This window comes from Achromobacter sp. HZ34, assembly GCF_002209485.1.
In the GTDB taxonomy this organism is placed as follows: Bacteria; Pseudomonadota; Gammaproteobacteria; order Burkholderiales; family Burkholderiaceae_B; genus Bordetella_C.
In genome coordinates, this window is the sequence record NZ_NJIX01000001.1 from 803,572 (window position 1) to 918,635 (window position 115,064).

Below are 115,064 nucleotides of genomic sequence, written 5' to 3' on the forward strand. Positions count from 1 at the left end.
TCCGGTGGGGAACAGCAACGGGTTGCATTGGCGCGGGCGCTGGTGCGGGAACCGGAGCTGCTATTGGCCGATGAGCCCTTCGGTGCGCTGGACGCGCTGACCCGATTGCGCATGCACGCCCTGCTGCGGCGCTTGTGCGAGGCCCACCAGCCCGCTGTCTTGCTGGTCACGCATGACGTGGACGAGGCCATCCATCTGGCTCAACGCATCATCGTGCTGGACCAGGGCAGGCTCAGCGTGGACGTCCAGGTGGATCTGCCCACCGAAGGCGCTGCGCGCGAGGCGCGCGTGGTGGAACTGCGCAACCATCTGTTGGCGAGCCTGGGCGTCTCGGCGGAAGAAGCGCTGGCGGCGTAGGCGACGCCTGGACGGCCATCGAGCATTGCGGTCCGCCAGCCGCGCGGCCGGATGCCGATGCCGAACGCATATCGTCCGGGTGCGCACGAGCCTGGAAGGACCCTAGTCCTCGGGCTTGAAATCCAGCGCCTTCATGGCGGGACGCACGTCCTGCGGGGTGTAGTCGTCCCAAGGGGAATCGGCAACGTCCATCCTGTCCTGGATATTGGAGATCGTCCACTGCGCGGCGCTTTTCAGCTTTTTCAACTCCTCCCAGGTGATGGGAACGGAGACCCCCAGGCCGGGGCGGGAACGCGCGGACCAGGCGGCCACCGTGGTGGCGCCGAAACCATTGCGCAGGTAGTCGACGAAGATGCGGCCGACGCGATTCTTCGGGCCGCTCTTGGCGACGAAGATATCGGGCAGCGTCTTGGCCAGATGGCGGGTCACCGCGGCCGAGAAGTCCTTGATGGTGTCCCAGCCATATTGTTTGCGTAGCGGCACGACCACATGCAGGCCCTTGCCACCGCTGGTCTTCAGCCAGGCCTTCAGTCCCATCTCGTCCAGCAGGGTATGGACCAGCTGCGTAGCCTGCACCACCTGTGGCCACGTCACGCCTTCACCGGGGTCCAGGTCGAACAGCATGCGGTCGGGGGTGTCGATGGCGGTATGGACGGCATTCCAGGTGTGGAATTCCACCGTGTTCATCTGCACGGCCGACATGATGGCCGTGGGGGTGGGGACTTCCAGCAGCGGCGGGTGTTCGGGGTACAGCGACTGGGGCAGATCACGCACCTCCGGCATGGGAGCTTCCAGGTGCTTCTGGAAGAACAGTTGGTGATCGATGCCCTGCGGCGCCCGCACCAGCGACACCGGGCGCTGGTCCAGATGCTTGAGCAGCAAGGGCGCCACCAGGCCGTAGAAACGTGCCAGGTCGAGCTTGGTGATACCCGTGCTGGTGTCGATGACCCGGTCAGGGTGCGTCAAGCGCAGGCCTTTGCTTGACGATGCTTTGCTTGACGATGTCTTGCTTGACGATGCTTTGCCCGCCGTAGTCTTGCGCGTTGCAGCGTTGTCGGCCGCGGCATCGCTTTCCGGCACCTTGCTTGCCGACTTGCTGCCGCCAGTCGCGGCGGCCTTGGCCTTGGGCGCGGGCTTCGTCTGGGCGACGGGGACCTTCAGGTCCGCGGCGACGGCCGCACGTTCGCGGGTGATGGCGCTGGCCGGTTTGTCTTCGCGCAGGCCTTTGAACACAGCATGCCGGACGTGTCCGCCGTCGGTCCACGCGCCGAACGCGACCTCCGCCACTTGCTCGGGTTTCACCCAGTGCACCGCTCGCTCGGCCGGTTTGCCGGAAAGCGCCGCCGGCGCCTTGTCCGTCTCCATCGGCGCCAGGCGCTTGTATACCCGGTCCAGCGTGGCATCGTCGAAGCCCGTTCCCACCTTGCCGGCATAACGCAACGACCCATCCTTCTCGTTGACCGCCAGCAGCAAGGCGCCCAAGCCACGCCGGCTGCCCTGCGGCGGGGTGTAGCCGACGATGACGAATTCCTGCCGCTGGCCGCACTTGATCTTGATCCAGGCGGCCGAACGGCGCGAAACATAAGTGGACTCGCGCCGCTTGCCGATCAGGCCTTCGAACCCCATCTGGCAGGCCGAAGCCGCCAGGTCGCCCGGCGGTGCATCGAAGGTCTCGCTGAAGCGCAGCGGCTCGCCCGGACCTCGTTCCAGGACTTTGGCCAACCAGCCGCGGCGTTCCTCCTGCGGTACCGTGCGCAGGTCGCGGCCGCTCAGGTACGGGGCATCGAACAGGTAGTACACGATGCCGGTCGTCCGATCGCTGTCGAAGGCGTTCTGCAGGGCCTGGAAATTGGGACGGCCCTCGGCGTCCGGGACGACGATCTCGCCGTCCAGCCAGCCATCGGTGATCGGCAGTTGCGCCAGGGACTGCGCCAGGTGCGGCAGGCGCGCGGTCCAGTCGTGGCCGTTGCGGGTGTACAGGCGTACCTTGCCATGGTCGATATGGGCGAGGATGCGGTAGCCGTCGAACTTCAGTTCGTAGAGCCATTCGTCGCCCGTGGGGGGCTTGCCGGCGTACAGCGTCGCCAGTTGCGGCTGGAGGGTTGCCGGCAGTTTTGCGGCCACGCCTGGGAGATCGGTCGCTGCGGGTGCCGCCGCCACGTCTGCCGAGGCGCGCTTGATCTGCTTCGTTTGACTGGCAGACTTGCCCTTGGCGGGGGCCGGCTTGCCCTTCGCTGGCGCCGGCTTTTCCCGCAACGGGACGACGCTGTCGGGCATCTGGTCGACCACGCTGAACTCGTGGTCGGTGCGCGCCTCGTCGTCCTTTTCCTTGATCAATAGCCAGGGCGGCTGCTTGTCCGACTTGCCTTTCATCCGCACCAGGGCCCAGCGGCCGTGCAGCTTGACCCCGTGCAGGTCGAACTTCAGGTGCCCCTCGCGGTACCCTTTGCGCGCGTCCACCAGCGGCGTCCACGTGCCTTCATCCCAGATGATGACCTTGCCCGCGCCGTAATGGCCTTCCGGTATGGTGCCCTCGAACTGGTTATAGGCGAGGGGGTGGTCTTCCACCTGCACGGCCATGCGCTTGACGGTGGGGTCCAGGGACGGGCCCTTGGGCACCGCCCAGCTTTTCATGGCGCCGTCCAGTTCCAGGCGAAAGTCATAGTGCAGGCGCGATGCCCAGTGCTTCTGGACCACGAAGACCGGTGCCTCGGGATTCGACTCGCCGCCGCTGGCCGGCTCCGTGGTGGCCTTGAAGTCGCGTTTGGCGCGATAGGTCTGCAGGGTATCGGCCATGGATCACGCCGCCTTGCGGGACGTCCCCGCCGAAGCCGTTTTGGCGCTGCGCTTCTTCGCGGTTTTCTTTGCCGCCTTGGCCGGCGTCTTGCGCGCCGCCGCGGCGGTCTCACCCGCCTTTTTCGGCGCGGCCTTGGCCTTCGTCGCCGTCTTGCGAGCCGGAGCCTTGGCCTCCTCGTCCTCTGCGCTGTCCTCGCTGGCAGCCTTGCGCGACTGGGACGTCCCGCCTGCCTTGGCGCCGCCCCCCTTACCGCCCTTCAGGCTCTGGCGCAGCAGCGCTGTCAGATCAATCACGTTGTCGCCATGCGCGGGGGCGTCTTCCTCGGGCTCGAATACCTGTTCGGTCTGGCCGGCCTTGGCGCGTTTCTCTACCAGACCCATGATGGCCTCGCGGAACTCGTCCTTGAACTCATCCGGATCCCACTTGCCGCTCATATCGTCCACCAGCATGCGCGCCATCTTCAATTCGGCGGCGCTGGGCGACATGTTTTTGGCACCGGCCTTGGGCAAGTCCAACTCTTCCATGGGTTTGATCTCGTCGCCCCAGCGCATCAGATTCAACACCAGGCCATCGCCGGCGGGGATCAGCGCCGCCAGGTGCTGCTTGGTCTGGATCACCACCTTGGCGATGGCGATTTTCTCCGACTTGGCCAAGGTGTCGCGCAACAAGGCGTACACCTTCTGCCCCTTGTTGATCGGCGCCACGTAGTACGGACGCTCCAGGTACACGAAAGGCACGGCGCCGGCTTCGACGAAACGCAGGATCTCGATGGTCTGCGTCGTGCGGGGGTAGGCTTCCTCGATCTCGTCCGGCGAGATGATGACGTACTGCCCATTTTCGTATTCCACGCCCTTGACGATGTTCTCGCGGTCGATTTCGCGGCCGGTGCGCTTGTTGATGCGCTTGTAGCCCACCGGGTCCATGGTGCGCTTGTCCAGCCAGTCGAAATCCACCCCGGATTCACGGGTGGCGGTATGCAGGCCCACGGGGATGTGGACCAGGCCGAAGGAGATGGCGCCCTTCCAGAGGGTGCGGGATGCGGTGCCAGCCATGACGATGCTCCGAGGGGGAGAAGGAGACGCCAGAAATAGCAGGAAATGTGCCCAAGCGGGCAAGGAGCGCTCTCGGTAGCGCTGGAACATGCGCTACGGCATGAACTTTGCGCTACGCTTGCGGCGTGGCGGCATCAGTGCCGCGACAAGGAGTTCCATCATGCAGAAACGATCCGACCCGCTACGACCCGTTCCCCGCCGCGCCGCCGCCTGGTGCGTCGCCGCAGCCTTCGCCGCCGCGCTGCTGGGCGGTTGCGCCGACAACCGCTTCGATCAGCCCGGTCCGCCCCATCCCGGCGCCGCCAATCCCTGGAGCAACGGCGGCTTCAGCGACCCGGGACCGAATTACCCGGCGACGGGGCATTGAGACGGGGCATTAAGACGGGGCATTGATGCCTGCGTAGCCGCCACGCCCGCGCCGCCGGGCAGATGGGGTTGCGCCTTCCTGCGCCAGCAGGGCAGGACATCCCGGCCTCATCCCGAGGCCCTGACGCCAGGCCGCGGCGGACCAGGATCACGCCAGCTTCGCGGCCTTGCTTCTGGCCGGCCTGGTGGCGCCGGCCGTCTTGCCGGCGCTGCGCAGGCCGCAGAAATCGCGTGAGACTTCCTTGCGGCGGAAGCAGGCCTTGTCGTGGTCGTTGACGATGCCGACGGCCTGCATCCAGGCATAGACGATCACCGGGCCGACGAACTTGAACCCGCGTCGTTTCAATTCCTTGGATATCTGCTCGGACACGGGGCTGGCCGTCAGGCGCACGATCCCGTCCGTGCGTACCGGTTTGCCTTCGGTGAAAGACCAGCAGAATTCGGCGAAATCCTCGCCCTTCCCGGCCATGTCCAGATAGATCCGCGCACCCCGGATCGTCGCTTCGATCTTGGCGCGCGAGCGCACGATGCCGGCGTCCTGCAACAGGCGCTCGACGTCTTTCTCGGTGAAACGGGCGACCTTGGCCGGGTCGAAATCCGCAAAAGCCTTGCGTAGCGCCGGGCGCTTATGCAGGATGGTGCGCCACGACAGGCCGGCCTGGAACCCGTCCAGCATCAGCTTTTCCCACAACGCCCGGCTGTCGTATTCCGGAACGCCCCATTCGTCGTCGTGATATGCCCGCATCCGGGCATCCTCGCCCGCCCAGACGCAACGATGCACGGTCGCCTCGGCGGCCTCTTGAAGGACTACGGATGTCGTCGCGGCGCGCCTGGTCGCCGTGGTTTTCTTGCCGGCGGACTTGGCCGCCGGGGCCGTCTTCGATGCGGTCATGTAGGGCAGATCTCGAAGGAAGCGCCACGCGGCGCGATGGCAGGGATATTACCCGCCACATCGCCGCCGCGCTCCTCCGAAACTTGCTCAGGCGCCCCCGGGCGTGGGCATCGTGAACTCGGCGCCCTTGCCGATGCTGTCCGGCCAACGTTGCATGATGCTCTTCTGGCGCGTGTAAAAGCGCACGCCCTCTTCACCATAGGCATGCATATCGCCGAACAGCGAACGCTTCCAGCCGCCGAACCCCTGCCACGCCATCGGCACCGGAATCGGCACGTTGATACCCACCATGCCCACCTCGATCCGGCGGCCGAATTCACGCGCCACCTGGCCATCGCGCGTAAAGCAGGCCACGCCGTTGCCGAATTCGTGCGCGTTGATCAGCGCCACCGCTTCGGCCAGATCCTTCACGTGGACGCAGCTGAGCACCGGCCCGAAGATCTCTTCCTTGTAGATGCGCATGTCGGGCGTCACCTTGTCGAACAGCGTGGCCCCCATCCAGAAGCCATTCTCGCAACCGTCGCCAGCCTGCTTGCCATCGAAGCCGCGTCCGTCGACCAGCAGCTGCGCACCCTCTTTCTCGCCCTGCTCGATGTAGCCAGTGATCCTGGCATGCGCGGCGGCCGTCACGATGGGACCCATCTCCGCGGCACGGTCCTCGCCATTGCGCACCTTCAACGTCTTGGCGCGTTCCACCAGCATGGGAATCAGCTTCTCGCCGACATCGCCTACCAGCATGGCCACGGACACCGCCATGCAACGCTCGCCGGCCGAGCCGAAGCCGGCGCCGATCAGCGCGTCGGCGGCCTGTTCCAGATCGGCGTCGGGCATCACGACCATATGGTTCTTGGCGCCGCCCAGCGCCTGCACGCGCTTGCCGTGACGGGCACCGGTCTCGTAGATGTAGTTGGCGATGGGCGTGGAGCCGACGAAGGACACCGCCTTGACGTCCGGATGCTCCAGCAGCGCGTTCACCGCGTCCTTGTCGCCCTGCACCACGTTGAACACGCCATCCGGCAGGCCGGCCTGGGTCAGCAGTTCACCCAGGATCAGCGACGGCGACGGGTCGATGGGGCTGGGCTTGAGCACAAAGGTGTTGCCGGCGGCCAAGGCCACGGGGAACATCCACATGGGCACCATCACGGGGAAGTTGAACGGCGTGATACCCGCCACGACGCCCAGCGGCTGGCGCACGGTCCAGTTGTCCAGGCCGCCTGCCACCTGTTCGGTGTAGTCGCCCTTGAGCAATTGCGGAATGCCGCAAGCGAATTCGACGATGTCGATGCCACGCGCCACTTCGCCCAGCGCGTCTTCATACACCTTGCCGTGCTCGGCGGTGATCGCGTGGGCCAGGCGTTCGCGGTTTTCCTGCAGCAGTTGCAGGAACTTGAACATGATGCGGGCACGGCGCAGGGGGGGCGTGTCGGCCCAGGCCGGGAAGGCGGCACGAGCCGCGGCCACGGCGGCGTCCACATCGGCCGGCGCGGCCAGGGCGGCCTGGGCGCTGACCGCGCCCGTGGCCGGGTTGTAGATCGGCAGGCGGCCGGTGCCGGTGCCGGCGGCGCTCTTGCCATCGATCCAGTGGCCGACGACGGGAGTGTTGGAATTTGTGTTGGTAGCCATGTAAATCCTCCTGGTGCGTGTCTGGTTCCGTGCATCGCCCTGGCGGCCATGCGGCCGGGCTCGATGTCCGTGGGAGCCATCTCTGGGGATGCGCTGCCCTGTTTGTGCGACCCGTGAAGTCTAGGCAAGGCGCCCAAGCTTGATAAGTCAGTAAAGTGTGATATTAATGTTCGATATTTTGAACAATAGGCCCCCATGAGCGCCGACACCATCGCCCCCCACGTCGCCGACATCTACCTGCTGACCGTTGTCAGCCAGACCCGTAGCTTTACCCAGGCCGCGCGCAGGCTGGGCATCTCCAAGGCCTCGGTCAGCGGCCGCATCCATGACCTGGAACGCAGCCTGGGCCTGCCGCTGGTGCGGCGCACCACCCGATCCGTCTCCATGACCGAGGCCGGCCAATTATTGGTGAGCGGCGCGCAGAATGCCTTCGGGGCGCTGTACGACAGCGTCAACGCCGCCCGCCAGACCATGGACCAGCCGCGCGGCCTGGTGCGCGTCAGCGCGCCCGTGGCGTTCGGCCGCCAGCACCTGGCGCCGCTGGTCACGCCCTTCCTGCAGGCCTATCCCGAAGTCACCCTGGAACTGGATCTGGCGGACCGCTTCGTCAACCTGGAAAACGAGGGCTTCGACCTGGCCGTGCGCCATGCCGACAACGTGCCGGAATCGTATGTCGCCTGGCCGCTGCTGCACACCGAAGCCGGCCTGCTGGCCAGCCCCGATTACGTCGCCCGCCATGGCGCACCCGCGCATCCCCGGGCGCTGGCCGAGCATGTCTGCCTGCATTACCTGCGCCCGGGCGCCGCCGACATGTGGTCCTTCGTGCCTCGGGCGGGCGAGCCTGCGCGCATCGACATTCCCATTCGCGGCCGCTTCCGCGCCAATAACAGCGAGGCCCTGCGCGATGCCGTGCGGGGGGGATTGGGCATCGGCCTGCTGCCGGACTTCAGCGCCCTGGCGGATACCGCGGACCTGGTGCCCATCCTGCCCGATTGGCGCGTCATCGGTTTCTTCGGCCAGACCATCTATGCGCTGCGGCCCTGGTCGGCCACCGTGCCGCCGGCGGTGCGCTGCCTGGTGGATTTCCTCAAGGAGCGCCTGCCCGCGCAGGTCCAGGCTGGCACCGGCGCCATCCCCCTACCTAGGGATATCCCCGAATAAAAAAAACAGCCGGCCAATCGCCTAACCATAGATAATACGAAACTGTATACACATCTATGCGCACTTACCGAGAACCGCCATGGACTCTCCCGCCAACACGCCTGCCCAGGTCTATGCCCGCATCAAGGCCATGGCGACGACCTTCCGCTTGCGGCCGGGGGAGCGTGTCAACGAGGTGGAACTGGCCAAGCGCCTGGGCGTCAGCCGCACGCCGGTGCGCGAGGCGTTGAACCGTATCGCGGCCGAAGGTTTCCTGGTGTCCACGCCCAATCGCGGCTATTCCGCGCGGCCGCTGGACGTGCGCCAGATTCTCGACCTGTACGAATACCGCGCGACCGTGGAACTGGGCGTCGTGCGCCTGGTGTGCCAGCGCGCCACCGACGAACAACTGCGTGAGCTGGCCGACTTCATCGAGCAGAATCGCGACACGCCGGAAACCGACGAACAGGCCCTGCACCTGCTGGAACGCGACGAGGCCTTCCACGAGCGGCTGGCCGCGCTGGCCGGCAACGAAGAATTCCTGCGCTCGGTGCGCTCGATCAACGAACGCATCCGCTTCGCGCGCTGGCTGGACCTGAAGTCGCGCCGCGCCGACACCCGCAACGATCACCCCGACATCGTGCGCGCCCTGCAGGCGCGCGACCTGGTTCGGGTCGAAGCGCTGATGACCGCGCACATCACGCAGTACCAGGACCACGTCATTGCCCTGACCCGCGCCGGTTACGCGGAGATCTACATGGGCAATGCCCTCGCCGATTTTGCCGAAGCGCGGCTGCAAGCCTGACGCTTCATTCGAGACCAGCACCCAACTTACCTAGGGAGTTCCATGAAAGCCTGCTTCATCGATGCCAATCCGACGCTCAGCGCCGTGGCCGAACGCCTGCACCAGCCCGGCGACATGCCGCTGACCATCAACCGGCAACCCGACATCACGCCCGATCAGATCCCCGCCGTGCTGGGCGATGCCGAGATCATGATCGTCGATCACACCCACTTCCCCATAGACATCGCGCGCCAGTGCAAGGCACTCAAGCACGTGGTCTTCCTGGGCACCGGTCCGCGTTCGTACATGAACCCGGAAGAACTGGCGGAAATCGGCATCACCGTGCACATCATCAAGGGTTATGGCGACACCGCCGTGGCCGAGTGCGCCTTCGCGCTGATGTGGACCGCCGCCAAGGGCTTTGCCCGCATGGACCGCGGCATGCGCGCCGGCAACTGGCTGCGTTCGGACGGTGTGCAGCTGACCGGCAAGACGCTGGGCCTGGTGGGCTATGGCGGCATCGCCGCTGAAATGGCGCGCCTGGCGCGCGGCGCCGGCATGAAGGTGATCGCCTGGAACCGCACCCCGCGCCAGGCTGAAGGCATCGAATTCCTGCCGCTGGAAGACGTGCTGGCGCAAAGCCACGTGGTGTCCATGCACCTGCTGCTGACCGATGAAACGCGCGGCATCATCTCGCGCGAACGCATCGCCGGCATGCGCGACGGCGCCATCCTGATCAACACCGCGCGTGGCGCCCTGGTCGATGAAGACGCCATGATCGAAGCCCTGCAATCGGGCAAGCTGCTGCACGCCGGCCTGGACGTGTACGTCACCGAACCCATGCCGGCCGGCCATCCGCTGACCAAGATCGAGAACGTCACGCTGTCGGCGCACTCCGCCTTCCGCACCCCCGAAGCCAGCGACAACCTGATCCAGGCCGCTCTCAACCACGCCCGCCGCGAATCCGGCAAGGGAGTCCAGCAGTGAGCCAGAACATCATCCGTCTCGATCAGAACGCACGCCGTTCGCGCGCCGTCATCCATAACGGCACCGTCTACCTGGCCGGCCACACCGCCGACGACCGCAGCCTGGACATCGCCGGCCAGACCCGCCAGACCCTGGCCAAGATCGACGAAATGCTGGCCGCGGCCGGCACCGACAAGTCCAAGGCTTTGATGGTCACCATCTGGTTGTCCAGCATGAAGGACTTCGCGGGCATGAACGAGGTGTACGACGCCTGGGTCGTGCCCGGCCAACAGCCCGCTCGCTGCTGCGGCCAGGTCGAAATGGCCGCGCCCGACATCCGTGTCGAGATCATGGTGACGGCGGCCCTGTAATTTTCATGGTGCGCGCCCGCGAGGGTGCGCACTGCTCCACCAGCGCAACACATAGAAGGGGAAAAATTCATGCTGCGCTCGAAATTCATGCTGCGTTCGTTAACCGCTACTACCTTGACTCTGGCCGCCGTCGCCTCGACGGGCGCCCGTGCCGAAGACCCGGCCAAGTGGCCCACCCATCCCATCACCATCGTGGGTGGCTTCCCGGGCGGCGCCGGCACCGATCTGTACGCCCGCAAACTGGGCGAAGCCCTGGGCAAGGAACTGGGCGTTGCCATCATCGCCGACAACCGTACCGGCGCGGGCGGCAACGTCGCGTCCGACCTGGTCGCGCGGGCCGCGCCCGACGGCTACACCTTCCTGCTGGGCACGGCCGGCACGCATGCCATCAACGCCGCGCTGTACAAGAAGCTGAATTTCGACGTGGAGAAAGACTTCACGCACATCGCGCTGCTGGGTGACGTTCCCAACGTGCTGCTGATCAATCCCAAGAAGCACCCGGATATCAAGACCTGCGGCGACCTGATCGCGCTGGCCAAGTCCAAGCCGGCCGTGCTGAATTACGCGTCCACCGGCAATGGCGCATCGGGCCACCTGGCTGGCGCGCAATTCGCCAGCGGCGCCGATGTGAAGGTCACGCACGTGCCGTATCGCGGCCAGGGTCCGGCCATGACCGCCCTGCTCTCGGGTGAAGTCGATTTCTTCTTCAACCAGAGCGCGCCGTCCGTTCCCGCCGTCAAGTCGGGCCAGGTCGTGGCCCTGGGCGTGACCACCGCGCAGCGTATCAAGGCCTTGCCCGATGTGCCGACGATTGCCGAGGCGTGCAACATCAAGGGTTACGAAAGCAGCACCTGGTACGGCCTGTTCGGCCCGGCCAAGCTGCCGCCGGAAATCCAGAAGCGCATGAGCGAAGCGGTGATCAAGATCATCAGCACGCCGGACTTCAAGGCATGGCTGACCGATCTGCAAGGCATCCAGCCGCCGGCCGACCCCAGCATCGCCGCCTTCGAGCGCATCCACAAGGCCGACATCAAGCGTTGGGCCGACGTGGTGAAGATGTCCGGCGCGACCGTGGATTGATCGTTCTGCATCACCGGGCGTCATCATCATCCAGGATGGTGGCGCCCTCCCGGTCCGTCGCGTCGTATTGGGCCGCCACCGCCACAGCGTCGTCCGGCCGCGCCGCCAGCGAAATAGCGAAAATTCCGATTTACAGGATCCACGAATAATCTGGTGTCGGTCCGGCACGGGTTTCCCTAACTTGTTCATGCACCGCCATCGCATCGTTCCGATGCGCTGGCCTGCATGCATACGGGAGACCTGACGAACATGACTACCTCGCCACCGCCACTTCTGCGGCAGGGACTGTTTTCATCTGTCGACAAGCGGCGCCTGATCATAGGATCGATCATCGCCGCGGTATTGGCGTTGAGCGTTCACACCGTAATGATCGATGTCTTAGGCGCCCCCTACCCCAGCGAGCCGATAGACAGCCCGATCCCCGGCGCGCTCAATCACGCGCTATTGGCGATGGGTGCCTTGTGGCTGGCGCGCTGCCTGGGTACCCGTCTGCCGGACAGCACGGCGACACAGCGGGCCGGCATTTTGTTCCTGTTGTTGAGCAGCCTGAACGAGACCTTGCGCGGCTGGTTCATGAACGCCTGGTGCTATGCGTCGCCGGCGGGACATTGGCTAGCGACGGCGCTGGGCGCGCTACCTGCAACCTTGCCTTATCTGGTGATCGCGGCGGGAGCGACCCTGATGAACGAGCGTTTTACAAGCTCCCGGGCAAGTCCTGACACGCCGCGCCAGGGGCCGATTGCGGATCCCCGGGGGACGGCCGCCCCGCGGCGATGGCTGGGCGCGGCGGCTCTGGGGGTGTTTGCGGGGGTCGTCGCGCCACCGCTGGCGGCGTGGATGCAGGACGGCATCATGAACGCCCTGCCGTTATGGCAGCCGGAGAATCCGTGGTGCCGCACTCCGTTTGGACCGAAAGTGCTGGTCCCCGCCTATGCCACCTTCGTGGAGCCGGCGCTGGCGTGCGTGTTTTGCGTCGCGCTGGCCTGGCCCGCGCTGCCGCGGCGAACGTCGTACCGCGTGCTGGCCTTCACGCTGCTGGTGCTGGCATTGAAGCAGCAGTTGCTGATGCCTTTCCTGTACGTCGTCTACACGGACATTCCACCGCTGACCGCCTTGGCCAGCATGGGGCAATTCACCCTGGAGGCAGCAGCGCTGGGCTTGTTCATGGCGCTGGCCTGGCGCCATGCTGCTGGAGGGCGGCGATAATTTCCGCGCTGCCTGCGGCCGGCGCCATGCCGCCAGGTGACCGCGATGAGCGCGTTGCTGCTCGCGGCGGGCGGGCAGGCAGGCGATGAGTTTATCACCTGAACCCGCTTGCCGCGGCTTACTTGGCCGTGGCGGACGTGGCAACGCCATCGGCGGCGGCGTTCTTCTTCTTCGGGCTGCGGCCGGCCCAATAGCCGGCCAGCAAGGAGCCCGACAAGTTGTGCCATACCGAGAACAAGGCGCCAGGCAAGGCGGCCAGAGGCGTGAAGTACAGCTTGCCCAGGGTCGCGGCCAGGCCGGAGTTCTGCATGCCCACTTCCATCGCCAGCGTGCGGCAGATGGATTCGTCGAAACCAAGCAGGCGTCCACCCCAATAGCCGCCCAGCAGGCCCAGGCCGTTATGCAGGACCACGCCCAGCGCCACCACCAGGCCCACCGAAGCGATGCTTTGCTGCGTGCCGCCGACCACCGCGGCGATGATCAGCAGGATCGCCACCATGGACACCAGCGGCAGGAGCGGTTCGATACGGCGCACGAAACCGGTGAACAGATGATGGATCACCAGGCCGACGACGATGGGCACGGCCACGATCTGCACGATGCTGATCAACATGCCGTGCACGTCAACGGCGATCGACGCATCGACATACAGGCGCGTCAGCAAAGGCGTCGCGAAAATCCCCACGACGGTGGACAGCGCGCTGATCGTCACCGACAGCGCCACGTCGCCCTTGGCCAGGTAGATCATCACATTGGATGACGTGCCGCTGGCGACGCTGCCTACCAGCACCATGCCGGTGGTCAGGTCCGGCGGCATGTGCAGAACCTTGGCAATCACCCAGGCGGCCAGCGGCATGACCAGATAGTGCAGCACGATGCCCGCCACCACCGGCGCGGGACGCGTGAACACGCGCTTGAAGTCGCTTAGCGACAAGGTCACGCCCATCGCCAGCATGATGATGGTCAACAGCGTGGTGACGTAGGGCGCGATGCCCGACACGGAGGTCGGCGAGAAATAGGCCAGCAGCGAAGCCAGCACGGCCCAGACGGGAAACAATCGAGTGATAGGGGCAAGCACGGTGTGTATCCTGGATGCGCTCGCGCGGCGTGAAGCAATGCGGCCGCGCGGTCTCTTTGATGTTTATAGGAAGATGGCCGGATCCGCGTGGGAAAGTGGCCAGGTCCGCGCCGCGCCTGCATCCTTGTGGGTTGCCGCGCCCGCGGTTGCTCGGGCGGGCCGTATTGTATGCGCGTGGGCGACGCGCGTTTGCGCAGGGGCGAAATGCTTACGAAACCCTTAAAAAAAGGGCCTGTGGCGAGTCGGCCGCCGCGCCGGGCACGCGCCCCTGCGCGATGCGGCTTTCAGATTCCGATCCTTGATATTTTCTATTGGCTGCTCTGGCACACGGGCACCGCGGCGCTCAACAACATGCGCCGCCGTGACCGATGGCGCATGTGCTGCACCAGCGCGAGCAGCGCCAGGGCAGCCATCACGCCGAACTCGGCTTGCAGCACGCCCACCGACGCCGGCAGATAGTTACCCAGACTCGTCCCCCCACCCGCCTGCAGTCCATGGGTCAGCACCGCGCCATACACGGCGGGCCCCAGGCCAAAGGCCGCCTGCTGCACCGTCGACAACGTCGCGCTGCCCGCGCCCGCCTGGGCATGCGGTACTTCCGACAGGCCGATGCGGTAGAAGCAGGCCACGATGAAGGCCTGGCCAAAGCCGATCGGCAGCGACGCGGGAATCAGGTTCAGCACCGACGGTTCAGGCCACACGTGGCGCAGGGTCAGGATCATCATCACCAGGCCGGCCATCTGCACCAGGCAGCCGAACATCAGGACGGTGGTCTTTTCGAAACGGGCCACGGCGCGGCTGGTCAGCAAGGAACCCAGGAAATAAGCCACGCCCAGCGCGATGAACGCATTGCCCGAGTTCAGCGGCGACAGATGCGCGCCGGCCTGCAAGGTCAGCGCCATGGCGAACATGAAACCGCCCCAGCTGGAGAAAAACAGGATCGCGATACCCAGGCCGAACCGCACGCTGGACAGGCGCAACAGGCTGGGCGGCAGCAAGGGAAACCCGCCGACCGCTTCCTGGCGCCGCTCCACGCGCCACAAGGCGTACAGCAGCGGCGGCACCGCGCCCAGCGCCACGGCGCACTGCCAGGGCCAATGCAGCACCGGGCCCAGCGCCATGGGCAGCAGCAGGCACAGGATCACCAAGGCCAGCAGCAAGGTGCCGGGGATATCGATGGATGCCGGGTGCGGCGAGCGCGTCTCCGGCAACAGGCGCGGCGCCAAGGCCGCGACCAGCAAACCGATAGGCAGGTTGACCAGGAACACGTTGCGCCAGCCCAGGCCGCCCGCGCCCAAGGTGATCAGCAGGCCGCCCAGCACCTGCCCTATCACGAAGGCCAGGCCGCCGATGGCACCGTACAGCCCCAGGGCGCGCGAATGCTCGCGTCCCTGCAAGCCGGTGTGGATGGTGGCCAGGATCTGCGGCACGGCCAGCGCTGCCGCCATGCCCTGCAGGATGCGCGCCGCCAGCAATACCCACACCTCATTCGCCAGGCCGCACAGTACCGAGGCCAAGGTAAACAGCAGCACGCCCCAGGTGAAGACGCGGCGCCGGCCATAGTTGTCGCCCAGGCGGCCGCCCATGGCCAGGCAGACCGCGAAGGCCACGCCATAGACCGCCACGATCAGTTCAAGCTCAACCTCGCTGGCGTGCAGGGCATGGGCCATCGCATCCAGGGCGACGTTGACGATGGAGAAGTCGATCATCGGCAGCAACTGGCCGGCGAGCAACAGGTACAGGCCCGCGCGTCCGAGGCGCGGAAGGGAGGCAGCAGCAGTCATGATGTCAGAGTCAGGCAATACATGCCGCGCATCTTACTGCCGGATTGTGCATTGCAGCGAATATGGATGTGCATCGCAAGAAAGCAAAAATGCATCGCCAGTATGGATATCGCTGCATAAAGGCATTCCGGCGTCAGGGTCTTTGGGGGGCCTTGGTGCCGCTGTCGCAAATGGTGGTGCGAAGGTGCTGGCGCCGTGGGACCTGCTGACCTGGGCGCTCCCATGGCCTGCGACGCGCGCTATCATGGACCAGATTCCGCCGCGTAACGGGTCCGGCCGTGGCTCCGCGATGCGAGGGAGATGACCCCATGATTGCCGACGATAGGAAGCGCCATGAACGACTCCGCCCGCGCTGGTGATGACGTATGCCTGCTGGTTCTGAACTGCGGCTCGTCCAGCATCAAATTCGCGCTGTTCGACGGCCGGGCGGATCCGCCGCCGCGGCGCCCGTTCTGGGGCGGACAGGTGACAGGCATAGGCGGATCCAAACCCAGCTATACGGAGGATGGCGGTGCTACCGAACCGGTGCCGCTGCAAGGGGACGAGTCGCCCCATCACGCGGCGCTGGAATACATCCGTGCCCGCACGCGCGCGCGCCTGGCGGGCCGCCAACTGGGCGCCGTCGCGCATCGCGTGGTGCACGGCGGCAGCAAGTACAGCGAACCGGTGCTGGTCGATGCCACCGTGCTGGCGGACCTGAAAAGCTACATCCCATTGGCCCCCCTGCATCAGCCCTTTGCGCTGGAGGCCATGGACGTGCTGTTGAAGGGCTTGCCCGACTGCCCGCAAGTGGCCTGCTTCGATACCGGCTTCCATCACACGCTGCCGTTGGTCGAACGCATGCTGCCCCTGCCCTATTCGGCCTATGAACGCGGTTTGCGCCGCTACGGATTCCATGGGCTGTCCTACGAATACATGGCGGTCGCGCTGTCCGAGCGGCACGGCGAGCGCGCGCGCGGCCGTACGGTCGTCGCCCACCTGGGCAGCGGCGCCAGCCTGTGCGGGATGCATGAACTGCGCAGCGTCGCCACCACGATGGGATTCTCGGCACTCGATGGCCTGATGATGAGTACGCGCTGTGGCGCGCTGGATCCCGGGGCCGTGATCTATCTGATGGAAATGGAGAAGCTGACCCTGGAACAGGTCGGCCAGGTGCTCTATCACGAGTCCGGATTGCTGGGTGTGTCCGGCGTCTCCGGCGATACGCGCGAACTGCTGGAGCGCGAGCAGGAGGCTGGAGAGACTGGCGATCGCATCCGCGCGGCGCTGGCGCTGTACGTGCGCCGCATCGTGCGCGAGATCGGCGCCCTGGCAGCGGTATTGGGCGGCCTCGACATGCTGGTCTTCACCGCGGGCGTCGGCGAGCACAGCGCGCCGATCCGCAGCCGCATCTGCCGCGACCTGGCCTACCTGGGCGTGGCCATCGACGAAGCCGCGAACGAACGCAACGCTCCCGTGATCGCGGGGCCCGGCAGCCGCGTCCTGGTCGGTGTGGAGCCGACCAACGAGGAATGGATCGCCGCGCGCCAGGCGATGACGGTGACGCGCAAGCGAGCCTAGGCGCGCTCCCCCGGCTCCGACGCCATCAGGATCTCCTGTTGGCGGACACGAGATCCGGCGCCGATGCCTGCGCCGTTGGCGGGACCGGCTGGGCTACCGCGGCGGCGGCGCTGGCGGCGCTGGCCGATTGCGGGACCGGCATCGCCACGACCGGATTAGACGCCGCACCAGGGGCGGCGCGCCTGGCGGCCACTTTCGCGCACCAGCGGCTGGCGCAGATCGAACCTGCTACTGACACGACCGCCGGCACCAGCATGTCGTGGTCCATGCGCGTGAACTCGGCCAGCAGGACGATCGCTGTCAGCGGCATGCTCATGGACGACGCCAGGAAGGCCGTGGCGCCGACGATGGCATAGGCGCCCAGGGGCACCGCGCCGAATACGCCTGGCAGTACTTGATTACACACGCCGCCCACGATGAGCGCGAGCATCGCGCCATTGGTCAAGCCCGGCGTCAACAGACCGCCTTCCGCACCGGCGCGCAGGGACGATGCCTCGATCGCCACTTTCAGCACCAGCAGCAAGGCGGCCAGTCCTATGGTGAGATCGCTGTCGAAGGACAGCGATGCCGCGCCCTTGCCATTGCCCAGCAACTGCGGCAGATAGATGGCCAGCAGGCCGATCACGGTGAAGTTGACCAACGACGCCAGCGGTAACCGCCAGCCGCGCGCCGCATGCGCGCGTGCTGTACCTGTCAGCGTCACGAAGCCGTGCGCCGCCACGCCGAACATGGGACCAAGCACCAATGCCCAGATCACCAATGCGGGTGTGACGGCCATGTGCGGGACGACGTACTGCGATTCCGCGCCCAGGCCCCACCATGCCACCCACGCAGCCAGGGCGGAACTGCCCATGGCCATCGCGGCGGCCGGCCAGCTGAAGGCGCCGACCAGCACCTCCAATACGAACACCGCGCCGCCCAGCGGCACGTTGTAGACCGCGGCCAGGCCCGCGCCCGCGCCACAGGCCACGAGCAGGCGGCGATACTCGACCGCGAGACCCGCCCAGCCAGACACATAGCCTGCCAACAGCGCGCCTATCTCGCGCGGCGCCACTTCACGGCCCAGCGGCGACCCCAGACCCACGGTGATGATCTGCAGCAGTGCATGCGCCACCGTGGCGCCGCCAGGCATGGCCGGCGCACCTGGGCCAGCGGCCTGCTTGACGCTGACCAGCTTGCGGCCATGGCGATAGACCGCCCACCAGCCCAGCCCCGCCACCAGGCCGCAGACGGCCAGTACCGCTACCCGCCGCGCGCCGTCGGCCATGCTGGCCCCTTGCAGGAAGCTGGCATGCGCGGTGGCCGCGTCCAGGCCGTAGCCGAATGCCACGTGCTGGACCAGCCGCAGCAGCAAGGCCAGCAGCATGCCGCCAATGCCGGCGGCCACGCCGGTTATCAACGTAGCGAAGATGAGGACGCTGGCGGGAGCGGCGGCGGCTGCTGCCACGGTGCCCGCTTCGGCGCGCGCGGGCGATGTACCTGCCGCCGCCGAGGGCAAGGAAGTGGATGAAGAGGAAGATTTTTCGATTGGCATGATCACGGCGCGCGTACTGGAAATACGCATCGTAGAAACGGCCATCCTGGCCCGTGACTGCCACTAGAACAGGAACGCAACGACTGCGTCAATGCCAGTTTGCCGCCGTGAAGCATCCTGCTTACAAGCCGCTTGCAGAAGCGGCGCAAGCGTCAAGATGATGTTCGCCTGTGCTGACGGCCAGCTTGCAAGACGCCCGGCGGCGTGCGGATTTGCAACGCCGCCGACGGCACGATCAGCTCAAGCCAGCCCCACATCGGCTTCCGCTCAAGCAGCGTCGACCGCCTTCAGGATGCGGCCGAACAGTCCATCCGCATGCTCCGATTGCAGCCAGCGTACGATCACCACCATGCGACGCTCCGGCTCCACCCAGGTGAAGGAGCTGCCCGCGCCGACGCCAAAGAAACTCGATTCCGGCACGCTGGGGAAGACCTTGCCCTGGTGATTCAGCCAGATCAGGTAGCCGTAGTAAGGCGCCAGATCCGTCGGTTGCTGCATGGCCTTGATCCACTCGGCCGACAGCACCTGGCGGCCGTCCTTGGCCTTGCCGCCGTTCAACAGCAACTGGCCGATCAGCGCCTGGTCGTAGCTGCTGATGGACATGCCGCCGCCCCAGTGCGAACCGCCCGGCACCGACGGCATGCGCTTGCCGTCGATGTCCACCCAGGCGTCGTCATAGCCGACCCAGCGCCAGTTCTCGCTGGCCCCGATGGGCCGCGTGATGGCTTCGCGGAACACGTCCGGCAAAGGCTGGCGGAACAGGTGCAGCAAGGCATAGGACAGCTGGTTGATGCGGACGTCGTTGTATTCCCAATAGGTGCCGGGCGCCTGCAAGGGCCGTGCGTCGCCCTTCTTGCCATTGGGCGGCGTGCCGAAGCTGACCGCGCGATAGCGGTCGGCCTGGTCCGGGATGCCGAAGCGCTCGCCTTCCCATTCGCTGGTCTGCGTCAGCAGATGGCGCCAGGTGATGGGCGCATTGTGCTCGCTGTCGAAACCGATACCCTTGAGCCGCTTGACGATGGGTTCATCCACGTCCGGCAACAGGCCGCGGTCATGCGCCACGCCGGCCAGCAGCGCCAGGTACATCTTGGCGACGCTGAAGGTCAGGTCGGCGCGATCGGGTTCGCCCCAGGTGGCCACGGTCTTTCCGTCGACGACCACGACACCGGACACCGGACCGCGGTCATGCAGAGGGCCGTAGGCACGGTTCCAGGGCGGCGGGTCGTTCTGATGCACCCCGAACTTGCCAGTCACGCTGCGGTCCCACAGGGACTCGTGCTCGTTGGCGAACTGTATGGCTTGCTGCATGAGAGTCTGGTCCATCAGGCTACCTTCCTTGTGCTGGCCGACTGGCCAGGAGACGTCGCAATGAGCCAGGATTGTAGGGCAGACACTGCGGCGCGGGCGCGAAAATGGTCAGGGTTTACGCGGATGGAACACGCCCCTCAACGCGGCGGGCGTTGCGGGAAGCTGCGGTCGAAGATGCCTTCGGCGATGCGGTTCTTGAGGATCTCGATGGAGCCGCCGGCGATCATCCAGCCGCGGCAACGGCGCACACAGTACTCCACCAGCGACTCGCGGCTGTAGCCCATGCCGCCCAGCACCTGCAAGGCGTCGTTGGCCACGTCGAAGCCGACCTGGTTGCAGTAGGCCTTGGCGATGGCAGTTTCGGTAGCGGACGGAAACCCCGAGTCGGCATTGGTCGCCGCGCGATACAGCAGCAATTGCGCGGCATCCAGCTTGATGCGCATGTCGGCGAACTTCCACTGCAGGCCCTGGAACTCGCACAGCAGGCGACCGAACTGCTTGCGCTGCAGGGCCCATTCACGCGCTTCCTCGTACGCGTAACGGCCCAGGGCGAGCGAACGCGCGGTGTTGCCGATGCGCTCCACGTTGAAGCCGGCGATCTGCTTCTTGAACCCGCCCTCGCCCAGCACCACCATCTCGTCGGGCACGTAGACGTTGTCGAAAAATATTTCCACCCACTCCTCGTCGGACATGAAGGCGGACCGCTTGCCCAGGCGCACGCCGTCGGCCTTGGTGTCGATCAATACCGAACCGATGCCGCCGGTGCCCGGGCCGAAACGCACATAGGCCAGGATGACGGTCGCGTGCGGGCCATGGGTGGTGAAGATCTTGGTGCCGTTGATACGCCAGCCCTTGCCGTCGCGCGTGGCGGCGGTCTTCAGTTCCGTGACGGCGGAACCCGCGTCGGGTTCGGTCATGCCTACCGCGATCAGTGCGGTACCGGCCAGCAAGGGCTCGAGGAAGCGTGCCTTCTGGTCGGGCGTGCCGTATTCGGCCAGGACGCGGATGGCGCCGAAGTTGCCGGCCTGCACCACGTCCGCGCTGCGCGGGCAGACGGAGGCCACGGTTTCGATGGCGACCACGGCGTCCATCAGGCTGCCGCCTATGCCGCCGTCCTCTTCCTTCATGGTGATACCCAGCAGGCCCTGCGTGGCCATTTTCTGGGCAACGTCCCAAGGATAGGTATTGGCGTGCGCACGCTCGCGGGCGCCGGCCTTGAGTTCGCCTTCGGCGAAGCGGCGCACCGCGCTCTGGAAGTCCTGCTGTTCGGGGGTGAGATTGAAATCCATGGGGTGTGATCCTGATTATTGATGAGCGCGCCGCCTGGCCTCATGCCAGTCGCAGCAAACCATCGACGGCGAGTACGCCGTCTGCACGTACGAACAAGGGATTGATCTCGGCTTCGGCCACCGTTACATCGCCTGGCGCGGCCAGGCGCGAGAACGCGGCGATCGCACGGGCCAGCGCCGCGCAGTCGCCCAAGGGCAATCCGCGAAAACCGCGAACCAGGCGGGTTAGGCGCACTTCCTCGATCATCCGCAAGGCCTCGGCCTCATCGACTGGCGCCAGGCGTAATGCGTAATCGGGCGTGAGTTCAGCGGCGATGCCGCCCGCGCCCAGCAGGATGGTCGGCCCCACCTGCGGGTCACGCCGATACCCGAGGATCAACTCGATCAGCCTGTCCTCCATGGGCTGGACCAGGATGCCCTCGATGCGGGCATCGGGCGCGTATTGCTTGACGCTGGCCAGCATCGCCGCGATGGCCGCACGCAATTGCCCGGCGTTCTCGATGCCCACCCTTACCGCGCCGGCGTCGGTCTTGTGCGCGAGGTCGCGGGAGCAGATCTTGACGACAAGAGGATAAGAAAAACCATGTTGGCTGCCCGCCGGCAACGGCGTCGCGGGTAATGCCGCTACCGGCGTGGAAGGCGACGATGGGACCGGCTTCGGCTCCGATGCGGAGCGCGTCAGTTCCTGCTCCAGAAGAACGAGGTCCTCCTCGATCCGCGCGGGGTCGAGCAGGCGGGTGTTCACCACCGGCACGCCCAGGCCGGCGAACAGCCTGGCGGCTTCGTTTTCGTTCAGCATTCCGTTGCGGGGCAAGGCATCCGGCCAGCGCGTTGGTGCGATCTCGGCAGGCGGCCGGCCCGTACCCTGGAAGAACACGGACAGTGCGTCCGCGCAGGCTTCCGGCGTGCGGAAAGCCGCGATGCCGCCTGCGCGCAGCAGCGCCAGCGATTCGGGGGCTTCGGGGGCCAGGAAGACGGCCAGCGGCTTATCGGAAGACTTGTCGGATTCCAGCAGGGGTTTGACCGCCAGGTCTGGATGGAACTGGGCCGACGACCCCACCACGCTCAGCACCGCGTCGCACCAGTCCGTTTTTAGCAAGGCTTCCAGCAGACCTTTGTATTGCGCGCTGGTGGCCGCCAGCGTCAGATCCATGATGGGCGTTTCACGCAGCTTCAGGCCGAGCCCGGACATCTGCTCGATGAAAGCCGGCGGCGGCGCCACCGCCACCATGCCGTGCAAGCCCAGGTTGTCGACCACCGAGGCGGCGCCACCACCCGTGGTGGTAATGACGGCCACTCTTGCGGGTGCATCGACTGAACGGGACGTGGTGCCGTAGCGCTGGGCCAGAGGCGCTATCTCGAACAACGTCTCCAGCTGCCGTACCCGCAGCACCCCATGCGCTTTCAAGAAAGCATCCACGGCGGCGTCATTGCCGGCCAGCGCGCCGGTGTGGGACTGCGCCAGGGCATCGCCCTGCTCGGAACGTCCCAGCTTATAAGCAACCACCGGCTTCCCGGCCGCCCGCGCGCGTTCCAGCGCACGCGCCAGCGTCGGGGCATCACGCAGGGTTTCCAGGAACAGCAGGATGACCTTGCTGTCGGCATCGTCGACCAGGGCGTCGATCACCTCGCCCACCGTCACATCGCTTTCATTGCCCACCGAGACCGATTTGGCGAACCCAAAGCCCCGGGCGGCGGCGCGCGACAGCAGGGATCCCATCATGGAACCGCTTTGCGACACCATGCTGAGCGACCCGGGCAAAAGCGTATCGGCCTCGAACGCCGCGTTCACCGACAGGATGGCGCCGCTGTGCAGGTTCGCCAGGCCGATGCTGTTCGGTCCCAGCAGGCGCAGCCCCAGGCTGCGCGCCCGTGCCACCAGGGCTTCCTGGCGCGCCATGCCCGCGGGGCCGGTCTCGCCGAAGCCGTCGGAGTAGACGGTCACCACGCGGGCGCCGGCATGGGCGCAACTTTCCAGCAGCGGCGCGATGTCATCGCCGGGGATCATGACGAATACATGATCCACGGGCGTGGGCAGGTCATCCAGCGAAGGATAGGCACGCTCGCCCAGGATTTCGCTGCGGCCGGCATTGATGGGATAGATCGTGCCGGCATAACCGTGCTTGCGCATGAAGCGCAGCGGACGCGCGGTGTTCTTGCGGACATCGCCGGAAGCGCCCACCAGCGCGACGGCGCGCGGCGCCAGCAAGGCGTCGGCGAAGGAGGTTTCGGACATAAGGATTCGCAGGTCGTTGATTCTGTGGTCGTGGATGGCGTGACGGTGGGCCGTGCTTACCGGTGGAGCGGCTGCGCGCCGCGCCCCCGTCACCGCGGCCGATCCTCTGCCAGGCGCAGCGCCCGCACCGGCATCGTTTCCAGGCGCCAGACCGCGTCGCGCAAGGCCGCCATGCGCGCGGCGCCCAGCACCGGGCCGGCCAGCTCGGCGAACTTGTCGTTCAGATCGGCATCGGACAGCGGCGCTTCCGGGTCGCCCTTGCGATACGGCGCATGGTGCTCCAGCGTGTCACCTGCATGCGTGGTCAGGCTGACCCGCGCCGCCCGCATATTGGGGAAGCCCGCGGTGAATTCCGCATCGGCCTTGATCGACACGCGTCCCATCAGGCCCCGCACCTGGGCATCGGCCATCCGCTGCGGCGTGAAGGCATCCAGGCGCGGCGATCCATGCACAAAGGCATGCGCCACCACATAAGGCAGGCTGAATTTCGCTTCATAGGCCGTGGCCGGGTCCAGGATGCCGGCGACATCCAGCGCCGGCTGGTAGGTATCCACGCGCACCGCGGCGATATCCTGCGGACGCACACCGCGTTCGCGCAGCGCCATCGCCGCGTCGATCGCGGCAAAGGTATGGCCGCAGCAGCCATGGTTCTTCTGCGTGATGACGCGGATGTTGTAGCGTTCCCCCAGACCGTCGACGGCACGGCTCCAGTCCGGGTCGCGCGCCAGCGCGGCGCCAAAGCCGACCTCGCCTTCCAGGATGTCCGGCACGCCGGTCACCCCATGCGCCGCGCCCTGCCCCGCCCGTACCCCGACGGCGGCCGCGTGCCCGGCGTGCAGCGCCTTGGTCATGGCATCGGAACGGAAAGCCTGCTGCAGGCCGCTGGCAAAGGTACCCGCGGTGGCCAGCGCGTGGCGCATCACGTCCGCATCGCCGGGCTTGCACAAGGCCGCGGCGGCCGCGGCGCTGCCGAAGCAGCCCACCGTGCCGGTGGTATGGAAGTAACGGTAATGCGACGGCTGTACGGCGGCGCCGATACGCGTGGAAATTTCGTAGCCCACCACGATGGCATTGAGCAGCGCGCGGCCATCCACATTGCCCGCTTCAGCCAGCGCCAGCGCGGCGGCGATGGTGGGGCAACCGGGGTGATACACCGCGTCGCGGAAGATGTCGTCGAACTCCACGGCGTGGGACACGCTGCCATTGATCCAGGCCGCGGTCGCTGGAAACGCCGTGGTCCCGTTGCCGGGAAGACTGCAAGGGCCGCTGCCCAACTCATCGGCATGGGCGGCCAGCAGTTGCGGCGACGGCGCCCCGCGGGTGCCGGGATAGAGGGCTGACAGCCAATCCAGGAACGCCCGCTTGGCGTAGTGGAGGATGTCGTCGGGCAGACGGGCCTGACTGTCTTGCGCGCCATAGGCGGCGATGGTGTCCAGCAACATGGGAGGTCTCCTGGTGCGCGTCGACGAAAGTGCGCGCTTCTGCGCCTACTTTAGACGCAGAGGAAGTTCCCAGGGTTGATGAAATGGAAAAGGAGCTTTCATCGTCATTCTTTCCTTGGCGGGGGCGAATGACTGGTGGTTGGCAACAATCGAGTTTTTTTAGATTGGGGGGTGCCCCATCGCCCCCTTTCCGGGCTAGCGCCCCAGTGGCCACGCTTCGGCACGCTTGCGGCGCCGCCAGCGGGCCGCGCCTCAGGCGTCTTCCGGTGCTACCAGCGCCTGCAGCAGATCGGCGACCGGGGCGGTCAGTTGTTCCTGGTCGCGTACGCAGACGAAGAACTGGCGCTCGGCCCAGGCGTCGCGCAGGCGCAGCAGGGCCAGGCCCATCGCGCCCAGGTAGTTGCGCGCGATGCCCTCGGGCACCACGGCTATGCCTATCCCCTCCCGTATCATCCGGCAGCGTGTCTCGAAATTCGACACCTGCAGCTTGACGCTCGGCGGCCGCGACAGCGTCTGCCCGGCATACGCCAGGAACTGTTCCAGCGAATGGCGCGGGAAATAGCCCAGCAGGTCGTAGTCCAGCGCATCTTCCAGATAAAGCTCCTGGCGATCGGTCAAGGGATGGCCGACCGGCACCACCAGGCCCACCCGGTCGCGCCGGAACGGCATCGACGTGACGCCGGGTACGGGATGGTCCGCGTGATAGATGCCGATATCGACGGAGCCCTCCGCGATCATGCGCGGGATGTCGAAGCTGTGGGCTTCCAGCAGGTCCACGCTGACGCCCTGGCGCCCCGCCAGGAAGCGGTTCATCACCGGCGGCAGGAATTGCAGGATGGTGGACGGATTGGAAGCCAGGCGGATCTTGGCCTGGCCGTTGGCGGAATAGCCGCTGATGGCCTGCTCGGTCAGTTGTACCCCGCGCAGGATGGCCTTGGCGCGCTGGTACAGCAAGGCGCCAGCCGGCGTCGGCTCCACGCCGCGCCCGTGGCGGTGCAGCAGCATGCGATCCAGGTGGCGTTCGAGTTCAGCAACGCGCTTGCTGGCCGCCGACGTCACGATGTTCTCGCGCTCGGCGGCTTTGGACAGGCTTTTTTCTTCTACCGCGGCGACAAAGATCGCCAGCGAAGGGATATCCAGCGTTTTCATAGCCGGCAATATACCTTGCTGGCGTGACGCGGGCACCGGCCTGTTGCGACGGCCGTGCCGCGGCGGCCAGACCGCGGCCGACTTGCAGCAGCGGCCCTGCTGCTGCGGGCCTTACAGATACGCCGGCGTATCCGTCGATAGCGAAGCCTTCACCTCGCGGCTGAGTTCGTCGATCAGCAGTTCCTGCTGCCCGCCCTCGATCGCGCCCAGGATACTGGCGGAAGCATCCGCCAGCGATGTCTTCGGCGCATCGATGCCGGCGGTCATGTCGCTGTCCATATAGCCCACATGCACGTTGGTCACTACCGTGTTCTGTCCTTTCAACTGCTGGCGTATGCCGTTGCTCAATGCCCAGGCCGCGGATTTCGATACGCAGTAGGCCGCCAGTTGATCGATCGTCAGGAAGCTCAACACCGACAGCACATTGACCAGGGCACCGCCGCCATTGCGGCCCAGGATGGGCGCGAAGGCTTCGCTGACGCGCAGCACGCCGTAGAGATTGACGTCCAGATGCTGGGCGAGCAACGCTTCGGCGTCTCCGCCCAGCGCCGGGCCGCGCGCGCTGATGCCCGCATTGTTGATGACGATATCAACGTCGCCTGCCTGCGCGGCGGCGGCCTGCACGGTGGCCTTGTCCGTGACGTCCAGCTTCAGCGCGGTGGCGCCCGGGATGGCCACGGAAGCCGGGTCACGCGCGCCGGCGTACACCTTGGCGGCGCCGGCGGCGAGCAGTGCTTGTACCAGGGCCTTGCCCAGTCCGCGATTGGCGCCAGTCACCAGCGCGACTTTTCCTTTGATATGCATGAAATAACTCCTAGATTGGGAACTACGTCCTCGATGACGCCGATCCTGGTTTGTCCGGACGCTGCAACGCCGTCGGTCATGTAGCGCCATAGCGCTGGACCTGCAGCACGGGAATGAATTTAGATTACATTAGACATCTAATTAAAGGTCGTCTATCATGACCTTGTCAATACCTCTTTTGGTCGGCCAGCGATTGCGCCGGGTCACCGCGTCCTACCCACTGCCATGCGTAAGTCCCGAGAAGAAACCGCGCGTACCCGTGCGCGCATTGTCACTACCGCGGCGGAGGAATTTCGCCGTGCGGGCATCGCCGCGACCGGCCTGGCCAGCCTCATGAGCGCCGCCGGCCTCACCCATGGCGGCTTCTACAAGCACTTCGCATCCAAGGATCAGCTGGTCACCGAGGCATGCGCGTCGTTGATGGTCAGCGGCACCGACGCGCTGGTGGAACGGGCCCGCAAGGAACCGGCGCACCAGCGGCTGGCCTGGTTCGTCAACGCCTACCTGTCGCCCCGCCACCGGGAAGACGCCGCCCACGGCTGCGGCCTGGCGGCGCTGGGGGCCGAGCTGGCGCGCGGCACCGAGGAAACCCGTGAGGTCGTTACGGAAGGGCTGACCCATATGGTCGCTGGCGTCGCCAGCCTGATGGACCCGCCGGACCGCCCGGACGCCCATGCCCGCGCGCAGACACTGACTGCCGGCCTCATCGGCGCCATGACCCTGGCCCGCGCCGTGAACGATCGAGCGCTGTCGGACGAACTGTTGGCCAATACGGCGAAGACATTGCTGGCGTCGATGGGCTGACCTGCGCCTGGCGGCTTGCGCTCAAGGCACAAGGCACTGCCCGGCGCGCTCGCCTCTGCCTGCCCCTTTCCTGCCGCATAAATGCCGCGCAGCGGAAAGCTCTGCATTAGGCACAGCACATGCTAAGGATAGACAAGCCGCGGTGTCCGCGCGACGCCCCTCGTCCTCGCATCTCCCGTCCAAAAGCCTATATGTTCGAAGCCGTCTGGTTCCTCCTGATCGGCGGACTCCTGATTTTTATGGGTCTCGCACGCAGCGTCATCGCCGGCCTGCCCATGACCGGCGCCATGGTCTACCTGGCATTCGGTTTCATCATCGGCCCGGCCGGCCTGGGCCTGTTGAATGTGGACCTGTACAAGGATGCCCACGTCCTGCGCCTGCTGGCTGAAACGGGCCTGCTCATCTCCCTGTTTTCCATCGGCATGCATTTGCGCATTCCCTTGGGCAGCAGCCGCTGGAGACTGGTGCTGCGCCTGGCCTTGCCGGCCATGATCCTGACCATCGTGGCGATGACGCTGGTGGGCTTCTATGCCTTGGGATGGACCCTGGGCGCCGCCCTGCTGGCCGCGGCGGCGTTGGCGCCGACCGACCCCGTGCTGGCCAACGAACTGCGGCCCCGTGAAGCGGGCGACGACGAGCCCTTGCGCTTTGCGCTGTCGGGTGAAGGTGGCGCCAACGACGGCGCGGCCTATCCCTTCGTGTTGATAGGCCTGGCCGTCTGCAACCTGGGCCACCCCGATGCCCAATCGCCCGCCACCCTGGCGGCATCATTGATCTGGGGCGTCATGGGTGCCGTGCTGGTCGGCTGGATCATGGGCACCGCGACAGAGGCCCTGGTCTCACGCCTGCGCATCCGCTATGAGAAGGCCATGGGTTATGAGGGCTTTCTGGCCTTGGGCCTGATGTCGGCGTGCTATGGCGTGGCGTTGATGATCCACGGCTATGCCTTCCTTGCCGTGTTCGCCGCCGGCGTGGCCCTGCGCCGCAAGGAGATGCGCGAGACCGGCGATGCGACGCCTCAGCAGACGCTGGACCAGGTGACGCACGGCGACATGCACCAGGCAGCCAGGCATCCTGAGTTGGCGCATGCCTATCTGGCGGAATCCATGATGACGTTCTCGGTGGAGCTGGAGCATCTGGTGGAACTGGGCATGATGCTGTTGATCGGCAGCATCGTGTCCATTTACTGGCGCGACATGCTGCAGTGGCAGTCCCTGGTCGCCGTGCTGGCCCTGTTCCTGGTCGCGCGGCCGTTATCCGTGTGGGTGTCCTTGATGGGCACCGGTACCGACAGGATCCAGCGTCTGCTGGCCGGGTGGTTGGGCATACGGGGAGTGGGCACGTTCTTTTACCTGCTCTTGGCCCTGGAAAACACGGATGCCGACAACGTGCGTCCTATCGCGCCGGTGCTTTTGGCCGTGATCGTGGCTTCCGTATTCCTGCACGGCATTTCCGCGTCGCCCCTGCTGGAGCGTTATTTCCGCTCGGGCCACAAGCCGGCCGCCCTGCCCGACAGGCCGAAAAAGGAATAGCGCGCCTGGCGCTCAGGCTGCCGCCACTGGCATGGCCAATCCGGTGACTAGCCGCCACCGCCCCACTCGGCCGCGAACTGATCACGGAAAGCGACCACCCAGCGGGCCCGTTCGTCGGCCAGGGCGCGTCCCGGGGCCGTCTGCATGGTCGCGGGCAGGCGCAGCAACTTGCATTCGATGTGATCCAGCGTGTAGCGGCTATCGTCCGCGTCGCGTTGCAGCGCCAGGGGATCCGCCGCATCCGCCAGCGCGCGCCCCAATTGCCCACCGACATGGAACATGCGCGCCAGCCCTAGCGCGCCCAACGCATCCAGCCGATCGGCATCCTGCACGATCTTCGCTTCTATTGTCTCCGGCGCGATACCGGCCGAATAGCTGTGCGCCTCGATGGCATGCGCGACGGCGGCCAGGCGATCGCCGGGAAAGTCCAGCGCCGCCAGTTGCGCCACGGCCGCCTGTGCCGACATCCGTGAAGCCTCGCTGCGCCGCGGATGATTTTTCGGCAGGTTGACGAGATCATGCAGATAGCAAGCCGCCATCACCACCAACGCATCGGCCTGCGGCAAGGCCGCCAACAGCGTCCGCGCACTCCCCCAGACCCGCTCCAGATGATTCAGATCGTGCGCCCCATCGTTATCATCCGAAGCCGTGGCAAGGCGTATCAGGCGGGGGCGCCAGAGGTCCAATTGTTGTTGTAAGGGTGGAGTCGAGGAGGCGCAATTCATCTGTGCTGGTATTCGGTCAAATTCGATTCGACAGCCAAAATACCATATCAGCGAGCGCCTCCTTCCATCAGTCCGCTCCCATCTGCACCGGATTCGGTTGCCGTTTCTCGATGTTCCACTTCAACAGCGCGGCGCTGCGGAAGATGCCGTGGGCGAATTTGCCGTAGGGGAGCGTCAGGAACAAGGCCATCACGGGGCCCAGGTGCAGGGCCAGCAGCAAACCCATGGCGCTGGTATTGCGTCCGACCAGCAAGGCCAGGCCTGTGATCGACACCAGCAACAGCAACGCGATGAAGCCGCGATCCATGGGTTTTTGTCCGGCATCGCCGTGCAAGGGACTGCGTTGCACGTTCAGCCAGAACAATCCCGCCGGGCCGATGATCAAGCCTATCCCGCCCAGGGTGCCCAGCACCACCGGCAGGCTGGTATAGCCATACGGCGCGTGCAAATCCAGGAAGTAGTGATAGAACGTCGCCACGCACGTCGCGGCAAAGCACAGCATGAAGCCATAGAACGTGAAGTGGTGGAAACGGCGGCGCGCCAGCGTGAAGGCATCGCTGGACTCGTTGCAGCCCTTGCCATGCCCGCCGTCCAGATAACGCAGCCGCAGCGCGTCATGCGCCGCTTCCGCCACCGCCGGTCCCGTGGCCGAACCCGGCGAGACGTTGCGCCAAAAGCGGCTCACGCCCATCCCCAAGGCCAGGATGGCGAACAGGAAAACCACCCCGAACATCAAGGCCAGCGTGTTGTGCGGGAAGATGGCGTAGAAATTGCCCGCCAGCGGTGCATGGAACAACGATCCCGTCGACAGGACGGCCAGCACCAGGAACAGGGCCAGGCCGAAGGCCGTCGCCAGCGACAAGGTCAGGCCATTGCGCTGATATAGCGTGCCCAAGGCCGCCGGCCACGCATAGTCCGTATACGTCTGCTTGCGCACCTTGGCCATGGCCTGCGGGACGTTGACGGCGAATTCATGCGGCGGCGCATACTGGCACGCGTGCAGACAGGCGCCGCAGTTGTGGCACAGGTTCGCCAGGTAGTTGATGTCGGCCTTACCGAACTCCAGGCGCCGCGTCATGGCCGGGAACACTGCACAGAAGCCTTCGCAATAGCGACAGGCGTTGCAGATCTGCATGATGCGGGCGACTTCGGTCTCGTCTTCGGTGGTGGGCGCCAGGGTCTCGCCCTTGCGCACGAATTTGACCGGGGTTTCCTTCATGCCGCCACCAGCCGGCGCGGCATGGTCCAGGTTAAGCGTGGTGTTGGCCTGGCGCACGAGGGCTTCAAGCTGTTTCAAGGGAAGCTCCCATGGAATTGGTTTTACCTTGGCCCAAGGCGGCCTGCGCGGCCTTGGTGCCGGCGATGCGGCCGAATGCGGTGCCGATGGACATGCCCACGCCTGCCGTATAGCCCTTGCCCAGGACGTTACCGGCCATCATCTCGCCGGCCACGTACAGGTTGTCGCTGGGCTGGCCGTTGAAATGCACGGCGGCCTCGTCATTCACCTTCAAGCCAAGATAGGTGAAGGTGATGCCCGGCCGCAGCGGATAACCATAGAACGGCGCGCGGTCGATGGGCCGCGCCCAGTGGGTCTTGTTCGGCGTGATGCCTTCCGTATGGCAATCGTCCAGCGCGGTGTGGTCGAACTTGCCGACACGGCAGGCGGCGTTGTACTCGTTCAGCGTCTGCATGAAGGTGGCGCGATCCAGGCCCAGCTTGTCCGCCAGCTCTTCCAGCGTGTCGGCCGTGGTCCCGGGGAACACCGGCGGCATGAAGCGCCCGATGGCCTTGCTGTCGATGATGGAATAACCGATCTGGCCAGGCTGGTTGGCTACCAGACGGCCCCAGATGGCGTAGCGCTTGGGCCAGAAGTCTTCGCCTTCGTCATAGAAACGCTTGGCATCGCGGTTGACCACCACGCCCAGCGATACGCAGTCGATACGCGTGCAGATGCCACCGTCGTACAACGGCGCGCGCGCATCGATGGCCACGCAGTGCGATTGCGACGGGTCGCCGATGATGTCCGCCCCGGCCTCCATCATGAACTTCAGCAGCACGCCCTTGTTGAAGCGGGTGCCGCGAATCAGGAAATTGTCGGCGGGCCATTCGCCACGCTCGTTCTGGCCCCAGGCCTCGCGCAGCCATTCGATATTCGATTCGAAACCGCCGGCCGCCAGCACGCAGGCCTTCGCCTCGATGCGCTCGCCCTTGCAGTAGGCGGCAACGAAACGGCCATCCTTCAGGTCCAGGCGATCGACCGGCGCGTTGTAGCGGATCTGCACGCCCAGCGACTCGGCGCTGCGGAAATAAGCGTTCACCAGCGCCTTGCCGCCGCCCATGAAGAAGGCGTTGGTACGGGCCACGTGCAAGGCACCCGACAGCGGCGGCTGAAAATTCACGCCGTGCTTGCGCATCCAGTCCCGACAGGACGAGGACGCGCGTATCACCAGGCGCGCCAGATGTTCGTTGGTGATCCCGCCCGTCACCTTGAGCAGATCCTGCCAGAACTCTTCTTCCGGATAGGCCTCGATGAGCACGTCTTGCGGCGCGTCATGCATGCAGCGCAGATTGCGCGTGTGCTGCGAATTACCCCCGCGCCACTCCTTGGGCGCGGACTCCAGCAGCAACACGCTGGCGCCGGCTTCGCGGGCCATCAGCGCCGCGCACAGGGCTGCGTTGCCGCCCCCTATCACCAATACGTCCACCATGACTCGTGTGTCCTCCTTGAACAGGCTGGCACTGTAACCAGATGGACATAGGCCCGCCAGAACCCGCCGCGCAATAGGTCTTCAATTATTTTGAAGACACGATCATGGCCCCGCAGGTCGGGCGCACCGCATAGCTGGTGCGCCCGACCATGGGCGGCGGATTCTCTCACATCAAAATCTCACGCTCGCCCCTCGGTGGCCGAGTACAAGGTAGCGCCGGGCCAGCCGCCTTCCCGCACCAGGGTACGCGCCACGTCGCTGAGCACGACGCGGGCGGCCAGGGCCGCGGGTGACAGTTCATCCTCCGGCAGGCTGACCAGCATATTGCGCCGATGCAGGTGCTCATCGCTCAGCTGCAGGCGCGACAGCGACGGATCCACCGGCAGCGCCGCCCCGGGCTGGATGGTGGCGACGTGGCCGACCCGCACCATGGCCATCAGCATGGCCAGGCCGTCGACCTCGGCGGCGATGTTCAGGGTGCGGCCGATGCGGGCACAGGCGGCATCGATCAACTGGCGCAGGCCGTGGGCGGGACTGGGCAGCACGATCGGAATCTCGTGCAGGCCCGCCAGGGAAATATGTTCGCTGGTGGGCCACCCCGGCGTGCTGGGCAGGCCCATCAGCAGCAGGCGTTCGTCCAGCAGGGGCTGCACCGTCCAGCGTTGCGCGGAATCCGTATTGAAGACGATGGCCAGATCCAGCTGGCGTGCATTGAGCATGGACGCCAGATGGCCGGACAGGCTCTCCGTCATGCGCAGGCGCACGTCCGGATAGCGTTGCTGCATGGCCAGGATGAAGCGTGGCGCCAGCACGGTACCGGTGGTCGAGGCCAGCCCCACGCTGACCTGCCCGGTCAGGCGCGCCTCGCGCGCCGCCATGGCCGCCGCGTCCGCATGGCGGATGGCCAGCTGCGCCTGGCGCAGGAACGCCCGCCCGGCATCGGTCGGCACTACGCCCGTGGACGTGCGCTGCAGCAGCCGGGTGGCGAGTTCGCTCTCCAGGCGGCTGATCTGCTGGCTCAGGGCCGAGGTGACGATGCCCAGCTCGGCGGCCGCCCGGCCCATGCTGCCCAGCTCCACGACCCTGGCGAACGAGCGCAGTTGGCGTAGTTCCATGGCTGTCTTCAATAAAAATGAAAACCGTATTTTTGCATGCAAAGTGCCGTTTGCCTCCATCGTTTTCACAAACGTTGAAGACCTGTTCAGTGGAACACGTTTACGGCGTCTTTTCAGCAGCCCAAAATCCACGCCTGGATAACGCCAATCAGGCGAGCGGACGCGCCAAGCGCTCCCCGCGGGCGACACGCGGCCCTCGCGTATGGCGATCAGTTCGTCGCAATAGCGGCCGGCCATGTAGATGTCGTGCAGCACCACCACTACGGTCAGTCCTTTTTCGCGGCATAAGCGCTGCAGCAGCGCCAGGACTTCGACCTGGCGCGCCGGGAATCTGCTGCGGCGCGATTGCTGCCGCCGTGTTGCTGCTACTGCGCCATGACGACGGCTAAGCCTTGCCGGCGGGCGCGCCGGCAAGGCTGGCAACACAGGCCATATAGCCGGGCATGCCCTTCACCCAATGAAGGCGCACGGCTGCCGCCGCCGCGAAGCGCGGGTTTTCACGCACCAGCGGGAACTGCGGGCCGTCCTTCTCCAGGTCGATGTCCAGGGCCTGCAAACCTTCCGTGATGCCCAGGCCCAGGGTCTTGAGGACGGCCTCTTTCGCGGTCCAGCAGCGGAAAAAGCGCGCGCGCGCGGCGTCTTCGCCGGCGGCCTGCGCGCAGGCGTGCAGCGCGCGGGTCTCCTGCTCCGTGCACACGAGCGGTATCAGCGGCGGCCAGTCGAAGCCGGGTTTGATGTACTCGATGTCCACGCCCACGGTATGGGTTCGCGAGATGGCGATCATCGCTTCATCGTGGGCGTGGGATACGTTGAAAGACAGCGGGCCGCTGGACAGGCCCGCCTCCGATTGCGCCGCCCCTGATTGCCCCGGCCACGAAAGGCCCGATATGGCCAACGGCGCCAGCTCGGGGCGGCCATGGGGGCCGGCGCAGAAACGCAGATCCTCGGGCCTTGCCCCGGCGTACCGCGCGAGCAATTCCCGCAGCACCGACCGGGTCGTGGCAAAGCGAATGCGGTCCGATGCCCGCAAGAAACGGCGCGCCCGCGCCCGCTCATCGTCATCCAGATAGGGAAAGTCGACCGCCGTTTCGGCTATGGCGACACGCCAGACATCGACGCCATCCGGCCAGCGGCCCTCGGCAGGCAGCAACACCGCCCTCTCGCCCATCTCGACCTCCCCATGTATTCTTGCAATCCGCCCCCATTATGATAACGGCACTCAAAGCCACCCTGAAGGATATTCCCCCATGCCATCACCGGGCCGCGTCTCGCTGCTTCCTGTCCTGCGCGCGAGCAAGATCACCGTCCTGCTGGTCATCGCCAACATCGCCGTCTATGCCGGCCTGGGAGCGCTGGACACGCGCGCCTTCGAAAGCCTGAGCCAGAGTTCCTTCCTCATCGACTGGGGCGCCAACGTCCCGCCGCTGACGCTGTCCGGCGAGTACTGGCGCCTGTTCACCAGCATGTTCCTGCACGTCGGCTTCGCCCACCTGGCCATGAATATGCTGGCCCTGTGGTCGCTGGGCATCGTGCTGGAGTCGCGCATGCGCTGGCCCGTGTTCCTGGGTATCTACCTGCTGTCCGGCCTGTGCGGCAGCCTGACCACCGCGCTGTGGAATCGCAACGAGCTCATGGTCAGCTGCGGCGCGTCCGGCGCCATCCTGGGCCTGTTCGGCGCGGCCCTGGCCTACGCCCTGCGCGATCGCACCAGCGGCCGCCTGCATTTCCCCGTGCGCAACCTGATGATGAGCCTGGTGCTGACCTTCGCCGCCGGCACGGTGTTCTCCATCGACAACGCGGCGCACGTGGGCGGCCTGGTGTGCGGCTTCGTGCTGGCCTTGGTGGCGCTGTATAGCGAAAAGCTGCGCCCGGCCGCTGCCGCCGTGGTGCTCGTCGTGGCGGGCGTTATCACCGCGGTTGCGCTGGCCGGGGTGGTCCACGCCAACCATGATCAAGACTTGGGCGACAAGCTGGCCGCCGCGCGTCTGCGCGCCACGCTGCAACACCTGGGATTCGGCGGCTACGCCTCCGCCATGGATGGCGTCGTAACGCTGGATGGCTGCATCCAGGGCGTGATGTCCGGTACCGATCCGGACGGCCAACCCCTGCCCGGCCGCGCACCGGGCGAGATGAAGGTGGAAGACCTGCACCTGTGCAACGCCAACAAGGGCGACAGTGCGCGCTACGACAGGATCAGCCTGCTGGAGCGCTTCATGCCACAGCAATACGCCCAGTGCCGCCAAGAGGCGGCGGACTTGCGTGACCGGCAGACCAGCCAGGCGACCCTGAGCGACCTGGCAAAGATCGACCGCTATTGCACGCTCTGGCCGCAGGTCTATTCCGCCGTCTTCGGCCAGGCGCCCGCGGACCTGGACCTGAAAGCCGCTGCGCGCGCCCGCAGCGACATCGAGAATCTTCTGGATGGTACTGGGGTGGAAGGCGACGGACGCTATGGCTACGGGTCTGCCTACGGGGCCGGAGAAAGCGAAGGCAAGGATGGCTCACCAGCCACCGGCATCGGCGCACTGCTGCGCAGCCCCGGTCCGCTGGCGACGTCATTGGTAGACGAGGAAGGCTGCCCGTATTGGTCTTGCAAGCGCTAGCCGGGCAGGCGCATCAGACCGGCGCCTTCTCTCCCAAATCCCAGTACAGCCCGGCCATGATGGCCATGCCCTCGCGCGCGATCGCCACCGGCAGGTGCTCGTTGGGCGCATGCTGCGAGCAGCCCGCGTACGAATGGGGCACCCACAGCGTGGGCATGCCCAGGGCGTCGCTGAAGCAGTGATTGGGCAGCGTCCCGCCCAGGTTGGGCAGGATCGCCGGCTTCTTGCCCGTGGTCTCGCTGATCGAGGCCGCGGCCCACTGCACCCACGGATGATCCGGATCCAGCCGCGTGGCCGGCGCGATGTCCTGGCGCGGGCTGGACAGCTCGATCATGGTATAGCCCAGGCGATCCAGGTGACGGCGCAAGGCCGGCACGATTTCCTCCGGATCGACGCCCACGCAATAGCGCAGTTGCATGCGGGCCCATGCGCGCGGCGGAATCGCATGCACCGGCTTGTCCGGATTGCCGCAGACGAAGGCCAGCACCTCGGCCGAACTCCAACCATAGACCTTCTCCGCCGCCGTGAAACCCGGCTCGCCCCAGTTGGGATCGATGGCGGGCCCGTCGGCCATGTCCAGCGAACAGTCGGCCAGCGCGCGCCGCACGGAATCCGGCAGCTCCGCCGGCATCCATTCGGGCACCAGGATCTTGCCGGTCGGCCCCACGATGGTGGCGATGGCGTTGGCCAGCTGGATGCCGGGGTTGGACAGCAGGCCGCCCCAGTTGCCCGAGTGGTGGCCGCCTTCCCGTGCCTTGATCTCCATATCCACGTTGATGATGGCGCGCGAGCCCATGAACAGCGTGGGCCGCTCCGCCAGCAGGCGCGGGCCGTCGGACGCGATCAGCACATCCCCGCGCAGCAGGTCGCGGTGGGTCTGGCACACTTCGAACAGGCCGGGCGAGCCCATTTCCTCGCCCATCTCGATCAGGTATTTGACGTTGAAACCCAGCTTGCCGCGGGTCTCCAGCACGCATTTCAGCGCGGCCAGGTTGATCGAATGCTGGCCCTTGTTGTCGGCCACGCCGCGGCCATACCAGCGCTCGTCCTTGGGGGTCAGCTTCCAGGGATCCAGCGCGTCGCGCCAGCGTCCTTCCATGCCGGGCACCACGTCGCCGTGACCGTAGGAAAAGACGGTGGTCAGCGCCGGATCCTCGATGCGCTCCGCGAACAGGAACGGCCCCTTGGCGCGCGGGTGCTCCAGCACCTGGCAGGTGAAGCCCAGGGCTTCCAGCGTCGGCCGCATCTCGTTGTCCAGGTAGGCGCGCAGCTCGGCGGCCCGCTCGGGGTTCTGGCTTTCGGTGGGCTGCGCCACGCGGCGCGCGACGTCGGCGAACAGCGTGCCGTCGTCGAAGTATTGCTGAGCGCGATGGATGGCTGCGCTACGAGTCATGATGGGGTCTCCTGCAGCAAGGGAAAATGGCAGACATAGCGATGCGCGGCGCCCACCATGCGCGGTGTCTCTTGCGCGCAGGTGTCCTGGGCGCGCGGGCAACGCGGATGGAAGGCACAGCCCGACGGCGGATGCAGCGGGCTGGGAAAGTCGCCGGACAGCGGGATGTCCGGCAGGCCGGCGCCGGGGGTCGGCGCCAGCACCGAACCCAGCAAGGCGGCGGTATAGGGATGGCGCGGGGCGTTGAACACGGCGTCGGTCGCGCCCTCTTCCACCACCGCGCCTAGGTACATCACGGCCACGCGATCCACCAGGTGATGCACGACCGCCAGGTTGTGGCTGATCAACACCATGGTCAGGTTGAAGTCGCGCTGCAGGCCGCTGAGCAGGTTGAGGATCTGCGACTGTACCGATACGTCCAGCGCGGAAGTCGGCTCGTCGCAGATGAGGATTTCCGGTTCGCCGATCAGCGCGCGCGCGATGGCCACGCGCTGGCGCTGGCCGCCCGACAACTGGCCGGGATACGCATTGAGCAGGTGCGGCGGCAGGCCCACCGCGTGGGCGATGTCAGCCACCTTGCGGGTGCGGGAGGCGGCGCGCTCACCGCGCACTTCCAGCGTCGCGCCGATGATGGCGGCCACGGTCATGCGTGGATTGAGCGAGGAATACGGGTCCTGGAACACGGGCTGGATCAGGCGTGCCCGTGCCAGCCGGTCGTAAGCGGTAATGGGACGGCCGTCCACCAGCACGGTGCCGGAGGTGGGGGCCTCCATGCCCAGCAGCAGCTTGGCCAGCGTGCTCTTGCCGCAACCGGATTCGCCCACCAGGCCCAGGGTCTGGCCCTTGTACACGTCCAGGTCGACACCGCGCAAGGCCTGCAAGGTGCCGCCCGCGACCTTGTAGTGACGGGTCACGGCGCTGGCCCGCAGCACCGGGTGGGGCGGCATCGCGCCCGATTCCGGCGGCGCCCCGGCACGTGCCGCGCCGAGTAAATCGCGCGTATCCGGCCCGTCACGCAGCGCTTGATCCTGCGGCATCATGATGCGCTCCTTGCCAGCGGTTCATCGCCCAATGCGGCCGTGGCGCGCGTGAAGCGCTGCCATGCATCGGCTGGACGGCCGCTGCCATCCAGCGGCAGCACGCAACGGACGGCGTTACCGGCCGCGCGGGCGGGTAAGTCCAGGGCCGGAGCCGGGACCGCGTCTGTCGGCGCACCGGCGCCTGCCGTCACGGCGGCCGCAGCCTCACGCAAAGGTACGGGCCCGGCGGCGCAGGCGGCGCTTGCGTAGGGACAGCGTTCCAGGAAACCGCAACGGGTCAATTCGCCCGTCTGGCGCGGCACCACGCCGGGGATATAGCCCAGCATCTGGCCCCGCCGCGTGGCCCCCGGGACGGGAATCGAACGCAGCAGGCCTTCCGTATAGGGATGCAGCGGCCGCGTCAGCACGTCGGCACAGGTGCCCGTCTCCACGATCTGGCCGCCATACATCACGGCCACCCGGTCGGCGATGCCCGCCACCACGCCCAGGTCATGCGTGATCAATACCAGGCCGATACCCGTCTCGCGCTGGATGCGTGCCAGCAGATGCAGGATCTGCGCCTGTATGGTGACATCCAGGGCCGTGGTCGGCTCGTCCGCGATGATCAGTTCCGGCTCGCACAGCAAGGCCATGGCGATCATGACGCGCTGGCGCAAGCCGCCGGAAAGCTGATGCGGAAATTGCTCCAGCCGCTGCTCGGGCGAAGAGATGCCCACCTGCCGCAGCAGTTCCAGGCAACGCGCGCGGGCCGCGGCGCGGCTGACCTTGCGATGCTGCCGCAGCACTTCCATCATCTGGTCGCCGATGCGATAGCAGGGATCCAGCGCGGTCATCGGATCCTGGAAAATCATGGCGATGCGGTTGCCGCGCAATGCACGCCAGGCGCGGTCGGACAGGCCTTGCAAGGTGGCGCCCTTCAGCGCGATCTTCTGCGCCGTGATGCGCGCGTTGCGCGGCAGCAGTCCCATGATGGCCAGCGAGGTCAGGCTCTTGCCGCAGCCCGATTCGCCCACGATGGCCAAGGTCTCGCCCGCCGCGACGCTCAAGTCCACGCCACGCACCGGGCGCAGCAAACCGCCCGGGGTAGGAATCTCCACGGCCAGGCCACGAACTTCCAGCACGGAGGTACTCATGCCCTGCCCTCCGGCGCCGTGGCGTCGCGCAGGGCGTCGCCCAGCATGTTGATGGCCAGCACCAGCAGCACCAGCGCGGCGCCCGGTATCGCAATCAGATAAGGCCGGAACATCAACTGGTTCTTTGCCTCGGCGATCATCAGGCCCCAGGTGAACAGCGGCGGCTGTACGCCCAGTCCCAGGAAGGACAGCGTGGCCTCCAGCAGGATGGCATGGGCCATCTCGATCGACGTGACGACCACCAGCGGTCCCGTCAGATTCGGCAGGATTTCCTTGAACAGGATGCGCGGCGTGGAACTGCCGATGGCATGCGCCGCGCCGATGAATTCGCGGCCCACGATCAACTGCGTGGCGCTGCGCGTGACGATGGCGAAGCGGTCCCACAGCAGCAGCCCGATGACCAGGATCAGCAAGGGCAGCGAATTGCCCACCACCGCCACGACCACCAGGGCCACCAGCACCACCGGCAAGGTCAGGCGGATGGTCAGGATGAAGTTGACCACCAGGTCGACCCGGCCGCCCCAATAACCGGCGGCCACGCCCAGTGCCGTGCCCAGCGTGCCTGAAACCAGCACGGTCAGCACGCCGACCACCAATGAAATGCGCGCGCCGTAGATCAGGCGCGCGAAGTAATCGCGGCCCAGCGCATCGGTCCCGAGCAGATGCTCCCATGACCCTTTGGGCGCCCACACCGGCGGAATCAGCCGCTTGCCCAGGTCCTGCAAGGCGGGATCGGCCGAGGTCAGCAGCGGCGCGAAGATGGCACAGAAGACGATGACCAGCAGGATGGTGCCGCCGAACCAGAAGCCGCTGTGCCGCAAGGCGCGCCGCACGGCCACCTGGCGCGGTGACAGCAGGCGCATCGAGGCCACCGCCACCTCCGGCGACAGGACGCTTTCCGGCGCTACCGGCAATGCCGGCGTTGTTGGATTGGAAACGGGCATATTCATTTCAGCTGATCCGTATGCGCGGATCCAGCATGGCATTGAGCAGGTCCGCCAGCAGGGTCAACAGCGCATATACCACTGCGATCACCAGCAGGATGGCCTGTACCACCTCGATATCGGAGCGCTGGATGGACTGCCAGGCCAGATAGCCCAGGCCCTTGAGCGAGAACACCGTCTCGATGACGATGGATCCGCCCAGCATGTAGCCCAGTTGCACGGCCGCCAGCGAGACCACCGGAATGATGGCGTGGCGCAAGGCATGGCGCAGCACCACGCGCCAACGCGACAGCCCGTATGCGCGCGCCGTCCGCACATGATCCGACTGCAGCGTTTCTATCATGCCGGAGCGTGTCAGCCGCATGATCGCCGGCGCCGCGTTATAGCCCAGGGCCACCGCGGGCAGCACGAAATGCGCCCAGGTCGATCCACCGGAAACCGGCAGCCAGCGCAAGCTCACCGCGAACACGAAAATCAGCAGCATGGCGAACACGAAGGACGGCAGCGCCTGTCCCGCGACGGCCAGCCACAGCGAGAATCGATCTATCAGCGTATTCGGCCGCAACGCCGCCAGCACGCCCAGCGGAATCGACAGCAGCAGCGTGAAGGCCAGCGCCATCAGGCCCAGGCGTACCGTCACCGGCGCATATTCCGCCAGCACCGGCTGCACCGGCGTGCGCAGGTAGAAGGAACGGCCGAAGTCGCCGTGCAGCACCCGGCCCACCCAGTTGACGTATTGCTCGGTCAGGGGACGGTCGAAGCCGTACACCTTGCGGATGTTGTCGACATCCTGCTGCGTGGCGCCCTCACCCGCCATCGCGACGGCGGGATCCCCCGACAGGTGGACCAGGGAAAACGCCACGATGGAGACCACCACCACCACCGCCAGTGTCACCAGCAAGCGCTTGACTACGTAGGACAGCATGAGAGAAAACCGGCAGGGCCGCGCCTGGCGGCACGGCCCGGTTGCTCAACCCTGGAAAGATTACTTCCAGCGGGCCAGGTAGAAGTGCGCCATTTCGTCGGGCGTCAGCGGATAGTCCAGGTCCTTGTTGAAGGCATAGGTGCGGCCATACGTGTACAGCGGCACGAAGTAGGCCTGATCCTGGATACGCGCCAGGGCCTTGGCGTAGAACTCCTTGCGCTTCTCCGGGTCGGTCGACGTATCGGCGGTTTCCAGCCAATCGCGCACTTGCGGATCGCGGGCGTAGTCGTCGCCGGTGAATTTGAAGTAGTAGCTGGTCGAGGCCGACGCATCCAGCATGCCGTTGGACCCCAGTGTCAGGTGCGCCAGCTGTGCCTTGCCACCGACCACGATGGGCCGCAAGGCGCCCCACTGCATGAACTGGATGTTGGTACGGATACCCACGGCGCGCAGGTAGTTGGCCACGGCTTCCGTGTACTGCCGATCGCGATAGGCATAGAACGTGATGTCGAAGCCATTCGCGTAGCCGGCCTCGGCCAGCAGCGCCTTGGCCTTGGCCGGATCGTAGGGATAGTCGGGCACCTTGTCCGTGCAGCCGAACTGGTTCATGGAGCACATGGACTTCTGCACCACCGAGCCCGGACCGATCAGGTTCTTCACCAGGGCCTCGCGATCGATGGCGTAGAACATTGCGCGACGGACGCGAACGTCCTTCATCGGGTTGTCACCGGAGCGGCCCGATGCGTCCAGCGACAGGAAGGACATGCGCATGGTCGCGGCCGACTTCACCGTCAGGTTGTCCTGTTCCGCCAGCAGCTTGGCGTTTTCCGGCGGCACGCCCCACATCCAGTCGATGCCACCGGTCATCAGCTCGGACACCTGCGTATCGACGTCCGGGATGGTGCGCAGGACGATCTTGCCGATGTGCGGTTTGCCCTTGGGACTGCCTTCCCAATACTGGTCGTTCTTCACCAGGGTCAGTGACTGGCCCGGCTTGTATTCCTGCAATTTGTACGGCCCCGTGCACATGGGCAGCACCGCGCCGTTGTCGCGCCGGGTCTTGCCGTCGGCGGTGGGCACCGAGGGGGCGTTGTCGTAATGGCCCTTGGGGAAGATCGGCGACGTGCCGGTCAGGTACTCCAGCGCGGCGGGCGCGGGCCGCGTCGCGTGGAAGATCACCTCATAGGGCGAGACCACCTCGACGTTCTTGATCCAGTCCACCAGGGCCCGGAACGCCATGCCGCTGCTCTCGGGCGCCAGGGTGTTGAAGGTGTAGGCGACGTCCTCGGCGGTCATCTCCTTGCCGTTGTGGAACTTGACGCCCTGGCGCAGCTTGACGTCCAGCGTGTGGTCATCGGTCCATTTCCAGCTGGTGGCCAGCAGCGGCTTGTATTCGTTGGTGATGGGATCGCGATGCACCAGCGAGTCGCACATCGCGTAGGTCACGATCAGGGCTTCGCGTTGATTGCCGTAATAAATGTCCGGCGTATTCATCTCGGTGGAGGTGGCCCACACCAGGGTGTCATTCGCCTTGCCGGCCCATGCCGGTAAACCCGCCGAAGCCAGGACCGTGGCCGCCGCCACGCCCAGCAGGAATCGCTTGCCGCCCATTATTTCCCCTGGTTTGAATTGCATTCAAAATATCAGGGGATTTTGCCGACGCGGTCCGCGCGCGCCTACCTAGGACATATACCTAGGCCTGGTGACACCACTTTGGGCAACGGGGTGCTACCGCCCCTCCTTCGCGGTGATACCCGGGATGCGCCCTAGCCCGCGACGGGAGCCTTGCGGGGCAGCACCAGGGTGAACGTCGTCCCATGCTGCGCACCATCGCGCCGGCTGATTACATCGATGCGGCCGCCAAGTACGCCGTTGACCATCTGCGCGACGATATGCAGCCCCAGGCCCGTGCCGCCCTGATGGCGATGGGTCGTGTAGAACGGATCGAAGATGTGCGGCAGGTCCGCTTCCTCGATGCCCGCGCCGTCGTCGATGACGCGCACCACCACGTCGCCGCCCGCCTCGCCATGGGCCTGGATGCGCAACGTCCCGCTGCCCTGCCCATCGTCGAAAGCATGCGCCAGCGCGTTGTTCAGCAGGTTTCCTATCACCTGCTCCAGCGGCCCGGGATAGCTGTCCATGAACAGCCCCCGCTCCAATTCCAGTTGCAGGCGAATGCGGTCCTGGTAAGGCCATTTGCGCAGGCGCGGATCGGCATCCAGCACGGCCTCGTCCAGCGCGAAGGAGCGCCGCTCCATGCTGGTGCGATCCACCGCCACCTGCTTGAAGCGGCGCACGATGCCGGACGCCCGCCGCACGGCAGTGTCCGCCAGCTGGGATGCCTCGTCCGCCTCGTCCAGGAAACCCTGCAGATCCGACTTGCGCAGGCCCGCTTCCAGGCGCGCGCGCAAGATCGCAATGGACTGCGCCAAGGCGTTGATGGCCAGGTTGGCGCTGCCCAGGGGCGTATTCAGTTCATGCGCCACCCCCGCCACCATCAGGCCCAGCGACGACAGGCGCTCCGCCCGCGACAGGTCCGCGCGCACATTGCTCAGATTGGTATACGCCTCGCGCAAGGCCTGGTTGGCGCGGCGCAGCTCCTGTGCGCGGCCCTCTTCCTCGACCAGGCCGCGCATCGTCACCCAGCTGTAGCGCAGCGTGACCAGCAGCACCAGCACCATGAGCAGCCCGACGATCATCTTCCAGTTGTGGACCCAGCCGTCGGCTTGCGCGCGATCGCCGCGTACCAGCACGACCAGGTTCATCTTGCTGATCACCGGACCGGCGCTTTCCATGTCGGTGAACGTGTCCGCGCCTATCTTTACCCGGCGGAAGGCATAGTCGGCATCCTGGCTGTGATAGCGGCCGCTGTCGGCGCGGGTGACTGCCCGCCACAGACGAGGATCGCGGTCAGGCACTTTTCTTTCCGGCAGTCCCAATTGCCAGGCCCAGTCATCATCGGGCTCGGGACCCTGCAACCAGTAGCCACGGTCATTGAGCAACAGTACCGTCAACCCCCGCCTCTGGGCCAATTCGTTGATGCGGGTCAACAGGCGCGACGCCCGGTAATTGATCACCACCACGCCCTGGGCGACATCGTCCTCGTACAGCGGCGTGGCCACGCGCAGCGTCGGCACCAGGGGACGTTCCACGCCACCATGTTCTTCGTTGAGGTCCATCGGCGAGAAGTACACCGACCCCGGCGGCGTGCGCTGGGTATCCTGGAAATAGCCGCGCGTCAGCTTGTTCTGCAAATCGTCGGGCGGCACCAGCGCGGGGCTGCCCCTGCGCCAGTTCACGCGCAACAGCTCCTGGCCATCCTGGCCCAGCCAGCGCACCTGGTCATACACCCCGGAGGCGCGCGAGAACGTCAGGTACAAGCGCGCCATCGGCGAGCCGTCGGAAACGTTGTCACGCGGTAGTTGCGAGGACATGTCGCCGAGAAACAGGACGTCGTGTTCCAGGCTGTCCAGGGTGCGCCGCACGATCTCCACCGATTCGTCCAGCAGGGCTTCCCTTTCGCGCCACAGCGGTTCCTGGGTCAGTGCGTCGAACTTCGCCCACAGCCACGGGAAGCCCAGCGCGAAGGCAATCAGCCACGGCAGCACCATGACGACGTAGCGGCGTCGCACCGGGCGTGGCAAGGCAAGGAATGAACGGAGGATGCGCAGCCCCCCAAAGCGCGCCGGGACCGCGGCCTCGGCCGTCGCGGCGGACCGCGCAGCCGATCGGCTCGCAGGCTGGGAGGCAGACTCGGAAGCGGACCGAGGCGCCGTCATCAACGCCCCGCCGCTGCCGCCTGCCGCGCCAGCCGGCTGATGAATTGGTCGACGCTTTCAGGACGTGCGTACAGGTAACCCTGCGCGTGCGGACAGCCCTTGTCTTGCAGCCAGGCAGCCTGCTCGGGCGTCTCCACCCCTTCGGCCACGACCTGCATGTTCAAGCGCTGGCCCAGCTTGATGATCATCTCGGCGATCACGGGGTCACTGCCCGCCTGGCCAATCTCATGGATGAAATGACGGTCCACCTTGAGCGTGGTCACCGGCATGTCGCGCAGATAGGCCAGGGACGAATATCCCGTGCCGAAGTCGTCGATGGCGATGGGAAAGCCAGCCTCGCGCAAGCCGCGCAGCAACACGCCATTGCTCTCATGATCGTGCATGGCAACGCTTTCGGTGATCTCCAGCTCCAGGCGCCTCGGATCGATGCCATGGCGATTGGCCACCGCGATCAGCTCCTGCATGAAACCGCGCCGCGCCAATTGCACGGCCGACACATTGACCGCCACGCGGATGTCCTGGTGACCCGCCTCGCCCAGGCGCGCCAGGGCACGGCAGGCCAGGTGCAGCACGCGCAACCCAAGCGGAATGATCAAGCCGTTGGCTTCGGCCATGGGGATGAATTCGGACGGCGGCACGCGCGTGCCATCCTCGCGCGTCCACCGCGCCAGCGCCTCGGCGGCGGTCACCTGGCCCGTGCATACATCTACCTGGGGCTGCAATTCGATGCTGATCTGTTCGTAGCGCAAGGCCCGCGACAACTCACGCGAGCGGGTGAAGCGCTGGTTCAACACCTGTTCCTCGCAGGCTTCGTACTCCACCATTCCACCGCCGCTCTTGCCCGGCGCGCGGCGCAACAGCAGCGAGCCCAGCGCCATTGCCGCCGCCGCCGAGCCTTCGTAGGCGTCGAGGTCCAGCCGCGCCGCGCGCACACTGATGAAGTCCTGGCCATCTTCGCCGTCCATTTCCAGCTGCTCGACCTGGTCGTGGCCCAGGCGGGCGCGCTGGCCGAGAATGGCGAAGGTGTCGTCGTGCAGGCGCGCCACCAGGCAAGGCGGCGGAAAAACGGTGAGCAGGCGCTCGGCCATCTTCTGCAGCATCAGGTCGCCCTGTTCCACCCCCAGCGCCAGGCAGTTGGCCGCATACTGATCCAGCTCGACGAACAGGATTGCGCGGTCGCGCGGAACCGGCTGTTCAAGCACCGGCGCCAGTGCGCGCAGCATGGCATTGGCATTGGGCAAGGCCAGCAACGTGTCCTCATAGGCAACGCGATCCAGGCGGCTGTTCAAGGCTACATTGATCAGGCCGGAATTGATGTGCGCGGCGAATACTCGCAGCAACTCGTGTTCAGTGGGGTCCAGTGCCCTGCCCGTGGCGATATAGGTCGCTGCATGCGGTCCATCCTGAGCGCCGGGAAAGAACAGCACCTGGCTGGTGCCACCGTCGACATTGGCGCGCGAAGTCAGGGCTTGTTCCAGGGACTGGCGGATCTCGCCCTGGTGCAGATCCCCCAGGGCCATGTCGATGGTGCCTGCCAGATTACCGGCGGCGCCGACGATGCGCGCCTGCGAGGGATGATGCTCAGCGCTGCCGTCCTCGGCCACGCACACCAGACCTTCGGGCGCGACCCCCAGCAATCGAGCGAGCTCCAGCATCACCCGTTGGGAAAAATCCGACAGACTGCGCGAATGGGTCAGGAAATTGCCGGCTTCGACAATCACCTGTAAACCTTTACGTGCGCGGCCCAGGGCTCGAATCTGCTCCCAGGTGCGCAGATTACTCATCAGGATGCCGTGCAAGCGTTCGACCGTCAGGTCCGTCTTCAACCAATAGTCGCTGATGTCCAACTGCGACAAAGACTGCTTCATCGGTGCCAGTCCGGGCTGTCCGGTCACCAGCACCACCCGCACCTCGGCATTGCCCAGCACCTCGCGGATGCTGCGCACCAGGCGCAGGCCGGCGTCGTCGGTCTCCATGACGACGTCCAGGATCACCAGCGCGATCTCTTCTTCGCCGCCGGCCAGCAGCCGCGCCGCGGCCCCGGCGGAATTGACCGACAGGATGCGGACCGGTTCCTCCTGGAAAGTGAAATTAGCCAGTGCCAGTCGTAGTGAGCGCTGGAACTCGACATCGTCATCCACCGAGAGGACGGTGAAGCCCGCCCGCTGCGGATTCGCGCTGCTGACGGCAGCCGGCCGCTCGGCCACGCCTTCATCCCGCTCGGCAACGAATGCGAATAGATCGCCGTCCTCCCCGTGCACTGGCCCGGATTCCTCTTTTACGGCCATCTGCTAACCCCCAATACGTCTCGTCTCAGCCTCTCGGATCTGCTGCCCGGAGGGGCTACCCGTAGCGTCATGTTGTAACGCCACAATTGTGTTGAGATTTATATCTCAGGATATGAATAGAAACAATAGGTTTCGTAGACAAGCAGCTTCTTTCTTTTTATATCGTTCGCGTGCCTTTGCACGCAAGCCGCGCACCCGCGCAACCGTGCCAAGATAATTTCACTTGACTAAGCGTGCCGCCATCCACGATGTTACGACCGATGTCTACAGCATGTCTGAATGTTAGCTCCATGGAATCGGACCCAGCAACCATGCTTCCACCGCCAGCCCTTCCTGCACTGTCTCGGCCGCCCGCGGATCCCCATGCGGTCGCCCTGGCGGAGACCGCGGCATTGCTGGCCGCCGGCCTGTTCGGCGCCGACATGGTGGTGCTGAAGCTGTCCCGCCCGACCGAAGTCACGCACGTCCATGACGTCCTGCCGGCCGGGGCCGAAGTGCGCCTGCGCCTGAGCGCGGAAATTCCCGGGCCGGACGCGGCCTGCTGGGGCAGCGTGGAACTGTTCGACGGCGAGACACCCGCGGCCGAGGCCGAGACCAAGGCCGAGGACGAAGCCGCCCAGCCCGCCAGACCCGCCAGGCCCGCCACGGCGCTGGCCGCCACGCAGGCCGCCCAGATCGCCCTGGACCAGCTTGCCGCCCACATCGCCAGTGGCGTGCGCGCCTTGCACGCCCACCGCTACGAAGACCATCTGACGGGCCTGGGCAACCGCCATCGTTTCATCCTGGACGCGGCCGCCGCCTTGAATGAACGGCCGGCTGACGTGCAGGCCCGTCTGTGGGCCGGCATCATCGACGTGCTGCCGCTGGAAGACATCAGCCGGCTGGTGGTCAGCGCCGGCTTGCATCGCGTGGAGCTGGCCATCAGCCTCATGGCCGAGCGCCTGTCGCGCACCCTGCCGTCCGGCGTCCGCCTCTACCGCCTGGGACTCGTCCGCTTCGGTCTGTTTCGCGACGACACCCTGGAGCACATGCACGGCTGCCTGAGCAAGTGCGTGGCGCAGTTCGAGGCGCCCTTGCACGTCGACGACGTCATGCAGCTGGATCTATGCGCCGTCGCCGGCATGATTCCCGTCGAGCGGGGCGAACTGGAAGACCTGATCGCCGCGCTGTATTCGACCTCCCTTGCCGCGCGCAGCCAGGGCCGGCCGGTCACCGTCTACAACCGCCAGGTCCTGCGTACCCAGCAACGCCACGGCATGATCGTCAACTCGGTCCGCGCCGCCATCGCCGCGCCGGGCCAGTTGCGGCTGGTCTACCAGCCGCGCGAGCGCACCGCCGACGGCAACTGGACTTCGGTGGAAGCCCTGCTGCGCTGGGACCATCCCACCCTGGGCGAGATCCCACCGGGCGAATTCATTCCCCTGGTGGAACACACTGCGCTGATGCCGCTGCTGACCGATTGGGTGCTGGGTACCGGGCTGCGGCAATTGGGGCAGTGGCAACGCGAATTACCCGCGCTGAAGATGTCCATCAATATTTCAGCGTCGGATCTGAAGCGCCCGAATTTCGATGGCCGCGTGCGGCGGCTGATGGACGAGCACCGGGTCAGCGCCCGCAGCCTGGAGCTGGAGGTGACCGAAGGCGCCATCGTGCGTACCGAGCGCGCCGTGCTGGAGACCCTGGGCGGGCTGAGCCGCCACGGCGTGGAGATCGCCATCGACGACTTCGGCGCGGGCTACAGCAACCTGACGCAATTGAGCGAACTCCAGGTCGATGTGATCAAGATCGACAATCGCCTGGTGCGCGCGGTCGCGGCCAATCCGCGCGCGGCGACCATCGTCCAATCCGTGGTGGACCTGGCCAAGCGGCTAGGCCATCGGGTGGTGGTCGAAGGGGTGGAAACGGCCGAGCTGAAGGCGCTGTCGGCGCATTGGGGCTGCGATGAAATGCAGGGCTATTACATCGCCCGGCCGATGGAGCTGGCCGCGATGACGCAAGCGCTGGCCACGCGGCACGTCTGTGCAGCCGTGCATTGACAGGCGGACGGCGCGGAACTAGAAAAAGGCATGTCGATTTGCCGCGACCCCGTTCGTCGTAGGCTTGAGACCGCCCACCGGGCGGCCCGATATCCCAGGAGACCCGCCATGAGCTCGACTGTCAAACCGATTCCGCCGGACATGCATACCGTCACGCCGCACATCATCTGCAGCGATGCAGCCGGCGCCATCGATTTCTACAAAAAAGCGTTCGGCGCCACCGAACTGGCGCGCCTGCCCGGCCCGCAAGGCGGGGTGATGCACGCCATGGTGCGCATCGGCGATTCCAACGTCATGCTGGCCGATGAGATGCCAGGCTGCGGGTCTGCCAGTCCGACCACGCTGAAGGGCACGCCCGTCACCCTGCATCTGTATGTCGAGGACGTCGATACGGATTTCGCGCGCGCGATCGAGGCTGGCGGCACGGCCGTCATGCAACCCACCGATATGTTCTGGGGCGACCGCTACGGGGTGCTGAAGGATCCCTACGGCCACAGCTGGTCCATGGCGACGCATACGCGCGACATGACACCGGCGCAGATGGACAAGGAAATGAAGGAGATGATGGCCAACTGGAAACCGCCGCAGCAGTAAGCGCAGCGGGCCAGCGGCTGGGCGGCGGCCGCGCACTCAGGCGCGGCTGCCCCGCATGGCCGATGGGAGCCGGCGCAGCAACCGTGCCCCGGTTCCACGCGTGCGCGTCAGCGCGCCTTCAGCCCGAGGAATCCCGGCACTGCCAGCAGCGCGCCCAGGCGCGCGCTGGCCACCATGGCCGGCGACACGTGCTCGGCCGGCATCAACAGATTCAAGGTGCCCAGGCAGACATCGCCCAACACGACCGGCACGTTGATCACCGACTTCAATCCCAGCGCCACGATGGCGGCATGATCGTCGAAGGACTCGCGTATCGCCGTCTCGCCCTCTCCCACGTACACCTTGCGCTCCAGCAATACGTGGCGTCCCCAGGGCATGCCCTTCTTTTCCTTGGACCCGCCCGGCGGATAGGACTTGGGATCGGAGCTATACAGGCGCACCACCGCGATGCGCTCGGCATCGAAGCGGTTGACCGTGCACAGCGTGTGTCCCAGCAAGGGCTGCAGGTAGCGATCGACGGCGCCGAACAGCGCCGTTGGATCCTGGCCGGCACAGGCGTCCGCCAGCGCGTCGATATCGAGCAGCGACGAGGCTGCGGTTTCCAGTTCCAGCATTTGAGTCATGAAGTCATCATTCCTGCTTGCTACCAAGTACGCGGGCAGGCACGGCGCACCGTGCCCTGCCGCGGCTATCAATCGTCGGCGTGGATACCCAGGTCGCGCACCAGCTTGCCGTACTTGTCGGCATCGCGCACCAGCACGTCGCCGAAGCCCTTCGGCGTGCTCTGCATCACCTGGACGCCCATGTCGCCCATCTGCTTCTGCACTTCCGGCAGCGCCAGGATGCGGTTGATTTCCTTGCTCAGCTTTTCAACCAGGGCCGGGTCCATGCCGGCGGGGCCGAAAGCGCCATACCACACGGCCATTTCGTAGCCGGGCACGGTTTCACCAACCGTGGGCACGTTCGGCAGCAAGGGCGAACGCTTGTCCTCGGTGACGGCCAGCAGGCGCAGCTTGCCGGAATTCACGTGCGGCAGCGTCTGCGTGCCGGCGCTGAACAACAGCTGGGTGCGGTTAGCCACGGTATCCAGCACCGCGGGCGCGCCGCCACGGTAAGGCACGTGGGTCATCTTGACGCCCGTGGCCTTCTCGAACATGGCCGCGCTGAGGTGGTTGGTCGAGCCCGCGCCGGCCGAGGCATACGCCAGCGGATGGGTCTTGGCGTAGTCGATGAATTCGGCGACGGTCTTCACCGGCAGCTCGGGATTGACCACCATGGTGTTGGTGACCAGCGCCAGCTCGGCGATAGGCGTGAAGTCCTTGACGCCGTCGAAGGGCATGTTGGCGTACAGCGCCTGGTTCATGGTGTGCGTGCTCATCGAGCCGATCAGCAGCGTGTAGCCGTCCGGCTTGGCGCGCGCCACATAGCCCGAACCGATGTTGCCCGACGCGCCGGAGCGGTTTTCGACGATGACCGACTGGCCCAGCGAGGTCGTCATGTGCTGCGACAGCAGACGCGCCAGGATGTCGGTGGAACCGCCCGCGGCCCACGGCACCACCAGGGTGATGGGCTTTTCAGGATAGGCGGCGGAGGCCAGCGCCGGCGCAATGGCCAAGACGGCCAACGCGCCGCCGAGTAGACGTTTGAAAGAAGTCATAAAGATCCCCTGGTGATGAAAGCCGGTACGTGTGCCGGCGGAAAAAATGGTTCCGGCGCGACACCGGAAGCCAGACGCTTTGTCTCGTGAGCCGTGGCGGCATGGGCCGCGGCGCCTGTTGCTACAGCTGCTACTGCTTTTACTGCCACCGCTGCTACTGCTACTGCAACTGCTACTGCTACTGCTTTTACTGCTACTTCCACCGCGAATACTTCCAGCAGCGCCGCCGGGTGTCAGCGTCCCACTGCGTAACTCTGCATGCCGCGCGGATTGGCGCCGGCGCGCAGTTGCAGGCCACCGCCCGCTTCCGGTTCACGCGTGCAGGCGCTGATGCGGCCTTCGGACCAGTCCGCGCCGACCTTCACCTCGTGTCCCGCCGCGCGCAGCCCTTCCAGCGTGGCGGCCGGCATGCGGCCTTCCACCGTAATGCGGTTGAGCGTGGTCGAACGCGGCCAGAACGAGCCCGGGAAATGGTCCACATGCCAGGACGGCGCATCGATGGCCTCCTGCAGATTCATACCGTGCAGCGCGTGGCGCAAGAAGAACGGCGCCGTCCACTGGTCCTGCTGATCGCCGCCGGGCGTGCCGAAAGCCATATAGGGTTCGCCATCGCGCAAGGCCATGCCCGGCGACAGCGTGGTGTTGGGCCGCATGCCGGGACGCAGGGTGCCGGGCAGGTCGTCGTCCAGCCAGGTCATCTGCAGGCGCGTGGTCAGGGAGAAGCCCAGCTCGGGCACCGCCGGGCTGGACGACAGCCAACCGCCCGAAGGCGTCGCCGCGACCATATTGCCGTCGCGGTCGATGACGTCGATATGGCAGGTATCGCCGACGAAGATTTCGCGCGCGGCCCATTCCTGCACGGGCGGCAACTGGGCGAAAGTCGGCTCACCCACGCCGAAGCGGGTATCGGCCTTGGCCAGCGTGCGCACGGCCGCCTCCAGGTCGGGCAGGCGCGGCACGCGACCCAGCGGATGGCCGGGATTGAGCACCTTGCTCGAATGCTGGCCGTCGATGAGGGCGGCGCGGGCCCGGGCATACTCGTCCGACAGCAGGCCGGCCAGGGGCACGTCCACGGCATCTGGATCGCCATACCACGCCAGGCGATCGGCGAAGGCCAGCTTGGCGGCCTCGGCGATGCGATGCACGAATTCCGTGGAATCGGGCGCCACACTGTCCAGGCCCAGATGGCGCGCCATGGCAAGTTGCTGCAGCAGCACGGTGCCCTGCGACCAGGCGCCGCATTTGGCCACGGTGTAGCGGCCGATGTCGGTGGTCAGCGGCGTTTCATAGGCGGCACGCCAGTCGGCCATGTCTTCCAGGCGCAGCAAGCCCTTGTTGCGTTCACCGGTGGTGTCGCGGATGGCGGTGTTGCGGTAATAGCTGTCGATGGCCTGCGCCACGAAGCCGCGATACCAGACGTCATGCGCGGCATCGATGCGGGCACGGCGGTCGCCCGCGCGGCTGGCTTCCTCCAGCACGCGGGTATAGGTAGCGGCGATGCCGGGCGTGCGGAACAGGCGGTCCGGGTGCGGCACCTTGCCGTCGGGCATCCAGACGGCGGCGGAGCTGGACCATTCCTGGCGGAACAGGTCCTGCACCGCGAAGATGGCCTGCGGAATGCGCGGCACCAGCGGAAAGCCGTTACGCGCATAGTCGATGGCGGGACGCAGGACGTCGGCCAGTTCCCAGGTGCCGTGATCGCGCAACAGGGTAAGCCACGCACCGAAGGCGCCCGGCACCGTGGCCGGCAGCAAGCCGATGCCCGGCACCATGTCCAGGCCCATGGCGCGGAAATAGGCGGGCGTCGCCAGGGCGGGCGCATTGCCCTGCCCGCACAGCGACTGCATGCGCTTGTCGCGTTCGCTCCAGAACAGGATGGGCACTTCGCCGCCGGGGCCGTTCAGATGGGGTTCGACCACCTGCAGCATGAAGCCGCCCGCGGCCGCCGCGTCGTAGGCGTTGCCGCCCCGCTCCAGCACACTCATGGCCACCTGGCTGGCCAGCCAGTGCGTGGATGACACCACGCCAAACGTGCCGCGGATTTCAGGGCGAGTGGTGAAGGTTGGAGACATGGCAGCCGTGTAAAGATGACCGGAGAAATGAAGCCAGCCGGGGCAGGCGCCGGTCATCCTGAGGATGGCGGGCGCGGCCAGACGTCTGGGAATCACGAAAGTATAGGTCGGCCGAAATAACCCGTTACGGGTTTTTTATAATGCCGGCATAAACGTTTGGTTATGCCAGAATATTCCATGCCCCCTTCCCTGTCCCAGACCACCTCCGCCGCGCGCCTGGTCTCGCGCTTGAAACTGCGCCATCTGGCGCTGCTGATACACATCGCCGAACGCGAATCGCTGACCCGCGTCGCCGAGGAAATGGGGATCAGCCAACCGGCGGCCACCAAGGCGCTGGGCGAGATCGAAGCCGTCTTCGGCGCCCCCCTGTTCCTGCGCACCCCGCGTGGGCTGCGGCCAACCCCCTTGGGGGAACGGGCCATCGTGCGCGCGCGCCATATGCTGCAGGACGTCGACCGCTGGGCCGATGAAATGGAAGCCGTGCGTGGTGGCCATAGCGCCCACCTGCACGTGGGCGCCGTGCCGTATATCTCGGCGCGCGTGCTGGTGCCGCTGGTCGAGCGCCTGTACGAGCGCCACCACATCACCATCAGCCTGCAGCGCGCCACCACGGACCAGCTGCTGGATCGCCTGCGCGCGCACGAACTGGATTGCGTGATCGGCCGCGCGGCCGTGATGAAAGGCATGGACGAGTTGCAGCACGAAGTGCTGTATCCGCAACGCCCTGCCCTCATCACCAACCGCCGGCTGGCGCAGGCCATGGCGCGGCGCGCGCCGGACTGGGCGGCACTGGCGGAGATGAACTGGATACTGCCGTCACCGCTGACGCCCATCGGCAATATGGTTAGTGAATTGTTCGCGCGCGCGGGGGCGCGGCCACCGGCGCCGATGATAGAAACGTATTCCATGGACGTGATCGCCGCCCTGATGGCGCATCACGACAGCCTGCTGTCCATCGTGCCAGAAGAAATCGCCACGGACTTGAGCCGCGACGGCAACATCACCATCGTGCCATGGACCTTCGACTGGACGCTGCCGCCGGTCAGCCTGATCCGGCGCCGGCGCGAATTCACGCTGCAGGCCGAGGAATCGTTGATAGGCATCCTGCGCGAGGTCTGCGCGGAAGCGGTGGGACAAGCCGGCGGATCTCCTCAAACGGTAAGCGATTGAAAACGCCGCGAGGCTGGCGCGCTACGCCGCCGCCAGGCCATCCCGCTCGGAGCGGTTACCGGCGGGACTGTGCTCCGCGGTGTCCCCGAGCATGACGGACCGGCAGGTGTCGCGTTTTGGAGGCCAAGCTGACAGTACGATTATTCACGTTTGCAAAGAACACATGCAGTTCAGGGACTGGCGCCTGCGTATTCTCGCCACCACCCGAGCCAGCAGGCCGGGCCAGGCAATCTGCTAGGAGAATATTCATGAAGTCACGCATCGCGCTGCAAGCCGCCCTTTGGACCGCCGCCGCCGTGGCCGGCGCACCGGCTTTCGCACAGACGGCCACCGGTCCGGCCAATTCCGCCGCGCCGGCTGCCATGACCACCGCGCCCGCCAACACCAAGACCGCCACGCCGCACAAGGCCAACGATCGCGTCGAAAAGCACATCAAGAGCCTGCACGACCAGCTCAAGATCACGGCCGCCCAGGAAGGCCAGTGGGAGCCGGTGGCCCAGACGATGCGCGACAACGCCGAGCAGATCGACACGCTGGTGGAAAAGCGCAATGCCAATACGTCGATGACGGCGCTGGATGACCTGAATTCCTATGCCGAATTCACCCAGGCCAATTCGGATGGCGTGAAGAAGCTGACGGCCGTGTTCACGCCCCTGTACAACAATCTGTCCGACGACCAGAAGAAGAACGCGGACAAGATCTTCAGCCAGGGCGAGAACCGTCGCGTGGTCCACAACAAGAAGCCCGAGAAGGCGAAGACGCCGGCCAAGGGCTGATCGTCGGGATGCTTGCCGGTGCTCGCGGCGCCGGCGGTGTCTTTTCGATCCTGCGGCCGGACCCTTCCCTTCCTTGAACGGAGGGGTTTCGTGGAGGCTTCCACGTCGCGCGGCGCCTGATGCGCTTGCGGGCCGCAGAACGGTAATCCTGGAAAAAGGACTTATATATGAAACGAACTACCCTGACGATCCTGGCTAGCTTGGCCACCCTGGCTGCGGCCAGCGCCGCTCATGCGGAGGTCAGTGTCAATCTAGGCATCGGTGTGCCCGCGTACGGTTACGCTGCACCGCCCGTCGTCGTGGCGCCGGCGCCTGTCTACCGCGCGCCGCCGCCCGTGATCTATCGCGGTGGTGGCAACTGGGGCCACGACCACTACCGTCGCCCGCCTCCGCCGCCGCCGCGCCATTACGATCACCATGACAACCATCATGACGATCACCACGACAATCACCATCATTGATTGATGGAAGTTTCCGGGGCGGCTTGTAGCCGCCCCGGTGCATTTTGCCTTGCAAGGTTTGGGGTAGCCGTTCAGCCATTCGCCGCTGCGCCGCCGCGCCACACGGCGCCTTGGCGCGCGGGCATGGCGCCGCTAGCCAAGCCCTCGTTCGGCGGCATTGGCTACGTTCGTCGCTCGGCTGCCCTGGAGCGGCGCTGCGCCGCTCCAAGGCCCTGCCCGTGGCCCCAGGGCGGAACCGAAATCGGCCGGCTCACAGCACCCGGGCCAGCGCGAAGCCATCCCAGCCTTTTTCTCCCACCGTCTGCAGGGCGGTGGCGGATAGGCGGCGGTTGGCGCCCAATCGTTCGAAAAACTCGAAGACACCCTGGACGTCGGCATCATCGCGCGCGTTGGGGTCGACCATGCGGCCGGCGCGGATGATGTTGTCGCCAACGATCACCGTGCCGGGACGCGACAGGGCCAGGACACCCTCCAGGTAAAACGGATTCGACGCCTTGTCGGCATCGATGAACGCGAAGTCGATGGGTTCACCGTTCTCCTCGCGCAGGCGCGCCAGGGACAAGCGGGCATCGCCGACAAGGATGCGCACGCGATCAGCCAGGCCCGCCTTGGCGATGTTGTCGGCGGCCACGCGGGCATGGTCGGCGTTGGCTTCCAAGGTCACCAACGCTCCGCCCTGGGGCAATACGCGCGCCAGGCAGATGGCGCTATAGCCGCCCAGGGTGCCTATCTCCAGGATCCGGCGGGCGCCGCACATCTGTGCGAAAAGCTGCAGCATGCGAGCCTGGTTGGGCGCGACTTCCTGCGCCGGCAGGCCCGCCGCGCGGGAAGCGGCCAGGGTCTTTTCCAAGATGCGATCCGACAGGCCTAGGGTGCGTTCGAAATACTGATCGACGGCGATCCAGCGGGCTTCATCCATGATGAGATACTCTTTATAAGCGATAAGAAATCTGGCGGTCGTGTCGACGTCACGACCTGATGCCTCGCATACTACGGCGGTCTTCCCTGTCATGAACAGGCAGTAATTTTGCTGCTATCGTCAGTTTTTTTGACGGATAGGCGATATGCGTAACTTGCCCCCTTTATCTGCCCTGCGTGCCTTCGAAGCCATCGCCCGCCATGGCTCGGTCACGCGGGCGGCGGGCGAGTTGCATCGCACGCACGGGGCGGTCAGCCGGCAGTTGCGCCTGCTGCAGGAACACGTCGGCGCGCCCTTGTTCGACAAGGCAGGCACGGGTTTGCAGTTGAACGATGCGGGGCGGGCGCTCTACGACCTAGCGCGCCGCAGCTTCGACGAGCTGGAAAGCGGCTACGCCCGCGTGCTGCGCCAGGCGCGCGACCCCGGCCTGCACGTCGCCTGCAGCGCGACCTTCGCCATGCGTTGGCTGGTACCCAACCTGGAGCGTTTCTATCGCGCCTGCCCCGACGTGCGCCTGCGCCTGTCCATGACCTCCGCGCGGCAGATGCGCAGCGAAGACGCCGACCTGTTGATCGCCTGGGATCTATCGGCCTACCCGCCCGCCGACCGCGAACGCGCCATCAAGCTGGCCGGCGTCGCCTTCGGCCCGGTGCATGCACCCGGCTACAAGCCGGCGCGCGGCCAACGGGTACGGATTGCGCATGACTACACGGGCCGTGCGTGGGAGCAATGGCAAACCCATGACAAGCGCCCGCTGTCGTTCGCGCGCGAACTGACCTTCCCGCATACGCATCTATGCATCGAGGCCGCCATGGCAGGGCTGGGCGTGGCTCTGGTGGAAAGGCGTTTGGTACGGCGTGAGTTGGAAGAAGGCACCCTGGTGGCCCCACGCGGCTTCGTCGCTTTCGACGACGGCATGATGGCGCTACCCGCCCAAGGCCGCCCCATGTCGCGTGAGGGGCAGGCCCTGGTGGACTGGCTGCGGACGGCGCTGGGGCCGGAAACGGATCTACAGGATAGCTAAGGTCAAGCCCGCCAGATGCTTGACGAGTGGTTTTCCCCAACTGACGAGTGCCCCGACAGACAGACCGATACCCGTCCCGATCCAGAGGAAACGGCTGAATTGCCGCTTCAGGACCCCAAATTCAGCGTTTAGAACGCCAAAGCTTCGTAACGGGGAAGATTCAACCGTTCCCGGGCACAGGGACCTTATCTTTCAAGCAAGTCCAGCAGCGCGTCGAGCTGCCTGGCACAGGCGCGTTGGGCAGTGGCTTCGATGTCACGATACAGGGTGACGATGCGCTCACCGACCGGCGTCAGCCCACTGCCGCCACCGCTCGCGCCACCATGGCCGGAATGTGTGGCCGGCTCGCGCAAGGCCCGATTCAATTCGTCGATCAGCAGCCACGCGCGGCGATACGACATTCCCATGCTGCGCGCGGCGGCAGCGATGGAGCCATGCTCGCGTATGGCTTCCAGCAGGTCCACCTTGCCCGGCCCGATGGCAAGCAGATCGCGATGGCGTATGCGCAAGCGGAACCGCACCTCCGTGCCGGCCGCATCGGCCACGCCGGCGCCGTCGCATGCCGACGCAGCATCGGGCGCAGCGGCCGTCGCGACACCAGGCTTCGGTTTGTGTGAGGAATGAGGGTCTTTCATGGCGGCAGCATACACGAGGCATAGCGATGACGGCAGGTACCTGGCAGGTACCTGGCAGATACCTACTTCTACATCTGCTTCATCCGGTACCGCTTACCACCACGGCTGCCACGTCCAGCGGCCCGCGTACCGCGAAACGCTGCCACGGGATCACGCCAGCAAGGACACCGACTTGACCTGGGCCCAGGCGTGGCTGCCCGGCACCAGTCCCAATTGATCGCGCGAATAGCGCGTGATGCGCGCCAGCAAGGGACTGCCACCGGCGTCCAGGCGCACCATGACCTGTGCGGCCTCGGCGGTTTCCGCCATGTCTTCCACGCGCACCGGCAATACGTTGAGGATGCTGCTATCCTGCGGCGGCGTCAGCGTCAGGCTGACATCGCGCGCCCGCACGACCAGCCGCATCCGGCGCCCGACGGGCAGGGGCTCATGCACCACCCGCAGCGTCGCAGCCATTGCCGCATTGGGCGACCGCTCCCCGATTGCGGGCCGCAACGTATCCTGCCGCGCGGGCAAATCGACCGTGTTCCTGGCCACCCCTACCGTCAACAGCCGATACGCGGGATCATAGGACACCACCTCGCCCTCTATCACCACCGACGCATCGTCGGCCAGGGCGGACGGCAGATCCAGCCGCGCCAACGTCTGCCCTATCGGCCCGCTGGCCAGCACCTTGCCCTGTTCCAGCAGCACCAGATGATCCGCCAGCCGCGCCACTTCCTCCGGCGCATGGCTGACGTACACGATGGGGATATCCAGCTCTTCGTGCAGCCGTTCCAGATAAGGCAGGATTTCCTGCTTGCGCGCATTGTCCAGAGCGGCCAGCGGCTCGTCCATCAGCAATAGCCGCGGGCTGGTCAACAGCGCGCGCGCCATCCCCACCCGCTGCCGCTCGCCGCCCGACAACCCGCCCGGCATGCGGCCCAGCAGATGATCGATGCCCAGCAGCTCGGCGGCATGGTCCAGCGCCACCTTGCGTTCAGCGGGCGCCACCCGCTTCTGGCCGTAGCGCAGGTTATCCCGCACGTTCAAGTGGGCGAACAGGCTGGCCTCCTGGAACACATAGCCCAGCGCGCGGCGATGGGTGGGCACATCGATGCGCTGCTGCGTATCCAGCCAGACCTCGCCATTGACGCTCAGGTAGCCTTCCCGCGGCGCCGCCAGGCCGGCCAGGCAACGCAGACAGGTCGTCTTGCCCGACCCTGACTGGCCGAACAGGGCAGTCACTCCGCGCCCGGGCAGACGCAGATCCACATCCAGCGTGAAGGCCGCCTGCCGCAGCAGGAAACGCGCGTTCAATTGCCGGGACGAATCATCAACCATAACCATGGATTTCAAGTCAGCGCCGACCGGCGGCTGGAATAAAGCAGCATCAGGATGAGAAAGGAAAAGACGACCATGCCACCCGCCAGCCAATGCGCCTGTGCATACTCCAGCGCCTCGACGTGATCGAAGATCTGCACCGACACCACCCGCGTCTTGTCCGGGATATTGCCGCCTATCATCAGCACCACGCCGAACTCACCCACGGTGTGGGCGAACCCCAGCACCGCCGCCGTCACGAAGCCCGGCCGCGCCAGCGGCAAGGCTACCGTGAAGAACCGGTCCCAGGGCCCCGCGCGCAGCGTCGCCGCCGCCTCCAGCGGGCGGTTGCCGATGGCCTCGAAGGCATTCTGCAAAGGCTGCACGACGAACGGCATCGAATAGAACACCGAGCCCACCACCAGGCCGGCGAAGGTGAAGGGCAAGGTGCCCAGTCCCATGGCCTGGGTCATCTTGCCGACCACGCCATTGGGGCCCATCGTCAGCAGCAGGTAGAAACCGATCACCGTCGGCGGCAATACCAGCGGCAAGGCCACCACCGCGCCCACCGGCCCTTTCAGGCGTGAACGCGTGCGCGCCAGCCACCAGGCGATGGGCGTGCCCACCACCAGCAACAGCACGGTGGTGAACGTGGCCAACTGCAGGGTCAGCCAGATGGCGCCGAAGTCACTGGAATTCAGCGCCACGGAGTCGCGCCCTTAGAGCTGATAGCCATAGGACTTGATGATGGTCGCGGCCTTGGGACCCTTCAGGTAATCCACGAAAGCCTTGGCGGCGGCGTTGTCCTTGCCCTTGTCCAGGATGACGGCGTCCTGGCGGATGGGTTCGTGCATGCTGGCCGGAACCACCCAGGCCGAACCGCTGGTGACCTTGCCGTCCTTGTAGATCTGCGACAGCGCGACAAAGCCCAGTTCGGCATTGCCCGTGGCGATGAACTGCTGCGCCTGCGTAATGTTCTGGCCTTCGACGATCTTGTCCTTGACCGCTTGCGTCAGGCCCAGCTTCTCCAGGGTCTGCACGGCGGCCAGGCCGTAAGGCGCGGCCTTGGGATTGGCGATGGACAGATGCTTGTACTGGTTCTTCTTCAGCACTTCACCCTTGTCGTCGACATAGCCTTCCTTGGCCGACCACAACGCCAGCGCGCCGGTGGCGTAGGTGAAACGCGAGCCCGGGACGATGCGCTTTTCCGTTTCCAGTTTGGCCGGCGTGGAGTCGTCGGCCGCCAGGAACACTTCGAACGGCGCGCCGTTCTGGATCTGGGCGTAGAACTGGCCGGTGGCGCCGAAGGCGGCGACCACCTTGTTGCCGGTGTCCTTCTCGAATTCCGCCGCGATGGCCTTGACCGGCGCGGTGAAGTTCGCGGCCACGGCGACCTGGACTTCGCCGGCATGAGCGGTGGCGCCGATGGCACCGGCAACGACGGCCATCGCGGCCGAGAAGAAGCGGATATTCATGTGGGGTTCCTGAAAGGGGTGTAAGGCAGGGATGTACATGCGGCGCCGCAACGCGCCAGATCGGGCCGGCTCGATATATACGACAGGATATTACGGACGCTATATTACGCAGTTCGCCCTGAAGCGCAAAATGCCGAGAGGTGGGCAGCGAGAATATCGTCCATTGATGTCCGCCTGTGGCACACGTCGCTCCCACGAAAGCAGCATACGAAGAAGCAGCATACGAAGGCATTCGCCCGGAGCCGTGCCCGCCAACCTCGGCTTGCACTCCCGCCTTGCCAGGCGTAGGATTCAAAACAGCCTAGGGACAGACCCGAAGCGCTATCAAACATCATGAGGGATGCTCATGGAATTCGACTACCTGGTCTTCATCGGCCGCTTCGAACCTTTTCACAATGGCCACGCCGCGGTTGCCCGTCATGCCCTGACCCGCGCCGGCAAAGTCATTTTTCTGGTCGGCTCGGCCGACACCCCCCGCAGCACGCGCAATCCCTGGACGGTCGCTGAACGCACCGTCATGATCCAGGCCGCCTTGGGCGACGAACTGGCGCGCCGCCTCATCATCAGTCCGCTGCGGGACCACCTCTACAACGAAAGCCTCTGGATCGCCGGCGTACAGCGCACGGTGGCCGAAGCCATACGCAAGGATCGCGGCAAGGACGACGGCGAAAACGTGCGCGTCGGCCTGATCGGCATGGACAAGGATGCGTCCAGCTACTACCTGAAGGAATTTCCCCAGTGGCCGCTGGTGGACGTGCGCCACACGGAAGCGCTCTCGGCCACCGAACTGCGCCGCTATCTGTTCGAAGCCGGTGACAACGACCGTCACGGCGCCCTGCTGCTGTTGCGCGGCAATGTGCCCGAGCCCGTCTTCGACATGCTGGAAGCCTTCCGCAAGAACGCCCCCGCTTACCAGGAACTGGTGGCCGAACACCAGTTCATCATGCAGTACAAGGAAGCCTGGAAGAAAGCGCCCTATCCGCCCACCTTCGTCACCACCGATGCCGTGGTGGTGCACTCCGGTCATCTGCTGCTGGTGCGGCGCCGCTCCGCGCCCGGCAAGGGGCTGTGGGCCTTGCCGGGCGGCTTCGTCGGCCAGGACGAGGCCATACTCGATGCTTCCATCCGGGAACTGCGCGAGGAAACCCGGCTCAAAATCCCCACGCCCGTACTCAAAGGTTCACTCAAGGGCCGCAATGTATTCGACCACCCGGACCGCAGCCAGCGCGGCCGAACGATCACGCACGCCTTCCATTTCGACTTCCCCGCCGGCGAACTGCCCGACGTGCGTGGCGGCGACGATGCCGACAAGGCGCGCTGGATCCTGGTCAGCGAGGCCTTGGACATGGGGCCCCGGCTGTATGAAGACCACTTGCACATCATCGAGTTTTTCCTGGGACGCGGCTAGTCCGGCCTTTCGGCCCCGCACCTGAACCGCCAGCGGATAGACCGCCGGCTTACTCAAGACGAGAAGGAGCTTCCGTCATGCAATGCCTCGACAACCTGCTGCTGAACACTGACAGCTACAAAGCCAGCCACTGGCTGCAATACCCGCCCGGCACCGATGCCACGTTCTTCTATGTGGAATCGCGCGGCGGCATCTACGACCGCACCGTATTCTTCGGCCTGCAGGCGATCCTGAAGGAATACCTGTCCAAGCCCGTCACCCATGCCGATGTCGACGAGGCGCGCGACTTCTTCCAGGCGCACGGCGAACCCTTCAACGAGACCGGCTGGCGTGACATCGTCGAACGCCACGGCGGCTATCTGCCTATCCGCATCCGCGCGGTGCCCGAAGGCACGGTAGTGCCCACGCACAATGCGTTGATGACCATCGAGTCCACCGATCCCGCGGCGTTCTGGGCACCCTCCTATCTGGAGACCATGCTGTTGCGCATCTGGTATCCGATCACGGTGGCGACCATCAGCTGGCATGCCAAGCAGACCTTGCGCCAGTTCCTCGAACGCACCAGCGATGACCCGGTCGGCCAGTTGCCGTTCAAGCTGCACGACTTTGGCGCGCGCGGCGTGTCCAGCGCGGAGTCCGCGGCGCTGGGCGGCGCGGCCCACCTGGTCAACTTCATGGGCACCGATACGATTTCGGGTGTGCGTCTGGCGCAGGCGCACTATCACGAACCGATGGCGGCCTTCTCCATTCCCGCCGCCGAACACAGCACCATCACCAGTTGGGGCCGCCAGCACGAGGTCGATGCTTACCGCAATATGCTCAAGCAGTTCGCCAAGCCGGGGGCCATCGTCGCCGTGGTGTCGGACAGCTATGACATCTTCCACGCCATCCGCGAACTGTGGGGCAAGCAATTGAAGGAAGAGATCATCGAGTCGGGCGCCACGGTGGTGATCCGGCCGGACTCGGGCGATCCGGTGGCGGTGGTGCACCAGTGCCTGGAGTTGCTGGACGAGGCTTTCGGCCATACCGTCAACGGCAAGGGCTACAAGGTGCTGAACAACGTGCGGGTGATCCAGGGCGACGGCATCAATCCCACCAGCATCCGCGCCATCCTGGAACGCATCACCAGCGCCGGCTACGCCACCGACAACGTTGCCTTCGGCATGGGCGGCGCGCTGTTGCAGCAGCTGAATCGGGATACGCAGAAGTTCGCCTTGAAGTGCTCGGCGGCGCGCATCGACGGTCGCTGGGTGGATGTGTACAAGGATCCCGTGACGGACAAGGGCAAGCAGAGCAAGCGCGGCCGCATGGCCCTGATGTTCCATCCGGACCGCCACAGCTTTCGCACCGTCACGGTACCGACCGGTGTGGCCGATGTGACGGCGGCGGCCGTCGACCTGCCGCCCGGTTATGTGGACGCCATGGTCACCGTCTGGGAAGACGGCAAGTTGCTGCACGACTGGCGCTTCGCCGACATCCGCACGCGCGCCGGCGCCACGCGGCTGTGAAGAGAGCACGATGACGCGCAACCCGACGGCGGCGATCGGTCTGCCGTCCAGCCCCTCGCGCCCGTCCCAACGCCACACGCGCGTGGTGGCGGGACGGCCGTTGATGGCGTTGGTGGCACGGGCCCTGGCCGCCCTGGCCGTCGTATTGCTTGCGGGTTGCGCGGCCAGTTTCCAGCCGCAGGGCGCGGCGGTGCGCGCGCCGGCCATCGACGGCCCGGATAGCGTCCAGGGCAGCGTCCAGGGCACCCCGCTGGCACTGGCCACGCCGGACGACGCCCGCCTGCCGATGCGGGCGTGGATGCCGTTCCGGCAGCAGCCCTGGGCCGTCATCGTGGCGCTGCATGGCATGAACGATTACTCCAATGCCTTCGACATGCCCGCGCAGTATTGGGCGTATTACGGCATTGCCACCTATGCCTACGACCAGCGTGGCTTCGGTGCGTCGGCGCGGCCGGGCATCTGGTCCGATACCGACACCATGGTGGCGGATTTGAACGCAGCGGTGGCGGCGGCCCATGCGCGCCATCCGGGCGTGCCGGTCTATGTGCTGGGAGAAAGCATGGGCGGCGCGGTGGTGGCGGCCGCGTTGCGCAGCGGACCTGCCGGCAAGGAGCCGCCCCTGGCGCGTGAAATCTCGGGCGCCATCCTGTCGGCGCCTGCCACATGGGGCCGGGGGTCCATGAATCCCTTCTTCAGCCTGACGCTGTGGCTGGGCTACCAGACCTTCCCCGCCATGCATGTCTCGCCGCCGCGTGCCTTGAAAATCGTCCCCTCGGACAACATACCCATGTTGATCCAGCTGGGTGGCGACCCCTTGGTCATCAAGCGTACGCGCATCGACACGCTCAAGGGGCTGGTCGACCTGATGAGCGCGGGGGAAGACGCCATCGATCACCTGCCGCCCGGGTTGCCGACGCTGGTGATGTTCGGCCAGCATGAACAGGTGTTGCCCAAGGACCTGGTAACGGCAACGGTGAAGCGCCTGCGCGAACATGAGGCCACCGCCCGTTTACGCATCGCGCTCTACCCGGACGGCTATCACATGCTCCTGCGCGACCTGCACGCCGAAACCGTATGGCGTGACGTCATGACCTGGATGCGCTCCCCCACCGCCGCCCTGCCCAGCGGCGCGGAGCAACCCCCGACGAACCTTGCGAAAATCGGATCGGACCGGTAGGCTTATGCACATGAACCGATCCCAAGCCCATTCGATTATTCGCGCCGACACGATGCTGGCGGGATAGATGTCGACTTGAGGATGACGATAACCCGCCCAGGAGGCGGGTTTTTTGCTTTCTGGGCATCTTCGGAGAAACGAAAGTGACAACCGGACACCTCACGACGCGCCCTCACGATGAGGCCGCGCTGCATCTGGTCTGCGGCAAGATCGCCGCGGGAAAATCCACGCTGGCCGCCCGCCTCGCCCAGGCGCCACGTACCATTCTGATCAGCGAGGATGCCTGGTTGGCCAAGCTGTTCCCCGATGAGATCCATTCAGTGGACGACTACATACGCTGTGCGGCGCGCATCAAGGCGGTATTGGCCGAACACGTCGAGGCCTTGCTGCGCGCCGGGCTCGTCGTCGTGCTGGACTTGCCTTTCAACACCAGCAATTCGAGGGCGTGGGGCCTGGCCATCGCCACGCGAGCCAAATGCGCGCATCGCCTGCACTTCATCGATGTGGCGGACGACGTGTGCAAGGCGCGCCTTCGATGCCGTAATGAACTTGGCGAGCACCCCTTCCAGACGTCCGATGCGCAGTTCGATCGCATCACCAGTTTCTTCACCGCACCCGCGCCCGAGGAGCGCCTGGACGTCCTGGTCTACGATGAGTCCGGCAACGCTCGATGAGTGATTCGGGGTCCAGCCTGGCGGCGCGCACGCGTGCGGCTACACTGTGTGAGCCCGCCCCAAGCGGGTGCAAGGCAACGCTTTAAGACCCACATGGAGACGCAAGATGTACGCGAAAGAATACGGTCAAGCGATTACCCGAAGAAATGTATTGAAGGTCCTGGGCTCCCTGGCCGCCGGCGCAGGTGCCGGCGGCGGATTGTTGGCAGCCGGTTGCGCTTCGACATCGCACAACGACGGACCGCAGGTGAAATGGTCCAAGGGCACCGAACTCCCCCGCACCCGCGTGCCCGCGGACGCCTGCGACAGCCACCACCATATCTACGATTCACGCTACCCCTGGGCGCCGGAAGTCGTGCTCAAGTCCGGTGACGCCACGGTGGCCGATTACAAGAAACTGCAGCAACGCCTGGGTACCACCCGCAACGTCATCGTCCAGCCGTCCGGCTACGGTATCGACAATCGCCTGCTGGTCGAATCGATCGCTGCCTTCAATGGCAGGGCGCGCGGGGTAGCAGTGGTCAACGCCAAGGTCACCGACGCCGAACTGCAACGCCTGAACGCGGCCGGCGTGCGTGGCATCCGCTTCAACTTGCAGCAGACCGGTGCCACGACGGTGGACATGGTCCAACCGCTGGCCACGCGCATCGCGGCCATGGGCTGGCACGTGCAGATCAACGCGCCCACCGACATCATCTATCAGGCCCGTGACGTCTGGGCCCGCCTGCCCTGCCCCGTGGTCTTCGACCACCTGGCCCACGTCAACCAGACCAGCGATCCGGTCTTCGCCATGGTGCTGGGGCTGATGCAGTCCGGACGAGGCTGGGTCAAGTTGTCGGGCTTCTACATCGACACCAAGGTCGGCCCGCCGGGCTACGACGATCAGGTTGCCGTGGCCAGCGCCTACGCCCAGGCAGTGCCGGGCCGCTGCGTCTGGGGCAGCGACTGGCCCCATCCAACCGAGCAGGCCGAGAAAGGCGTACCCGACGACGCGGTGCTGCTGGACGCCTTTGCGCGGGCGGTCCCCACCGAGGCCGTCCGCAAACAGATTCTGGTCGACAACCCCAGCCGGCTATATTTCAGCTAGGCACGCCGGGCACGAAGGAAATACGGCCATCGCGCCGGCGCACCCTTCGTGCCTTGCCCCCACACACGACGATATGGACGCAGGTAGATGGAAGACTTGAACATCGCGGAAATTCCCTACGATACGGGTGAAATTCGATACCGGTACTCCAGATACCTGGCCCCTGACAGATCACGCTGGATTCGCCACGGCCTTTTTACCGCGTATCACCAGACGGGCACGCTGGCGTCCGAAGGGTCATACCAGCACGGCAAGGAACATGGTCCGTGGCGCGACTATCACGCCAACGGCAAGGTCGCCGCGGAAGGCCACTATGACCAGGGCGTCGAGTCAGGAGAATGGCAGTACTGGAGCGAAGACGGTAAGCCGCAACCGGGCCCAAGCCAGTGACCGGCCACAAATTCGAGGCCACGCCGAACGACAGTCCGACACGGGGTACGGATGCGGAAGCGAACGCGAACGCGAACGCGGACGCAGATGCGGACGTGGATGTAGATGCGGATGCGAACGCTGGCAGCCCCGCCGCGACGCGTCTTTATGCGATCCTCGCGCGAGAGGCCAGGACCGCCGTCATATTCCGCCGAGGTCCGACCAAGCAGGTGCAGTTGATACGCTGGGACCTGCGGACCGATACCTTCGAACATGGGCAATGGCTCAAAGGGCGCATCTACGAGCGGCGCTGCGATCTCAGTCCCTCAGGCAGGCTGCTGGTCTATTTCGCGGCGACCAATCGGCCGCCCATCGGCAGCTGGACGGCGATATCGAAACCGCCCTTCCTCACCGCCCTGGCACTTTGGCCGAAAACGGATTCATGGGGTGGCGGTGGCATCTTCGAGGATGAGAACACGCTGCTGCTGAACCACGCTCCCGAGCACGACGCGCATGGCTTCGAACCCGCCGCAGGCACCCGGCTGAAACCAGGCATGCAGGTCAAGCCATGCGGGCCATGGTCGGGCCGCGGCGAGGACGATCCCATCAATGCGGTCCTGCGCGAACGCGCGGGATGGCGGGATGCCGAAATCGGCGAAGGAGAACTGGGCGGCCTGCGCGCCACGGCGCTCTATCGCTACTCGAAGCCGCGGGTCATCGAAAAAGCCGGCGCCAACGGCAGGCGCCTGCAGCGCGTGCTGCACGGCGTCGGGGTCCAACAGAAGCCGTGGTATGCCCTGGACCATCGGGTACTCGATCGCGAGGGCACGGTGCTGGTCAGCATCCCGGAAAGCGACTGGGCCGATTGGGATGGTGGCGATCTGCTGTTCGCGCGCGGCGGCTGCCTCTATCGATTATCGAAAAGCCGATTCAAGGCTTATGCCGACCAGGGCGACGCTGCCTTCCAGCTCCTGCACGATTTCAGCAACGCACGCTTCACGCCCATGGCCCCCACCAGCGACGCGCTCAAATATTGACTTGATACCGGCCAGTCCTGGGCGAGCCACTCCTGGGCGGGCCGACCTCGCGCAGGCCGGCTCCATGCGCTGCAGCCTTAGTCCGGCCAGGCGCGCAAAGCACGGAGCACAGCCGGCAGTTGCCCCGGCAAGTCCTCGGACACCAAACCCGGCCCAAAGGCACGGGCCGCTTCGCCGTGCAGCCAGGCCGCACACGCCGCCGCGTCGAACGCCGTCATCCCTTGCGCCAGCAGGCCGGTAATCAAACCGGTCAGGACATCCCCGCTGCCGCCCGTTGCCAGGTCTGGCGGAGCGTTGGTGTTGATGACGACCCGGCCATCCGGAGCAGCGATCACCGTGTCCGCGCCCTTCAGCAGCACCACGGCGCCACTGCTCGCGGCGGCGGCGCGGGCGCGGTCGGTCTTGCCGCCGCTGCCCGGGAACAGCCGGCCGAATTCGCCTTCGTGCGGCGTCATCACACATGGTCCGTGGATGGCCTCGAACAGGCGCTCGCCCTGTCCCGCGAACGCCGTGATGGCATCCGCGTCCAGCACCACTGCACGTCCTGTCGCCAGGGCCGCCAGCACGTGCCGCCGCGTGTGCGCGCTGACGCCAGCGCCAGGGCCGATGGCAATGGCGTTCTTGCGCTCGTCCTGCAGCACCTCTTCCAGCGCACCGGCGTGCGCCAATGGCTGCACCATGATGCTGGTCAGCGCGCTGGCATAGACCTGCCATGCTGACGTGGGCGCCGCCACGGTAACCAGGCCCGCCCCCACGCGCGCCGCGCCCATGGCCGACAGGCGCGCGGCCCCGGTCATCACGGCACCGCCCACCACCAAGGCATGGCCACGCGCATATTTGTGCCCGTCCACACGCGGCCAGGGAAAACGCGCCAGCCACAAGGCGGGGTCATTTTCGTGCGCGCGCGGCGGTACCGTGGACAGCACGCTGGCGGGGATGCCGATGTCCGCCAGCACCAGCTCGCCACACAGCTGACGGCCAGGCAGCAATAGATGGCCCGGCTTCTTGCGAAAGAACGTCACGGTGAAATCCGCCGCCACGGCGACACCACGCACCTGCCCGCTGGCGCCATCCACGCCGCTGGGCACGTCGACCGCGCATACGGGCAGGCTGCGCGCGTCCAGGGCGTCCAGCGTGGCACGGGCCACGCCTTCGATGTCGCGCGCCAGCCCCGCGCCGAACAAAGCGTCGATGACGCCCTGCGCGCCGTCCAGCACCGCCGGCGCCAGCGGCACGACGGCCCCCGTCCACAAGGCCGCATGGTGCGCGGCATCGCCACGCAGCGCTTCGCGCTCGCCCAGCAAGGCCAGCGTCACGGGCCAGCCCGCGGCCGCCAGGTGGCGCGCCGCCACGAAACCGTCGCCGCCGTTATTGCCCGGGCCGCAAAGCACCACCACCCTGCCCGGCTGCCAGCGCGCCTGCACGGCCTGCGCGACAGCCAGGCCGGCGGCCTCCATCAGCGCCGCGCCGCCATGCCCGGCCGCCATCGCGGCGCTATCGGCACGGGCCATTTCCTCGGGGGTGAGCAAGGCTTGCGCTGAGGCCTGCGGGGAAGCTTGGGGGGCGGCTTGCGGGGCGGCTTGCAATAAGGCCTGCATGTCAACGTGGCCGGGCATGCTGCATTCCTCCAGGGTGGACTTCGGTGTGAAACATCGTCGCCACAAGTATGACAGGCGCGCGGCGGCGTCCTTGCCGGCATGCCCAGGACGTCCGCGGTCACCGCAGTTACCGCCCGCCCGTCGGGGATCCGCTCCATACACAATACCTTTCGCCGCGGGACTATCGCAAACCTGTCTGCAAAATTCACAAACTGAATCCTCCCCGAGCCCGCCCGACATGATTACACTGGGCGCAGTTCACGCAGGACGCGTTTTCGGACAGTCCGCCGACGCGGTCCCCCGCCGCCCGTCACCCCTAGATAGACAAACGCATGACCATCAAGACCGACGGCCCCGCCGTCGTTAAAGCCACCGGCGCCGCCGCGGATACATGCGAAGGCGCCGACGCGCAACCCGTGCGCATCACCCGATTGCAACGAGAACTCGCCCAGCGCCTGGCCCAGGACATCGCCGCCGGCGTTTTCGAACTCGACAGCCATCTATCCGAAAAGGCCCTCAGCGACCGCTACGAGGTGTCGCGCACGCCCGTGCGCGGCGCCCTGCGCCTGCTGGCCGAAAACGGCTTGGCACGCTGCAAGCCCAATAGCGGCTACTACGTGGCGCGCCGCGCCCAGCTCGACGACACCGAGGGCACACCGGACGGCGCGCCGTTGACCAGCGACGATCTCTACCGGCGCCTGGTGGCGGATCGCAGCTACCGCCTGCTGGAGGACAGCTTCACCGACAGCGACCTGCTGCAGCGCTACGGCGTGCCGCGCAGCACGCTGATGAAAACCCTGCTGCGCATGGCCTCCGAAGGGGTCCTGGAAAAACGCCAGGGCCACGGTTGGCGTTTTCCGGCCTCGCTGGCCGATGACGACGTGCGCAAGGAAAGCTACCGTTTTCGCATGATGATCGAATGCGCCGGCCTGCAGGACACCGCTTTTACCGTGGACCCGCGTGCGTTCCAGGATATCCGCGAACGGCACGAGGCGCTGCTGGCGGATCCCGAGCAGCCCATCGACAGCCATGAGTTCTTCACGCTGAACAGCATGTTCCATGAAATGCTGGCGCGCTGCTCGGGCAACCGCTTCATCCTGCAGGCGGTCCAGCAGCAGAACCAGCTACGGCAGATGGACGCCCACCCCAGCAGCTATCCGGTCACCGAGCTGGATCGCTATGTGCGCGAGCATCTGGACATCCTGGACGCCATGGAAGCCGGCGACCAGGAATGGGCCGTGGCGTTGATGCGGCGGCATCTGAAGGCGACCCAGTGGGCCGCGTAAGCTGAACGTCCGTCGGATTGAATCTCTTAGCCCGCCACCAGCAGATGCACGCCCAGGGCACCCAGGCCGACGAAGAACACGCGCCGGAAAGTAGGCGCGCTGACACGCTGGCGCAGCCATTGCCCGAACCACATGCCCAACAGCGCCGGCACCAGGGCCAGCAAGGAAGCCCAGGCTTCACGCCCGCTCAGAGCGCCGTTATTCATCAGATCGCCCGCCAGCGCGATGGTCGAGGCGGTGAAGGCCAGGCCCATGGCCTGCACCAGTTCATTCCTTTCCAGCCCCAGGGCCTGCAGATAGGGCACGGCCGGGATGACGAAGACGCCGGTCGCCGAGGTCACCACGCCGGTGGTCGCGCCCACCACCGGACCCAGCCAGCCTTGCATACGCGGCGGCACCGACAGGCGCACCGCCGACAAGCCGATCACCGCATAGAGCACCAGGGCCGCGCCCAGCGCGTGGCCGGCCCACCCGGTGGCGCGTCCCGCCAGCCACGCGCCCGCCACCCAGGTGCCGACACAGACCGCGACCAGCATGGGCCACAGCCGTCGCAGCAGATAGAGAAACCGGCCGCCGATCGCCAACTGCCACACGTTCGTGACCATGGACGGGATGATCAGCAGCGCCGCCGCCTGCGCCGGTGCCATGGCGACGCTGAGCAGGCCGATCGACACGGTGGGCAGGCCCAGGCCGATCCCTCCCTTGACCATGCCGGCGATCAGAAAACTGGCCACGACCAGCAGGATGAGCGTGGTGCCGCCGTCGCGGTAGAAATCGAGAATGGTGTTCATCATGGGTTGCCATGATGCCTTGCGCGCCGCCTGATGGAAATGCGGATTACACTGAGCCAGCCTTCGGCAAGGACGAAGGCTGGAATCCTTCATCCCCCAATGCACTTCGACCTGACCGACCTGCGCCTGTTCCTGCATACCGTCGATGCCGGCAGCATCACCGCCGGCGCCGCGCGTGCGCATCTGGCCCTGGCGTCGGCCAGCGCCCGCCTGCGCGCGCTGGAAGACTCGCTGGGCACGCCGCTGCTGGCGCGCGGCCGCCGTGGCGTGACGCCCACGCCGGCGGGCCAGGCGCTGGCCTATCACGCCCGCGGCGTGCTGCAGCAGGTCGATCGCATGCAGGACGACCTGAGCGATTATGCCGGCGGCCTGCGCGGCCGCGTGCGCCTGCTGTGCAACACCGCGGCCATCAGCGAATACCTGCCGGAGCCCTTGGGCGCGTTCCTGTGCGGCCACCCGAACATCGACGTCGATCTGGAGGAGCGCGCCAGCCATCGCATCGTGCCCGAGCTGCACGCGGGCAGCGCCGACGTCGGCATCGTTTCCGATGCGGTATCGCTGCAAGGGCTGGAGACCTTTCCTTTCCGCCGCGATCGCCTGGTGCTGATGGTGCCGGCCGATCACCCTCTGGCAGGGACGAAGCGTGCCGACTTCGCCGATACGCTGGCGCACAACCATGTGGGCCTGGCGCAAGCCAGTGCGATCGCCGCCTACCTGGACGACCAGGCCGCGCGCGCCGGCCAGCGGCTGCGGGTGCGCGTGCGAGTCAACAACTATGACGCGATGGCTCGCATGGTGGTCCAGGGTGTGGGCGTGGCCGTGCTGCCCCGGCCCGCGGCCTTGCGCCGGCGGGGCGCGCGCGTCCTTATACTGGAACTCACCGACGCGTGGGCCGATCGCCAGCTGATGCTGTGCGTACGCAACTGGGACAGCCTGCCGCAGTACGCACAGGCGCTGGTGCGAGCGCTCATGCAGGATGCTGCGCAAGACCCGAGGCAAGACCCGAGGCAAGACCCCGCGCGAGCCGCCGCACAAGCCCTGTCCAGACCCCCTGGAGCCTGATAATGAACAATCCTGATTTTCTTGTTCCGCCGCAGCCGGCGGTCACCCTGGAACCCGGCGCGCGCGCTTCGGTGCGCATCGCGATTACCTACTGCACGCAATGCCAATGGCTGTTGCGTTCCGCCTGGATGGCGCAGGAGCTGCTGTCGACGTTCTCGACGGACCTGGGCGAAGTGGCGCTGTTGCCCGGCACCGGCGGCATCTTCCAGATCCACTGCAACGACGTCCTGCTATGGGATCGCAAGCGCGATGGCGGCTTTCCGGATGTGAAGACCTTGAAGCAGCGGGTGCGCGACCAGATCGATCCGGACCGCGACCTGGGCCACGTGGATGGCAAGTCCTCGCAAGGCTGAGAGGCACTGAAGCGCGTGCAGGCGTTTGCGATCTTGTGGCGCGGCCGCCTGGGGGGCGGCCGGCACCGCAACGCGTAGCACATCCGCAACGAATGCAGCCGTGCCCCCCTCCACCCTTACAGCTTGGCCACCGACACTTCCGTCGCCTTCACGAAGGCCAGGACTTCCGTGCCCACCTGCAGATCCAGTTCGTGCACGGAACGGGTGGTGATGACCGACGTGACGATGCCGGCGGGCGTCTCGATATCCACCTCCGACACGACGGACCCGATGATGATTTCCTTGATCTTGCCGCGAAACTGGTTACGGGCGTTGATGGATTGAATGGCCATGCGGGAATGCTCCTCGAAGGGAAAAGGGCTAGATACTGAAGCGCGCCTGGGTCAGCAGTTGGCCCAGGTCATAGCGTTCGCTCGGCGCCGGCGCGACATGGCGGGCCAGCTGTTCGACACCACTGTGCAGCCGCTGATTCAGCTCGTCGTCAAGAATCGCGGCGCCGTCGTCCGTCAGCCGCACCTGATGTTCAGTGGCGAACACGCTGGCCAGGATGTGGCGCGCGCCCAAGGCTGACAGCACCGGCTTGAGGGTGTATTCCAGCGCCAGCAGATGGGCCAGGCTGCCGCCGGTGGCAAGCGGCAGCACCACCTTGCCGGCCAGGGCCTTTTCATCCAGAAGATCCAGCACGGCCTTCAGCCCGCCGGAAAACGACGCCTTGTAGACCGGCGTGGCGATCAGCAGCGCGCTGGATGCATGCACGCGAGCGCGCAAGGCCGCCGCGGCGGGGCCCGCGTAATGGCCTTCGATCAGGTCTTCGGCCGGCAGGTCACGCAGGCCCAGCGTGCTGACGGCCAGGCCGCGTTCGCCCAACAGGGCGGCGGCACGGTGCAATAAGGCGGAGGAACGGGAAGTAAGGGAAGGACTGCCAGCCAGCGCGAGTACGGTCATTGATGTTTTGCCACGGATACCGCCGGCGCCTGAAGCAAGGCCGGCACGGAGTGAGTACTGGGCAAGATCCTAGGCCGTGGCCCGCGCCGCAACAACTAAATATCCGGCATATGGGTATGACCGGCTGCCACCCAACCGCAGGCAATGAATGACGGCAGGGTTTTCCTGGCAGTGGCGCGTAGCGGGGACGCGGGACGCGCGGCCGAGCCGTCGGGCGGCAACATCCTTTTGCAAGATATGCGGACTCCCCCCGATGTCATAAGCAATAACCTTATGCAAGAATCGCCGGAACCGGGCGCTGCGCCCTGGTTGCGCCAAACCGTCGCCACACGGAGCAAGGAGCAAGCCAGATGAAGAACCGTTCCAGCCAAATGTTCGCGGCCGTTCTGTTGGCCGTCAGCTGCAGCGCACCGGTCTGGGCGCAGACCACGCCGGCGCCGGCCACGCCCAGCAACGGCAAGGCCCTGACCCCGCAGCAAAAGCGCATGTCGGATTGCAGCACCGCCAACAAGGGCAAGACGGGCGAAGCCTACAAAGCCGGCGTCGCCGCCTGCCTGAAAGGCGACAAGCCCGCCGAAACCGGCAAGACCCTGACGCCGCAACAGCAACGCATGAAGGACTGCAACGCCGAGGCCGCCACCAAGTCTCTCAGCGGTGACGCCCGCAAGACGTTCATGAGCACCTGCCTCAAAAGCAAGGGCTGATGGCAGCGCGCCAGGCGCCGTCTTATTAACCAGGGCCCCTTTGGGGGCCTTGGATCTTTCCTGGAGCCTCTGATGCGCTACAGGCGCAACGGGGCCCCAGCCCAAAAAGCAAGGCCCCCTGGGGGGCCTTGAATTTCTTCTGTGCATTCCCGCCTGAAAACAGGCAAGCCCGAACCCGCCTTCAATACGTCCCGGCCACCAGCACGTCGCGATCGATCTGATGGATATCGCGATACCCGCACAGCGCCATGGTGACGTCCAGTTCCCTGGCCAGGATCTCCAGCACCTTGGTCACCCCTTCCCGGCCACCCGCGCCCAGGCCATACAGGAAAGGCCGTCCTATCATCACGCCACGGGCGCCCAGGGCGACGGCGCGCAGGATGTCCTGTCCGGACCGGATGCCGCCATCCATCCACACCTCGATGTCCTTGCCGACGGCATCCACCACCTGCGGCAGCATGGCCACCGAAGACACCGCGCCATCCAGCTGACGCCCGCCATGGTTGCTGACGATCAGCGCATCCGCCCCGGTGTCCACCGCATGGCGCGCGTCTTCCGGATCCAGGATGCCCTTGAGGATCAGCTTGCCGCCCCAACGCTTCTTGATCCACTCCACGTCGTCCCAGCTCAAGGTGGGATCGAACTGCTCCGCCGTCCACGCGCCCAGCGACGACAGATCCGTCACGCCCTTGGCATGGCCGGCGATGTTGCGGAAGGTGCGGCGCTGCGTGCGCAGCATGTTCCAGCACCAGGCCGGCTTGGTGGCCAGGTTCATCAAATTGCCCAGCGTCATCCGCGGCGGCGCGCTCAGGCCATTGCGCAGGTCCTTGTGGCGCTGGCCCAGGATCTGCAGGTCCAACGTCAACACCAGGGCCGAACATTTGGCGGCCTTGGCACGGTCGATCAGGCGTTCGATGAAATCCCGGTCCCGCATGACGTACAGCTGGAACCAGAACGGCGCGGTGGTATGCGCCGCCACGTCCTCGATCGAGCAGATGCTCATGGTCGACAGTGTGAACGGCACGCCGAAGGCCTCGGCCGCCTGCGCCGCCAGGATTTCCCCATCGGCATGCTGCATCCCGGTCAGGCCGGTCGGCGCCAGGGCCACCGGCATGGCAGCGGACTGCCCCACCATGGTAGTGGCCAGCGTGCGGTTCTCCATATTGCGCGCCACCCGCTGGCGGAAGCGGATCTTCTGCAGGTCCTCTTCGTTGGCGCGATAAGTCGACTCCGTCCATGAACCTGAATCGGCGTAGTCGTAGAACATGCGGGGAACGCGGCGGCGCGCCACGCGGCGCATGTCTTCAACGGTTGCAATAAAGGTATTGGAGGGAAGCGGCATGGTGTTAGGCGATGCAAACAAGAACGAGGCGAGAGCTTAACCCAGCATGGCCCCAGGGATTTTCCGCAACGCAGCATCCGCCCCCTCTACATCCTTTGGCCTGATCTTTACACCGTTACCAGCATCCAACGGTATACCGATATAGCGTTTGCCCTGCTTGCGCGAATCCTGAACATCCCTAAGAATACTTGTTACTTTTCGTATACCTCCCCGCCCCTGTGCCTGTCCCTCCAGACGCCGGGGCGCGGAGTGCTGCGAAGGCCCATTTGCTGAATCGCCCTGCCCGGGCCGCCCATCATGAAGCTGCTGTCCCCCTCGTCCTGGAAGATGTGAGCCGTGTCAGCCGTTCAACTGGCATTGCGCCGCCCCTACACCTTCATCGTCATGGCCTTGCTGATCCTGTTGGCAACGCCGTTCGCGCTGATGCGCATGGCGACCGACATCTTCCCGGAAATCAATATTCCGGTGGTCAGCGTCATCTGGACCTATAACGGCCTGTCCGCGCAGGAAATGGGATTGCGCATCGCCGCGTCCAACGAGCGCGGCCTGACCACCACGGTCAGCGATATCGAACACATAGAATCGACCTCGCTGGCGGGCATCACCGTCATCAAGATTTTCTTCCAGCCCACCGCCAACATCCAGACGGCCATCGCCCAGGTGGTGGCGGCCGAACAGACCCAGGTGCGCCAGTTGCCGCCCGGCATCACGCCGCCGCTGGTGATCAAGTATTCCGCCTCCAGCATCCCCGTCATCCAGCTGGGCCTGTCCAGTCCCACCCTGCCCGAACAGACGCTCTACGACGTCGCCATGAACCAGTTGCGGCCGCAGCTGGTCACCATCCCCGGCGTGGCGGTGCCGGCTGCCTATGGCGGCAAGACGCGCGTGATCTCGGTGGACCTGGACTTGCAGGCCCTGCAGGCGCGCGGGCTGTCTTCCGCGGACGTGGTCAATACCATCAACGCGCAGAACCTGATCCTGCCGTCGGGCACGGCGAAATTCGGCGAGACCGAATACTCGATCAAGATGAACAGTTCGCCGGTCACCCTGGCGGGCATGAACAACCTGCCGGTGCGTTCCATCCCGGGCGGCGGCACGACCTATCTGCGCGACGTCGCCTATGTGCGCGACGGCTTCACGCCGCAGACCAATGTGGTGCGCCAGGACGGCGCGCGTGGCGTGCTGCTGTCGGTGCTGAAGAACGGCGGCGCCTCCACGGTGGACATCGTCAACAACCTGCGCGAGATGCTGCCGCGCGCGGTCCAGCTGCTGCCTTCCGACGTCAAGGTGACGCCGCTGTTCGACCAGTCGGTCTTCGTGAAGGCCGCCGTCAAAGGCGTGGTGCTGGAAGCGCTGATCGCCGCCGCCCTGACCGCCGCCATGGTGCTGCTGTTCCTGGGCAACTGGCGCAGCACGCTGATCATCGGCCTGACGATTCCGCTGTCCATCCTGGCGTCCATCCTGGTGCTGCAGATCACCGGCGAGACACTGAACCTGATGACGCTGGGGGGCCTGGCGCTGTCCGTGGGCATCCTGGTGGACCAGGCCATCGTCACCATCGAGAACATCGAACGCCACCTGCACCTCGGCACCGAATTGAAGGAAGCCATCCTTACCGGCGCCAATGAAATCGGCACGGCGGCGCTGGTGTCCACGCTGTGCATCTGTATCGTGTTCGTGCCGATGTTCTTCCTGTCCGGCGTGGCGCGCTTCCTGTTCGTGCCACTGGCCGAGGCGGTGGTCTACGCCATGATCGCGTCCTATATCCTGTCGCGCACCCTCGTGCCGACCCTGGTGATGCTGCTCATGGCCGGCCATCACGACAACGCCGGCAGCAACAGCCTGCTGCAACGGGTGTATCGCGCCTTCGACCGCCGCTTCGAACGGCTGCGCCGCTCCTATACCCTGGCCCTGTCGGCGCAGCTGTCGCGGCGCAAGGCTTTCGCCCTGGCCTTTCTCGGCTTCAGCCTGCTGTCCTGCGCCCTCTACCCCTTCCTGGGCCGCGACTTCTTCCCCACCGTGGACGCCGGCCAGTTGCGCCTGCACATGCGCGCGCCCACCGGCACCCGCATCGAAGAGACCGCGCGGCTGGCCGACGAGGTCGAACGCCATATCCGCACCCTGATACCCGCCGAGCAATTGGAGACCATCCTCGACAACCTCGGCGTGCCGAACAGCGGTATCAACCTGTCCTACAGCAACGCCGGCACCTTCAGCACCCTGGATGGCGAGATCCTGATTTCCCTGCGCGAAGGCCATGAGCCCACCGAGAAGTTCATCTCGATGCTGCGCATGGACCTGCCGCGCCAGTTCCCCGGCGTGGAGTTCTTCTTCCAGCCGGCCGACATCGTCACGCAGATCCTGAACTTCGGCCTGCCGGCCGCCATCAACGTGCAGTTCACCGGCCAGAACTACACCGCCAATGCGGAACTGGCGGCCGAACTGGTGAAAGCGGTGCGCAACATCCCCGGCGCCGTGGACGCGCACGTACACCAGCGCCTGGACCTGCCCACCGTCAACCTGGAAATGGACCGCTCGCGCCTGCAGCAGATGGGCCTGAGCCCGGCCAACGTCGGCCAGAACGTGCTGATCGCCCTGTCCGGCAGTTCGCAGACCTCGCCCGCCTTCTGGCTCAACCCGCAGAACGGCGTGGTCTACAACGTCACCACCCAGACGCCGCAATACAACATCGACTCGCTGGATCGGCTGCTGAACCTGCCCGTGGGGGCTCCTGGGGCATCCGGGGCCACGGGCGGCACCGGGGCCGGCACGCCGGGCGGCAGCACCCAGCTGCTGGGCAACCTGGTCGAAGCCTCGCAGACGCGGCAGCCGGCGGTCATGTCGCGCTACAACATCCTGCCGGCCATCGACGTCTACATCAGCGTGCAGGGCACCGACCTGGCCAGCGTCGCCAACCAGGTGGAACGCCAGGTCGACGCGCTGCGCGCCAAGCTGCCACGCGGCAGCCAGGTGACCATCCGCGGCCAGGTGCAGACCATGCAGTCGTCCTTCACGGGCCTGATCGTGGGCCTGGCCATGGCCATCGTGCTGGTGTACCTGCTGGTGGTGGTGAACTTCCAGTCCTGGATCGATGCGCTGATCATCATCAGCGCCCTGCCCGCGGCCCTGGCCGGCATCGCCTGGATGCTGTTCATTACCGGCACCACGCTAAGCGTGCCGGCGTTGACCGGCGCCATCATGACCATGGGCGTGGCCACCGCCAACTCCATCCTGATGGTGTCCTTCGCGCGCCAGCGGCGCGAGGAAGGCGCCACTGTCCTGGCCTCCGCGCTGGAAGCCGGCGCCACCCGTATCCGCCCGGTGCTGATGACCGCGCTGGCCATGATCATCGGCATGATTCCCATGGCCCTGGGCCTGGGCGAAGGCGCCGAGCAGAACGCACCGCTGGGCCGTGCCGTCATCGGCGGCCTGCTGTTCGCCACCGTATCCACGCTGTTCTTCGTGCCGGTGGTCTATGCCGGCGTGCACTCCCGACTGGCCCAGCGCGCCGCCAGACGGGCAGCGCGGCGCGGCCCACCCCATACCGATCCCATTACGCCCGACCCCGCGCGGCAGGAGACCTGATCCATGTCGGAAGAAAGACATCACGCGCTAGGGATTCATCCCCTGAGCAGCGAACCCGGCGGCGCCGACCTGCCCTCGCGCGACCGTATCGTGCGCCGCCTGCGTTGGCTGACGCTGGGGGTGATGGTGCTGCTGGTACTGGGCGCCGCCCGCACCATCATCGCGCGCGTGCAGACCGGCAGCGAGCTGCGCGAAGGCACCGCGGAACGCGCCATCCAATACGTACAGACCGCCACGCCGTCGACGCCGGAAAAGGGCCAGACGCTGACCCTGCCGGGCACGCTGCAGGGCTATGTGCAATCGCCGCTGTCGGCGCGCGCCAGCGGCTATTTGAAGACGTGGACCAAGGACATCGGCAGCCGCGTCGAGAAAGGCGATCTGCTGGCCGAGATCGAAACCCCGGAAATCGACCAGCAGCTGTCGCAGGCCGTGGCCGCGCGCGAACAGGCCGCCGCCGCCATGGAACTGGCGCGCAGCACGCAGTCGCGCTGGGAAGCGCTGCGCCAGAAGGATGTGGTTTCGCAGCAGGACCTGGACGAGAAACGCGGTGCCGCCGCACAGGCGCGCGCCAATTACGCAGCGGCGCAGGCCAATGAACAGCGCCTGCGCCAACTGGAAGGCTTCAAGCGCATCGTGGCGCCCTTCGCCGGCGTGCTCACGCGCCGCAACGTCGACGTCGGCGACCTGATCGACGCCGGCAGCGGGCGGCCGCTGTTCGTGCTGTCGCAGACCGACCCGCTGCGCGTGTACCTGAACGTGCCGCAGAGCTACGCCCAGCGCATCAAGCCGGGCCAGCACGTGGTGGTGACCCAGTCCGAACTGCCGGGACAGAATTTCAACGGTGTGATCGCCCGTACGGGGGCCTCCATCGATCTCGCCACCCGCACCATGCAAGTGGAGATCGCCCTGCCGAACGCGGACAGGCAGCTGTTGCCGGGCGCGTATGTGCAGGTGGACCTGCAACTGCCGCCGGGCGACGCACTGGTGCTGCCGGCCAATGCGCTGATGTTCCGCAAGGAAGGCGCGCTGGTGGCGGTGGTCGACGAGGCCGGCAAGGTCAGTCTGCGCAAGGTCACGGTGGGCCGCAACTATGGGCAGACGGTGGAAGTGCCGCAAGGCGTGGCGGCGACCGACCGCGTGGTGCTGAATCCGGCCGACTCGCTGGCCAACGGCGATGTGGTGTCCGTGGCGACGAAGGCGCCGGCGCAGGCTGCCGGGACGGCTTCTGGGACGGCTTCTGGAACGGCTTCTGAAGCGGCTTCCAGGAAAGACGCGGCCGCCCCTGCCCGGGGCCAGGACAAATGAGGTTGCTGCCGCTGGCGGGTCTGGGTGTATTGCTGCTGTCCGCCTGCAGCATGGCGCCGGAATATCACAAGCCGCCGCCCGACGTGCCGGTCAGCTGGAAGCTGGAAGCGCCCTGGCGCGCGGCCGCCCCGCGCGACGACATGCCCAAGGGCGCATGGTGGCTGCGCTACCAGGATCCCACGCTGAACGCGCTGCAGGACAAGCTGCTGGCCGCCAACCCCAACCTGGAAGTGGCCAGCGCCCGCCTGGCACAGGCGCGCGCGCAGGCCACCGCGGCCACGGCTGGCCTGTTCCCCACCATAGGCACCAATGCCCGGGTGCAGCGCCTGAAGATATCCGCCAACCGTCCGCTGACCAACTACGACGCGCCGCTGTACGAGACCGTGCAGAACGACTACACACTGTCGTTCAACACCAACTACGAGGTGGACCTGTTCGGCCGCGTGGCGAATTCGTTGGCGGCGGCGCGCGCGAATTCAGAGCAATCCGAGGCGGACCTGCGCAACGCGCGCCTGGTGCTGACCGCCGAACTGGCGTCCAACTACGTCAACCTGCGCGCGATGGACAACGAGATCGACGTGGTGCGCCGCTCCGTCGGCCTGCAGCGGCGCGCGCTGGAATTGATCACCGCGCGCTATGACGGCGGCGCGGCGTCGGGCCTGGAAGTGGCGCAGCAGCAAGCCCTGCTGGACAACACGCTGACCCAGATCGACATCCTGGCGCGCCAGCGCGCGCAGTACGAACATGCCATCGCCAGCCTGACCGGTACGCCCGCGCCGCAGTTCGAACTGGCGCCCGACGTCCGCAATATGACGCCGCCTGCCGTGCCGCTGGGTGTGCCGTCCGACGTGCTGGAGCGCCGTCCCGACGTGGCGGCGGCGGAACGCGCCATGGCGTCGGCCAATGCGCAGATCGGCGTGGCGCGCGCGGCCTTCTATCCCAGCTTCACGATCGGCGCCGGCTACGGCGTCGACAGCCGCCTGCTGGGCACCCTGTTCGATGGCCCCAGCACCTTGTGGAACCTGGGCGTGTCGATGGCGCAGACGATCTTCGACGGCGGCCGCATCAGCGCCAACGTCGACTTCGCGCGCGCCGGTTACCAGGCCACCGCGGCGAATTACCGCCGTGTGGTGCTGATTGCCATGCAGGAGGTGCAGGACGGCATCAGCGGCCTGGCGGCGCTGGAACGCGCCAGCGCGCAGGCGCAGACTGCCGTGGCCGACAGCCGCAAGGTGCTGGACATGGCCACGTCGCGCTATTCGGGCGGCGCCACCACCTACCTGGACGTCATCACGGCACAGCAGGCGGTGCTGAACACGGAACGCCAGGCGGCCCAATTGGCCGGCCAACGCATGCTGGTCTCGGTCTTCCTGATCAAGGCGCTGGGCGGCGACTGGGAAAACGCGCCCGCCGTCGCCAGCAACGAGGCGCCTGGCGCCCCCGTGCCCGGCGGCGCCAACGCAGGCAGCACCGGACCATGACGCCCTGAAGCGCAGTCCGAATAGCGGATTTGGGTCCCGCGCCCAATCCGCTTACGATAGTCCGGTGCATACCTGAGGAGAGCACCGTGACCGTATCCTTGACCCAGAAGCTGCAACGCCCCGACCTCCTGCGCGACGCCTGCTATATCGATGGCAAGTGGCACAGCGCGGGCAGCGGCCCCAGTATCCCCGTCACCAATCCCGCCACCGGCGCGACCATCGTCGCCGTGCCCAAGCTGGGCCGCGCCGAGACCGAACATGCCATCGAGCGCGCCCGCGCCGCCCTGCCCGGCTGGGCCGCCAGGCCGGCCAAGGAACGGGCCGCCGTGCTGCTGAAATGGGCCCAGCTGATGATGCAGCACCAGCAGGACCTGGCCACCATCATGACGTCGGAACAGGGCAAGCCGGTCACCGAAGCGGCGGGCGAAATCGCCTACGCCGCCTCGTTCCTGGAATGGTTCGGCGAAGAAGCCAAGCGCATGGACGGCGAAGTGCTGCAAAGCCCCAAGGGTGGCCAGCGCATGATGGTGTTGAAGCAGCCGATCGGCGTGTGCGCCGCCATCACGCCGTGGAATTTCCCCGCCGCGATGATCACGCGCAAGCTGGGTCCCGCGCTGGCGGCCGGCTGCACCATGATCGTCAAGCCCGCCCAGCAGACGCCCCTGACAGCCCTGGCCCTGGCCGTGCTGGCCGAGGAAGCGGGCGTGCCGGCGGGGGTCATCCATGTCATCACCGGCAGCTCCAGCGACATCGGCGCGGCGCTGTGCGAAAGCGAGACCGTGCGCAAGCTCAGCTTCACCGGCTCCACCGAAGTGGGCCGCAAGCTGATGGCGCAATGCGCGCCCACCATCAAGAAGCTGTCGCTGGAACTGGGCGGTAATGCGCCTTTCCTGGTGTTCGACGACGCCGACCTGGACAAGGCCGTCGACGGCATCATCGCCTCGAAATTCCGCAATGCCGGCCAGACCTGCGTGTGCGCCAACCGCATCTACGTGCAGGACGGCATCTACGACGAACTGGCCGCTCGGCTGGTGAAGAAGGTGCAAGGCTTCAAGGTCGGCGACGGTTTCGAAAATGGCGTCACGCAAGGGCCCCTCATCGACGAGCACGCCGTCGCCAAGGTGCGCGAGCACATCGACGACGCCACCAAGCACGGCGCGCGCGTGATCACGGGAGGCGAGCCGCATGCCTTGGGCGGTACGTTCTTCCAGCCCACCGTGGTCCGCGACGTCACGCAGTCCATGCGTTTCGCGCAGGAGGAAACGTTCGGCCCGGTGGCGCCGCTATTCCGCTTCCGCACCGAGGAAGAGGCCCTGGCCATGGCCAACGACACCATCTTCGGCCTGGCCGCCTACTTCTTCACCCGCGACAACGCCCGTGTATGGCGCGTGTCCGAAGGCCTGGAATACGGCATCGTCGGCATCAACACCGGCCTCATTTCCAATGAGGTCGGGCCCTTCGGCGGCGTCAAGCAGTCCGGCCTGGGACGCGAGGGCTCGCGCCACGGGCTGGAAGAGTACGTGGAGTTGAAGTATCTGTGCATCGATATTGCAGAGTGATGGCTGCAGCCTGAAAGCTGCTGCGCGGCACGGCTGGCAAGCCCGCGCCGCGCAAATCCATCGGCTCAATCCATCGTTACGGCAGCTGTCTGGCCACCCCCGCGATACCGCGCACGCGGTTTACATGGTCGGCGTGACGCCGCCATTCATGGGCACCACGACGCCGACCACGTAGCTGGCGCGCGCGCTGGTAAGGAACAGCGTGACGTCGGCCACTTCTTCCGGCTTGCCGTAGCGGCCCATGGGAATGCGCGACTGGCCGTCCTGCAAGGCCTGGTCCTTGCTGATGCCCAGGCGCTTGGATTCCACCTCCAAGGCCTGATCCACACGGCCGGTGTACGTCGGTCCGGGATTGATGGCGTTGATGCGGATGCCATGCTTCACGTAATGCTGGGCCAGGCCGATGGTGGACAGCATCAGCGCCGCGTTGGCGGAACCGCCCGCCACGTGGGTCACGGACGGCTGCTTGCCGCCGTTGCCGATGATGTTCACCACGCTGCCGCGCTGGCGGGTGCGCATGCGCTTGAGCACGGCGTCCTGCGTGTAGACGTAGGGAAAGAATTTGGCGTTCATCGCGGCCTGCCACTTTTCCGCGTCCAGCGTGTCGGGATCGTAGCGGCGCGCGGCGCCGGCACTGTTGACGAGGATCTCGATGGGACCCAGGTCGGCTTCGGCCTGGGCAACGGCGCGCTCGGCCTGGGCGGCGTCGGTCAGGTCGGCGGCGATGGCGATGACGCGGGCGCCATGTTGCGCATGCGGCGCCAATTGGGCCAGGGCCGCGTCCAGTCCGGGCTGGCCGCGCGCGATGATGGCCACGCTGACGCCTTCCGCCAGATAGGCCTGCGCCACGGCATGGCCGATGCCCTTGCTGCCGCCGGTAACGACGGCTACTTTGCCTTTGAGTTCGAGATCCACGCTCTGTCCACCTGATGTTGTGCTGTTATGTAGGATCGGCGCTGCCGCCGTGCCAGGAATCGTACACGCAAAGCCCTTCTGAAACCTTAATAATGGGGCGGAATTTCCTCTCGCAGCGTGGCCTGGCTGATGCCGCTGCCGGCCTGGTCCACCTGTTGCCGCATGTCGGCCAGTTGCCGCGCCAGGACGTCGATCTGGCGCTGTTGGCGCAAGATGACCTGATTGAGCTGCTCAAGCGTATCGTCCGCGAACGATGCCTTGATTTCGAGTTCGTCGATGCGACGAGAGAGTGCGTGGATGTCTTCCATATTCCGGATCGTGTAGATATCGCCGCGCCGAGGGGCGGGCGAATTGCCTCAGTTTATTCCCTCGCCGAAGCGCGGGAATGAATCCTGGCGTTGCGGCCGACCGGCCAGGATCTGGCGGTCGGCGTTGCGGGCCGCCCTCAATAGCCCATTGCCGCGCCCGCCGGACGGCGGGCGTCGTTGGCGCCATACAGGTAGCCTTCGCGTACCGTGCCCGACACGGCGGCATCGTTGCCCGAACTCGCGGCCGGCGCGCGGCTCAAGCCCGGCAGGCCCACCAGTATCAGCGCGGTCGCCCCCCAGGGCGTCTGTTCGACCAGTTTGTAGCCCATGCCGCGCAGCAGGGCCAGGGTGTCCGGCGACAGGCCGTAGGCCTCGTAGTAGAGCTCATCGGGCAGCCACTGGTGATGCACGCGCGGCGCATCCACTGCCTGCTGCGGGGCCATGCCGTGATCGATGATGTTGAGCGCGGTCTCCAGAATGATGGTGATGATGCGTGATCCCCCCGGCGACCCGAGCACCATATAAGTCTTGCCCTGCCAGGTCACCACCGTGGGCGCCATGGACGATAGCGGGCGCTTGCCCGGCGCGATGGCGTTGCGTTCGCCTTGCACCAGTCCATACATATTGCGGGCGCCCACCTTGGTGGTGAAGTCGTCCATCTCGTCATTGAGAAAGAAGCCCGTGCCCGGCGCGATCACGGTTGCACCGAAGCGGCCGTTGATGGTGTAGGTGGTGGACACCGCGTTGCCATCCTTGTCGATCACGGAGTAATGGGTGGTCTCAGGCTTTTCGTTGGGCACGAAATCCTGCACCGCGCCCTGCCCCGGTTGCACTTCGCCGGACGGCGTTGCGCGATCGCTTTCGATGCGTGCCCGGATGCGTGCCGCATGCGCGGGGCTGAGCAGGTCCGCCAGGGGATTGTCGACGAAAGCGGGATCGCCCAGCAGCGTATTGCGATCGACGTACGCATGGCGCATCGCTTCGGCCATGACGTGGACGGATTGCGCCGAACCGAAGCCCATGGCGCGCAGGTCGTAGCCCGACAAGACGTTCAGGATCTCGCACAGCGTGGTGCCGCCGGAACTGGGCGGCGGTGCGGACAGGAAGACGAAGCCGCGATAGGTGCAACGCAGCGGCTGCGTCTCGGTCACGCGATACGCGGCGAAATCCGCCGCACTGATTACGCCGCCGCCGGCCCGCGCCGCGGCTTCGACCGCCGCCGGAATGCGGCCCTGGTAAAAGGCGTCCGGCCCCTGCTCCGCGATCGCCTGCAGCGTGCGCGCCAGATCCGCCTGCACCAGACGATCGCCCGGTTGCAACGCGCTGCCGTCGGGCCGCAGGAAGATACGCGCCGCCTCCGCGTCCTTGCGGAAATACTTCACCCCCAGGTCCAGCAAGTCGGTATCCGCGCGCGTAAGCACGAAGCCGTCACGCGCCAGCGCGATGGCCGGCGCCATCACCTGCGAACGCGTCAGCCGGCCATACTGCTGGTGCGCGGTATCCAGGCCCAGCACGGTCCCCGGCACGCCGACGGCGCCATAACCGAGCAGGCTGGCGTTCGGGATCAGTTCTCCCTGCGCATCCTGGTACATGTCCGGACGCGCCCGTGCCGGCGCCATCTCGCGGAAGTTGATGAAGCGGTCACGCCCGTCGGCCAGATGCAGCGTCATGAACCCGCCGCCGCCGATATTGCCGCAGCAGGGATTGACCACCGCTTCCGCATACCCCACCGCGACGGCGGCATCGACGGCGTTACCGCCCTGCTTGAGGATATCGACGCCTACCCGCGCGGCCAGGGCCTGCGAACTGACCACCATGCCATTGCGTGCTTCGGCCGCCGGGAAGGACGCTGCCTGCGCGGGCCGCGCCAGGGGCCATACGCAAGCGCTGCCCAGGATGGCCATCCCCAGCAGCGGCGTGGCGACGGCACGGCCAAGACGATGCCACAGCGGGTGGGCATCCCTGGCTGGGCGGTCGAAGCGGATCGAATCCATGTATTCCTCGGATGGGGCGGCGAACGTGAACCTTAGCATCACCGCCGTGATTCTCCAGGTTTCCACGATGGCATCCTGTGGATGGTGACCCACGACGCGCACGACCTCGTGATCCGTGAACGTCGCAAGTCGGCGTAGATGCCGGATGTCGTTGCCTGTGGCGTGTATGACTGGGGCCGGCGTGAACTCCTTGGTGCTTTTACGCCTGGCGTTTTGGATTCCTGCATTGCTTCGCGATGAAGCTTGCCATACAGGCATCGCTTCGGTATCTTGCTTTTTTCCCTGACGATCTTCGTCCACGTGACATCAATATCCAATAACGTGGCGCGCAACGCTTTTTTTCTCCGCTTCGCTTTTACGCTCGCCTATGGGCTGCTGGCCGTGCTGTGCATGCGCCAACGCGATGCAGTGACGATGTCCACCCTGCTGTGGCCGCCCGCCGGCCTGCTGCTTGCCGCGCTGATGCTCAGTTGCCGCCGGCGTTGGCCGGGCTGGATGGCGCTGGCCGCCACGCTGCACATCGCCAGCGGCATCGTGGTGGCACAGCGCAGCGCCGCCGCCGCCATCGTTTTCGCACTGGGAGACCTGCTGCTGTGTGGCACGGTCGCCGCGCTCTGGCGCTGGCGCACCACCGACCGGCGCAGTCTGGCGCGTGTCGGCAGCGTGCTGTGGTTCATCCTGCCACTGGCCGTGGCCACCGTGGTGGGAGGCGGCGTGGTGGCGCAGGGACTGCACGCGGTCAATCACGACATCGATACGCATCACTGGTATATCTGGACCCAGGCCGCCTTCGTCGGCTGCCTGATCACCACGCCGCTGATCGTGGCCTGGTCGAACTGGCGCAGTCAGTCCATCATCGAACAGGACCTGCGCAATCTGTGGCTGGGGCTGGTGGCTGCCTTCGCCCTGTTGATCGGCACCACGCTGGTGTTCAACAAACAGTGGTCGGACTGGCTGTGGCAAGGCCGCCCTGCCGCGGATCTCACCTATGCACCGCTGGTGTTCCTGGCCTTCGTGGCGGTGGCCTGGGGCCAGGCAGGCTGCACACTGGTGGTCACCGGCCTGGCCATCGTCAGCGGTTCGTATACCCTCAGCGGGCTGGGTCCTTACGGTGGGATGGACGGCGTGCCCTTGGTGGCGATACAAGGCTTCCTGGGCGCGGCGGCGTTGCTGAGCCTGCTGCTGGGCGCGCTCAGCGCCGACCGGGAACGCGCGGCGCGCGAAGCCGTGGCCTGGAAGCAGCAACTGCAGGCGGCACTGCGCACCGGCCATCATCTGGCCTGGGAATTCTTCCCGGATTCGCAGAAGGTGACCTGGCTGGGCGATTTCCCTTCGGCCTACGGACCGGCCTGCCAGCCGGACACGACAGTCGAACAGTGGCTGTCCTATGTGCACGAGGACGACAGGGACAGGCTGTGGGCCTGGGTGCAAAGCACCGGCACGCCGGACGCCGCGCGCCGCATGCGCTTGTGGCTACGCTGCGCCGACAATGAGTACCACGAGGTGGAACTCACCGGTTCCGCCGTGCGCTTGCCCGACGGATCGGTGGCGTCAGTGACCGGGCTGCTCAGTCCCTGGGGCGATACCAGCTGGTTGTGAGGCTGCACAGGCGCAGTACCAAGGCGGGTTTATACGGCCAGCTTATACAGCCGGCTTCTACGACCGCGCTTCCTCCAACTCGCTTTCGATTTCCCGCAATGTCGCTTCGAACTCACGCAGCACCGTGGTCAGGCGGGATAGCAGTTCGGCGCGGTCGACCGTATCGTCGGACTCGGCGGCAGCCTGCTGCAGGGCCTTTTCCAACTGGCTGCCAGTGGTGATCACGGGCCAGTGTCCCAACATGCTCAAGGCGCCCACGCTGCGGTGCAGCCAGCGCGCCACCTGGCCGTAGAAGCCGGCGCACAAAGGCCCCCGTGCCTGCGCCAGGTCGTCACGTAGCAGCTGCACGGATTGCAGGGCGAAGCGACGTGCCATCAAGTTATCGCCGAACTGCGCCTGCAAGCCGTCCAGATCCAGGCCATGCAGCGGCGCCATGGCCATGGCGTCGTCCGCCACGGCGGCGGCGGCGGTGGCGGCGGTAGCGATGTCGCTACTGGCGGCCACGTCATCGCTGGCGCTGGGTTCGGGCAACCACTGAGCCAGCATATCGCGCAGGGCATCCAGCTTGATCGGCTTGTACAGGCAATCGTCGATCGCCTCGCAGAGGGCTGCCGCGGGCACCGCCCGTTCGGCCGTCGCGGTCATGGCCACGATGGGCAGGCGCTGCGTCGCACCGCGCGCGGTTTCGATTTCGCGCCAGGCGCGCGCCAGCTCGCCGCCATTCATCGGCGGCATCTGGCAATCGGTCAGCAACAGCGCATAGGTGCCCACCCGCAAGGCATCCAGGGCCGATGGCGCGTCTTCCTTCACATCGCAGACGAAGCCCAGCGTCATCAACTGGCGCCGCACCACCTCGCGGTTGATGGCATGATCGTCCACCACCAGGATGCGCAGCGGCCCAGCCGGGATCCCACCGGCTGCCACCGCCCCCGCAGCCCCGGCAACGCCTGCGACGCCTGCACCCACCGACACACCACGACCGGTCTCACTGCCAGCGTCGGCGACGTCCGCGCCACCACCGCCAACAGCGCCACCCGGCACCGCCACGGCCGAGCCCTGCAACCGCGACACCGCGCCGCCCGCCTCCAGGCTGGCATGCACTCGGGCATTCGTACGCACCCGCGAGGCCACCACCTGAAACCGCGGCGGCGTCCTGTCCACCCGATTGGTCACGCTATCGATGTCCAGGTCCAGCGTGACGGCCGGCTGCGGCGGTCCCGCCGTCACCACGAAGCGGCAGGCGAAGGTCGCCGTGGTGCCGTGGCCAGGCATGCTGTTCAAGGTAATGCTGCCGCCCATCAAATTGGCCAGGCGGTTGCTTACCGACAAGCCCAGGCCCGAGCCGCCGTAGCGCCGGCTGGTGGCCCCATCGGCCTGCCGATACGGCGCCATGACCTGCGCCAGCCTGTCATGCGCAATGCCGATGCCGGTATCGCTGACGCTGAAGCGCAGCCATTGGGCGTCGGCATCGCTACGGTCCACCGATACCGCCAGCGTGACCTGCCCCTGGTGCGTGAACTTGGCCGCGTTACTCACGAGATTGGACAGGATCTGCCGGATGCGCAGAGGATCGCCCTGCACTGCGCCGCTCACGTTGGCGTCCACGCGCAGCAAGGTGCGCACGCCACGGCGCCGCGCCGGTTCGCCGATCACCATGACGACGCTATGCACGATGGCGCGCAGGTCGACCGGCACCGATTCCAGGCTCATGCGATTCGCTTCGGCCTTGGAAAAATCCAGCACGTCATCGAGGATCTGCAGCAAGGCATTGGCGGCCGTATCCACCGCCGTCAACATCTGGCGCTGGTCGTCGTCCATCGCGCCGCGCCGCAACAAATCCAGCATGCCGATGATGCCGCTGAGCGGCGTGCGGATTTCGTGGCTCATGGTGGCGAAAAACGACGCCTTGGCCAGCGACGCGCTGTCGGCCAGGTCGCGCGCCGCCTCCAGGCGCAATTCGGCGGCGCGCCGGCGCGATACCTCGCGGCGCAATTGCACATAGGCCAGCGACAGCACCACGGCGAAGGCCAGTACCAACAGCATGGCCGGGAAGATCTCGCGCCAGAAGACGGCGACGGGAATCGATTGATCAAAGCCTGGCAGGTTCATGGGCATGGGCGTGTAGACGCGGCAATCGAGTTTAGCAACCGTTGTCACGCTGCCCCGAGTTTCTTCTTTTGCCTGACGTCGTCGTTGTTTTGGATAACGTAGCTGAGTAGCGTCATCCCCGCTCGCCGTTCCTTGCCCAGGCCCTTGCGGCCGATTTTGTGCGCTAATCCACAAACGCGCCTTTTACGCCGCCGCGTGCGCCATCCCCGTCAGGTTGCCCAATCCGGCCCGTGGTCCCACCCGCAATTCACGCGTATGGAAACGCGCCACCGTATCCCTGTGCGCCACGCTGATGATGGCGCTGTGCGGCAACTGGCGCACCAGCGCTTCATACAGGGCGCTTTCCGTATCGCCATCCAGCGAGGAAGTGGCTTCGTCCAGGAACAGGAAAGCCGGCTTCAGCAGCAAGGCGCGCGCGAACGACAGGCGCTGCTTCTCGCCCGGCGACAGGCGCAGGCTCCACGCTTCGCGCGCGTGCAGCTGGTCCACGTATTCCTCCAGGTGGCAGTCGCGCAAGACGCGCGCGCAATCGGCGTCGTCATGGTTCTGCGGGTCGTCCGGATAGCACAGCGCATCCTTCAGGTCACCGTCGGGCACGTAGCTGACCTGCGGCAGGAACAAGGCCAGCCGCGCCTGCCCTGCCGCCCCCGCCTCATTGCGCGGCATGGTCACCTCGCCGCCGGCATAGGGCCACAAGCCCGCCAGCGTCCGCAGCAGCGTGCTCTTGCCGCTGCCGGACGGCCCGCGCACCAGCCAACGTTCGCCCGGCTGGATGGTGAAGTCCGTCGGCACCGCCAGGGGGCGGCCGTCCGGCCGGCTGACTTCCAGTGCGGCCGCGCGCACCTCGGCGCCAGTGGACAAGCGCAAGGCGCTGGCCTCGGGCTCGTCCAGGCGCCGGCTGAATTCGCGCAGACGATTCACCGTGGCGCGCCAATCGGCCAGCGTCGAGTAGCTGTTGATGAACCACGAACAGGCCGTGCTCACCTGGCCGAAGGCATCGCTCAGCCGCATCAGCACGCCGATGGTGAATGCGCCCGCGAAGTAGCGCGGCGCCGCCGCCATCAAGGGAAAAATCAGCGCCGCCTGGGCGTAGATGGAACTGGCCAGCATCAGGCGCTTGGTGTAGCGCATGACTTCGCGCCAGTTGGCACGGATCGCGCCGAAGGCCACGCGTGCGCGCGCCCCTTCGATATTGCCGCCGTCGTAGAACGCGATCTGCTCGGCGTTCTGGCGCAGGCGCACCAGCAGCACGCGAAAATCCGCTTCCACCCGCTGTTGCCGGTAGTTGACGCCGATCAGCCCGCCGCTGACCTTCTGGATGACCCACGACCCCACCACGGCATACACGATGGCCACCCACACCATATAGCCGGGGATGCTCGCGCCATGGCCGAACAGCGTGAAACTCAACGTCCCGGACAGCACCCACAGGATGGTGACGAAGGAAAAGAAGGTGACCACCGTCGACAGCAGGTCCAGCGACAAGGCCAGCGAGTTGGATGCCAGGCTGCGCAAGTCCTCGGCGATCCGCTGGTCCGGGTTATCCAGCGTGTGATCGCGCTCCAGGCGGTAGTAGGTATCGCTGCGCAGCCACCGCGCCATATAGACATCGGTCAGCCACTGGCGCCAGCGGAACTCCAGCCCTTGGCGTACATAGATCTGCGCGGTGGACATCAGGATGAAGAACACCGCCAGCACCGTGAATACCAGCAGCAGATGCTTGAATGCGGGGAAATCGTGCTTTTCGATCGCGTCGTAGAAGGCGGCGAACCAGCTATTGATGCGAACGTTGACGTAGACGATGGCAAGATTCAGCAGCACCACCAGCGCCAGCATGGCGCGCGCGCGGTGCCGTTGTTCGGAAAACCAGAAGGGCCGGATCAAGGCCCAGGTCCCGTGTGCCTTGTCACGCGGCAGCGCGGCGCCGCCCATCTTCTGAATGGAGGCTGAATTCATCGTGTCGTCCTGAGGTCTGGCCAGCAGGTATGACCGTGCGCCAGGACTTAGGTTTCACGATTTTTTTATCCTAGCGCCACTTCAGGCTTGGACGCCGAACGGGTGCCCGGGCGCGGCCGCGTGTTGGCGGCGTGATAGGTATGCACCACCGACAGCTTCACCGCATCGCTCTGGTTGCGTCCCGCCGCATGCAGCGTGCGGCAGTGGAAGAACAGCACGTCGCCCGGCTCCAGCTCGGGCGAGATGGCCTGGGCGATCAGGGCCTGGTTTTCCGGCAGGTCCTCGCGCAGGAATTGCGCCTCGTCGAAGCGTTCCGGCGCCAGGCTCATCGCATGCGAACCGGGTACCAGCCACAGCGCGCCGTTGTAGGCGGTTTCCGCGCCCAGGGCCAGCCACGTGGAAACCAGGTCTTCCTTGTCGAAGGACCAATAGCGGATGTCGCGATGCCAGCCGGTCAGGCTGCCGTAGCGCGGATGCTTGGTCATGACGCAGTTGTGATGCGCGCGCGACAGCACGACGGACTCACCGAAATAGGCTTGCAGGGACGCCGCCACGGCCGGGTCCGTGGCCCAGGCCGCATAAGCCGGGTCGCGCGCATAGGCATCGAGCAGGCGCCGCACCGTGCCGCCGCCCTCCGCGTTGCGCGAAACCGGCGCGCCCGGATAGCGCAGGTCGGCTTCGTATTCCAGCGGTGAATGCGCCTGCGCCAGCTGCGTTTCGGCAAGCTGGCGCAAGGCCACGCGGCGTTCAGGGGCCAGGAACTGCTTGGCGATGACAAAACCCTGCTCACGCAGGGTTTCGATTTGAGAGGCATTCAACGGCGACATGGATACTGCCAGGGGGGAATGAGGGCTTACGTATTCTACGACCGCTTCAGCCCTTGCATGCCACCGTCCTCAAGCAAATATTGACGGACCGCAATGCAGGGGCGCTACGAGGGCAGCGAAAACGATCGCGGCCACGCTCAGAACAAGCCGCCGAAGACCAGCCCGGCCACCGCACCCCCCAGCAGCAGCCACAGAGGATGCAGCTTGGTACGCCAGCCCAGCAGCGTCGACACCACCGCGATCACCAGCAGCAGCACATTGGTCACGGACGCCACGGTGATCAAGACGCCGCTGGCCGCCACCAGCCCCACGGTCATGGGAAAAATGCCCTGCTGCGCGATCACGCGCCACGGACGGTCCTTGAACTTCTCCCACAAGCGCAACACCAGGATGGTCACCAGCGCGGGCGGCACGAACTTGGCCGCGCTGGAAACCAGCATGCCGCCCCAGCCGGCCACGTGCCAGCCCACCAGCGGCACGATCATCAGATTGGGCCCGGGCGCGGCCTGCGCCAGGGCGAACAGCGAGGTGAAGGTCTCGGCCGACATCCAGTGATGGACGTCCACCACCTGGCGCTGCATTTCGGGCAGGATGGTCATGCCCCCACCGAAGGAGATCAGCGACAGCTGGGTGAACAGGGTGAAGAGATCCCACAGGGTCTGCAAGGCGGCGCTCATCGACGCAACCTCCACGTTCCCAGGATGCTGAGCGGCGTCAGCACCAGCATGGTCGGCACCAGCGGCAGGCGCAGCACCGCGATGGCCACGAAACAGGCCACCACGATCACGGCGCCCCAGGCGTTCTTGAGGATGGGCTTGCCGATCTTCAGGGCCATCGAGATCACCAGGCCCGCGGCAGCGGCGGCCAGGCCGGCGAACAGATGGCGCACATGCGGGTCATGCTGGTAATGATCATAGACAACGCCCAACGCCAGCACGACGATGGTGGGCACCAGCACGAAGCCCGTCAGCGCCAGCACCGCGCCGACCACGCCGCGAAAACGCATGCCCAGCGCCACCGCCAGATTCATGATGTTGCCCCCCGGCAGGAACTGGCACAGGCCCAGCATGGTGGTGAACTCTTCGCTGGACAGCCAGCGGTGCTTCTCCACGACCATGCGCCGGACCAGGGGCAGCGCCCCGCCGAAGGCGGTCATGCCCAGCACGAAAAAGCCCCAGAACAATTGGCTCAGTGTGGGAGGGGGTGCCAGGTCGGCGTCCGGGCTGGTGGGAGAAACAGGGGGAACGGTGGAATCCGGAGAAACTGGAGGGGGCGTGGAGGCGCTCATGCCGACGATCTTCCTTGCGCGGTCGGGGGTATCAGGGTCTAGCGGCAAGCCAGGCCAGCTAAGCCGTAAGTCTTATGTATTATATAAGACCCAAGAATCCCATGACCAGCGCCGGGCGCAAAAAAACGGGGCGGCCAAAGCCGCCCCGCCACACCGATAGTACTCGCCGCCAGGGCGAGCACCCATCATCCGAATCGATCCGGTATCACTCCGCCTTGATGTTCGCCGCCTTGATCACCTTCGACCACTTGGCGGTTTCCGTGACGACGAACTTGCCGAAGTCGGCGGCGCTGCCCGGCGTGGCCGAGGCGCCCAGATCCGCCAGGCGCTGCTTCACGGTGGCATCCGCCAGCGCCTGGTTCAGGGCCGCGTTCAGCTTCTCGATGACAGGTGCCGGCGTGCCCTTGGGCGCGTTCAGGCCCCACCACACGGAAGCGGCGGAATTGTCCAGGCCCAGCGATTTCACGGTGGGCACGTCCGGCAGCAAGGAAGCGGGCTTGTCGTCCATCACGGCCAGCGCGCGCATCTTGCCCGACTTGATGTGGGCAATGACTTCCAGCGGGTTGATGGCCATGAAATTGATGCGGCCGCCCAGCAGATCGGTAATGGCCGGCGCGCCGCCCTTGTAAGGCACGTGCAGCGCGTCGAACTTGCCGTCGGCCTTGAGCAATTCGCTGGCCAGGTGGCCGGAGCTGCCGTTGCCGGCCGTGCCGAAGGTCAGCTTGCCCGGGTTGGCCTTGCCGTACTCGATCATTTCCTTCAGCGTCTTGAATTGCGAATCAGCCGCCACCACTACGACCAGCGGCGCGTAGCCGATGGCACCCACCGGCACCAGGTCATTGGCCGGATCGAAAGGCAGCTTGGCGAACAGCGAGGAATTGCTGGCCAGCGACGGCGACGAGGTCAGCAGCGTATAGCCGTCGGGCTGGGCGCGCGCCACCAGGTCCATGCCAATGTTCGTGGCGCCGCCGGGACGGTTGTCGACGATGATGCTTTGCTTCAGCGTCTCGCCCATTTTCTGGGTGATCAGGCGGGTGACGATGTCCACCGCGCCACCGGGTGCGTAAGGCACCACCACGCGGACGGGCTTGGAAGGATAGCTGTCTTCAGCGTGGCTCAGGGCGGGAACGCCAGCGGCGATAAGGGCAGTGGCCAGGCCGAGCCCGCGAATCATCCGGGCGAGCAGAGGGCTGCGTTGCATGCTTTTGTCTCCATGGAGCATTGAAAATTTCTTCTTGGGCTTGATGGTGCCTGCGAAGGACTGATATCGTCCAATACTTTTTCCAGCGCCAATTTATAGGTTTTCCAGATAATTCATGGATTTTCGCCAGCTGCGCTACTTCGTCACGGTCGCGGAAGAACTCAGTTTCAGCGCCGCCGCCCGCCGCCTGCACATCAGCCAGCCGCCCTTGAGCACGCAGGTCAAGGCGCTGGAAGAGGAATTAGGGACGGCACTATTCGCCCGCAACAACCGCAATGTCGCGCTGACCGAGGCAGGCCGGCTGTTCCTCGACCAGGCCCGCCGGGCGCTGCTGCATCTGGAACGGGCCAGCGACGTGGTGCGCCAGGCCATCCGCGGAGAGGCGGGCGAGATCCGCATCGCGTTCACGGCGTCGGTGCCCATGTTCGAGGCATTTCCGCGCCTGGTGCAGGACTTCCGCGGGCGCCATCCCGCCGCCCGCGCGGATCTCATCCACATGTCCACCGGGCAGCAGTTGCAGGCCCTGGCGGAGAAAACCATAGACGTGGGCTTCCTGCGCCCTTCCATCCTGTTCTGCCCGCCATCCAATATCCGCGTGCTGCGCCTGTGGCGTGACCGCTTGATGGCGGTGCTGCCCGCCAGCCATCCGCTGGCCGCGCAAACGGAGCCGGTGCCGCTGTCCGCCTTGTCCGAGGACACCTTCATCCTGTTCCCGCGCGGCCTGGGCTGCGGCCTGTTCGAGCACGTGACGGTGCTGGCCAGCCGCTCGGGGTTCGCGCCCCACATCGGCCAGGATGCGCGCGAGGGGGCCACCATCATCGGCCTGGTGGCGGCGGGGATGGGGATTTCCATCCTGCCGGAAACCTACGCCAGGACCGGTATTCCCGGCGTGGTCTACCGTCATCTGGAAACCGACGATGCGGCCAGTGAAATCCTGCTGGCGCACCGGTCGGATGACGCCTCACCGCTGCTGGGCCGTTTTTTCTCCATGGCCGAGGACAGCCTTACTTAGGGATGCCGAACAGCGTGATGGTGTGGTCGGTAAGCGTATAGCCCATTTCGTCGGCGATCTTCTGCAGGCGTTTTTCGATCTGCGGGTCGTAGAATTCCTCCACCTCGCCCGTCGTGGTGCTGACCAGATGGCCATGATGGCGTTCGCCGTCGTTCAGTTCGAACACGGCTTTGTTGCCACCCAACTGGCTGCGCTTGAGCAGGCCGGCATGCTCGAACTGCGTCAGCACGCGATACACCGTGGCCAGGCCCATCTCCACGCCGTCATTGAGCAGCAGCCGGTAGACATCTTCGGCGCTCAGGTGACGTCGCTCGCTGTTGTTGAACAGATCGAGGATTTTCATTCGGGGGAATGTGACCTTCAGGCCGATTCCCTTCAGATCCACTGAGTCGCTCATTTGTATCTCCGCGTGGTCAGTCGAGGCAGCTTTGGTCCTCCGGGGTCACGGGGCGACCGGCGTAATCCGGGCTGGCCCGGGGTGTTCCGGGGTGTCCCGGGGTGACCGTTCGACAGTATCCATCGAAGCCCTCCAGCGCGCCAGCCCGGCCGTTCCCCATTTAATGGCATGATGCGTGTACGGCCGCCCGTCCCTACCCCGCTCCGCGCCTGCGCGCGGGCCGGTCGGGCCACCTTCCCGGGAATTTCATGAATTCGACCACCCTGCATCACCGTACCTTCCTTACCCTGCTGGTTGCCGTATCCATCGCGTTCTGCTGGATACTCTTCCCCTACTACGGCGCCATCTTCTGGGGCACCATACTTGCCATCATCTTCGCGCCCATGCAGCGGCGGCTGGTGGCCAGGCTGGGCAAGCGGCGCAATCTGGCCGCGCTCATCACCCTCCTGCTATGTATCGTGCTGGCCATTCTGCCGGTGGTGGTCATCACCGGCTCGCTGGTGCAGGAAGGGGCCGTGCTGTACCAGCAGGTCAAGTCCGGCAACCTGAATTTCGGCAACTACTTCCAGCAGGCGATGGCCGCCCTGCCGCCCTCCGTTCACAGTCTGCTGGACCGCTACGACCTGTCCGACATCAGCAGCCTGCAGGACAAGCTGAGCTCCGGCGCGATGCAGGCCAGCCAGTTCCTGGCCACCAAGGCCTTCAGCATCGGCCAGGACACGTTCCAGTTCGTCATCAGCTTCGGCATCATGCTCTATCTGCTGTTCTTCCTGTTGCGCGACGGCAGTACGCTGGCGCGCCGGGTGACGCAGGCGATTCCCATGAGCGAGGCCTACAAGCAGCATCTGGCGCGCAAGTTCACGACGGTGATCCGCGCCACCGTCAAGGGTAACGTCGCCGTGGCGGCGACGCAGGGCCTGCTGGGCGGCCTCGCATTCTGGGTGCTGGGCATCCAGGGCGCCCTGCTGTGGGGCGTGTTGATGGGTTTCCTGTCGCTGCTGCCGGCCGTGGGCGCGGCGCTGATCTGGGTGCCGGTGGCCGCCTACTTCCTGCTGACCGGCGCGCTGTGGCAAGGCATAGGCTTGACCGCTTTCTGCGTGCTGGTCATCGGCATGGTGGACAACATCCTGCGGCCCCTCCTGGTGGGCAAGGACACCAAGCTGCCCGATTGGCTGATCCTGATTTCCACGCTGGGAGGCATGGCGCTGTTCGGCCTGAACGGCTTCGTCATCGGCCCCCTGGTGGCGGCGCTGTTCACCGCCGTATGGGACCTGTTCGCCTCGAACGGCGAAGCGCTGCCCTCGGGCGAAACGCTGGACGTCGGCGCCATGCCGCCGCCCGACGAGAAATAAGGCCGCCACCCCGGACTGGCCGGCCGGAGCATGCCCACGACTGGGCACGCCCCGGCTTATGCAGCGTTATCGCCTACGCCTGCCAGGGGAAGTCGATGAGGTCGCCGTACAGGCGCCGCAAGGTGGCCTTGACCTCGGGCGATTGCTGGTAGATGCCGATGAACTTCAGCAGGCGCGCATCCTCCGCCCGATTGGGCAGCGTCACCCAGCGGATGGCGTAGCGCCGCACATTGGCGGGGTCGTTGTTGTCGAAGGCCAGGCCGTCCTTTTCGTCAAGGCCGCCATGCTTGGCGAAGGTCGTGTAGGTGACCGATGCGGTGACATCGTCGAAGGTGCGCGAAGCCTGCGAGCCTTCGATGGACACGAACTTGAGCTTGTGCGGATTGTCCGTGACGTCAAGCAAGGTAGCTTTCTCCGCCACGCCCTCTTTCAGCCGGATCAGGCCCATGGCCTGCAACAGCAGTAGCGCGCGGCCCGTGTTCACCGGGTCGGCCGGGATGCCGATGGAAGCGCCATGCGGCATGGCGTCGCCGCGCTTGAGCTTCTTCGAGAACAGCCCGATGGTGGTCGAATAGCCATAGGCGATCGGCACCAGGTTCTGGCCGCGGCTCTTGTTGAACAGGTCGAGAAAAGGCGCATGCTGGAAATAATTGACGTCCAGCGAGCCCTCGGCCACGCCCACATTGGGCATCACCCAATCGGCCAGCTCGACCAGCTTGGCCTGCACGCCCTGCGCGCGCGCCTGGTCGATGGCGATTTCGGTGGCCTCGTTGGCCACACTGGGAATCACACCGATGCGCAGGGGCGCGTTCTGCGCCAGCGCCAGCCGGGACGCGCCCAGCAGGGGCAAGGCGGCAGCCGCGCCCATGGCGGTCAGCAGGCTGCGCCGCGTGGGTTGTACGACTCGCTGTACAACCCGCTGCACAAGCTGCGTCTCCGGCTGCTGCATGGGCTGGACCCGACGATCCTGCTTCATGCGCCCTCGCTGTCCTGCGGCACGGGGGTATCGCCGCAGGGATGGAATTCGCCGGTGGCGGGATCACGCACGAACAGCAGGCCGGTGGCCACGCCGAAATACGCGCCATGCAGTTCCAATTCGCCACGCTGCACGCGCTGGCGGATATAAGGGAACGTCATCAGGTTGTGCAGGCTGTGTTCGACCACGGCCAGTTCCAGCAGGCGCAAGTCGCCGGCGCGGTCCTTGCCGGTGAAATTCAGCTGGTTGGCGGTGCCGCTGATCTGCGACATCCACTTGCCGATGAAATCGCCCTTCGCCAGGGGTTCGGCGTCGTCGTAGTAGGAACGGATGCCGCCGCAGGAGGCGTGGCCCATCACCACGATGTGCTTCACGTTCAAGCCGTTGACGGCGAATTCGATGGCCGAGCTGGTGCCGTGGTAGTGCGAGTCGGGCTCGTAAGGCGGCACCAGGTTGGCGACGTTGCGCAGCACGAACATCTCGCCGGGGCCGGCGTCGAAAATCAGTTCGGGCGCTACGCGCGAGTCACAGCAGCCGATCACCATGATTTCCGGATTCTGGCCCTTTTCGGCCAATTGACGGAAACGGGTGCGTTCGTCGGGGAACCGGCCGGTAAGGAAGGCCTGGTAGCCGGAGGAAAGACGATCGGGAAAGGAAGGACTGTTATTCATAGCGGTGACCTTTGAATTGGACCCGGAGGTACCAGATGGACCGCATTTTACCGGTCCGCTCGTCAAGGCGCCGCAAAAGCCGGCGTGGCGAGCAGGGTTGCCGGCCGTAAAATCGCCGGATGCCACCCGACATCCCCATCGACGCTGAGCAGCGCGCCTGCCCGGACACCGCGCCGGCGCGTGATGGCGCGCGGGCGCAGCCAGCCGCGTCCGGCAGTGGCCAACGCAGCGGCCACCTGTTTGGCGATCCCGATGACGAGGCACCCTGGGAGGAGGCCATCGCGCCGGGCGCGGTGCTGTTGCGCCGCCATGCCAGTGCCCAGGCCGAAGCGCTGCTGGCCGCCGCGCGCCAGGTGGTCGCCACGGCACCGCTGCGCCATCTGGTCACGCCGGGCGGCAAGACCATGTCGGTAGCCATGACCAATTGCGGTGACTGGGGCTGGGTATCGGACCGGCGCGGGTATCGTTACGACCCGGTCGATCCTGCCAGCGGCCGTCCCTGGCCGCCCATGCCGGATATTTTCCTGGAAGTGGCACGGGGTGCCGCCGAGCGGGCCGGCTACCCGGGGTTCGCGCCGCAGGCCTGCCTGATGAACCTGTACCGCCCCGGCACCCGGCTGACCTTGCACCAGGACCGCGACGAACTGGACCTGGCCGCGCCCATCGTGTCCGTGTCGCTGGGTCTGCCGGCGATTTTCCTGTTCGGCGGCCTGCAACGCAGCGACCGCACGCGGCGCTTTCCCTTGCACCATGGCGACGTCGCCGTCTGGGGCGGTCCCTCGCGCCTTGCCTTCCACGGCATCGCGCCCCTGGCCGAAGGCCATCATCCCGCGACCGGATCGGTACGCGTCAACCTGACATTCCGCAAGACACGTTGACAGGCCGACCCGCCACTGACCGATAGTCCGATAACCTGCCGGACGTCCCGACCACGATGCCGGCGAAGGCGCCCTGGGCGCCATTCCCCGACGCTCGGTCACCCGCGCGGGTGATGCTGCGAATGCAGCGTCTTCAATCGTTCTCGCGCGACGTGGGTGTAGATCTGCGTGGTGGAGATGTCCGCATGCCCCAGCAGCAGTTGCACCACCCGCAGGTCGGCGCCGTGATTCACCAGGTGCGTGGCGAAGGCGTGCCGCAGCACGTGCGGCGAAATGGGCGCGTGGATATCCGCCTCTTTCGCATAGCGCCCGACGATCAGCCAGAAGTTCTGGCGATGCATGCCCTCCCCCCGCACCGTCAGGAACAGCGCATCCGACGGCCGCCCCTTGGACAGCAGCGGCCGCGCCTCGCGGACATAACGGTCGACCCAATGCGCGGCCTCGGCGCCCAATGGCACCAGGCGGTCCTTGCCGCCCTTGCCGCCGACCACCCGCACTACCCCTTCGTTCAGGTTGACGTCCAGCAGCCCCAGTCCGACCAGCTCGGACACGCGCAAGCCGGTGGCATACAGCGTTTCCATCATGGCCTTGTCGCGCAGTCCCAGTTCCGTCAACGGTTGGGGCGCGGCCAGCAAGGCGTCCACCTGCGCTTCGCTCAGGGTCTTGGGGCTGCGCATGGGTTGCCGGGCCGAGCGCACCGCCAGGCAGGGATCCTGCGCCACCCGGTGCTCGCGCATGGCCCATTGGAAGTATCGGCGCAACGCGGCCAGGCGGCGGTTGGCCGTGGTCGGCCGCGTGTCGCGATGGACCGCGGCGAACCAGGCCTCGATATCGCCCCCTTCAGCCTGCGTCAGGCCCCGGCCCGCGTGGCCGCGCAACCAGACGTCGAAGCTGGCCAGGTCGCTCCGGTAGGCATTCAGGGTATTGCGCGCCAGGCCGTCCTCCAGCCACAGCGCATCGAGAAAATCCGCGATGCCTGGATCGACGTCCGTACGGCTTTGAATGGAATCCATCAAGCGGCTGGCGCCGCATTCGCGCCGGCGTCATTGTCGTTGGCGGCCTGCGCGCTTTGGCTGCGCGCCAGCCAGGCGTTGTAGCCGCCCGCCAGCGCCCAGGTATTGCGGTAGCCGGCCTTGTGCAGCTTGGCGGCCAGCACGGCGGCGGAGATTTCATCCGGGCAGGCGCAATACACGACGATGCGCGCGTCCAGAGGCCACGCATGCGGGTGGGTATTGATGGGATCGTGCGGATCGAACATGACGGCGCCCGGCAAGGGGTTCTCGCCGCCGGCCCGCACGTCCAGCAACACCACGTCGCAGCCGTCTTCCTTCGCGGTCTGCCAGGCATCCAGCTCATCCAGCGTCACGCGGGGCACGTGGCTCAGGCGTGCCACCGTGAAGCGGCGGCGGAAGATGCGATAGGTCAGGTACAAGGCCAGCGCCACGCCCACCACGCCCAGGCCATAAGCGCCATAGCGGCCCAGCGCGTCCAGCACCTGCGCCAGCATGTCGTTGAAGACCGCGCCGATGACCATGGCCGAACCCGCCCACAGCAGGGTGCCGGCACCGTCGAAAGCCAGGAAGCGGCGCATCGGCAGGCGCGTCAGGCCGGACATCACCGTGGACAAGGCGCTGGCGCCCGGCAGGAACTTGGCCACCAGCAGGATGGCCGGGCCGGTGCGCAGATAGAGCGACTGCGTCTGGCGAATGCAGGAATCGCGCGACAGCGACACGCGGCACACCGTGCCCAGCAGGCCCCCGCCGTAGCGCCTGCCGCCGTAGTACCAGGCGGTGTCGGCGATCAGGCTGCCTGCCAGGGCGGCGAACAGCACCGCCTGCCAGGACATGTCGTGATGCACGATCATGGCGCCGGCCACGATCAGGATGGGATAGGCCGGCAGCGGCAGCCCCGCCTGCTCCAGCAGGACGTTGGCGAAAACCAGCAGCGGCCCGTACGTTTGCAACAGGGTCTGGATGTCTTTCACAGCGATCTCGATGTTCTTCAGTGCAATGCCGGCGGCGGGAGCCAGGGAGCAGCCCGCGCCAACGAAAGTCGGCCTGGCCGCCCTGGGGGCCGGCTCTCCGGCTCTCCGGCAATCCGACGATCCGACGATCCGACGATCCGGCGATCCGGCGATCCGGTGCGCGGGCGGCACGGCGGTCCCGTCCGAGCGCGGCACGCCGCCACCATACCGCATAATTGGGGGCACGCCGATGGATTTTCAATCGGCAATCCATTTGAGCAGGGAGCGCCATGCGCCGCTACATCTTCCTCATCCGTATCATCTTCGTCGGGGTCCTGGCTCATGCCTATGTCGGGGCGCGCCTGATCCCCGACGCCCCCATCAGCCCGGCCGCACAGTGGGCCGCCGTCGCTTTCCTGGTGCTGTCCTGCCTGGTGATTCCGGCCGGCTTCCTCAGCCGCCGCCTGCCGCGCCGCCTGTCCGAAGGGTTCGGCTGGATAGGCCTGCTGCTGATGGGGTATTTCTCATCGCTGTTCGTGCTGACCTTGCTGCGCGATCTGCTGTTGCTGGCCATATGGGTAACCGGCGCCGCATCCGGGCGCGCCCTGCCCGGCGCCGGTACGCTGGCCGAGACCGCCATTGCCGTGCCCCTGCTGGCGCTGTGCAGCAGCCTGGTCGGCCTGTACAACGCGCGGCGGCGGGCGCCGGTGCGGTCGGTGGACGTGCCGATCGCCGGGCTGCCGGCCGGGTTGCAGGGTTTCACCATTGCGCAGATCACCGACGTGCACGTGGGTCCGACCATCAAGGGCCGTTACGTCGATGCCATCGTGGACGCCGTCAATGCCCTGCAGGCCGATCTGATCGCCGTCACCGGCGACGTGGTGGACGGCAGCGTGGCGCGCCTGGCGGCCCATACCCGGCCGCTGGGGCGGCTGCAGGCAAGGCATGGTGCCTACCTGGTGACCGGCAACCACGAGTATTACTCCGGCGCCGACGCCTGGGTGGCGGAATTCGAGCGCCTGGGTTTGAACGTGCTGTTGAACCGCCACGTGGTGATCGACCACGCGGGGGCGCGGCTGGTGGTCGCCGGCGTGACGGACTACGGTGCCGGCGCCTACGATCCGGCGCAGGAAAGCGATCCGGCCAAGGCACTCGCTGGCGCGCCGGCTGACGCCAATGTGCGGATCCTGCTGGCGCACCAGCCCCGCACGGCGTTTGCCGCCGAACCGGTGGGATATACGCTGCAGCTGTCCGGCCATACGCATGGGGGCCAGTTCCTGCCGTGGAATTTCTTCGTACGGCTGCAGCAGCCTTTTACTGCCGGTCTGCGGCGGCTGGGGCGGCTATGGGTCTATACCAGCCGCGGCACCGGGTATTGGGGGCCGCCCAAGCGAATCGGCGCGCCTTCGGAGATTACGCATATCCGGCTGGTAGCAGCGCGCTGAGAAAGAAGCGCGAGAACATCGATTCCACTTTTTCTTCAATCCGCTTCCCCAGCGGGCGTGGTGGGCAGATGCAGCCGGCCGGTGTGATAGTCGTACCCGTAGACTTCACCGTAACGCCCCCACTCCACCGCCACCTTCAACACCCGCTCGGCCTCGTCCGGCTTGAGGAATTCCTCCAGCATGTCGAGGAATTGCCGTTCGGGCAGTTCGCCCGTGCTTTCCTGCTCCAGTGAATGGCGGATATTGGCGGCCAGGGGGATCTGGGCCAGCAGATGGCGCCCGAACAGCTCCTGCCGCTCCTGCTGGTCGGCGGCGGCGTAATGGCGCCCGTTGGCCGTCAGGCTGATGTCGCCATGCTCGACCAGCGCCAATCCCAGCAGCCCCAAGGCCTCGTACACGGGGAACAGATCCTCGTCCGGCAGCCCGGCTTCCTCCGCCAGGCGCGGCAAATCGGCGCGGCCGTTGAGCGGCGGCTCGGCCAGCAACTCCAGCACTTCCTCCATGCGCCCGACGTTGGTATCGGGCAGCCGATAACCATGATGCACTTCGGGCTCCGGCGCACCCGCCGCCGTTGCCGGCACCGGCCGCGCCGTCATCAGGCCGTAGACCTGGTCGACCAGTGCCCGCACTTCCGCCGAATCGGCATTGCGCGGCCGCGGCAGATGCACGCGGATCTCGTCCCGCACCCGGCCCGGATCGCTGGCGAATATCAGGATGCGATCGGCCATCATCACCGCTTCCTCGATGTTGTGCGACACCACCAGGATGCCGCGCGTGCTGATGCGGCGCTCGTCCCACAGTTCCAGCATGTCGTCGCGCAGCGTCTCACCGGTCAGCACGTCCAGGGCGGAAAAAGCTTCGTCCATCAGCAGCACGTCGGGATCGGTGGCCAAGGCCCGCGCGATACCCACGCGCTGGCGCATGCCGCCCGACAACTCGCGCGGCAAGGCGCCGCCGAAGCCGGCCAGGCCTATCAATTCCAACGCGGCCTCGGCACGCTGCTCGCGCTCGCTCAGCGGCACGCCCTGCGCCTCCAGGCCCAGGGCCACGTTCTGGCGCACCGTCAGCCACGGGAACAGCGCAAAGGACTGGAACACCATCGCCACGCCAGCGGCCGGCCCATACAGGGGCTGGCCGCGATATTTCAATTGGCCCTGGTCGGCCGGAATCAGCCCGGCCATGATGCGTAACAGCGTCGACTTGCCCGAGCCGGATTTGCCCAGCAAGGCGACGATCTCGCCTTCGCGCAACTGGAAGTCGACATCCTCCAGCACCGAACGATTGGTGCCGTCGGCCGTCTGGAACATCTTGCTGACCCCGCTCAGGTCCAGCAGGAAATTGGCTTTGCCGTTCATCGCCCTACTCCCTCGCCGGCGGCTCCACGAGCCACCGTGATATTCAATTTGTCGCTGCCGCACGCTGTGCGGTGTCTTGCTTTCGATGCCGCCATCAGCGGCTCCACTTTTCCGCTTGCAGGTACAGCCTTCGCCAGAAGTACCGGTTCAGCCCCATCACGAAGATACACATCACGCCGATGCCCAGCGCGATGCGCGGGAAGTCGCCCTTCTGCGTCATCTCCGCGATGTAGCCGCCCAGGCCGGTGGCGGTCAGCGTGGTCTTGCCCCAGGTCACCACCTCGGACACGATGCTGGCGTTCCAGGACCCGCCGCTGGCCGTGATGGCGCCGGTGACGAAACTGGGAAACACCGCCGGCAGGTAGAAGCGCTTCCACTTCAGCCAGCCTTTCAGGCCCAGGTTGTCGGCGGCATAGCGCAATTCGCTGGGGATGGTGCTGGCACCGGCCACGACGTTGAAAAGGATGTACCACTGGGTACCGAAAATCATCAAGGGGCTGAGCCAGACTTCCGGATTCAGGTCGAAGGCGACGATAGCTACCACCGCCAGCGGAAACAGCAGATTGGACGGAAACGCGGCCAGCAACTGCGCCAGCGCCTGGATGCGCTGCGACAGGCGCGGACGCAGGCCGATCATGATGCCCAGCGGCACCCAGACCACCGAGGCCAGCGCGATCAGCACCATCACCCGTACCAGCGTGATGCCGCCCAGGCCCAGCACGCGCAGGGCTTCGGACCAGCCCACTTCGGCATGCACGAACACGCCCAGGCGCCACACGGCGATCAGGGCCAGCGCGGTCAGGAAGCCGTCGACCATGCGTTCACGCAATGGGTTGACCGTGCGCACGCGCGCCCGCACCGACGTACCGTCATAGCCGCGGCGGAACCAGCCCAGGGCGCGCTCGCCGCGATGCGCCAGGTTCAGCGACAGGGCCCGCGTCAGCCGGCCGCGGCGCAGCAGATCCAGCACCCAGGACTGCTGCGCGGTGTTGCTTTGCGTGTCCTCGAAACGGAACTTGTCGGCCCAGGCCAGCAGCGGACGGAAGAACAGCTGGTCGTACAGCAGGATGCCCACCGCCATCGCGATGATGGCGTAGAAGATGGCATGCAGGTTTTGCTGGTCGATGGCCGACGCGATGTACGAGCCGATACCGGGCAGCATGATGTCCTGGTTGGACACCGTGATGGCCTCGGATGCCACCACGAAGAACCAGCCGCCGGACATCGACAGCATCATGTTCCACAGCAGCGCGGGCGTGGCGTAAGGCAATTCCAGCCGCCAGAACCGCTGCCAGCCGCTCAGGCGGAACACGCGCGCGGCCTCGTTCAGCTCCGACGGCACGGTGCGGATGGACTGGTACAGGCTGAGCGCCATATTCCATGCCTGCGACGTGAAGATGGCGAAGATAGCCGCGCACTCCACGCCCAGCAGCCTGCCGGGGAACAGCGCGATGAAGCCGGTCACCGTGATCGACAGGAAACCCAGGATGGGGATGGACTGCAGGATGTCCACCATCGGCACCAGGATCTTTTCCGCGGTGCGCGATTTGGAAGCCACCGCCGCGAAGACGAAGCTGAATACCAGGGATACGCCCAGCGCGATGAACATGCGCAGCGTGGTCCGCAACAGGTAGTACGGCAGGTAGGCAGCGTCCAGCGAGATCGGCAGTTGCTGGCCCACCGAATAAGGCGTGGCCATTTCCTTGGCGCCGAACGCCAACAGCACCAGGAAGCCGAGGATCAGCGGCAGTAACAACCAATCCCAACGATTGGGACGGGTTCCAGGAAGGCGCTCCAGGCGCCGGGGATCGAAGAAAGGAAACATGCCGGGCTCCGGCGAGGCTGCTTAAGCAATATCCGGCCTGGACCGGATCCGTTCTCGCCCTGGATACGTGTAAACCCTAGGGCGTGCGCAAGGTAGCACGGTGACGCACCCAGCGTCCATCCAAAAACCGCTTGGTTACGCCCTTTGCTGCTAATGCGCCACGTCCGGCCGCCGGCCCCGTGAAATTCGTGAAAGGTGGCTGAATTCCAGCTTTCAGGATCGCCGATTCTGGTCCCTGCAAGGAGGATAAGGCACAGGGCTGCGACGGTCGCACTACCACGAATATCTTGAAAGGAACCGAGCAAATCCGGCAACAAGCTTATGCGAGGGGGGCCGCTGGTTTTGGTATACGATCCCAGCCTTCAAGGTTTTACGATTCTTTTACCCTCCCAGATGGCCAGTACGCCAGACTCCGACAACGCTGACGCCCCTTTGATCACGCGGCCAGCCTTCGCGCATTTTCTTCTCTCCCGCTTCGGCGCCTCGCTCGCCTATCAGATGGTGTCTGTCGCCGTCGGCTGGCAGATCTACTCGCTTACCGGCAGCGCCATGGACCTGGGCCTGATCGGGCTGGCGCAGTTCATGCCCATGTTGCTGCTGACCCTGGTGGTGGGGCATGTGGCCGACCGCTACGACCGGCGCAAGATCCTGGCGGTGACCCTGACCATCGAAACCTTGTCGGCCGCCGTGCTGTCGGCCGTATCGTTGGCGGGCGAAGCGAACCACTACGTCGTCTATGCCTGCATCATCGCGATGAGCGCGTCGCGCGCCTTCGAATCGCCGACCATGCCCACGCTGATCCCGGCGGTCGTGCCGCGCGCCCTGATCCCGCGCGCCACCGCTGTATCGGCGTCGTCCAACCAGATCGCGCAGATTGCCGGGCCGGCCTTGGGTGGCGTCGGGTATGCATTGGGCGCGGGCTGGATCTATGCGCTGACCGCCGCCTGCTATTTCATCGCCCTGGTCTCCATGCTGACGCTGAAGATCGAGGGCCAGCCTTCGCGCAAGGAACCGACCACCTGGCGCTCGCTGTTCGCCGGTTTCACGTTCATCGCCAGCCGCCGCATCCTGCTGGGCACCCTGACCCTGGACCTGTTCGCCGTCCTGCTGGGCGGGGCCACTGCCCTGCTGCCCATCTATGCCAAGGACATCCTGCATGCCGGGCCCTGGGCGCTGGGCATGTTGCGCGCGGCGCCGGCAGTGGGCGCGGTCAGCATGGCCCTGGTGCTGGGACGCAAGAACCTGACGGGCAATATCGGCATGACGCTGTTCGGCGCCTTGTTCGCTTTCGGCATCGCCACCGTGGTGTTTGGCATTTCCACGTCGATCCCGGTGTCCATCATTGCCCTGATGGTGCTGGGCGCGGCCGATTCCATCAGCGTCGTGGTGCGTTCGTCGCTGGTGCAATTGAACACGCCCAATGACATGCTGGGACGCGTCAGCGCCATCAACATGCTGTTCATCGGGACGTCCAACCAGATGGGTGAGTTCCGCGCGGGGCTGATGGCGTCCATGACGGGCGCCATTCCGGCGGTGGTACTGGGCGGCGTCGGCACCATCGCCGTCGCCGCGCTGTGGATGTGGTGGTACCCGGAGCTACGCCGGCTGCGGTCGCTGCATAACGTCACGCCTGAAACGCACTGACTGGCCCGCCAGCGGGATGCGGCCAGAAATCCTTTCCGGCTGGGAATGCCCAATCGCCCGATTGCCGCGTCGTTAGCCGAGCCTGTGTTCCCAGGGGTTGATTACGTCGACCCCGCAGTCGCGGAAGTCTTTGACATTGCGAGTCGCAACACTTGCTCCTCGTGAGCGGGCGACCCCTGCGATGGATGCATCGAACTGGCTTATTGGGCGGCCGAGCAACTTGCGCGTAGCGGAGATTTCCGCATATGCGGCCGCCGCATCGCTGTCGAAAGCAAGCACATGCCCTGCAAGATCGATTACGAATACCTGCGAAACCGCCATTTCCAAGGCTGACTTGCGATCACCGTCAGGCAGCAATTGAACGCCATAAAGCAGCTCTGCTTCGGTGATCGTCGTCGTAAACAGTGACGATCGAACCTGACCCGCGAGCCAGGCGAGCACGTGATCGTCCGGTGCCGGCCGCAAAATTTCCGACAGGATGTTCGTATCCAATACGATCATGCGCTGAAATCCGGGGGGGTACGAATCGCTTCTCGTTCGGGAAGCTCCAGCGTGACGCCTCCCAGAGGAGCGACACGAGCCCGGATCGCAGCTATCAAGGCGCCCCCGCGAGCGGGCTCTACCGAGAGCGCCGCCCGCAGGATGTCTCGCGCTTCGTCCTCCATCGAACGTCCGTGCAAAGCGGCCTGGATGCGCAAGCGGGCTTTGAGGTGATCGTCGATATTGCGAATAGTCATGGTGGCCACGGCAGCCTCCTTTAAGCGTTGACTGCATTTTAAGCATTGACTAATGACCTCGCAAGGAGGGGTCGCCAAGGTCAGCAGACGGCAGGGAAAGGGATTTTTTCCAATGCTATTCCAGACGCCTGGCCACGCAGGCCGGATATCAGGCAGTGGTCAAGCAAGCCCAGGGCATCGTTGACGAACTGTCGGCGGTTGAATAACGGCCGAGGGTCGAAGCGATGTTGACGATGGTGTTTTTGAGCTTGGCCTGGGGTTGGGCAGTGACATCGGCACTGACCTGAGCTTGGGCTTGGGCATTGACCTGGGCTAGGGGCTGAGCCGCGGCATTGATCTGGACTTGAACCACATCAACGGGATTCAAGCGATCGGTGGGCCCCGCGACGCGCGTTCATCCACGCGCGCGCCTAAAATCACAGCGCCCGGCGGTAAACCGCCAGGGCGCTTTTTTTATTTTCGCCAAGGACGATGCTAAATCATGACCGACCGGATTTTTGCGCTGCTGGGCGCGCTGAACATGTTCATTGCCGTTGGCACCGGAGCGTTTGGCGCGCATGGTTTGAAGGAGAGGCTTAGCGCGGAGATGCTGGCGGTCTGGCAGACGGCGGTCACCTACCAGATGGCGCATGCGCTGGGGCTGCTGGCGATCGCCGCCCTGGTGCCGCGTTTCGGGTCGGGGCTGCTGACGAGCGGCGGCTGGCTGATGTTCGCCGGCATCGTGCTGTTCAGCGGCAGCTTGTACGTCCTGGCACTGACCAATGTCCGCTGGCTGGGCGCCATCACGCCCATCGGCGGCCTGGGTTTCCTGGCCGGCTGGCTGCTGGTAGCCCTGGCCGCCTGGCGCGGCCCGACGGTTTGAACAGGCAGTAGCCAGCAGCCAAGAAACCGTCTCGGCACTACGGCGCCGGGGCTGGCGCCAGCGCGGCCAGTATGAACGGAGCTCCTCAGAAAGGAGCCCCGTCCATGTTCCCCGCAGAATTTTTGAACGTTTTTATAAAAAACGTTCCTTCAAAATGCGGTCTGGAACTACGACGCACGGCTTGCCGTGGCGCCGGCGCAGCCAGTATGAACGGGGCTCCTCCCAAAGGAGCCCCAAGCATGTTCCCCGCAGAATTTTTTAAACGTTTTTTATAAAAAACGTTCCTGCAAAATGCAGCCTGGAACTACGACACGCGGCTCGCCGAGGCGGCGGTGCGGGCCGGGCTGGTGACGATGAACAGGCGCGCGCTCAGGGCGACGGACAGGACCAGGAACGCGCCGATCAGGCCGACCACGCCGCTCCAGCCGGCCCATTCCCAGCATTTGCCACCCACCGACCCCAACACGCTGGATCCCAGGTAATACGACAGCAGATATAGCGACGCCGCCTGCGCCTTGTAGCCGCGCGCCAGCCGCCCGACCCAACCGCTGGCGACAGAATGCGCCGCGAAGAAGCCGAAGGTCAGCACCACCACACCGGCCACCATGACGATCAGATTGGCCGACAGCGTCAGCAACAGGCCCAGGAACATCGTCCCCACGCCCGTGCACAGCATCGCGCCGCGACCATAGCGGTCGGCCAGCCGGCCGAACAGCGCCGACGCGAAGATCCCCACCAGATACACCGTGAAGATGGCGCTGATCAAGGTCTGGCTGAGCAGATAAGGCGGCGCCATCAGGCGAAAGCCCGCGTAGTTGTAGACGGTGACGAACCCACCCATCAACAGGAAACCCAGCGCGAACAAGGACAGCAGATTGGGATCGACCAGGTGCGTCGCAAAGCCTTGCCGCGCCGCGGCCCAGCCCCCGCCCTTCTGCGGCTTGAAGTGACGCGAAGCCGGCAACGCCAGCACGAACAGCACCGCCGACAACACCCCCACCACGCCCACGACGACCAGCGCCATATGCCAGTCGCTGTGATCCGCCACCAGGCCGGTAATCACCCGCCCCATCATGCCGCCGAAAGCGCTGCCGCCGATATACAGGCCCATGGCGAAACCCAGATCGGCGGACGATACCTCTTCGGCCAGGTACGCCATGGCCACCGCGGGTACGCCGCCCAGCACCAGCCCTTGCAAGGCCCGCACGGCCAGCAACGCATGCCAGTTCGGCGTCGCGGCCACGGCCAGCGTCAGCACGCCGGACGCAAACAGCGATGCCGCCATGACGGCCTTGCGCGGCAGGCGGCTGGACCAGAAGCCGACCAGGAAGATCGCCAACGCCAGCAGGCCCGTGGTCAGCGACAGCGACAGGCTGCTCTGGGCGGGCGACACCCCGAAGTGCTCGGCGAACAGGGGCAGCAGCGGCTGCACACAGTACATCAGGGAAAAAGTGGAGAAACCGGCGGCGAATAACGCCCAGTTGGCGCGCCGGAAGGCCGCGCTGCCACGCTGCAGATAGGGAATGGATTCGGCGGACGGTGTTTGCACGGATGACGGCGACGCGGCCTGCAAGCCGTCGGGCGCTGCTGCGCGGGAGGTAGTTTCAGAAGACATTTTTAGAACGGCTGGGCGCTACGCCACCGACCGCGCGGCTTGTGGCCACACGCTCGGGGATGCTGCTCATGCGGGTTGAATCAAGGATCTGACGGGATAGGTGAGACGGTAGCCCTATGTCGCTCATCTGTCCAATATATGGAAGTGGTCCCAGCGATATTTATGAAATATGATGCTCGCCATGGAACTTCGCCATCTCCGTTATTTCGTCGCGGTCGCGGAAGAAATGCATTTCACGCGTGCGGCGGCGCGGCTGGGTATTGGCCAGCCGCCGTTAAGCCAGCAGATCCAGCAACTGGAACGCGAACTGGGCGCCACGCTGTTCCTGCGTTTGCCACGCGGCATCGAACTGACCGAGGCCGGCCAGCAATTCCTGGAGGACGCCCGCGCCATCCTGGCCGCCGCCACCCGCGCGGCGGAACGGGCGCACCATCTGGGACAAGGCCAGAGCGGCAACGTCAGCATCGGGTTCACTTCTTCCTCCGTGTTCCACCCGGCCCTGGCCCGCGCGCTACGGGCCTACCGCGACCGCTACCCTCAAGTCCACGTCGAGCTGCGCGAAGGCAACACGGGTTCGCTGCTGGAATGGCTGCGCAGCGGCGAAGTCGACGTCGCCTTCCTGCGCCAGCCCTTCACGTTGGGAGAAGATTTCCGCGCCGACCGGGTCGTCGACGAGCCGATGCTGGTCGCGATGCCCGCCACCCACGCCATGGCAGGCGCCCGTGGCCTGACCCTGGCGGCGCTGCGCGATGAAGACTTCGTGCTGTATCCGCGGCCCATCGGATCCGGCCTGTACGACACCATCCTGGCGGCGTGCCAGCAGGCGGGCTTCACGCCCCGTATCGCCCAGGAGGCGCCGCAGATGGCCTCGGTGATCAGCCTGGTTGCCGCCGGCTTCGGCATTTCGCTGGTGCCCGCCAGCATGCGCCACGTCCA

General features: G+C 66.0%; 99 protein-coding genes (2 of these 99 only partly in view). 41 read left to right on the plus strand and 58 right to left on the minus strand.

All coding sequences use genetic code 11. The annotated features are described in order from the left end of the window. On the plus strand, window positions 1-357 hold the final stretch of the coding sequence (locus tag CEY05_RS03385; protein ID WP_088595962.1) for an ABC transporter ATP-binding protein. It extends 393 nt beyond the left edge of the window; only the last 357 of its 750 coding nucleotides appear in the window; the start codon falls outside the window, past its left edge; it ends in the stop codon at window positions 355-357. Between the two features lie 102 nt (window positions 358-459). Here the strand turns inward: CEY05_RS03385 and ligD are convergent, their stop codons facing one another. Both ligD and CEY05_RS03395 read right to left on the minus strand, forming a co-directional pair. Beyond that, complete coding sequence (gene ligD / locus CEY05_RS03390; RefSeq protein WP_088595963.1) at window positions 460-3,153, minus strand: DNA ligase D; 2,694 nt, start codon at window positions 3,151-3,153, stop codon at window positions 460-462. 3 nt (window positions 3,154-3,156) lie between these two features. Further along, window positions 3,157-4,206 carry a Ku protein gene (locus CEY05_RS03395; protein ID WP_088595964.1) on the minus strand — a complete coding sequence of 350 codons (1,050 nt, stop codon included), beginning with the start codon at window positions 4,204-4,206 and terminating at the stop codon, window positions 3,157-3,159. A 160-nt stretch (window positions 4,207-4,366) separates the two neighbouring features. Here CEY05_RS03395 and CEY05_RS30765 point away from each other — a divergent pair, with 160 nt between their 5' ends. Next, window positions 4,367-4,573: a hypothetical protein gene (locus CEY05_RS30765; protein WP_143220266.1), complete on the plus strand. Its 207-nt coding sequence runs from the start codon at window positions 4,367-4,369 to the stop codon at window positions 4,571-4,573. A 147-nt stretch (window positions 4,574-4,720) separates the two neighbouring features. Here CEY05_RS30765 and CEY05_RS03405 read toward each other — a convergent pair whose 3' ends face one another. Both CEY05_RS03405 and CEY05_RS03410 read right to left on the minus strand, forming a co-directional pair. After that, complete coding sequence (locus tag CEY05_RS03405; protein WP_088595965.1) at window positions 4,721-5,464, minus strand: DNA-3-methyladenine glycosylase I; 744 nt, start codon at window positions 5,462-5,464, stop codon at window positions 4,721-4,723. A gap of 87 nt (window positions 5,465-5,551) precedes the next feature. Continuing rightward, window positions 5,552-7,087 carry a CoA-acylating methylmalonate-semialdehyde dehydrogenase gene (locus CEY05_RS03410; protein ID WP_088595966.1) on the minus strand — a complete coding sequence of 512 codons (1,536 nt, stop codon included), beginning with the start codon at window positions 7,085-7,087 and terminating at the stop codon, window positions 5,552-5,554. A 195-nt stretch (window positions 7,088-7,282) separates the two neighbouring features. Between CEY05_RS03410 and CEY05_RS03415 the strand changes: the two genes are divergently transcribed. The 6 genes from CEY05_RS03415 (at window position 7,283) to CEY05_RS03440 (ending at window position 12,634) form a co-directional block, all read left to right on the plus strand. Beyond that, complete coding sequence (locus CEY05_RS03415) at window positions 7,283-8,248, plus strand: LysR family transcriptional regulator (protein ID WP_088595967.1); 966 nt, start codon at window positions 7,283-7,285, stop codon at window positions 8,246-8,248. 79 nt (window positions 8,249-8,327) lie between these two features. Beyond that, window positions 8,328-9,032 carry a GntR family transcriptional regulator gene (locus CEY05_RS03420; protein ID WP_088595968.1) on the plus strand — a complete coding sequence of 235 codons (705 nt, stop codon included), beginning with the start codon at window positions 8,328-8,330 and terminating at the stop codon, window positions 9,030-9,032. A gap of 42 nt (window positions 9,033-9,074) precedes the next feature. Then, window positions 9,075-9,998 carry an NAD(P)-dependent oxidoreductase gene (locus tag CEY05_RS03425; protein WP_088595969.1) on the plus strand — a complete coding sequence of 308 codons (924 nt, stop codon included), beginning with the start codon at window positions 9,075-9,077 and terminating at the stop codon, window positions 9,996-9,998. Then, entirely contained in the window at window positions 9,995-10,348 is a 354-nt protein-coding gene (locus CEY05_RS03430; RefSeq protein ID WP_088595970.1) for a RidA family protein, read from the plus strand. The genes CEY05_RS03425 and CEY05_RS03430 overlap by 4 nt, the downstream gene beginning before the upstream one ends. A gap of 69 nt (window positions 10,349-10,417) precedes the next feature. Then, entirely contained in the window at window positions 10,418-11,428 is a 1,011-nt protein-coding gene (locus CEY05_RS03435; protein WP_233161331.1) for a tripartite tricarboxylate transporter substrate binding protein, read from the plus strand. 249 nt (window positions 11,429-11,677) lie between these two features. Further along, window positions 11,678-12,634: a hypothetical protein gene (locus CEY05_RS03440; RefSeq protein WP_143220268.1), complete on the plus strand. Its 957-nt coding sequence runs from the start codon at window positions 11,678-11,680 to the stop codon at window positions 12,632-12,634. Window positions 12,635-12,752: 118 nt separating this feature from the next. Here CEY05_RS03440 and CEY05_RS03445 read toward each other — a convergent pair whose 3' ends face one another. Then, complete coding sequence (locus CEY05_RS03445) at window positions 12,753-13,712, minus strand: bile acid:sodium symporter family protein (RefSeq protein ID WP_088595972.1); 960 nt, start codon at window positions 13,710-13,712, stop codon at window positions 12,753-12,755. A 308-nt stretch (window positions 13,713-14,020) separates the two neighbouring features. Next, window positions 14,021-15,496, minus strand: coding sequence for an MFS transporter (locus tag CEY05_RS03450; RefSeq protein ID WP_088595973.1), 1,476 nt, complete (start codon window positions 15,494-15,496; stop codon window positions 14,021-14,023). Between the two features lie 333 nt (window positions 15,497-15,829). On the opposite strand from CEY05_RS03450, the gene CEY05_RS03455 reads away from it, so the two are divergent. Beyond that, complete coding sequence (locus CEY05_RS03455) at window positions 15,830-17,056, plus strand: acetate/propionate family kinase (protein WP_088595974.1); 1,227 nt, start codon at window positions 15,830-15,832, stop codon at window positions 17,054-17,056. Window positions 17,057-17,081: 25 nt separating this feature from the next. On the opposite strand, the gene CEY05_RS03460 is transcribed toward CEY05_RS03455, so the two are convergent. The 7 genes from CEY05_RS03460 to CEY05_RS03490 all read right to left on the minus strand — a co-directional run bounded on the left by CEY05_RS03460 (window position 17,082) and on the right by CEY05_RS03490 (window position 26,818). Beyond that, window positions 17,082-18,590: a chloride channel protein gene (locus tag CEY05_RS03460; protein WP_088596217.1), complete on the minus strand. Its 1,509-nt coding sequence runs from the start codon at window positions 18,588-18,590 to the stop codon at window positions 17,082-17,084. Between the two features lie 267 nt (window positions 18,591-18,857). Further along, window positions 18,858-19,913 (minus strand): serine hydrolase, encoded by a 1,056-nt coding sequence (locus CEY05_RS03465; RefSeq protein ID WP_088595975.1) that lies wholly within the window; start codon window positions 19,911-19,913, stop codon window positions 18,858-18,860. A 122-nt stretch (window positions 19,914-20,035) separates the two neighbouring features. Further along, a complete protein-coding gene (locus tag CEY05_RS03470) occupies window positions 20,036-21,187 on the minus strand; it encodes an acyl-CoA dehydrogenase family protein (protein WP_088595976.1) in 1,152 nt (383 codons plus the stop codon). A gap of 40 nt (window positions 21,188-21,227) precedes the next feature. Further along, window positions 21,228-23,423, minus strand: coding sequence for an acetate--CoA ligase family protein (locus CEY05_RS03475; protein WP_088595977.1), 2,196 nt, complete (start codon window positions 23,421-23,423; stop codon window positions 21,228-21,230). Window positions 23,424-23,512: 89 nt separating this feature from the next. Further along, a complete protein-coding gene (locus tag CEY05_RS03480; protein WP_088595978.1) occupies window positions 23,513-24,865 on the minus strand; it encodes an MmgE/PrpD family protein in 1,353 nt (450 codons plus the stop codon). A gap of 252 nt (window positions 24,866-25,117) precedes the next feature. Next, window positions 25,118-26,014 carry a LysR family transcriptional regulator gene (locus CEY05_RS03485; protein ID WP_088595979.1) on the minus strand — a complete coding sequence of 299 codons (897 nt, stop codon included), beginning with the start codon at window positions 26,012-26,014 and terminating at the stop codon, window positions 25,118-25,120. A 111-nt stretch (window positions 26,015-26,125) separates the two neighbouring features. Further along, window positions 26,126-26,818: an SDR family oxidoreductase gene (locus CEY05_RS03490; RefSeq protein ID WP_088595980.1), complete on the minus strand. Its 693-nt coding sequence runs from the start codon at window positions 26,816-26,818 to the stop codon at window positions 26,126-26,128. A gap of 225 nt (window positions 26,819-27,043) precedes the next feature. On the opposite strand from CEY05_RS03490, the gene CEY05_RS03495 reads away from it, so the two are divergent. Together CEY05_RS03495 and CEY05_RS03500 are read left to right on the plus strand one after the other, a co-directional pair. Continuing rightward, a complete protein-coding gene (locus CEY05_RS03495; RefSeq protein WP_088595981.1) occupies window positions 27,044-27,622 on the plus strand; it encodes a TetR/AcrR family transcriptional regulator in 579 nt (192 codons plus the stop codon). Window positions 27,623-27,813: 191 nt separating this feature from the next. After that, on the plus strand, window positions 27,814-29,154 hold the full coding sequence (locus CEY05_RS03500; RefSeq protein WP_088595982.1) for a sodium:proton antiporter: 1,341 nt from the start codon (window positions 27,814-27,816) through the stop codon (window positions 29,152-29,154). A gap of 47 nt (window positions 29,155-29,201) precedes the next feature. Here CEY05_RS03500 and CEY05_RS03505 read toward each other — a convergent pair whose 3' ends face one another. The 5 genes from CEY05_RS03505 to CEY05_RS03525 form a co-directional block, all read right to left on the minus strand. Further along, a complete protein-coding gene (locus tag CEY05_RS03505; RefSeq protein ID WP_088595983.1) occupies window positions 29,202-29,879 on the minus strand; it encodes an HD domain-containing protein in 678 nt (225 codons plus the stop codon). A 67-nt stretch (window positions 29,880-29,946) separates the two neighbouring features. After that, window positions 29,947-31,176 (minus strand): tricarballylate utilization 4Fe-4S protein TcuB, encoded by a 1,230-nt coding sequence (gene tcuB / locus CEY05_RS03510; protein WP_369825870.1) that lies wholly within the window; start codon window positions 31,174-31,176, stop codon window positions 29,947-29,949. Then, window positions 31,163-32,587 (minus strand): FAD-dependent tricarballylate dehydrogenase TcuA, encoded by a 1,425-nt coding sequence (tcuA, locus tag CEY05_RS03515; protein WP_088595984.1) that lies wholly within the window; start codon window positions 32,585-32,587, stop codon window positions 31,163-31,165. The genes tcuB and tcuA overlap by 14 nt, the downstream gene beginning before the upstream one ends. Window positions 32,588-32,766: 179 nt before the next feature. Then, window positions 32,767-33,702: a LysR family transcriptional regulator gene (locus CEY05_RS03520; protein WP_088595985.1), complete on the minus strand. Its 936-nt coding sequence runs from the start codon at window positions 33,700-33,702 to the stop codon at window positions 32,767-32,769. A gap of 385 nt (window positions 33,703-34,087) precedes the next feature. Further along, a complete protein-coding gene (locus tag CEY05_RS03525) occupies window positions 34,088-34,870 on the minus strand; it encodes a 4'-phosphopantetheinyl transferase superfamily protein (protein WP_088596219.1) in 783 nt (260 codons plus the stop codon). Window positions 34,871-34,949: 79 nt separating this feature from the next. Between CEY05_RS03525 and CEY05_RS03530 the strand changes: the two genes are divergently transcribed. Beyond that, complete coding sequence (locus CEY05_RS03530; RefSeq protein ID WP_158219245.1) at window positions 34,950-36,305, plus strand: rhomboid family intramembrane serine protease; 1,356 nt, start codon at window positions 34,950-34,952, stop codon at window positions 36,303-36,305. Between the two features lie 13 nt (window positions 36,306-36,318). On the opposite strand, the gene CEY05_RS03535 is transcribed toward CEY05_RS03530, so the two are convergent. From CEY05_RS03535 to CEY05_RS03570, 8 genes are all read right to left on the minus strand, one after another. Further along, window positions 36,319-37,698 carry a M20 family metallopeptidase gene (locus CEY05_RS03535; protein WP_088595987.1) on the minus strand — a complete coding sequence of 460 codons (1,380 nt, stop codon included), beginning with the start codon at window positions 37,696-37,698 and terminating at the stop codon, window positions 36,319-36,321. Then, on the minus strand, window positions 37,695-38,738 hold the full coding sequence (locus CEY05_RS03540) for an ABC transporter ATP-binding protein (protein WP_233161333.1): 1,044 nt from the start codon (window positions 38,736-38,738) through the stop codon (window positions 37,695-37,697). Before CEY05_RS03540 ends, CEY05_RS03535 begins: the two co-directional genes overlap by 4 nt. Next, complete coding sequence (locus tag CEY05_RS03545) at window positions 38,735-39,871, minus strand: ABC transporter ATP-binding protein (RefSeq protein ID WP_088595988.1); 1,137 nt, start codon at window positions 39,869-39,871, stop codon at window positions 38,735-38,737. The genes CEY05_RS03540 and CEY05_RS03545 overlap by 4 nt, the downstream gene beginning before the upstream one ends. After that, complete coding sequence (locus tag CEY05_RS03550) at window positions 39,868-40,821, minus strand: ABC transporter permease (protein ID WP_088595989.1); 954 nt, start codon at window positions 40,819-40,821, stop codon at window positions 39,868-39,870. Before CEY05_RS03550 ends, CEY05_RS03545 begins: the two co-directional genes overlap by 4 nt. Window position 40,822: 1 nt before the next feature. Continuing rightward, window positions 40,823-41,740 carry an ABC transporter permease gene (locus CEY05_RS03555; RefSeq protein ID WP_088595990.1) on the minus strand — a complete coding sequence of 306 codons (918 nt, stop codon included), beginning with the start codon at window positions 41,738-41,740 and terminating at the stop codon, window positions 40,823-40,825. Between the two features lie 60 nt (window positions 41,741-41,800). Further along, the gene (locus CEY05_RS03560) at window positions 41,801-43,375 is read right to left on the minus strand and encodes an ABC transporter substrate-binding protein (RefSeq protein WP_088595991.1); all 1,575 of its coding nucleotides are present in this window, start codon (window positions 43,373-43,375) and stop codon (window positions 41,801-41,803) included. Window positions 43,376-43,506: 131 nt separating this feature from the next. After that, window positions 43,507-45,372: an ATP-binding protein gene (locus CEY05_RS03565; protein WP_158219246.1), complete on the minus strand. Its 1,866-nt coding sequence runs from the start codon at window positions 45,370-45,372 to the stop codon at window positions 43,507-43,509. Window positions 45,373-45,518: 146 nt separating this feature from the next. After that, window positions 45,519-47,780 (minus strand): bifunctional diguanylate cyclase/phosphodiesterase, encoded by a 2,262-nt coding sequence (locus CEY05_RS03570; RefSeq protein ID WP_198952661.1) that lies wholly within the window; start codon window positions 47,778-47,780, stop codon window positions 45,519-45,521. A gap of 338 nt (window positions 47,781-48,118) precedes the next feature. Here CEY05_RS03570 and CEY05_RS03575 point away from each other — a divergent pair, with 338 nt between their 5' ends. Both CEY05_RS03575 and CEY05_RS03580 read left to right on the plus strand, forming a co-directional pair. Continuing rightward, entirely contained in the window at window positions 48,119-49,843 is a 1,725-nt protein-coding gene (locus CEY05_RS03575) for a bifunctional diguanylate cyclase/phosphodiesterase (RefSeq protein WP_143220269.1), read from the plus strand. A gap of 108 nt (window positions 49,844-49,951) precedes the next feature. Next, on the plus strand, window positions 49,952-50,437 hold the full coding sequence (locus tag CEY05_RS03580; RefSeq protein WP_088595995.1) for a VOC family protein: 486 nt from the start codon (window positions 49,952-49,954) through the stop codon (window positions 50,435-50,437). A 107-nt stretch (window positions 50,438-50,544) separates the two neighbouring features. Here the strand turns inward: CEY05_RS03580 and CEY05_RS03585 are convergent, their stop codons facing one another. From CEY05_RS03585 to CEY05_RS03595, 3 genes are all read right to left on the minus strand, one after another. Beyond that, window positions 50,545-51,060, minus strand: coding sequence for a GAF domain-containing protein (locus tag CEY05_RS03585; protein ID WP_233161334.1), 516 nt, complete (start codon window positions 51,058-51,060; stop codon window positions 50,545-50,547). 68 nt (window positions 51,061-51,128) lie between these two features. Next, window positions 51,129-52,094 (minus strand): tripartite tricarboxylate transporter substrate binding protein, encoded by a 966-nt coding sequence (locus CEY05_RS03590; protein WP_088595997.1) that lies wholly within the window; start codon window positions 52,092-52,094, stop codon window positions 51,129-51,131. A gap of 233 nt (window positions 52,095-52,327) precedes the next feature. Beyond that, entirely contained in the window at window positions 52,328-54,166 is a 1,839-nt protein-coding gene (locus CEY05_RS03595) for a gamma-glutamyltransferase family protein (protein ID WP_088596221.1), read from the minus strand. 177 nt (window positions 54,167-54,343) lie between these two features. Between CEY05_RS03595 and CEY05_RS03600 the strand changes: the two genes are divergently transcribed. The 3 genes from CEY05_RS03600 to CEY05_RS03610 all read left to right on the plus strand — a co-directional run bounded on the left by CEY05_RS03600 (window position 54,344) and on the right by CEY05_RS03610 (window position 56,573). Further along, on the plus strand, window positions 54,344-55,336 hold the full coding sequence (locus CEY05_RS03600) for a LysR family transcriptional regulator (protein ID WP_088595998.1): 993 nt from the start codon (window positions 54,344-54,346) through the stop codon (window positions 55,334-55,336). Window positions 55,337-55,584: 248 nt separating this feature from the next. After that, window positions 55,585-56,112: a Spy/CpxP family protein refolding chaperone gene (locus CEY05_RS03605; protein WP_088595999.1), complete on the plus strand. Its 528-nt coding sequence runs from the start codon at window positions 55,585-55,587 to the stop codon at window positions 56,110-56,112. A 167-nt stretch (window positions 56,113-56,279) separates the two neighbouring features. Next, window positions 56,280-56,573 (plus strand): hypothetical protein, encoded by a 294-nt coding sequence (locus tag CEY05_RS03610; protein ID WP_198952662.1) that lies wholly within the window; start codon window positions 56,280-56,282, stop codon window positions 56,571-56,573. A 250-nt stretch (window positions 56,574-56,823) separates the two neighbouring features. Here the strand turns inward: CEY05_RS03610 and CEY05_RS03615 are convergent, their stop codons facing one another. Beyond that, window positions 56,824-57,492, minus strand: a complete 669-nt coding sequence (locus CEY05_RS03615) for an O-methyltransferase (protein WP_088596000.1) — start codon at window positions 57,490-57,492, stop codon at window positions 56,824-56,826. 145 nt (window positions 57,493-57,637) lie between these two features. On the opposite strand from CEY05_RS03615, the gene CEY05_RS03620 reads away from it, so the two are divergent. Next, on the plus strand, window positions 57,638-58,516 hold the full coding sequence (locus CEY05_RS03620) for a LysR substrate-binding domain-containing protein (protein ID WP_088596001.1): 879 nt from the start codon (window positions 57,638-57,640) through the stop codon (window positions 58,514-58,516). 185 nt (window positions 58,517-58,701) lie between these two features. On the opposite strand, the gene CEY05_RS03625 is transcribed toward CEY05_RS03620, so the two are convergent. From CEY05_RS03625 to modA, 4 genes are all read right to left on the minus strand, one after another. Beyond that, the gene (locus CEY05_RS03625; protein WP_088596002.1) at window positions 58,702-59,151 is read right to left on the minus strand and encodes a winged helix-turn-helix domain-containing protein; all 450 of its coding nucleotides are present in this window, start codon (window positions 59,149-59,151) and stop codon (window positions 58,702-58,704) included. Window positions 59,152-59,301: 150 nt separating this feature from the next. After that, window positions 59,302-60,474: a molybdenum ABC transporter ATP-binding protein gene (gene modC, locus CEY05_RS03630; protein WP_304528856.1), complete on the minus strand. Its 1,173-nt coding sequence runs from the start codon at window positions 60,472-60,474 to the stop codon at window positions 59,302-59,304. An 11-nt stretch (window positions 60,475-60,485) separates the two neighbouring features. Then, a complete protein-coding gene (gene modB, locus CEY05_RS03635) occupies window positions 60,486-61,160 on the minus strand; it encodes a molybdate ABC transporter permease subunit (protein WP_088596004.1) in 675 nt (224 codons plus the stop codon). A 12-nt stretch (window positions 61,161-61,172) separates the two neighbouring features. After that, window positions 61,173-61,928: a molybdate ABC transporter substrate-binding protein gene (gene modA, locus CEY05_RS03640; protein WP_088596005.1), complete on the minus strand. Its 756-nt coding sequence runs from the start codon at window positions 61,926-61,928 to the stop codon at window positions 61,173-61,175. Between the two features lie 346 nt (window positions 61,929-62,274). Between modA and CEY05_RS03645 the strand changes: the two genes are divergently transcribed. The 7 genes from CEY05_RS03645 (at window position 62,275) to CEY05_RS03675 (ending at window position 69,188) form a co-directional block, all read left to right on the plus strand. Then, window positions 62,275-63,336 (plus strand): bifunctional nicotinamide-nucleotide adenylyltransferase/Nudix hydroxylase, encoded by a 1,062-nt coding sequence (locus CEY05_RS03645; RefSeq protein ID WP_233161335.1) that lies wholly within the window; start codon window positions 62,275-62,277, stop codon window positions 63,334-63,336. 77 nt (window positions 63,337-63,413) lie between these two features. Next, a complete protein-coding gene (locus CEY05_RS03650) occupies window positions 63,414-64,844 on the plus strand; it encodes a nicotinate phosphoribosyltransferase (protein WP_088596007.1) in 1,431 nt (476 codons plus the stop codon). Window positions 64,845-64,854: 10 nt separating this feature from the next. After that, window positions 64,855-66,021 carry an alpha/beta fold hydrolase gene (locus tag CEY05_RS03655; RefSeq protein ID WP_198952663.1) on the plus strand — a complete coding sequence of 389 codons (1,167 nt, stop codon included), beginning with the start codon at window positions 64,855-64,857 and terminating at the stop codon, window positions 66,019-66,021. Between the two features lie 143 nt (window positions 66,022-66,164). Next, entirely contained in the window at window positions 66,165-66,695 is a 531-nt protein-coding gene (locus tag CEY05_RS03660) for an ATP-binding protein (RefSeq protein ID WP_088596008.1), read from the plus strand. 106 nt (window positions 66,696-66,801) lie between these two features. Further along, a complete protein-coding gene (locus CEY05_RS03665) occupies window positions 66,802-67,782 on the plus strand; it encodes an amidohydrolase (RefSeq protein ID WP_088596009.1) in 981 nt (326 codons plus the stop codon). 87 nt (window positions 67,783-67,869) lie between these two features. After that, window positions 67,870-68,172 (plus strand): toxin-antitoxin system YwqK family antitoxin, encoded by a 303-nt coding sequence (locus CEY05_RS03670; protein ID WP_088596010.1) that lies wholly within the window; start codon window positions 67,870-67,872, stop codon window positions 68,170-68,172. Window positions 68,173-68,267: 95 nt separating this feature from the next. Beyond that, entirely contained in the window at window positions 68,268-69,188 is a 921-nt protein-coding gene (locus tag CEY05_RS03675) for a hypothetical protein (protein WP_088596223.1), read from the plus strand. A gap of 77 nt (window positions 69,189-69,265) precedes the next feature. Here CEY05_RS03675 and CEY05_RS03680 read toward each other — a convergent pair whose 3' ends face one another. Continuing rightward, window positions 69,266-70,804 carry an NAD(P)H-hydrate dehydratase gene (locus CEY05_RS03680; protein ID WP_233161336.1) on the minus strand — a complete coding sequence of 513 codons (1,539 nt, stop codon included), beginning with the start codon at window positions 70,802-70,804 and terminating at the stop codon, window positions 69,266-69,268. A 314-nt stretch (window positions 70,805-71,118) separates the two neighbouring features. On the opposite strand from CEY05_RS03680, the gene CEY05_RS03685 reads away from it, so the two are divergent. After that, complete coding sequence (locus CEY05_RS03685; protein WP_088596011.1) at window positions 71,119-72,072, plus strand: GntR family transcriptional regulator; 954 nt, start codon at window positions 71,119-71,121, stop codon at window positions 72,070-72,072. Window positions 72,073-72,098: 26 nt separating this feature from the next. Here CEY05_RS03685 and CEY05_RS03690 read toward each other — a convergent pair whose 3' ends face one another. Further along, the gene (locus CEY05_RS03690) at window positions 72,099-72,863 is read right to left on the minus strand and encodes a sulfite exporter TauE/SafE family protein (RefSeq protein ID WP_088596012.1); all 765 of its coding nucleotides are present in this window, start codon (window positions 72,861-72,863) and stop codon (window positions 72,099-72,101) included. A gap of 99 nt (window positions 72,864-72,962) precedes the next feature. Between CEY05_RS03690 and CEY05_RS03695 the strand changes: the two genes are divergently transcribed. Beyond that, the gene (locus CEY05_RS03695) at window positions 72,963-73,925 is read left to right on the plus strand and encodes a LysR substrate-binding domain-containing protein (RefSeq protein ID WP_088596013.1); all 963 of its coding nucleotides are present in this window, start codon (window positions 72,963-72,965) and stop codon (window positions 73,923-73,925) included. Window positions 73,926-73,927: 2 nt separating this feature from the next. Continuing rightward, complete coding sequence (locus tag CEY05_RS03700; protein WP_088596014.1) at window positions 73,928-74,278, plus strand: SelT/SelW/SelH family protein; 351 nt, start codon at window positions 73,928-73,930, stop codon at window positions 74,276-74,278. Window positions 74,279-74,394: 116 nt separating this feature from the next. Here the strand turns inward: CEY05_RS03700 and CEY05_RS03705 are convergent, their stop codons facing one another. Together CEY05_RS03705 and ssuE are read right to left on the minus strand one after the other, a co-directional pair. Continuing rightward, window positions 74,395-74,610 (minus strand): molybdopterin-binding protein, encoded by a 216-nt coding sequence (locus CEY05_RS03705; protein WP_088596015.1) that lies wholly within the window; start codon window positions 74,608-74,610, stop codon window positions 74,395-74,397. A 28-nt stretch (window positions 74,611-74,638) separates the two neighbouring features. Beyond that, the gene (gene ssuE / locus CEY05_RS03710; protein ID WP_088596016.1) at window positions 74,639-75,223 is read right to left on the minus strand and encodes an NADPH-dependent FMN reductase; all 585 of its coding nucleotides are present in this window, start codon (window positions 75,221-75,223) and stop codon (window positions 74,639-74,641) included. A gap of 350 nt (window positions 75,224-75,573) precedes the next feature. Here ssuE and CEY05_RS03715 point away from each other — a divergent pair, with 350 nt between their 5' ends. Then, window positions 75,574-75,927: a PsiF family protein gene (locus CEY05_RS03715; RefSeq protein ID WP_088596017.1), complete on the plus strand. Its 354-nt coding sequence runs from the start codon at window positions 75,574-75,576 to the stop codon at window positions 75,925-75,927. A gap of 181 nt (window positions 75,928-76,108) precedes the next feature. On the opposite strand, the gene CEY05_RS03720 is transcribed toward CEY05_RS03715, so the two are convergent. Continuing rightward, window positions 76,109-77,269 carry an alpha-hydroxy acid oxidase gene (locus CEY05_RS03720; protein WP_088596018.1) on the minus strand — a complete coding sequence of 387 codons (1,161 nt, stop codon included), beginning with the start codon at window positions 77,267-77,269 and terminating at the stop codon, window positions 76,109-76,111. A 336-nt stretch (window positions 77,270-77,605) separates the two neighbouring features. Here CEY05_RS03720 and CEY05_RS03725 point away from each other — a divergent pair, with 336 nt between their 5' ends. From CEY05_RS03725 to CEY05_RS03740, 4 genes are all read left to right on the plus strand, one after another. Further along, entirely contained in the window at window positions 77,606-80,854 is a 3,249-nt protein-coding gene (locus tag CEY05_RS03725) for an efflux RND transporter permease subunit (RefSeq protein ID WP_088596019.1), read from the plus strand. A 3-nt stretch (window positions 80,855-80,857) separates the two neighbouring features. Continuing rightward, window positions 80,858-82,159, plus strand: a complete 1,302-nt coding sequence (locus CEY05_RS03730; RefSeq protein ID WP_088596020.1) for an efflux RND transporter periplasmic adaptor subunit — start codon at window positions 80,858-80,860, stop codon at window positions 82,157-82,159. Continuing rightward, window positions 82,156-83,640 (plus strand): efflux transporter outer membrane subunit, encoded by a 1,485-nt coding sequence (locus tag CEY05_RS03735; RefSeq protein ID WP_088596021.1) that lies wholly within the window; start codon window positions 82,156-82,158, stop codon window positions 83,638-83,640. Before CEY05_RS03730 ends, CEY05_RS03735 begins: the two co-directional genes overlap by 4 nt. 98 nt (window positions 83,641-83,738) lie before the next feature. Further along, a complete protein-coding gene (locus tag CEY05_RS03740; RefSeq protein WP_088596225.1) occupies window positions 83,739-85,199 on the plus strand; it encodes an NAD-dependent succinate-semialdehyde dehydrogenase in 1,461 nt (486 codons plus the stop codon). 120 nt (window positions 85,200-85,319) lie between these two features. On the opposite strand, the gene CEY05_RS03745 is transcribed toward CEY05_RS03740, so the two are convergent. The 3 genes from CEY05_RS03745 to ggt form a co-directional block, all read right to left on the minus strand. After that, window positions 85,320-86,114, minus strand: a complete 795-nt coding sequence (locus CEY05_RS03745) for an SDR family oxidoreductase (RefSeq protein ID WP_088596022.1) — start codon at window positions 86,112-86,114, stop codon at window positions 85,320-85,322. Window positions 86,115-86,200: 86 nt separating this feature from the next. Then, window positions 86,201-86,422, minus strand: coding sequence for a SlyX family protein (locus CEY05_RS03750; protein WP_088596023.1), 222 nt, complete (start codon window positions 86,420-86,422; stop codon window positions 86,201-86,203). Between the two features lie 137 nt (window positions 86,423-86,559). After that, on the minus strand, window positions 86,560-88,326 hold the full coding sequence (gene ggt / locus CEY05_RS03755; RefSeq protein ID WP_088596226.1) for a gamma-glutamyltransferase: 1,767 nt from the start codon (window positions 88,324-88,326) through the stop codon (window positions 86,560-86,562). A 390-nt stretch (window positions 88,327-88,716) separates the two neighbouring features. On the opposite strand from ggt, the gene CEY05_RS03760 reads away from it, so the two are divergent. Further along, window positions 88,717-90,015, plus strand: a complete 1,299-nt coding sequence (locus tag CEY05_RS03760; RefSeq protein WP_143220271.1) for an MASE1 domain-containing protein — start codon at window positions 88,717-88,719, stop codon at window positions 90,013-90,015. A 57-nt stretch (window positions 90,016-90,072) separates the two neighbouring features. Here the strand turns inward: CEY05_RS03760 and CEY05_RS31950 are convergent, their stop codons facing one another. From CEY05_RS31950 to CEY05_RS03790, 6 genes are all read right to left on the minus strand, one after another. Next, window positions 90,073-92,172, minus strand: coding sequence for a hybrid sensor histidine kinase/response regulator (locus CEY05_RS31950; RefSeq protein WP_143220273.1), 2,100 nt, complete (start codon window positions 92,170-92,172; stop codon window positions 90,073-90,075). Between the two features lie 135 nt (window positions 92,173-92,307). Then, window positions 92,308-94,080, minus strand: coding sequence for an ABC transporter ATP-binding protein/permease (locus CEY05_RS03770; RefSeq protein ID WP_233161337.1), 1,773 nt, complete (start codon window positions 94,078-94,080; stop codon window positions 92,308-92,310). 65 nt (window positions 94,081-94,145) lie between these two features. Continuing rightward, window positions 94,146-94,907, minus strand: coding sequence for a phytanoyl-CoA dioxygenase family protein (locus tag CEY05_RS03775; RefSeq protein WP_088596027.1), 762 nt, complete (start codon window positions 94,905-94,907; stop codon window positions 94,146-94,148). 137 nt (window positions 94,908-95,044) lie between these two features. Continuing rightward, window positions 95,045-95,584 carry a chromate transporter gene (locus CEY05_RS03780; RefSeq protein ID WP_088596028.1) on the minus strand — a complete coding sequence of 180 codons (540 nt, stop codon included), beginning with the start codon at window positions 95,582-95,584 and terminating at the stop codon, window positions 95,045-95,047. Then, complete coding sequence (locus CEY05_RS03785) at window positions 95,581-96,195, minus strand: chromate transporter (RefSeq protein WP_088596029.1); 615 nt, start codon at window positions 96,193-96,195, stop codon at window positions 95,581-95,583. The genes CEY05_RS03780 and CEY05_RS03785 overlap by 4 nt, the downstream gene beginning before the upstream one ends. A gap of 205 nt (window positions 96,196-96,400) precedes the next feature. Then, complete coding sequence (locus tag CEY05_RS03790) at window positions 96,401-97,396, minus strand: tripartite tricarboxylate transporter substrate binding protein (protein ID WP_088596030.1); 996 nt, start codon at window positions 97,394-97,396, stop codon at window positions 96,401-96,403. A gap of 115 nt (window positions 97,397-97,511) precedes the next feature. On the opposite strand from CEY05_RS03790, the gene CEY05_RS03795 reads away from it, so the two are divergent. Further along, a complete protein-coding gene (locus CEY05_RS03795; RefSeq protein WP_088596031.1) occupies window positions 97,512-98,408 on the plus strand; it encodes a LysR substrate-binding domain-containing protein in 897 nt (298 codons plus the stop codon). On the opposite strand, the gene CEY05_RS03800 is transcribed toward CEY05_RS03795, so the two are convergent. Continuing rightward, on the minus strand, window positions 98,401-98,805 hold the full coding sequence (locus CEY05_RS03800; RefSeq protein ID WP_088596032.1) for a transcriptional repressor: 405 nt from the start codon (window positions 98,803-98,805) through the stop codon (window positions 98,401-98,403). The two genes, CEY05_RS03795 and CEY05_RS03800, sit on opposite strands and share 8 nt — an antisense overlap. A 248-nt stretch (window positions 98,806-99,053) precedes the next feature. Between CEY05_RS03800 and CEY05_RS03805 the strand changes: the two genes are divergently transcribed. Continuing rightward, window positions 99,054-100,157 carry an AI-2E family transporter gene (locus CEY05_RS03805; protein WP_088596033.1) on the plus strand — a complete coding sequence of 368 codons (1,104 nt, stop codon included), beginning with the start codon at window positions 99,054-99,056 and terminating at the stop codon, window positions 100,155-100,157. 73 nt (window positions 100,158-100,230) lie between these two features. Here CEY05_RS03805 and CEY05_RS03810 read toward each other — a convergent pair whose 3' ends face one another. Both CEY05_RS03810 and CEY05_RS03815 read right to left on the minus strand, forming a co-directional pair. Then, entirely contained in the window at window positions 100,231-101,025 is a 795-nt protein-coding gene (locus CEY05_RS03810; protein WP_088596227.1) for a MetQ/NlpA family ABC transporter substrate-binding protein, read from the minus strand. 104 nt (window positions 101,026-101,129) lie between these two features. Continuing rightward, window positions 101,130-101,804, minus strand: a complete 675-nt coding sequence (locus tag CEY05_RS03815) for a carbonic anhydrase (protein ID WP_088596034.1) — start codon at window positions 101,802-101,804, stop codon at window positions 101,130-101,132. A 119-nt stretch (window positions 101,805-101,923) separates the two neighbouring features. Here CEY05_RS03815 and alkB point away from each other — a divergent pair, with 119 nt between their 5' ends. Beyond that, on the plus strand, window positions 101,924-102,682 hold the full coding sequence (alkB, locus tag CEY05_RS03820) for a DNA oxidative demethylase AlkB (RefSeq protein WP_088596035.1): 759 nt from the start codon (window positions 101,924-101,926) through the stop codon (window positions 102,680-102,682). A gap of 98 nt (window positions 102,683-102,780) precedes the next feature. On the opposite strand, the gene xerD is transcribed toward alkB, so the two are convergent. Next, window positions 102,781-103,695, minus strand: coding sequence for a site-specific tyrosine recombinase XerD (gene xerD / locus CEY05_RS03825; protein ID WP_088596036.1), 915 nt, complete (start codon window positions 103,693-103,695; stop codon window positions 102,781-102,783). Next, window positions 103,695-104,666, minus strand: coding sequence for a VTT domain-containing protein (locus CEY05_RS03830; RefSeq protein WP_088596037.1), 972 nt, complete (start codon window positions 104,664-104,666; stop codon window positions 103,695-103,697). The genes xerD and CEY05_RS03830 overlap by 1 nt, the downstream gene beginning before the upstream one ends. Window positions 104,667-104,935: 269 nt before the next feature. On the opposite strand from CEY05_RS03830, the gene CEY05_RS03835 reads away from it, so the two are divergent. Further along, window positions 104,936-106,090 carry a metallophosphoesterase gene (locus CEY05_RS03835; RefSeq protein WP_088596038.1) on the plus strand — a complete coding sequence of 385 codons (1,155 nt, stop codon included), beginning with the start codon at window positions 104,936-104,938 and terminating at the stop codon, window positions 106,088-106,090. A gap of 35 nt (window positions 106,091-106,125) precedes the next feature. Here CEY05_RS03835 and CEY05_RS03840 read toward each other — a convergent pair whose 3' ends face one another. Together CEY05_RS03840 and CEY05_RS03845 are read right to left on the minus strand one after the other, a co-directional pair. Then, window positions 106,126-107,445 (minus strand): nitrate/sulfonate/bicarbonate ABC transporter ATP-binding protein, encoded by a 1,320-nt coding sequence (locus CEY05_RS03840; RefSeq protein ID WP_088596039.1) that lies wholly within the window; start codon window positions 107,443-107,445, stop codon window positions 106,126-106,128. Between the two features lie 94 nt (window positions 107,446-107,539). Beyond that, entirely contained in the window at window positions 107,540-109,270 is a 1,731-nt protein-coding gene (locus CEY05_RS03845) for an ABC transporter permease subunit (RefSeq protein WP_088596040.1), read from the minus strand. Window positions 109,271-109,663: 393 nt separating this feature from the next. Here CEY05_RS03845 and CEY05_RS03850 point away from each other — a divergent pair, with 393 nt between their 5' ends. Next, on the plus strand, window positions 109,664-110,914 hold the full coding sequence (locus CEY05_RS03850) for an MFS transporter (protein ID WP_088596041.1): 1,251 nt from the start codon (window positions 109,664-109,666) through the stop codon (window positions 110,912-110,914). 72 nt (window positions 110,915-110,986) lie between these two features. Here CEY05_RS03850 and CEY05_RS03855 read toward each other — a convergent pair whose 3' ends face one another. Together CEY05_RS03855 and CEY05_RS03860 are read right to left on the minus strand one after the other, a co-directional pair. Beyond that, complete coding sequence (locus tag CEY05_RS03855) at window positions 110,987-111,415, minus strand: type II toxin-antitoxin system VapC family toxin (RefSeq protein WP_088596042.1); 429 nt, start codon at window positions 111,413-111,415, stop codon at window positions 110,987-110,989. Beyond that, on the minus strand, window positions 111,412-111,660 hold the full coding sequence (locus CEY05_RS03860; RefSeq protein ID WP_088596043.1) for a plasmid stabilization protein: 249 nt from the start codon (window positions 111,658-111,660) through the stop codon (window positions 111,412-111,414). The genes CEY05_RS03855 and CEY05_RS03860 overlap by 4 nt, the downstream gene beginning before the upstream one ends. Window positions 111,661-112,132: 472 nt before the next feature. Between CEY05_RS03860 and CEY05_RS03865 the strand changes: the two genes are divergently transcribed. Continuing rightward, window positions 112,133-112,513: a DUF423 domain-containing protein gene (locus CEY05_RS03865; protein WP_088596044.1), complete on the plus strand. Its 381-nt coding sequence runs from the start codon at window positions 112,133-112,135 to the stop codon at window positions 112,511-112,513. Window positions 112,514-112,817: 304 nt separating this feature from the next. Here the strand turns inward: CEY05_RS03865 and CEY05_RS03870 are convergent, their stop codons facing one another. Then, window positions 112,818-114,128 (minus strand): MFS transporter, encoded by a 1,311-nt coding sequence (locus tag CEY05_RS03870; protein ID WP_088596045.1) that lies wholly within the window; start codon window positions 114,126-114,128, stop codon window positions 112,818-112,820. 181 nt (window positions 114,129-114,309) lie between these two features. Between CEY05_RS03870 and CEY05_RS03875 the strand changes: the two genes are divergently transcribed. Beyond that, window positions 114,310-115,064 carry the 5' portion of a LysR family transcriptional regulator gene (locus CEY05_RS03875; protein WP_088596228.1) on the plus strand. 145 nt of this gene lie beyond the right edge of the window, so the window shows 755 of its 900 coding nt (coding positions 1-755); its start codon is at window positions 114,310-114,312; the stop codon falls past the right edge of the window.

Coding starts and splice junctions, on each gene's coding strand:
- ligD (WP_088595963.1), bottom strand. CDS start 3,153: ATGGCCGATACCCTGCAGACCTATCGCGCCAAACGCGACTTCAAGGCC.
- CEY05_RS03395 (WP_088595964.1), bottom strand. CDS start 4,206: ATGGCTGGCACCGCATCCCGCACCCTCTGGAAGGGCGCCATCTCCTTC.
- CEY05_RS30765 (WP_143220266.1), top strand. CDS start 4,367: ATGCAGAAACGATCCGACCCGCTACGACCCGTTCCCCGCCGCGCCGCC.
- CEY05_RS03405 (WP_088595965.1), bottom strand. CDS start 5,464: ATGACCGCATCGAAGACGGCCCCGGCGGCCAAGTCCGCCGGCAAGAAA.
- CEY05_RS03410 (WP_088595966.1), bottom strand. CDS start 7,087: ATGGCTACCAACACAAATTCCAACACTCCCGTCGTCGGCCACTGGATC.
- CEY05_RS03415 (WP_088595967.1), top strand. CDS start 7,283: ATGAGCGCCGACACCATCGCCCCCCACGTCGCCGACATCTACCTGCTG.
- CEY05_RS03420 (WP_088595968.1), top strand. CDS start 8,328: ATGGACTCTCCCGCCAACACGCCTGCCCAGGTCTATGCCCGCATCAAG.
- CEY05_RS03425 (WP_088595969.1), top strand. CDS start 9,075: ATGAAAGCCTGCTTCATCGATGCCAATCCGACGCTCAGCGCCGTGGCC.
- CEY05_RS03435 (WP_233161331.1), top strand. CDS start 10,418: ATGCTGCGCTCGAAATTCATGCTGCGTTCGTTAACCGCTACTACCTTG.
- CEY05_RS03440 (WP_143220268.1), top strand. CDS start 11,678: ATGACTACCTCGCCACCGCCACTTCTGCGGCAGGGACTGTTTTCATCT.
- CEY05_RS03450 (WP_088595973.1), bottom strand. CDS start 15,496: ATGACTGCTGCTGCCTCCCTTCCGCGCCTCGGACGCGCGGGCCTGTAC.
- CEY05_RS03455 (WP_088595974.1), top strand. CDS start 15,830: ATGAACGACTCCGCCCGCGCTGGTGATGACGTATGCCTGCTGGTTCTG.
- CEY05_RS03460 (WP_088596217.1), bottom strand. CDS start 18,590: ATGCCAATCGAAAAATCTTCCTCTTCATCCACTTCCTTGCCCTCGGCG.
- CEY05_RS03465 (WP_088595975.1), bottom strand. CDS start 19,913: ATGGACCAGACTCTCATGCAGCAAGCCATACAGTTCGCCAACGAGCAC.
- CEY05_RS03470 (WP_088595976.1), bottom strand. CDS start 21,187: ATGGATTTCAATCTCACCCCCGAACAGCAGGACTTCCAGAGCGCGGTG.
- CEY05_RS03475 (WP_088595977.1), bottom strand. CDS start 23,423: ATGTCCGAAACCTCCTTCGCCGACGCCTTGCTGGCGCCGCGCGCCGTC.
- CEY05_RS03480 (WP_088595978.1), bottom strand. CDS start 24,865: ATGTTGCTGGACACCATCGCCGCCTATGGCGCGCAAGACAGTCAGGCC.
- CEY05_RS03485 (WP_088595979.1), bottom strand. CDS start 26,014: ATGAAAACGCTGGATATCCCTTCGCTGGCGATCTTTGTCGCCGCGGTA.
- CEY05_RS03490 (WP_088595980.1), bottom strand. CDS start 26,818: ATGCATATCAAAGGAAAAGTCGCGCTGGTGACTGGCGCCAATCGCGGA.
- CEY05_RS03495 (WP_088595981.1), top strand. CDS start 27,044: ATGCGTAAGTCCCGAGAAGAAACCGCGCGTACCCGTGCGCGCATTGTC.
- CEY05_RS03500 (WP_088595982.1), top strand. CDS start 27,814: ATGTTCGAAGCCGTCTGGTTCCTCCTGATCGGCGGACTCCTGATTTTT.
- CEY05_RS03505 (WP_088595983.1), bottom strand. CDS start 29,879: ATGAATTGCGCCTCCTCGACTCCACCCTTACAACAACAATTGGACCTC.
- tcuA (WP_088595984.1), bottom strand. CDS start 32,587: ATGGTGGACGTATTGGTGATAGGGGGCGGCAACGCAGCCCTGTGCGCG.
- CEY05_RS03520 (WP_088595985.1), bottom strand. CDS start 33,702: ATGGAACTACGCCAACTGCGCTCGTTCGCCAGGGTCGTGGAGCTGGGC.
- CEY05_RS03525 (WP_088596219.1), bottom strand. CDS start 34,870: ATGGGCGAGAGGGCGGTGTTGCTGCCTGCCGAGGGCCGCTGGCCGGAT.
- CEY05_RS03530 (WP_158219245.1), top strand. CDS start 34,950: ATGCCATCACCGGGCCGCGTCTCGCTGCTTCCTGTCCTGCGCGCGAGC.
- CEY05_RS03535 (WP_088595987.1), bottom strand. CDS start 37,698: ATGACTCGTAGCGCAGCCATCCATCGCGCTCAGCAATACTTCGACGAC.
- CEY05_RS03540 (WP_233161333.1), bottom strand. CDS start 38,738: ATGATGCCGCAGGATCAAGCGCTGCGTGACGGGCCGGATACGCGCGAT.
- CEY05_RS03545 (WP_088595988.1), bottom strand. CDS start 39,871: ATGAGTACCTCCGTGCTGGAAGTTCGTGGCCTGGCCGTGGAGATTCCT.
- CEY05_RS03550 (WP_088595989.1), bottom strand. CDS start 40,821: ATGAATATGCCCGTTTCCAATCCAACAACGCCGGCATTGCCGGTAGCG.
- CEY05_RS03555 (WP_088595990.1), bottom strand. CDS start 41,740: ATGCTGTCCTACGTAGTCAAGCGCTTGCTGGTGACACTGGCGGTGGTG.
- CEY05_RS03560 (WP_088595991.1), bottom strand. CDS start 43,375: ATGCAATTCAAACCAGGGGAAATAATGGGCGGCAAGCGATTCCTGCTG.
- CEY05_RS03575 (WP_143220269.1), top strand. CDS start 48,119: ATGCTTCCACCGCCAGCCCTTCCTGCACTGTCTCGGCCGCCCGCGGAT.
- CEY05_RS03580 (WP_088595995.1), top strand. CDS start 49,952: ATGAGCTCGACTGTCAAACCGATTCCGCCGGACATGCATACCGTCACG.
- CEY05_RS03585 (WP_233161334.1), bottom strand. CDS start 51,060: ATGACTCAAATGCTGGAACTGGAAACCGCAGCCTCGTCGCTGCTCGAT.
- CEY05_RS03590 (WP_088595997.1), bottom strand. CDS start 52,094: ATGACTTCTTTCAAACGTCTACTCGGCGGCGCGTTGGCCGTCTTGGCC.
- CEY05_RS03595 (WP_088596221.1), bottom strand. CDS start 54,166: ATGTCTCCAACCTTCACCACTCGCCCTGAAATCCGCGGCACGTTTGGC.
- CEY05_RS03600 (WP_088595998.1), top strand. CDS start 54,344: ATGCCCCCTTCCCTGTCCCAGACCACCTCCGCCGCGCGCCTGGTCTCG.
- CEY05_RS03605 (WP_088595999.1), top strand. CDS start 55,585: ATGAAGTCACGCATCGCGCTGCAAGCCGCCCTTTGGACCGCCGCCGCC.
- CEY05_RS03610 (WP_198952662.1), top strand. CDS start 56,280: ATGAAACGAACTACCCTGACGATCCTGGCTAGCTTGGCCACCCTGGCT.
- CEY05_RS03615 (WP_088596000.1), bottom strand. CDS start 57,492: ATGGATGAAGCCCGCTGGATCGCCGTCGATCAGTATTTCGAACGCACC.
- CEY05_RS03620 (WP_088596001.1), top strand. CDS start 57,638: ATGCGTAACTTGCCCCCTTTATCTGCCCTGCGTGCCTTCGAAGCCATC.
- CEY05_RS03625 (WP_088596002.1), bottom strand. CDS start 59,151: ATGAAAGACCCTCATTCCTCACACAAACCGAAGCCTGGTGTCGCGACG.
- modC (WP_304528856.1), bottom strand. CDS start 60,474: ATGGTTGATGATTCGTCCCGGCAATTGAACGCGCGTTTCCTGCTGCGG.
- modA (WP_088596005.1), bottom strand. CDS start 61,928: ATGAATATCCGCTTCTTCTCGGCCGCGATGGCCGTCGTTGCCGGTGCC.
- CEY05_RS03645 (WP_233161335.1), top strand. CDS start 62,275: ATGGAATTCGACTACCTGGTCTTCATCGGCCGCTTCGAACCTTTTCAC.
- CEY05_RS03650 (WP_088596007.1), top strand. CDS start 63,414: ATGCAATGCCTCGACAACCTGCTGCTGAACACTGACAGCTACAAAGCC.
- CEY05_RS03655 (WP_198952663.1), top strand. CDS start 64,855: ATGACGCGCAACCCGACGGCGGCGATCGGTCTGCCGTCCAGCCCCTCG.
- CEY05_RS03665 (WP_088596009.1), top strand. CDS start 66,802: ATGTACGCGAAAGAATACGGTCAAGCGATTACCCGAAGAAATGTATTG.
- CEY05_RS03670 (WP_088596010.1), top strand. CDS start 67,870: ATGGAAGACTTGAACATCGCGGAAATTCCCTACGATACGGGTGAAATT.
- CEY05_RS03680 (WP_233161336.1), bottom strand. CDS start 70,804: ATGCCCGGCCACGTTGACATGCAGGCCTTATTGCAAGCCGCCCCGCAA.
- CEY05_RS03685 (WP_088596011.1), top strand. CDS start 71,119: ATGACCATCAAGACCGACGGCCCCGCCGTCGTTAAAGCCACCGGCGCC.
- CEY05_RS03690 (WP_088596012.1), bottom strand. CDS start 72,863: ATGAACACCATTCTCGATTTCTACCGCGACGGCGGCACCACGCTCATC.
- CEY05_RS03695 (WP_088596013.1), top strand. CDS start 72,963: ATGCACTTCGACCTGACCGACCTGCGCCTGTTCCTGCATACCGTCGAT.
- CEY05_RS03700 (WP_088596014.1), top strand. CDS start 73,928: ATGAACAATCCTGATTTTCTTGTTCCGCCGCAGCCGGCGGTCACCCTG.
- CEY05_RS03705 (WP_088596015.1), bottom strand. CDS start 74,610: ATGGCCATTCAATCCATCAACGCCCGTAACCAGTTTCGCGGCAAGATC.
- ssuE (WP_088596016.1), bottom strand. CDS start 75,223: ATGACCGTACTCGCGCTGGCTGGCAGTCCTTCCCTTACTTCCCGTTCC.
- CEY05_RS03715 (WP_088596017.1), top strand. CDS start 75,574: ATGAAGAACCGTTCCAGCCAAATGTTCGCGGCCGTTCTGTTGGCCGTC.
- CEY05_RS03720 (WP_088596018.1), bottom strand. CDS start 77,269: ATGCCGCTTCCCTCCAATACCTTTATTGCAACCGTTGAAGACATGCGC.
- CEY05_RS03730 (WP_088596020.1), top strand. CDS start 80,858: ATGTCGGAAGAAAGACATCACGCGCTAGGGATTCATCCCCTGAGCAGC.
- CEY05_RS03735 (WP_088596021.1), top strand. CDS start 82,156: ATGAGGTTGCTGCCGCTGGCGGGTCTGGGTGTATTGCTGCTGTCCGCC.
- CEY05_RS03750 (WP_088596023.1), bottom strand. CDS start 86,422: ATGGAAGACATCCACGCACTCTCTCGTCGCATCGACGAACTCGAAATC.
- ggt (WP_088596226.1), bottom strand. CDS start 88,326: ATGGCCATCCTGGGCAGCGCTTGCGTATGGCCCCTGGCGCGGCCCGCG.
- CEY05_RS03770 (WP_233161337.1), bottom strand. CDS start 94,080: ATGAATTCAGCCTCCATTCAGAAGATGGGCGGCGCCGCGCTGCCGCGT.
- CEY05_RS03775 (WP_088596027.1), bottom strand. CDS start 94,907: ATGTCGCCGTTGAATGCCTCTCAAATCGAAACCCTGCGTGAGCAGGGT.
- CEY05_RS03780 (WP_088596028.1), bottom strand. CDS start 95,584: ATGAGCGCCGCCTTGCAGACCCTGTGGGATCTCTTCACCCTGTTCACC.
- CEY05_RS03785 (WP_088596029.1), bottom strand. CDS start 96,195: ATGAGCGCCTCCACGCCCCCTCCAGTTTCTCCGGATTCCACCGTTCCC.
- CEY05_RS03790 (WP_088596030.1), bottom strand. CDS start 97,396: ATGCAACGCAGCCCTCTGCTCGCCCGGATGATTCGCGGGCTCGGCCTG.
- CEY05_RS03795 (WP_088596031.1), top strand. CDS start 97,512: ATGGATTTTCGCCAGCTGCGCTACTTCGTCACGGTCGCGGAAGAACTC.
- CEY05_RS03800 (WP_088596032.1), bottom strand. CDS start 98,805: ATGAGCGACTCAGTGGATCTGAAGGGAATCGGCCTGAAGGTCACATTC.
- CEY05_RS03805 (WP_088596033.1), top strand. CDS start 99,054: ATGAATTCGACCACCCTGCATCACCGTACCTTCCTTACCCTGCTGGTT.
- CEY05_RS03810 (WP_088596227.1), bottom strand. CDS start 101,025: ATGGGCGCGGCTGCCGCCTTGCCCCTGCTGGGCGCGTCCCGGCTGGCG.
- CEY05_RS03815 (WP_088596034.1), bottom strand. CDS start 101,804: ATGAATAACAGTCCTTCCTTTCCCGATCGTCTTTCCTCCGGCTACCAG.
- alkB (WP_088596035.1), top strand. CDS start 101,924: ATGCCACCCGACATCCCCATCGACGCTGAGCAGCGCGCCTGCCCGGAC.
- xerD (WP_088596036.1), bottom strand. CDS start 103,695: ATGGATTCCATTCAAAGCCGTACGGACGTCGATCCAGGCATCGCGGAT.
- CEY05_RS03835 (WP_088596038.1), top strand. CDS start 104,936: ATGCGCCGCTACATCTTCCTCATCCGTATCATCTTCGTCGGGGTCCTG.
- CEY05_RS03840 (WP_088596039.1), bottom strand. CDS start 107,445: ATGAACGGCAAAGCCAATTTCCTGCTGGACCTGAGCGGGGTCAGCAAG.
- CEY05_RS03845 (WP_088596040.1), bottom strand. CDS start 109,270: ATGTTTCCTTTCTTCGATCCCCGGCGCCTGGAGCGCCTTCCTGGAACC.
- CEY05_RS03850 (WP_088596041.1), top strand. CDS start 109,664: ATGGCCAGTACGCCAGACTCCGACAACGCTGACGCCCCTTTGATCACG.
- CEY05_RS03855 (WP_088596042.1), bottom strand. CDS start 111,415: ATGATCGTATTGGATACGAACATCCTGTCGGAAATTTTGCGGCCGGCA.
- CEY05_RS03865 (WP_088596044.1), top strand. CDS start 112,133: ATGACCGACCGGATTTTTGCGCTGCTGGGCGCGCTGAACATGTTCATT.
- CEY05_RS03870 (WP_088596045.1), bottom strand. CDS start 114,128: ATGTCTTCTGAAACTACCTCCCGCGCAGCAGCGCCCGACGGCTTGCAG.